The following is a 105,731-nucleotide window of genomic DNA, read 5'->3' as shown; positions in this document are numbered from 1 at the left end:
AATCTCTGTAGTAAGTATGGCCCAAAACCCAATAATTAACATTAAAAATCAATCTATAGGAGACAGAATAATTGGAGCATACTACAAAGATATTGATAATCTACTCAATCCATTCGAAGGAGAATATATATACTCCAATGGCGGAACTTATTTAAAAATTGTGTTACAGAAAAAGATTCTAACTAACCATGGGAACTATTATGAAGATTTAATGATTGGCGAATATGAGTACAAAGAAAACAACATTACAAAAGTGAATACGCTTAACAAACTAACTGAAAACTTACTTTATAAGCAAATGCATAGCATAAAAGGAAATAGTATCTTAAAAAAAAGCAATAAACCACCATGTCCTGATTGTGGTGTTGATGAAAAAAGGCTTAGTCTAGGTATTCTTGAAAGTCCAGCATATGGTACTATAGCCATTAGAAAAATTATTCATAATGGTCAAGATGCAATTAAAATATACATTCGTCAAACCAGTAACAACGTTATGTCATCAAGCAATACGGGAGTAGTACAAATTAATGGTACGGTTTCAACCCCTAGTTATTTAAGTATTCCTAATGGGTATTATATTTTGATAAAACAATAATTTGGTTTTAACAAGGCAAAAAGCAGTTTTAGAGTAATTTAAGACTGCTTTTTACTTGTATCCCAGCACCTTGTACTCAAAATTTTTAAAAAATGAAAAACGTATTAAAATACCTAGTTATTATTATTTCGATGACCTGCGCAGCTCAAAACCCAGTGATTAATATTAAAGATCAATTTGTTAGCGACATAATAAATGGCGCCTACTATAAAGATGTAGACAATCTTCTCAGCCCATTCCAAGGTGAATATGTGTTTTCTAATGGGGGTACTTATTTAAAAATTGTTTTACAAAAAAAGGTTCTTGCAGACAACGGGAACTATTATGAAGATTTGATGATTGGAGAATATGAGTACAAAGAAAACAATATTACTAAAGCTAATACACTCAGCAAACTTAATGGAAACTTACCTTATAAGCTTATGCATATAATACATGGAAATAGTATCTTAAAAAAAAGCAATAAACCACCATGTCCCGATTGTGGCGTTGATGAAAAAAGGCTTAGTCTTGGCATTTTAGAAGGTTCAGCATATGGTACTATAGCTATTAGAAAAATTATTCATAATGGGCAAGAGGCTATTAAAATGCACATTCGTCAGACGAGTAATAACTTAATGTCGTCTCGTAATTCAGGATTAGTTCAAATTAATGGTACGGTATCAACTCCAAGTTATTTGAGTATTCCTAATGGGTATTATATTTTGATAAAACAGTAAATAGAGCTTCTAAACAAGATAAAAAGCAGTTTTAGAGTGATTTAAAACTGCTTTTTTAATTACAATAAGCCTAACTACTGGTACAAATACGTAGTTAGTTTAAGGCAAAATTTCAATTTTAACACCAATTTTCACATTCGTAAATAATTCATCTATTTCATTATTAGTTACTGCAATACACCCCGCAGTCCAGTCTGTATACCGTTGGAATTTACCCAGAAAACCAATTCCGTTTCGTAAACCGTGAATTTTGATATCGCCACCAGCAGATTTCCCTAATGTTTTGGCATACGCCATATCTTTCTCGTTTGGATAGGAAACCCCTAAATTTTTGTAATAACCACTATTCGGGTTTTTATCGTTAATATAGTAAATACCTTCGGGTGTTTTGCTATCGCCTTCAAATTCTTTATGACCTATCGGGTTTTTACCTAACGAAATTCGATATGTTTTTAGTAATTTACCATTATTGTATGCTAAAAGTTGCCTTTTAGATTTATACACTTTGATGTGATCAATAACTGAATTTGATGGTAATTTTTTTTCGGGATAAAAATAAAAAATCAATATTCCGACTATGAAAAGTAGTAAAACGAGGAGTAAGATGGTTTTTTTAGTCATTTTTTATTTTGAATGGAAGTAAAAATACAATTTTAGACTACAATATATTAGCGTAACTTTGTAAAAAAACAATGAAAATAAATCCTAAAAACGGAATCGACCAACTTCTTTTCGGAATGAAACAAAACGATGTTGTATCAATTTATGGAAACCCTGACAAGCAATATAAAGATGACGATGATAATGTGATTTTTTTATATAATGATAAGAAACTAAGACTTACGTTCTACCAAGATGAAGCGTTTAAATTGGGTTATATGATTTCGTCGCATCCAGATTTAGAATTGTTTTCAGAAAAAATAATTGGTAAAAATATTCCAGATGTTGAAAAAATAATTACTTCAAAAGGTATAAAATCACTCGAAATTGAAAATTTTGATTCCGTTGATAATTATTTTAATGAAAGTAATTGGATGACTTTTCAGGTCGAATATAAGGAAGTTATTCGTTTTGAATTGGGTGCAATTATTAACGATAACGATGAGTTTGACTGGAAGTTTAAGTAGGCTAATTGAATTTATTTTATCAATAAATTTTAAGTCCAATAATCAATTGTAAAATTTTGGAATTGTCATAAAAAGAGACAAATTCAGGCGATGTATTTATGGTGTATTTGTTGTAAATAAAAGTTGTTCCTGCAAATAGACATAAAGTCTCATTCAGTTTATAATCAACATTAAATCCGATTCTAAAATTATTACCATTTTGATTCCCAAATCTATATTCACTATAAGTTATAACCGAATAACCAACACCAATATTAGGCATAAAGTCTATCTTGTCAGTTAAGGGTTGTTTATAGGATAAATTTATATAGAAGTTTTTCAATTTAGTTGTTTTTACATCACCAGCACGTGTAACATCTGTAACGTTATAATGTGAATAATCGATACCACCACCAAATATAAAATTTCGATATTCTAATACGTCTAGATTAAGCCCAAAGCTAAAATTACTTTTATTTGATTCTGCCAAGAAATTACTACCAAAATGAATAGGATGAAAAATTTTCATTCGAAATTCTGCATCAAACTTAGGTTGTGTTTCAATTTTTACCGAATCTATTTGTCCAAAACAAAAACTATTACTCAAAACTAAAAAAAATAAATATCTCATAATTAATAGGTTATTGTAAATTCTTCATTGTTATCTAAAATGGATATATTTTCTGAAAATTCTTGAATAACTCCATTATTAGCGAAGTCTATTAGTTTATATTTCAAAATTACAGTTTGATTTTTTAAAACATTATAAAACAAAACTTGATTGTAATATGATTCAATATTTTTAGGGTTTAGATTTACAATCGTTTCATTTTGAATACCTACAATCTTAATGTCTTGTATTGTTTTATTTAAGTTTGTATTATTCAAATTAATACGAAATTCTACTAAATCAGTTTCTTTAAAAACGCTTATTGCATTTAAATTGAGTTTGTAATTAATGAAATTCGAGTTTTTAAACAGAATTGTTTTTGTAGGATTATATTTTTCGCCAATTTCAATGCTTAAATTATTTTCAACTTTGGGTGAAGGAATTAGAAACTGAAACTCACCTTTATTATTTGTGACACCAAAAGATATCAATTCATTATATAATCCGCCACCTCCATAAATTATAGAATCATCACCTAATACATATATATTTATTATCTCATTTGGAACTGGATTTCCATTTTTATCAATCAATTTTCCAACAATTTCAAGTTTTGTTTCACCGTCATATTGTATTCCACAACTATAAAAAATAGCTAAGGTTATTGAAAGTAAAAATCGATATTTCATAAGTTTTATTTTATTAAAGAGTACAAGTAACCCATTTGGTTGCGCGATGTGTTTAAATTATTTAAATAAAATCGGATATGGTTTTGATTATTGTTTCCAAATCAGTTTTATAATCAAACCAAACTGTATTTTCGGTTCGTTTGAACCAAGTCATTTGTCGTTTTGAAAATCGACGCGTATTTTTTTTGATTTCTTCAATGGCGAATTCTAAGCTAATTTCGTTGTCAAAATACTGGAACAATTCACGATATCCAACAGTTTGTAGAGCATTTAAATCTTTATTTGGATATAATTTTTCAGCTTCTTGGAGCAATCCTTCTTGCATCATTATATCCACTCGTTGGTTGATGCGGTTGTACATAATTTCCCTTTCGGCTTCAAGAGCAATAATGATAGGGGTGAAGTTTCGGGTGTTTTTTTCTTTGTTTAAAAAACTGGAATACGGTTTTCCAGATCCAATACAAACCTCAACAAACCGCATCATTCGTTGCGGATTTTGCAATGTCTGTGGATTTTCGGATTGTATTAAACTGTAATATTTTGAATCTAAATCTTTGAGTTTTTGTTGTAAATAATTTATTCCGAATTCCTCATAATTAGATTGCACTTCTTCCCTAACTGATTTCTCTATTTCTGGAAATGTATCAAATCCTTTTAAAATAGCATCAACATAAAGTCCTGAACCGCCAACTAAAATAGCATAATCGTTGTTCTCAAATAATTCGTTGAGTTTTGCAATACCTTCTTTTTCGAAATCACCAACAGTATATTTTTCAAGAATAGATTTGTTTTGTATAAAATGATGTTTGGCTTGCGACAATTCTAAATTTGATGGTACTGCGGTGCCAATTTTCATTTCTTTGAAAAATTGTCTGCTATCGCAAGAAATTATTTCGCAATTAAAATGTTGCGCCAAAGCAATGCTCAATGCAGTTTTACCAATTGCTGTGGGGCCAATTATAGTGATTAGTTTTTTCAAAAATCTATTATCTGTTTGTATATACTAGTTATAGTCTTTTTAAAAATTGATTATTTTTAAAAATTTACTTTTCCTGATATGACTTTGTAAAATATTCTTAACATCTCGATTGTTTTGCATAGGAGTTATTATATTTTTCAATACCTCTGGATTGTTTATTTGATAGTTCAAATCGAAAAATGCAAATCCTTTATAAACACCATTTTCAATTAAAACAACACTTTTTTCGGATATTTTTCTCCCTTTATCAACAATTATCATATTTTGGTTTTCGAATGAATTTTTATTGATAAATTCTTGAACTCTAGCATTGTACTCTTCGACAGAAATAGCACCAATGCAAGCACCATCACATTCTTTTATTTTATATTGAAAGCATTCTTTTTTGGTGATATACAAGCCAGTCAGTTTTTGACATAGCTTGTAATGCGCTGTTATTCTATACATTGCATTTTTAGCTTCGGATAATGATGAAAATGAGGTAATCTCTTTTCTGCGACCGTCTGTTTTTTGAATTTTTAGGTTCAAATACCCTTTTTCATCGGGTTCGACTGATAATGCTAAATTGAATAAACTCTTGCGTTGCGCTCGATTATAAATAGGTTTATTGATTTTTATTTCTTCAGATTCTTTGAGCAAAGCAATCAATTCTGAACCCGTTTCTTCGTAAGTTACAGTGAATGCTTCAGCTTGAATTTTGAGAGATTTTTTGTCGGTTCCTGTAAAATGTTGGTTGATTCTTTTGCGGATATTACGACTTTTACCAATATATATTAATTTTCCGTTTGGGTTATAAATATAATAAACACCTGTTTTGGAAGGCATACTTTCCATAATATCTCGCAATTTTGGTGCGATTCCTTTTTCGACTTCGGATTTGATCAGCTCGTTCAAGATTATTTTTTCAACATCTTTGTCTAAAAGCATTTTGAATAATTTGACGGTTGCCAGTGCATCGCCAGTTGCTCGGTGTCGATCTGCCATTGGAATTCCAAGAGCACGAACTAATTTACCAAGGCTATGCGAAGGTTGTTCGGGCATCAATTTTTGTGATAATTCGACTGTACAAAGATTTCGACTATTATAATCGTAGCCCAAACGTCGAAATTCCGTGCGCAAAACCCGATAATCGAAACTAACATTATGCGCCACAAATATGCAACCGTTAGTGATTTCGATAATTCGTTTGGCAATTTCGAAGAATTTCGGTGCGCCTTTCAGCATTTCGTTATTGATACCTGTAAGTTTGACAACAAAAGGCTGAATTGGTTTTTCTGGATTGACTAAACTGATGAATTGATCCACGATTTCATGTCCATCATATTTATATATGGCGATTTCGGTAATTCCTTCTTCGTTGAATTGCCCTCCTGTGGTTTCTATGTCGAGAATTGCGTACAAATTTCAGTGTTCGGTGTTCAGTGTTCAGTTTTTTACTTCATAAATCAAAAATCGTTAATCAGCAATCTTCAATCTTCAATCAAAAAATCAATTTCTTGTTCCAAAGATACTACTTCCTATTCGAACCATAGTACTTCCACATTCAATCGCGAGTTGATAATCACCAGACATTCCCATAGAAAGAGTTGATAATTGACAATTGACAATGGATACTGATTGTGTTTTGTCAAAAATAGATTTTAAATTTTGAAATTCCTTTTTAATCTGATTTTGATTTTCAGTAAATGTTGCCATACCCATTAAACCAACAATTTTGATGTTGTGCAACGATTTTAATTCGGTTGATGACAATAATCCCTCTAATTCATTTTCATTTAATCCAAATTTTGTTTCCTCTTCGGCAATATGTATTTGTAACAAACAATCAATTATCCTGTTGTGTTTTTTGGCTTGTTTATTGATTTCTTCTAGTAATTTCAAACTGTCCACTCCATGAATCAAACTCACATATTCCCCCATAAATTTGACTTTATTGGTTTGAACGTGACCAATCATATGCCACTGAATGTCTTTTGGCATTGCTTCCCATTTCTCAGTCATTTCTTGGATTTTGTTTTCCCCAAAAATGCGTTGACCCGCATTGTAGGCTTCCATCAAATCGGCAACAGGTTTGGTTTTGGAAACTGCTACTAATGTTACATTTTGTGGAAGTTGGGATTTTATTTGGAGGAGGTTGTTTTTTATTGACATTATTACTATACTTTATTTTCGTAACTATTTTTTTAAACACAGATTTAAGAAATCAATAAAATTTAAAATCCCTCTAATTTCTTAAATCTGTGTTTCTAGATGTTTTATATTTCTTTTTATTATAAAATCACAATTCATAAACCATCAATCCACTTCGAAACTTCGGTTCAATATAAGTGCTTTTTGGAGGCATAATCAAATTATTGTCTGCAAGTGCTTTTATTTCTGAAATATCACTTGGAAATAACATAAAACCCACTTCAAACTCTCCTTCATCAACCAGTTCTTTTATGGTTGCTATGGATTGTTTTCCTGGAATATATTCTATTCGTTCGTCATTGCGTAAATCTTCAATTCCAAGAATGGGTTGCAATACTTTATCATATAAAACTTGAGCATCTAGATTCTCTAGAATTTTCTCGACTGCACTTGAACTAATAGAATTACTTAGTTTATAGAATAGTGCATAAAAATTGCCATCTAAGTACATTCCAAATTCAAATTTACTTTGCGGTTTCCACAATTCTTGATCTTTTGACTTTATGATAAAATGTTCAGATAATTTCAAAATAAAGTCTTCTTTGGAATGGCCATTCAAATCCCGAATTATTCTATTGTACTCATAAATTTTCACATTACTTTCGGCAATCAAGAAACTCATAAAATAGTTTAAATTTGGGTTTTCCAAATGTTTGTATTCATCATAAAGCAATTCTGCTGAAGCTGAACGGTGATGTCCATCGGCAATATACAATTCTGGAATTTGTTCAAATTGAGATTGTAACCAAGCAATTTCTTCAGTAGTTTCTACTTTCCAAAGTGTGTGTTTTTCTTTATTGGTTGTCGAATAATTATAAATAGGTTGTTCCTTTTTCTTTTTAAAGATCCAATTATTTAGGGCTAAATTATCGGGATAGGTTATCAAAACGGGTTCGGTATTAAAACGGGTTTGATGCAAATAATCTTTGAATAATTCGACACGATATTGCAGAGTATCTTCGTGTTTTTTAATAACATTATTTTTATAATCTTCGATGGAAGTTCCTGCAACAATTCCTATAAACGATTGATTTTTTGTTTGAATTTGATATAAAAAAAATACGGGATTTTCTTCAGACATAAAAACACCATCGTTTTTAAAATCTTGGTATTTGTGTGCTACTCCTTTGAAACGCTTGTCCAAAGTGATTTTTTGGGAATGCATATACGCGGGATTGATGACGTGTAAAAACGAATAGGGATTAAAATTCAACCACGCAGCTAATTCCGCTGGCGAATAATCATCGTAGTTTCTACAAGTTACCAACCCAATTTTATCAGGCGTGGGACGTACTGCTTTGAAGGGAATTATTTTGCTCATATTTATTTAATATTCAGTGTTCAGTGCTCAGTACTCAGTTGCTGAATACTGAACACGGAATACTGATTACTTTAAAAATTGCTTTGCAATTTTCTCTGCTTTTTTACTTTCACTATAATCATAAAAACCTTGTCCCGATTTTACTCCGAGTTTTCCAGCCATAACCATATTTACCAGCAACGGACAAGGTGCGTATTTTGGGTTTTTGAATCCGTCATACATTACATTTAAAATAGACAAGCACACATCAAGACCAATAAAATCGGCTAGCTGTAACGGTCCCATCGGGTGTCCCATTCCGAGTTTCATTACTGTATCAATTTCCAAAACACCAGCAACGCCATTATATAAAGTTTCTATAGCTTCGTTAATCATAGGCATCAAAATTCGGTTGGCTACAAATCCGGGATAATCATTAACTTCAGTTGGTGTTTTTCCGAGTTTTTCGGACAATGTCATTATAATTTTGGTCACTTCATCAGAAGTTGAATACCCACGAATGATTTCGACCAATTTCATAATGGGCACAGGATTCATAAAGTGCATTCCAATAACACGTTCTGGATGTACGACTTGCGCTGCAATTTGTGTAATGGATATTGAAGAAGTATTGGTTGCTAAAATTACATTATGGTCGCAAACTTCGCTCAATTGTTTGAAAATATTTAGTTTTAAGGTTACATTTTCTGTAGCGGCTTCTACTACTAAATCACAACCTGTTACACCGTCATTAATATCGGTATAAGTAATAATATTACCAATGGTTTTGTGTTTGTCATCTTCGGTTATTGTTCCTTTTGTAACCATTCGGTCAAGGTTAGAAGCAATAGTTGCCATTCCTTTTTCGAGTGATTTTTCGGAAACATCAATTAATTTAACGGTAAAACCGCTTTGTGCAAAAGTGTGAGCAATTCCGTTGCCCATTGTTCCTGCGCCTATTACAGCTATTATTTTCATTAGTATAAATTTGTTTATTTTTTTAAGTTTCAGGTTTTAGTTTGTTAAATTGAAACTTTAAACCTGAAATAATTTTTATTTATTCTGCATACGATCAATTATCATATAAGCCACTCGCAAGGCTTCTGTGGCTTGCTCTAAAGTAACTACTGGAGTTGTATTGTTATTTATAGCATCGGCAAAAGACTCCAATTCGTCAAGTATAGCGTTATTGGACTCTACAGTTGGGTTTTCGTAATATATTTGCTTTTTTACGCCTTCTGCATTTTGTAAAATCATATCGAAATCGCCAGGAGTTTCTGGAGCATCTTTCATTTTTACTACTTCACAAATTTTATCTAAAAAATCAACAGAAATGTAGGCGTCTTTTTGAAAAAAACGAGATTTACGCATGTTTTTCATCGAAATTCTACTGGCTGTAATATTAGCAACGCAACCATCTTCAAACTCAATACGAGCATTAGCAATATCTGGGGAATCACTAATTACGGAAACACCACTTGCAGAAATATTTTTTACTTTCGATTTTACGACACTCAAAATAGCATCAATATCGTGAATCATTAAATCTAAAACTACAGGAACATCAGTGCCACGAGGATTAAACTCGGCCAAACGATGGGTTTCAATGAACATAGGATTTTCAATCTTGTCTTTTACTGCTTTAAAAGCTGGATTAAAACGCTCTACGTGACCAACTTGACCTTTAACATTGTATTCTTTGGCTAAAGCAATAATTTCTTCAGCTTCTTCGACAGTGGTGGATATGGGTTTTTCGATAAACACATGTTTGCCTGATTTTATAGCTACTCTTGCACATTTATAGTGTGAAAGTGTTGGCGTAACAATATCAATGACATCGACTGAGTGAATTAAAGTGGCAATTGTTTGAAATTGTTTATAGCCAAATTCTTTTTCTATTTTAGCTCCGTTTTCTAAATTTTCGTCATAAAAACCAACCAATTCATAGTTGGAAGATTGATTAAGTAATCGTAAATGTATTTTTCCAAGGTGTCCAGCACCTAAAACTCCAACTTTTAACATAGAAATCTATTTTAAACAAAAATAGGAATTAATTGATAACCTATTATTGATAATTGCCAATTTGTTTTCTAATTTTACAAAAAATAATTACCATTCAAATTGAAAGATACTGCCAAACATCAAGGACTTCGCAATCAACTAGTGAAACAACTTCAAGAAAAAGGAATTAAAGACAAGAATGTATTGGATGCTATTGGTAAAATTCCGCGTCATTTGTTTTTAAATTCTAGTTTTGAAGATTATGCTTATCAAGACAAAGCATTTCCGATAGATGCTGGGCAAACGATTTCGCAACCGTATACAGTTGGATTTCAAACGGAATTATTGGAAGTGAAAAAAGGCAATAAAATTTTAGAAATAGGCACTGGTTCGGGCTATCAAACAGCCGTTTTATGTACTTTAGGAGCTGTTGTGTATACTATTGAAAGACAAAATGAATTGTTTAAAAAAACATCCTTATTATTGCCGAAATTAGGCATTCGTCCGAAGCATATTTCTTTTGGCGATGGTTATAAAGGTTTGCCAAATTACGCTCCATTTGATGGAATTATAGTCACAGCTGGAGCACCAGAAATACCAAAAGCATTGATGTCACAATTGAAAATAGGAGGAAAGCTAGTCATTCCTGTTGGCGACGAAGTGCAAGTTATGACGTTAATTATTAGAAAAGGAGAAACCGAATTTGTAAAACACGAGTTTGGAGATTTTAGATTTGTTCCTTTGTTAGAAAATAAGAATTAAAACTCCTTTTTTATTCTATCCAAATCACGTTTATTGTCTCTGTCTTTGATGGTTTCTCGTTTGTCGAAGTTTTTCTTTCCTTTACAAAGTGCTATATCCAATTTTGCCATTCCTTTTTCGTTAGTAAATAACCGAAGCGGAATAATTGTAAGTCCTTTGTTTTGAACATCTTTCAAAAGCCCTTTAAGTTCCCTTTTGTTCAAGAGTAGTTTACGCTCACTTTTGGCTTTGTGATTGAACTGATTTCCAAAATGATATTCCTCAATATTAGAATTGATTACAAATAATTCATTGTTTTGAAATTCACAAAAACTTTCGGTAATACCTGCTTTTCCAAGCCGTATTGATTTGATTTCGGTTCCTGTTAAAACCATTCCAGCCGTATATCGATCAATAATTTCGTATTCGAATTTGGCTTTTTTGTTTTGTATGTTGACTGTTTTTAGCATAGGATTACAAAGGTAGCAAAAAATGAAGTTCAAGCCAAAAGCTTATTGCAGTTTGAGTAGTTTGTGAGAAACTTGATTTTCAATTATAGTTACTATATATAAATTGCCAAATTGGGTTTCGTCAATTTGAGTGTAAACTTTTTCATTAATCAATCGGTTAACTAAATCGGGAGTACTGTTGCTGTGACCAACAATAAGAACGTTTTTACCTAACGTTACTTTTTTTAAATTTTCGATATCTAAATCTTTTGGAATGTATTTTATAATTTCTAGTTTTTTTTCTATCGCAGTAGGATTAACAGTATTTGTGGTTCTAATAAAATCTTTACTATAGATGTAATCTAATTTTATTTCTGAAAAAAGATTTTTATAATTTTCGGCTCTTATTTTTCCTAAATCAGATAATTCGGGGTTTTTGGAATTATCTACTTTTTCGGCATGACGAATAAGGTAATAGTTTGTAATTTCATTTTGACTAAAACTATTTTGTGATATTATTGAAAATAGTAGTATAGTAATGATTTTCATAATACTTGTATTTTTAACCAAATATAATCATAAATTAAATATCTATTTTTCGTAGTGTGTAATTCATCAGTTTTTAATGCTTTTTAACGAATATTAAATAATTTATATAAAATTTTATTAAATTCGTATTACAACCAATAAAAACCAACAAAATGACAAAAAAAGTATTAAAAATCTCAATTTTATCTTTATTGATTTTTTCGTCTTGTAACAATGACGAGCCTATTACAGAGTCTTCGGTTATTCAAATTTTGCAAAAAGAGCCGTTATCAAAAGAACAAATTAACTCAGAAATTAAGGAGTCATTAGATTCAAATACATCTTTTAATTGGAGTTCAGAATCAAGCCTTATGATTTGGAGTGCTATAAATCAAGGACAAAGTATTGCTACCATTGGTTTTGGAAATTCAAAAAATGATTTTGATAGAAGCAAATTAACAGACAATAAAAAAATTGAAAATGAATTATTGCAACTAATTTTAAAGTATGAAAAAAAACCATTAGACAAAGTTTTGATTTCTTCAGATCCCTTTTTAAATTTAATTGATGTTGTTATTGAAAAACAAGAAACAGTAATTGCTATTCGAAACAGCAAATTCACACGATATATTGAACCAGCAGATTACAGGTATTTTCAAGAAGAAGAGCTACAAAACGAAAGATCTGCAGTCACTTCATCCGGTTGCGGATTTGATGCTGAAACGCTTGCAACAGAGGATTATGTAAATGTTTTGCCAAATAATGCAAAAGTACCATGGGCTTTTTATCAGCACAATATTCCTACAGCTTGGAATAGTAGTACTGGTAGTGGAATAACAATAGGTATTATCGATTCAGGAACTTCGTCAGAGCAAACGCTTTTGGGAAGTAACTTTAATGATGGATATTCTGCTGGAAGAACAATTCAAAAATATGGGACTTATGTTGATTCTATTTGGCCTTGGAGTTCCACTACAGACGGTGCAAATGATAAATGTGGTCATGGAACAAGTATGGCATCGGTAGCAGCAGCACCAAGAAATGATAACGGATTGCCTGTGGGCGTGGCTTATAATGCGAATTTAGTTACATATCGTGCTGCAGCAAATGTGCTTTTAGAAGGATATCACGAACATAATGGTGTTAAAAATGCTTTTACAGCATTAGGAAACAATAGTAATGTTAAAATTATATCGATGTCTATGGGATACATTTTCTCAGTTGGTAAAATTGAAGATGGAATTAAGTATGCTTACAATAGAGGAAAACTTATTTTTTGTGCAGGCGGAACATCAACCACTTTTACAACATTTGTAGGTGTTATTTTTCCAGCTTGGATGCCTGAAACTGTTGCAGTTACTGGTGTAAAAGAAGGGACAAATTTTCAAAAATGCGATGTGTGTCATACTGGTGGTAAAATAGATTTCACAATTGTAATGCAAAGAGCCGCTTCTGGAAATACAATGCCAATAAATAGTTATTATAACAATCAATCGGATTATGTAGGAGGATCATCTGTGGCAACAGCAACTACTGCTGGAATTGCTGCTTTGGTGTGGTCAAAATATCCTACTTGGACTAGAGACCAGGTTTTGACTAAGATGAAACAGTCGTCAAGTTTTTATCCTAATAAGAGTTCAGATTTTGGATATGGTAATGTTAATGCTGCTCTAGCAGTTCAATAGTTAACTTTAGTGTTATAAAAAAGGCTTTTAACAGTTATGTAAAAAGCCTTTTCTTTATTTATATTAATAATAGTATTTAATTCTTAATCAGTTGTTTATAAGCTATTTTTTGATCTTTAGTAATCAATTTAAAAATATAAATACCCGATGGTAAATCAGATATATCGATTGTTTTACTATTTATTTTGAATTTTTTTACTAATACACCCGTGTTAGCATAAATACTTACTTCTCCAAAAGACATACTGGAATCTATAGTTACCAATCCAGATGTAGGGTTTGGATACAATTGAATGAATTCTTTTTCTTCTATTAATGATTCTCTTGAAAATACTGGAGGTGCAATAATGCCACTTGTCCAATCGTACCATATAGTACCTGTAATGTTGAGAATGTTTGCTGTTTGGTTCGTTCCTAAGCCACTATTACCATTATTAAAAATAATATTGACTGCATCAACTCCAGTAAAAGTGTACTTATACCATCCACCTGTATGAGCAGTCATATTTAAACCCGGCCAAATAGCATTGGCTAAACTTCCTGTTGGTGTTGCGTTCCAAAAATATATTTTTCGGGTAGTCCAAGAGGTAGGTGATTTGAAATATACCGTAAAAGTCTTTACTGGTGTAACAGTTGTGAAATTATAGTTTTCCGTTCTTATGATTGAACTTACCCCGGTATTGTCGCTCGTAAATGCTTTTAAGGTTTTGGTGGTTGTAATTGGAATAGTTACATTACCTACAGCTGAAGTTGAACTTGTAGTTGGTGTACTTCCGTCTAAAGTGTAATAGATAGTTGGCGCTGGACTTGCATTGTCTTTTGCGCTCAAATTAACATTAACAGTAGTGTTAGCATTAAATGTACCGCCAACTGGTGTTACGGATAAACATGGAGTATTGAAATTTGTTGGTTCAGTAATCCAACTTGAAGTAGTAAAATTATACCAACCATTAGCGCTAGCTGTAAGGTCAGCGGTTTGGTTTCCATTGCCACCACTACCATTGTTGAATATTAATTTGGTGGAAGCAACTCCCGTAAAAGTAAATCGGTACCAACCATCACATTCTGGTGTCATTGCAATACCTGGCCAAGTCGAAGCTGTTAATGAACCTGCTGGTAAAGCATCCCAATAGTGTATTCTTGGACTTGTCCAAGTGGTTGGCGCTTTAAAATGTACTGTAAAACTGGGTACAGCTCCAATAGTATAGGTTTTTGAAGTAATTCCTGATTGATTACCATCAACATCAACAGCAAAAGCTTTTATAGTTTTAGTTTGTGCCACATTAATAGTGATTGATGATATGGCCGAAGCAGAAGCTAAAGTTGGTATAGTACCATCAGTAGTATAATATATTTTCGGGCTTGGATCGTTACTATCAGTAGCATTCAAAGTCACATTAATGGGAGATGGTGAAAATTCTGCACTCGAATTAAAAGTTAAAACTGGTGAAATATTTAGATTTTTCCCTACCCAAGTGTGTTGAATGGCTGTTTTGTTAATATTTCCTTTTGAATCTGTAATTTCGATATAGTAATCTACTAATTTCTCAGAAACTCCATTAATTTTTGCATAGTATTGTGTTGCAATTTTAGTAGGAAGAATAAAGAAACTAATATTAGGGTTATTCGTTACATTGTCTTTTGGAAATATTCTAGAGTTCATTGGTAAATTAATCCAATTTCCAACTTCAGACCCACCAGCATAAGTTTCATTTTGATTGCTAGTTAACGGATTAGTTCCATTTCCATCAATACGGTATTTCAAAGTAGCTGTTTGAATGCCACTGACATCATAAGCTAATGTCCATACAGTAAAGTCAGCCGTATTTAGTTTTTGTTGGTAGGCATAAGTTGGTCCAAAACCCACTTCACCTGGATTATAAGGATAACGTTGTGGTACAAAAACACTTGGTTTAGTTGTATCCACTCCTGGATTTGCATTCAAGGTTGGTTGCGCAAAACTAATCGCATTGTTGGCAGCCACTGTCGCTTTAATTTCTAAGTCCAAGGCATCACCATAGTAAGCGTTACCGCTATCTAATCCTGGCATATAAAAATGCCAAGCTTTTTCTGCTGGTGATGCTGTAGCTGTTGGGTTCACAATATCAGCAATTTGAACATTTCCTTCAAGTTGTTCAGCCATAATGCAATGATTTTCTGCTGCAATCATAACCGCTTGATTTCTGATGTCTTCTGTCCAACCATTAGCATTAAATTCGTAAGTAGGAGTAAACATAGGCCATACCCAGTTGATAAATTGAGGTGATCCCCAATCGTTTGCAGCATTTACCCAAGAACCATCTTCTACGTGAATTAAATCAGTGGCTGGTACTGGAAAATCTGATAAATATTGCTGAATAGTAGTTGGTACATAACCTGCAGCTGCAGCTTGTCCAGTAAAACCTGGAACAGCTTCGTCATAATAACTAGAGCCACCACCCCAAGCATTATCACCATCATGCGCTAATAACATTAATGAAGGTCTACTGATAGGTGAATAAGGGGCAATATTAGTTTGTAAATTACCAATTCCTTGTTGCGAATAACCATCTCTATAGCTATCTAAATCAGCCATAGGTACAATGTCTAATTTGTATTCGGTACCAGTATTTGGATCAACATATTTAGCCTTGTGAGGCGTAAAACAGTAAGGTGCAGCAAATTGTCCGCCACGACCATCAATTTGACCATTATGCCAGTTGGTTCCATTTATTGTAGATTTATCAGCCTTGTTAGGTGGATCAATGTTGCAACCATTTGTTCCAAAAACTAAAGGATAATCCGCTAAAGTTCTTGCTAAATGGCTATTGGCTACGACTGACCATTCAATACCTTCTTCAACCAACACTTTAATGTTGCGTTCAGAAAAAGCGCATTCCGCTGGCCAATATCCCTTGGAAGTTTGACTTCCAAAAGTTTGAGCAGCATAAAATTTAAAGGCCTGAATTTCTTTTTTCAAAACTTCATCGCTTAACAGAGGTGATAACGAATGATGCATTGTGAAATTTACTAAATCCATTCTGGTTTTTCCGCCGCTAGTTAACCAGCTTTTTGCAGTTATAATATTGCTAGCCCAATTGGGTTGATAGCCCCATTGTCCTGTTGTTGCTATGCTATTGATGCTTTCTAAAAGCGAACCACCATAAGTAATTTGTGCTCCGGCTTTTGGAAACTGTCTTATGGAATTAACTGCATTTTTCCCCTTAAATTGATATGCATTAACACGATCAGCCAAGCTAAATATTTCCTCCAAGTTGTTTGTAGGATGCGCTATTCCATCGCTATAGGTGTTTTGACCTGAAAGCTTTAGATCTTGTGATTCTTTTAAAAGTTGAGATCTGTTTGGATTTGACTTACTTTTATCTCCCCAATAAGTGGGCTGATGCATGTGCCACAAGTACGTTGTTTGCACTTGCGCCTTGGATTGTATTGCAAAGCCTAGCAATGCAATAATTAGATTTTTTTTCATAGTTTATTAGTTTTAAAACAAAGATTACAAAAAAAAAGCGCATATTTTTTTAATATGATAAGCTACAACCTTTTCGTGTTAATAAATTAATAATTACATTATTCGTAATTAAAAATGAAAATATAAAACTTATAAAAAATAATGAGTAAATCAGAGCAGTTCAATAGTTAATCAAAATAGTAAAAAAAAGAACCATCAAAGTCAAATTTGATGGTTATTTTTTTATACTATGACAATGTTGTATTTTTGTTTTATGAAAAATAGCGAAAATAAAGATCCACTTCACGGAATCACTTTGCAACAAATTTTAGAGAAACTAATCGAGTTTTATGGTTTTGATACGTTAGGAGAATTGATAAAAATTAAATGTTTTAACGAAAACCCTACTATAAAATCTAGCTTGACTTTTTTAAGAAAAACAGATTGGGCTCGTAAAAAAGTAGAAGAATTATATGTAAAAAGTTTGAATAAATTCTAATTCAATCGATATGAAATCATAATTCCACCTCGATACGGAATAAATTCACTACTCTTATTGTAGCCATTTGCTATATCGTAGCGAATACCAGAATCAATATCATATCCTTTATATGACGATTGAATGTTTCCGCCTCCTAGAAAAAAATCTAAGTTAATTTTGTCAGAAATTTGTTTTTGATATCCAATTGTTGCGCCAATAAAATAACTAAATCCTTTTTGATACAAATTTAAGTCTTTGTAATTCCATTTTTTTAATTTGAAAATAGCTCCACCTATATGAGCTCCAAAATACCAACCTTTGTACTTTTCTTTTATATAATACCGTACTTCAGGAGTGAATAATGCGAATCTTAATGGAGCACCATCGACAGATTTCCAGAACGAAGCAGATACATCAAACTGAAAAGTCATTTTATCTGACAAGGAAGTTTCTACACCAATATGCGGTAATAATGCAATTGCAGTAACTCCATTAATTTTGACATAGGTTTGACTGTAAGATATTGTCGATGCTAAAAAAAACAAATAAAAAAAATATTTACTCATGATACGTTTTATATTAAGTAAATATAATTATCTATTTATCATAATGTGTATTTAGCACCAAAATAAATGTTTCTACCAGCTGAATTTATTCCTGATGAAAATGTTCTATACTGCGTATCTAAAATATTTTCAATTCCTGTAAAAAGGCTTAATTCTTTGATAGGTTTTATTGCACCTTTAAGACTATAAGTTTCCCAAGATGGCATTCCATCTACAGGAGCATACTGCAGGTTATCTTCTCCGCTTGTGGAATAGTCAACCAAGTATTTTGTGCCATTATACAACATAAATAAATCTAGATTTACCCATTTGTTTTCATAATTCATTCCTACTTTTCCATAAAACGGAGGAATGTGATCTAATGGTTTTAAACCCGTTTCGGATTCTAGCCTACCTTCTGTAAAGTTATATGTTCCGTAAATGTTGAAGTTTTTTGTAATTTTTGATTTCAATGATGTTGAAAATCCAATAATATTAGCTTTACCAAGATTTTGATTGGCCACCACATTACTTAAATTACCATTAAAAACGATTTGACTTTGCCCGTTTAACTGAAATGCATTGGTCTGAATTGCGTCAAACAGTTTGGTGTAAAAAAAGGTATTTTCAACTACAAAAGTATCATTGTTAAATAATGTTGCGCTAATATCAGCCGTTACTGTTTTTTCTGGTTTCAAATTATTATTTGGAACAATAAGTAAATTTTTGCTTGCATCCGATTCAAATATTTTTGCTAAATCATCAATATTCGGGGTTCTAAATCCTGAAGATAAGTTGAAAGCGAATTTTAAATGATCCGTAGCTTTAGTTACAATTCCAGTTGCAGCACTATAGGTAATGTTTTTTTGGTCTACAGAAGAATAAGGTAATTTTAATATTGAATTATCCACTATATCACTATGCAAATTATTGAAACCTGTTCTAGCTCCAAAATTGAATGAAGTTTTTTTGCTTATGTTTCTAAAATAGGTAGCAAACACTTCACTTCTATATGTATAATTCTTTCCGTCTGGGTATCTTGTGCTAGCAGGAGTTATTGTGCCAGTTGTTATATTTTTATTATCTGCGGTTGATTTTAAATTGTCATAAAAAGCATCTATTCCATAAAGAAAATCTGCTTTTCCGATTTTTGTTTTCAAGTCAATATTCAAACCGTAAACACTTACTTTTTCAATTCTTGAAGTTTCATTTGGTTTTCCAAGATCTCGGGTGATTCTACTTTCTTCGACATTTTGATAGTTAGCCCCAATGGTTAAATCGCTATTCAAGAAAGCTTTTTCTTTATTGAACTTATAGGCAGCTAAAATTCTTTTTTGTGGGCCATAATTCCACGTTGCTGTTTTAAGTTTATTATTTGCTATATCCGTTAGTCTATCATATCTAGGAATATCTGTCGTGGTTGAAAGCTGCAAGTTCAAACTGTGCATTATAGTATTGTTAGGACTATAGATGATTTTTTGCATTGCATTGTATTGCTTATATCCAGAAAATTTTTGAACTAATGGATCAGAGTTATTTACTATTGCATCTACACCGTTTATAGTTTCTACATATTTTGGTCGTTCTCCAAACAATGGATTTCTTCCATTCTTACGACTTCCCATTTTTAAATCGTCAAAATCATTGTAAGAAAATGCAGTTAATGTTGCCCATTCATTACCAGAGAAACCGAAATCTAAATATGCAGATTTCTCTTTGTTTACTGTAGAATAACGGGTGTTAAAATTAGAACTAAATTTTTTAGTGTTTTTATTGGATAGCAGTTTAGCATTTTTGGTTTGCAAGTTTATTACACCACCCAATGCATCACTTCCGTATGCCGTGGAAGAAGATCCAAATAAAACATCTGCATTTTCTAACATATTTTCGTCTACGGTTATTACATTTTGTAGATGTCCTCCACGAAAAATAAGATTATTCATTCTAACGCCGTCTACAAGAAGTAATACACGACTAGATTCAAAACCTCTAATCACTGGGCTTCCGCCACCTTGCTGAGATTTTTGAACAGATAATGTTCCTGAATTGGATAATAAATCTGCTGTGTTTTGAAAATTTTGAAATTCAATTTGTTTTTTAGTAATGGTCTCAAATTGTTGTGAGTTACTATTTTTTGATTTGGTGTAGCGTAAGGTGTTTAACTTTATTTCTTCCAATGATTTTATGCTTGTAGTATCAGTTTGACTGTAACCATAAAATAGACATATTAACAGTAAGTACTGTAAAATTCTTTTTGTAATCATAATTGCTTGGTTCATTTTGCTTATGAACAAATTATCACAAAAATTATGCCGTTATATTATTTTTTTAATTTTTATTTAACAAAGAATAGATTGCAGAATCCAAAAATTTTCCATTAAAAAATTCATTTTCTATAAAATGGGCTTCTTTTATAAATCCATTTTTTTCTAATACCCTCGCCGAAGCCAAATTTTTAGGATCAATTATACCTTCTAAACTGTGCATTTTCATTTGGTTAAAACCATAATCTATAAGCAAATTTATAACCTCGGTTACGATACCTTTTCCTTGGTACTCAGGTAAAATCATGTATCCAATTTCTGATCTAAAATGTTCCCATTTTATCCTGTAATGTCCCACAATCCCGATTAGTTTATTATAGCCTTTTAGGGTTACTGCCCAATTGATTCCTTCGTTTGTTTCTATTTTTTCCTGAATCATTTGGATATGACCTAAAGCTTCATCAATAGTCGTTACTAATGGTCTAGGAATGTATTTCATAGTTTCGGGATTACTTCTCAAAGCAAAAACTTCATTGATATCATCATTTGTAATTTGCCTTAAAAGCAAACGTTCTGACTCTAAATTTTGAAAAGGTAAAAAGGAGAAATCGTTCATAGTTATGGTATTTGTACGGTAAATGAAGCATTAAATTGCTCCTTAATATCTAAAATTTGTATTCCTTCTTTTTCAAACAAATTCCCAGTTGAATTTAGGGAATCAGCATAACCAAACCAGGGTTCAATACATAGAAATGGAGCATTTTGATTGGTCCAAATTCCAAGATTTGGAAAATCATTAAAATTTACTTTAACACAAGGTAGGTTGTTTTCTAAAATTGTTATGGATTTTGAATTTAATTTTTTAAAAATCAAAGCATCTTTTCGGAATAAATCGTAATTTAAACCTAATTGTCTATCGAAAGTTTTAATTTCACGAGACTTTCCAGACAATAATCCTTTTTCCAATTCGAATGTCACTAAGTTTTCTTCTTTATCAAATAGTAAAGAGTGGTTTTCAAAATCAGAATTTATCGCAAAAGCTGGATGAGCTCCAATAGAAAACGGCATTTTTGTTTTTGAATTATTTTTAACCAAATAAGAGACTACTAATGTATTATTTTCTAACGAATACTTCACTTGCAATTCAAAATTAAATGGATAGTTTTGTAATGTTTCCTTATTTTCTGACAAAGAAAACACCACTAAATTTTCATTTTTCTCTATAATAACAAACTCAAAATCTCTTGCAAAACCGTGTCTTGACATTGAATATTCAATTCCATTGAATAAATAAGTGTCATTTTTAATTTGACCAACAATAGGAAAAAGAACAGGAGAGGTTTTATTCCAAAAAGCAGTATCCACAGTCCAAATATAGTTTTTAGACTCTTTAAACAATCCATTTAACTCTGCTCCAAACGAGTTTATAGTTGCTGACAATTGATTATTTTGAATTGTAACTAACATTTAATTTTCTGTAAAAGTTAAAATAATTATGCAATATAACCATTACATTAATTTTTTTTTTATTTTTTTGTAACATAAATACATAATCCGAGTCAAACACACAAATCAATTAATACAAACACAATGAAAAGTACTATTCTTAAAATTGCAAGTATTTTTATACTGCTTTTTGGAGTTTCTATCAAGGCACAAGAAACAAAGCCAAGCGAATCGAAATATAACTACCGCGATGCTTTTGCTCCTGCATTTTATACCAATAATGGAACAGGAACTCGTTCTGCAAGCGGTCAACCTGGACATTTGTATTGGCAAAACAGAGCCGATTATAAGTTAACTGCAAGTGTAAATGAAAAAACCAACGAAATTATAGGAACTGAAGTGTTGACTTACACCAACAATAGTCCTGATAAAATTGGATTTGTTTGGATGAATGTGGATCAAAATTTATTTGCTAAAAATTCACGTGGAAATGCGATTATACCATTAAATGGAAGTAGAAACGGTGCAGATGGCGAAAATTTTGATGGTGGACATAAAATTAAATCAGTAAAAATTGTTAGTACTGTTGGTGGGAAATCTGTTGAAAAAGAGGCGAAATTTTCAATAACGGATACAAGAATGCAAATTATTCTTCCAGAAGAATTAAAAGCCAATGGTGGTTCTGTGAAATTAAAAATTGATTTTTCCTTTGTTTCTCCAAAATATGGTTCCGACAGAATGGGAGTTTTAGAGACCAAAAATGGTAAAATATTCACTATGGCACAATGGTATCCTAGAATGTGTGTGTATGATGACCAACAAGGTTGGAACACCATACCGTATATGGGTGCAGGAGAGTTTTATTTAGAATATGGAGACTTTGATATTGATATTACAGCACCAGCAAATCATATTGTAGTGTGTAGTGGAGATTTAGTAAATCCAACAGAAGTATATACTGCTGAACAACAAAAACGTTGGGCTGAAGCAAAAAATAGCGATAAAACAGTAATAATTCGTTCTGCAGAAGAGGTTACAAGTTCCAATTCTAGACCAACTGGAAAAGCAACTTTGACTTGGAAATTTAAGATGAAAAATTCACGTGATGTGGCATTTGCTTCCTCAGCTGCATTTATTGTAGATGCTGCAAAAATCAATTTACCATCTGGCAAAAAATCATTGGCTGTTTCAGCCTATCCAGTAGAAAGTAATGGCGGAAATGCTTGGGAGCGTTCAACGGAATACACTAAAGCGTCTATTGAAAACTATTCTAAAAGATGGTTCGAATATCCTTATCCACAAGCTATTAATGTAGCAGGTAACGAGGGTGGAATGGAATATCCAGGTATTGTATTTTGCAGTTGGGAATCAAAAGGAAAAGATTTATGGGGTGTTACAGATCATGAGTTTGGACACATTTGGTTTCCTATGATTGTGGGTTCTAATGAGCGATTGTTTGCTTGGATGGACGAAGGTTTTAATACATTTATTAATTCCTTAAGTGCTGAAGATTTTAACAAAGGAGAATATAAAGATCCAGCAATGAATATGCACCAAATGTCTGAAGTAATGACAAATGCTCAAATCGAGCCAATTTTTACAGCTCCTGATGGATTGAAAGAATCAAATCTAGGTATTTTGGCTTATTTGAAACCTGGTTCTGGACTGACTATGTTGCGGGAACAAGTACTTGGGAAAGAACGTTTTGATTTAGCTTTTAGAACTTACATCGAGCGTTGGGCATACAAACACCCAACTCCAGACGATTTTTTTAGAACTATAGAAAACGTATCGGGTGAAAGTTTAAACTGGTTTTGGAGAAGTTGGTTTATCAACAATTGGCGTTTAGATCAAGCAATTACTAAAGTGAAATATGTAAAAAATGATGCTTCAAAAGGCGCAGTTATTACTATTGAAAATTTGGAAAAAATGCCAATGCCAGTAGTTTTAGATATTAAATCTAAATCTGGCAAAGTAACTACTATTAATTTGCCTGTTGAAATATGGGAACGTAATACTTCTTGGACTTTTAATGCAAATACTACAGAAGAAATTGAATCTATTACTATTGATCCAAATACAGTATTACCAGATGTAAATTCAGCAAACAACGTTTGGACAGCAGGAAAAAGTGAACTGGAAAAAGCGGTTATTTTGGATGGTTATTTAGGTACATATTCAAGCAAACAGATTCCTATTAAAATTACTTTTTCGGAAGAAAACGGAACGCTAATGGGACAAGTAACTGGACAGCCTGCTTTCCCTCTAGAAGTTTCAGGAAAAGACAAATTTAAAATTCCTGGAGCACCAGTTGAAATTATTTTCAATGAGGCTAAAACAGAAATGACATTAAATCAAGGTGGGCAAAGTGCTCTATTTACAAGAGAATAATAAGAAATTTTGATTTTAATATTTCAAAAACTTCAATCGAAAGGTTGAAGTTTTTTTGTTAACTATAAATGTAAAATTGCTAATTGTTATTATTTCTATTTAACTAAATTTGTAATAATAAAATATAAATAATTATGAGTTTTTTAAAAAATATATTTGGAAGTTCAAATGAAGAAGTTTCAACTCCAAAAATGGATTGGATTTTGCTAAAAGATATTGGGCAACTTAATGAAATTGTTGTTGCTTCAGAATCAAAGCCTGTTTTAATATTCAAGCACAGCACACGCTGTAGTATTAGTAGAATGGCGTTAAAACAATTTGAAAACGAATTTAATTTTTCGGAATTAATAACACCCTATTATTTAGATTTATTGAATTATAGAGATATTTCTAACCAAATTGCAACTAAATTTAATGTGATGCATCAATCTCCACAAATTGTTTTGATAAAAAATGGTGTTTGTATCTATAGTGAAACGCATGAGAATATAGATGCTAAGTTACTCGCTTCAAAAATATAAACTAAAAGGCTTTCATTTTATTTTGAAAGCCTTTTTTTAATTAAATTGATTCAGGTCATTTTACCTCCTAAATCTATTTCTAGTGATTATACTTTTTAATTTCACTTTTAAGTCCTCACCTGAGTCGTAAACCATTTGTTCATTACTTGGAAATGATACGGCTCGATTATTAAAATAATTCATATAACTATCGTCACAAGCACTTCTGTCTCCATTATAGGTTGCATATATATGCTCAAAAACAAACTCACTCGATATAGGAAATGCATCGATTAACTGATTGTTTCGAAAATCAATATAATCAACTTTTGCAGTAACTTGACAGGATTTGAATTGTTTAAATTCATAAATATTGACACGAATATTCTTGAAATTATCCACTTTTATTGGTTTTCCCAAACTGTCTTTCACCACATTCCCTTTGGAGTCCAGCAAGGTTTTAGTCCCGTCTTTTATTTGTTTTTCTTTAATAAATTCTTTTTCCTTTATTTGTTCTGGTGAAATATTTATTTGTCTAAAATTTACAATCATTCCATAATCATAAGAAACATTCTTAACTTTATTACTATGATAAACCGTCCATTTATCATTTAATCCAAACGTACTAAAATCGAGTAAATCATCCTGTAATCGTTTTGGGATTACCATATTTGTTTCATTCTTTGTATATACATTTACAAAATCAGTCCCTTTAAATTGAGCGTCTGACATCAACTTTTTTACATCTTTATAACCTGGATTTATGCTTTCTAGATAGCTAAAATCATCATAAGATTTTCTAAAATCCATTTTATTATTTGATTTTAATAACAAACTGGCATTGTCATATAGGTATTTGGACAACGAATTTTTGCTACTTATAATCTGATCTGCGTAATTATCCATTGGAAATTTTGCTTCACGTCCTTGTTTTAATAATTGCAAAGGGAGTAATGGACGAATTTTTTCTTGACGCGCATTCAAATCCAAGTACGTAGTATAAATTCGTTCAAAATTTGCGGGATTAGTATCTTTTGCAAGACCATCAATTGTACTTAAATCTCGATCTTTAGCTTTAGCAAAACTTTCTTCGAGCAAATACACATACTGTTGTTTTCCTTTTGAATCTTTTTTGTTTCGTAGTGCTTCAATAGCTTTATTAATGGCGCCATCATAATCACCGCCAGTCAACATAGACTGAGTTTGTTTTACACCACACGCATTTAGGATAAATAAAAAAGAAAGTAATGAAGTAATTTTTTTCATAAATTGTTTTCTAGTATACAAATATAATTTTTTTATTCTGTTATGCAATTATAGTCAATTCTCTTATTTATTTTCGGCTAATTCTATTTGTGCACAATAAAAAATGCCAACTTTTTTTAAGTTGGCATTTTTCTATCTATTTTTTAAAAAATAGACGGTAACAAAAATAAAGTGTGAATAACATACTTTAAAATCAAAAATTTAATAATTTTATTAGATTAAAATTAAGCAACTACTTTCTACTATTTTTAATCTAATTTTCGGAATATTGTCAATAAAATAAATCCTTAAAAATTTTATCTTGAATTAATGAACAAATTGCTTTATTGCCAGTGGTTTAATATTAATTTAAAGATGGAAGCAGTTAATTCTTGCTAATCGAATCTTTTGGTTCAACCATCGGGGCTATTGTATCATTCTCTAGACTATCAATTATTTCGGATGCTATTTGCTCATCTGTTGTTTTGACTTCTAATGAAGTTTCCACTTTTTTATTACAACTTGTACAAAACAAACCAAATGTAAGAGCGACAATTAGAAAAAAATTCTTCAAACATTCTTTTTTTAGGTTAATAAATCAGTGAGTGAATTAATAATTTTGAATCAATGTAAAAAATTGATTTTCAATACATTAAAATTAATTTATTTTAGAATACAAAAATGTTAAAATTTCATTTATTTTTAATATTTAACATTTACCTTTAATGGTTTGTAATACATTTCTACAATTGTAATTGGATATTACTATAGTATTTACTGCTATTTAAAGCCAAATATTATTTTAAAAAATAGATGAATTCTAGAATAATATGTTTATTATTGTAGTGTATTAAAAATTAGAAATTTTATATGGAAACAGAAAAAAATAGTTTGAACTTGAAACCAATAGTCGCATTATTGGTAATTTTATTATCAGCTTCTTTATTTTATATTTATAAATTATCGGGAAAAAATGATGGTTTAATAACAGAAGTAAAAGTTATTAAAATTGACAAACAAGTTGCTTTAGATTCACTCTCACTTCTTAAAGCCACTTATGATAAAGCACTGGAAGACAAAGCTTTTATTTCGGAAGAGTTAATCGTAGAGCGCAATAAAGTTATTGAACTTATGGAGGATCTTAAAAAATCTAAAAATGATTTGCAATCGATGTCAAATTTTAAAATTAAGTATGAAAAATTGCAACAAAATTTTAAATTTTTGGTTAATAAAGATGATGGATTAAAAAAAATTAATGAAATGCTTTTAAAACAAAGGGATAGTACTTCAGGAGTTTTAGACAATCAAAAAAAGTCCCTTGATACGCTTTCACAACAAAATAATTCTTTAAAACGAACTTTAGAGAAAGCTTCAAAACTCGTACTCACAAATATTAAGATCACAGCTATAAAAGAAAGTAGCTCTGGAAAACAAGTCGAAACACAAAAAGCTAGTAAAACCAATAAAATAAAGATTTGTTATACTATAGCTGAAAATGACGTTGCAAAATCAGGAGAAAAACTATACCATATACAAGTCATTGACCCAACTAATAATGTTGTAGGTGGTGTTCCAGAATCTAAAATTTTTGACACCGAAATTTTAAACTATAGCTTCACTTCAAAAGTTGTTTTTAAAAATAAAACTGTAGACATTTGCGAATTTTTAGGTTCTAAAGAAATTGAGTTTAAAAAAGGGCAATATTTTGTAAATTTGTTTGATAAAAATGAATTGGTTGCAAAATCGTCTTTCACACTTAAATAATTTAATTATTTAATTTAAAAAAAAGAGGCGTTTTGCCTCTTTTTTTTAAAATTAAATTAGAAAAAATATTTTGTTAGTACTAAAATTTTAATAATGAATACAATAAACTGGCAAGTAGCCAAAGAATTTGAAGATATAACCTACAAGAAATGTAATGGTGTCGCAAGAATAGCTTTCAATCGTCCAGATGTACGCAATGCTTTTCGCCCAAAAACTACTTCGGAACTTTATCAAGCTTTTTATGATGCGCAGGAAGATACTTCAATTGGTGTTGTATTGCTTTCGGCGGAAGGTCCATCAAGTAAAGATGGTATATATTCGTTTTGTAGCGGAGGAGACCAAAGAGTGCGTGGACATCAAGGATATGTAGGCGATGATGGACAACATAGATTGAATATACTTGAAGTCCAACGATTAATACGGTTTATGCCCAAAGCCGTTATTGCTGTGGTTCCAGGATGGGCTGTAGGTGGTGGACATAGTTTGCATGTGGTTTGTGATTTGACTTTAGCTAGTAGAGAACACGCCATTTTTAAACAAACGGATGCTGATGTAACTAGTTTTGATGGCGGATATGGTTCCGCTTATTTGGCAAAAATGGTTGGGCAGAAAAAAGCTCGTGAAATTTTCTTTCTTGGAAGAAATTATTCAGCTCAAGAAGCTTTCGAAATGGGAATGGTAAACGCGGTGATTCCTCACGACGAACTTGAAAATACTGCCTACGAATGGGCTCAGGAAATACTAGAAAAATCGCCAACGTCAATCAAAATGCTGAAATTCGCAATGAACCTTACTGATGATGGAATGGTTGGGCAACAAGTTTTTGCAGGCGAAGCTACCCGATTAGCTTATATGACTGATGAAGCCAAGGAAGGTCGTGATGCTTTCTTAGAAAAAAGAAAACCAAACTTTGAAAAAAAATGGTTGCCTTAAAATTAGTTATTAAAGCTTAATATTTACTGGTTGAATTTTTCATTCGATTAAACCGATAAACAATTAATCATATAAAATATAAAATGAAACACTGGATTCAAGCCGCAAGATTAAGAACTTTACCACTTTCCGTTTCTGGAATTTTGGTAGGAAGTCTGTACGCACTCGCAAACCCGACTAATACTGTTTTGACGCCAACACAAGTGTTTAGTTGGACTGTTTTTGGATTGGCTATAGTTACAACGCTTGGATTTCAAGTACTTTCGAATTTTGCTAATGATTATGGTGACGGAATAAAAGGAACCGACAATGAAGATAGAATCGGACCAATGCGAGCCATACAAAGTGGCGTAATTTCACCAGCAGCAATGAAACGTGCTATGATAATTACGTCTGTTTTAACTCTTTTTTCAGCGATAGCGTTAATTTATTTTGCATTTAAAGATGATAATCTACTATATTCCCTCTTTTTTTTAGCATTAGGACTAGTTGCTATTGGTTCTGCTGTTCGTTATACTGTTGGTAATTCAGCTTATGGATACAAAGGATTTGGAGATGTATTTGTATTTGTATTTTTTGGATTAGTAAGTACTTTAGGTGTTAATTTTTTGCATTCAAAACAATTGGATTTGCAATTACTTTTACCAGCTTCAGCCATTGGGCTTTTGAGTGTAGGAGTTTTGAACTTGAATAATATGCGTGATGAAGCATCTGACAGAAAATCAGGAAAAAATACACTAGTTGTAAAAATGGGAGGTGCAAAAGCAAAGAAGTATCATTTTTTTTTGATTAGTACAGCAATGATTTTGGTGCTGCTTTTTGCATTTAATTATAATGGTGTTGGATTCAGAATCGATCAATATGCCTTTTTAGTAGCCTATTTTCCATTGATGAGTCATTTGCGAACTGTTTATTATTGCCCTGAACCAAGAGCATTGGATCCGCAGCTTAAAAAATTAGCCATTAGCACTTTTTTATTGTCTATTATCTTGGCAGCAGTTTTAATTTTTTAAAGCAATTTCTGGGTTTTATTTCCTCGATGCAATTAATAAATCAAACATAAAAAAAATTGTTTTCTTAATTGAATAAAAATCCCAAACGATTTTAAAAATATAATATAAAATGAAAATTTTCAAAATAACATTTCTTTTCCTAACAACGATGTCCTTTGCACAAGACGGATATTGGGATAAAGAGCGAATCACGTCAAAAGAAATCCAACTTTCAGCTGGTGAGCGAACAATCGTCAAATCAGAAGACTTTCCTGATGGTACAACGGAGTTTGTATATAGAATTACTTTGCTAGACGAAAATCAAAAATTAGTTTCTGATTTGGCATCGGTTTTAAAAGCCATTCCAGATCCTTATTTTATAGGAAAAGGAACAGGTGGAGCTATAAATTTAGCATCGGCCATTTCAGGCAGTGATAAGTGTACTTACGCCATTTTTTCAAATAATACAAAAGCAAAGGACTATGCAAAAACGGCTAATATAAAAACGGCTTGTTTGTATCAAAACAACCCCGTTAGTAAAGACGCAAAAGTAGTATCTGTCGAAAAATCGACCTGTTTGAACGAGTTAAATCAAAACATTTGGTTTGGTTTTGAAAGTAAAAATTGGATTTTAGGTCAAAAAATTATTCTTGAAATCATTCCGTGGATTGATAATAAAGCCAGTATGACTTGGAGCGATGGAAAAAAACAAATGGCATTGCGATTTATTAAAAGAAACGCTATTGCTCAAAAACTCCCTAATTCCGATGCTTTTAAATATAATATTGTTGAAAAACTGCAGAATGAATATAAATTTTCAATTTTTCAAAAATTAGCCTCTATTGAAAAAGATCAAGCCATAAACAAATATGAAATTATTGCTTTAACCGAAACCAACTCCATCGAAATATATAACAAAGTGATTCGAAAAGAGATGTCAGTACTGGTTGAAGCAGGAAAATTGGATGATGCTATAACATTAATTAATCAAAAAGTAATTGATAAGGGTATTGGTAAGGCATTAGATTATAATGCGCTTGCTGAATTGTACCTGTATACAAAACAATACGAAAAAGCATTTCAAAGCCTAAAAACAGCTGAAAAAGCAGATGCAGCTGAACTTGCAATTCAATTGAATTTGGCTCACGTATATTTGTTTTTAGAGAAAGTAAAGGAATCTAAAGAAATTCATAAACGTTTTATGAATCAAAACATTTCCGCGACCCAAAGTTGGAAAGATAAAACGAATCTTGATTTTGAAAATTTTACTAAAAGGAACTTGCCAAATACTAATTTTAAGAAAATCTCAAAAATTTTAAAATAATTTTAAAAAGTAATAATTAAGTTAAATTGAAAGCAACGTATCAAAAATACATACTCGATTTCAAAAAACCTTCAGGAACATCTCGCGGTGTTTTGACCCAAAAAGAGACTTGGTTTTTAGTGTTGGAAAAGGAAGGAAAAAAGGGAGTAGGGGAGTGTGGAATTTTGCGTGGATTGAGTTGTGATGATCGACCAGATTATGAAGCAAAATTGCAGTGGGTTTGTGCTAACATCCATCTTGGCGAAAAGACACTTTGGGAAGCATTAATTGAATTTCCTTCAATTCAATTTGGGGTCGAAATGGCGTTCCTATCTTTAGCTTCAAGTAATCCTTTTTTGTTGTTTCCATCCGAGTTTACTTTAGGTCAAAAAAGCATATCGATTAATGGACTAATTTGGATGGATGATGCCCCAAATATGAAACTTCAAATAGAACAAAAACTGGAAGAAGGTTTTGGTTGTTTGAAACTCAAAATTGGAGCAATAGATTTCGATAAAGAATTGGAATTAATCCACTATATTCGTCAAAACTTCACTCCCGAACAGATAGAAATTCGTGTTGATGCTAATGGCGCTTTTAGCAACACTAATGCGTTAGATAAATTAAATAAATTATCTGATTATCAATTACATAGTATAGAGCAACCTATCGCAAAAAACAATACTGACACGATGGCAGTTTTGTGTAAATCAAGCAAAATTGATATTGCTCTTGATGAAGAATTAATAGGGGTGTTTTTATATCAAGAAAAAGAAGAATTATTGCTCAAAATCAAACCGAAATACATCATCTTGAAGCCTAGTTTTGTAGGTGGTTTTCGAGGTACAAACGAGTGGATTTCTATAGCTGAAAAACAGCATATTAAGTGGTGGATTACCTCAGCTTTAGAGTCAAATATTGGACTTAATGCTATTGCTCAATTTGCTTTTTTGAAACAGAATTTGATGCCGCAAGGTTTGGGAACTGGAAGTCTTTATACTAATAATTTTGATTGTCCTCTTGAAGTAAAAATGGGTAAATTATTTTATAATTCTGAGTTGAATTGGGATGTTAAATTAGATCAATTTTTGATGTAATTATTCGAGTATTACTTATGAATTTATTATTATTTTGGTTTATGTTTTTTTGATTTTTTTTTGGAATAAATAGTGATAATTGACTCACTATTTTTGATTTTTTTCTATATTAAATTGGTTTGAAATACACCTAATACAAAATACAATTATTTTTCTAAGGTATTATTTTCCTTTTTGTGTAGTTCTTTTTTTTGCTTCATCGGTATGCGCATGGCTTTCTTTTCGGGTAATTGTTTTAATGTATTTCACTTTTCTAAAACGCAAAGCGCTCCAATCTGAATCAATAGCTACTTGGCGAACTGGCTCTAGGTTATATTGTGCAAGATTTTTCCAACCATTGTCTCTATTAAAATCACATTTATATTTTTTTGAAGTTCCTTTTGGATAGCAAAACCATAGGATAACATCCCCATTTATTTTTTGTTCAATATCTTTTGCAAATGCATCAATTTCTGTTTGTTTGGTAGCAAAAACCATTGCAAATGTGATATCGTTAATTTCATTTAGATTTTTAACGATTTTAGTTTCCTTTTGCATTTCTTCTAATTCTGAGGTAAATGATTCTGGAGCGTTAATAGCTACGATAGATTTTTGACCCTTGTAATTCATTTTTTTAAAAAGTGGTGTCATTTTTGAATTTTAACTTTGCTTTTCAATATAGTTTTTCAATGATTTTTTAGCACCTTCCTGAATTTTATTTTTCATAAAATTCGTCCATCCCAACAAAAAACCTTTAAGACCTAACGCTTGTTTTGACCATTTGTAAATATCAAAATTATCCGTATGTTTTATAATTAATCCATCTTCAAATTCAAATTTGGCGTCAATTTTATTAACTACTTTTCTTCCTGTTTGACTAAAAATATAGTTAGCAACCCAAATCGCAGAACCTGTTTTCTCGTTTGCTTTAACATCGAAAAAATCAATTTGTATGTTTCCTTTGCCTTTTTCTAATAACATTTTCCACATAGCAACAGGTTCGTTTTTGTTCAAAACCCCAAAAGCGGGATCTTGAAATTCTATGTTTTTATGATAACATTCAGACATCTTTTGAATGTCATTTTTACCGAAGGCAGTATAGAAATTGTGAATTAATTGTTCGTTTGGATTCATATTTTAAGTAATAAATTTGGATTAGGACAGTTTTCTAAATAATATTCTAAATCAGATTGACTGCATACTCCTGGATAATCGCCAAACCAATCTTCAATATTTTTAATAATCTGAAAATGTAAATGTGGAGCATAATCACCATTGACATTAGCCTCACCTAGAGTGGCGATTTGCTGGCCTTTTTTGACAGTATCCCCAATTTCTATATCTTCAATACTTTCAATAGACAAATGACCATATAGGCTATAAAACCTAACGTTTTCTATACTATGCTCCAGAATAATTGTTGGGCCATAATCACCCAAACCAGTATTATAATCAAAACTATGTATTTTGCCATCAAGAGCAGCTAAAACTGGTGTTCCAGCTTTTATCCATAAATCTAAACCAATATGAATATTACGTTCTTCAGATTTTTCATCATTAAAAATAGTACTTCGTTGGTATAAATTTCTTGTTTCATTATAGCCTCCAAAGGCTACTTTAGCATTATTTTTTGATAAATAAGCGTCTATATGATTTTCAAATTTTTTTGAAGTATCTATTTTAAATGTAGTAAAAGCACTATTCGAAATCGATAAATCGATACCGATATAATCATTGTATTGAATTGTGTCATCTAATACTTTTACGTTTGGAATATTTTGCAAAAAAGTTTCAAAAGATTTCATTTTTTTTTATTTCAAAAGTAAAACAAAAATCAGAAAATTTTAGAAATTTCTTTGGTAGTTATGGAAGTAACTTTGTTTTCAGAATTGACAATAACTTTGAGTTCACGTTTGAATAATTTTTTTTCGTAAAGGATGTCAAACCTAAAAATAATCTCATCATTAATATTGTCTTTAAGAGTTTCAAGCAACTTTATATCTATGAATTTCCCATTGCGTTGGTTTATTTTTTGACAGGTTTTTGTTATGTTCTCTCTAGTTGCATTTGCTATTACAGTTTCTGTTGCTTCGTTTGTAGTGAAGGGTGTAAATTTTGAATTGTTACAGCTTTCTAAAAGTCTTTTACCCAATGAAATGGCTCTATTTTGTTTTAGCAGTAATTCTTCTTCGTTTTCGATTTTCAAAACTGTAAATCTATCCTCAATTTCTTTTTTTTCTTCTTCTTTACTCAATACAGTTGATTTTTTACTCTTGCAAGAGGAAAGGCAAATTAGGAGTAGTAATGTTAGTATCCATTTCATAACTATAAAAACTTATTTTTCTTGATTTTAGTATAATGACTTTGTTTTTAATTTATTTGATATAAAAAATCCCAGCTATTTTTAAAGTAGATAGGATTCAATTATAGGATACAAAATTTATTCTTTTCCTCCATCAAGAGTATTCTGCCAGTCTTTTAATTCCTGCCATTTCCCTTGATAGGCTAGTAAAGATTGTTTTGCCCAAGTTCCAGGGTTATGAATTGTGTATCTATCACCAGCTGCGTCAAGTATGGCTTGAGATTTTTCTATAGGGGTTTCTGAGAGCGCTTTCCATGTTTTGATTCCAGCATTGTGATATAATGCTTCAATTTTTGGACCTATACCTTCAACAATTTTTAAATCATCTTGATTTACTTTTTTGCCATAAACTGATTTTGCAAGATTTGCATCAAAAAGGGATGAAGTATCAGCTTTTGGGGCAGATGCAAATGATTGTACATTAGTATTTCCTTTAGCTTTTAACCCATCAATTTCTGCTTGCAATGACGAGATAGTTGCACTTAATTTTGAACTATTAGCTCTACAAGCCTCCAGATCTGCTTGGAGATTTAAGTTGCCTTCATTATTATTTTCTCTAGATAATTTTCCTAATAAATATCCCAAAAGTGCACTTATAAGCCCTACTAATATTGGTATTAATAAACATATATTCATAATATTTTGATTTAGTTTGTTATTTTAAGTTTACGACAGTTCGTCTGTTTTTAGCTTTTCCTTCAGCAGTATTATTAGCTGCAATTGGTTCGTCGGGACCTTTAGAGGAGCTTTCAATTCTATCTGATATAATTCCGTTTTTTGAAAGATACTCTTTTGCAAAATCTGCACGCCCTTGCCCTAATTGTATATTAGTGTCTCTATTCCCTGTTCCATCAGTATGACCAACGCAGCTAATTTTTGCTTCGGGAACATTATCAAGGTAAGTGCTTAAATCTGCAATTTTTTGACGTTCTTTGGGTGTTAAATTTATTTCAGATTGGTTGGTATTGAAATATAAAATCAATGGATTGGCATTTATTTTTGCTTTCAAAGCATTCCAATCTTCCGGTTTTTCTGTAGCAACTTCTTCACCTTGTTTGATTCTAAAATCTACCGCTCCTAGCACAGTATCATTTTCAACCTTCCAAACATCACGAAGTTCTCCTAATGTTTCAAATCTATTGGCAGTAAAGCCTTTAGATACAAAATAATTTTTGACATCATTGGCTCTTGCAATTCCAAGATTTGGATAGGCTGAAGTATTTTTTTCAGTATTTAAAGCATAACCAGTAATTACCAGTTTTTCTGTTGCATTTTTATCAAAATAAGATTTCAATTGTTCAATACCAACGTTTATAGAATCGTTAATAGGTTGAATGTTTTTGAAATTGTTTGACAAAAACCTGAAGTTATCGTGACAGGTGTAGTTAAAATCATTTCCACTTAAATTAAAAATGTTGTAGTCTCCCATTCCTGTATTATCTGTTAGGATTTGAACCGTTTTTTCGGTTTGTTCTTTACAGCAATCTTTGCAACAGTATTTATAGTACAAATAAGTACCAATAACAATTGTTGCTAGAATGCCTAAGAAGTAAAGTGTTCTTTTTGACATAATTAGTAAGTTTTTTAGTATTATCAAATTTAGTGAAAAATAATTAACAAATTATAAAATGCTGAAATTTAATTTGTTAACTCATTTTGTTTTTGGTAAGAGAAGTATCAGTCCATATAAAAAAAACGTAAGCTTTAATTAAATTAAGGCTTACGCTATTTTTTGTGGAGTCGCCGAGAATCGAACTCGGGTCCAAACAAGCAACTAAAGAGCTTTCTACATGTTTATTTCTTGATTAGATTTTCGACCGTGTGCTATGCCAAGAACAGCAACACAAAGCTTAGTTTTATCAATGTCAAAACGGATTTAAAACATTACCGTTTCTAGGTTTACTTTTACGGTTCTCCTGAACAAAACGCCATAAACCAAGGCTTTCTAGGAGAATCCAGCTTCTCTACCTGGTAGAGACTTGGCAAATCGTACTATAATTCGGATTAAGCAGCTAAAGCGTAGTTATTTTCGCCGTGTAAAATTTTGAGACATTATATTAATGAGCAACACCTCAATGCTCAACATGCTTACAATTCAATTCGACTTGCTGTCAAAACCAGTCGACCCCATATTTGGAATGCAAAAGTAATCATTTTATATCAAATTTTATTCCAAACTATCATTTTTACTTTTTAATTCATAAGGATATTTTCCAAATAAGCTGGAAAGTAGTTTTATTTTATAAGTGCTACGAGTGTATTTGTTTGATATACATATTAATGTTGTTTTTTCATCTTTCAATTTGAAATAGGATGCAGTATTTCCATGCCACCATCCGTTGTGGTAAAACATTTTTTTGCCATCTTCCCATTCCATCATTCGAATACCTAGACCATAATTACGTGTTCCTTTACTTTCATAACTATACCCTTTATAGATTTCGGCAATTAACTTTTTGTTTAAAAAGTTTGGATTGTAGGTTGCTAAATCGAATTTCAGTAAATCTCTAGGTGTGGAATAAATGTTTTTGTCTCCATAAATGGCATCAAGGTAATTGAATCCATATTTTACTTTATTTCCTTTGTAAGATTGACTAACGGTATCTTTATGCTTTAAATCAAAAACAAAGGTGTTTTTCATCTTTAAAGGTTTAAAAATAAGTTCTGACATAGCATCAGTATAGTTCATTTTAGTTATTTTTTCAATAATCGATGCCAGAAAGGCATAGTTGGTGTTGCAATAACTAAAATGGGTGTCTGACTTATATTCTAAATCAATTTTATTTTTATTTATCACAGTAATTAAATCACTATTTTGTAACGTATTTTTCTGATTCCAAATGGTTTTTTTATCTGTAAAATAACTGTAATTGCGTAAGCCACTTCTGTGGTTTAAAAGGGTACGTATAGTGATTTCTGGGTATGGAAAATCATCAAGAATTGTATTGACTTTTTGGTCAAGAGTTATTTTTTTTGAGTCAATTAGCAAAAATAGTGCTGTCGCCGTTAGGATTTTGCTCAAGGAAGCAATGTGAAGTGGCGTTTCTTTTGTAATTGCCTTTTGCTGTTCAAAATTTGACATTCCACGATAACATTCATAAACAACATGTCCATTTTTAGCCACTAGAAAGCTACCAGAAAAATCATTAGGAATGTAATTGTCGTTATAGAAAGTTTGAATCGTATTTTGTAATTTTTTCTTTTCGGAGGTTTTTATTTCAGGAAAATTAAGCTCGTAAGGCTGCATTGTGAACAAGGAACCTACTTTACTTTCTTCTTTTGTTTTAATTTTAACAACATCATTTTTGCATGAAAAAAATACGAAAACAGTTAGTAAAAATAGAAATATAGAGGTGTTATTTTTTGAAGTCATTTTGTATTAGTTATAGGCAAATATAAATAAAGAAAGTACCAATCAAAATAGGTTTCAACTTTTTTTTTATCTTGTTTACCGTCACTATTACGTTATATTTGCAATAAATTAAGAAATAAGCATTACAATGAAGTTTGCACTCATAAAAGAAAGAAAAAATCCACCAGACAGACGTGTCGTTTTCTCACCAACGGAATTAGTTCAACTCAAAGTTAATTTTCCTGAGGCGGAAATTAAAATAGAATCGTCAGATATACGAGTTTTCAAAGACAATGAGTATAGTGATTTGGGATTTGAAGTAACGGATGATGTTTCGGATTGTGATGTGTTAATTGGGGTCAAAGAAGTTCCAGTTGAAGCATTAATTCCAAACAAAAAATATTTTTTCTTTTCGCATACTATAAAAAAGCAATCCTTTAACCGAAAATTGTTAATTGCTTGTTTGGAAAAAAATATCGAATTGTTCGATCATGAAACAATCGTTGATGCAAATAATAATAGACTAATTGGTTTTGGTCGTTATGCAGGAATTGTAGGCGTTTATAATGGAATTCGTGCTTTTGGTATCAAATATGAATTGTTCAATTTGGCCAAAGCCGAAACATTAAAAGACAAAGATGCCTTAGTCGAAAGGTTAAAACGAAATGTACTTCCAAATATTAAGATAGTGTTGTCAGGTCACGGAAAAGTAGGTCTTGGAGCCAAAGAAATGCTTGATGCTATGAAACTGAAAGAGGTTTCTATAGAAGATTATCTAACTAAAAACTACGACAGACCCGTTTATACTCATATTGATATAGATGATTATAATAAGCGTATTGACGGAAAACCTTTTGATAAAAAAGATTTTTATACCAATCCAGTAAATTACACTTCCAATTTTGAACGATTTACCAAAGTTTCGGATATTTTTATGGCTGGGCATTTCTACGGAAATGGAGCTCCAGTAATTTTAACGCAAGAAATGCTAAAATCGGCTAGCAACAAAATCAAAGTCGTGGCTGATATTTCCTGTGATGTTCAAGGACCAATTGCTTGTACACTTCGTGCTTCGACAATTGCAGAACCTTTGTTTGGTTATTTGCCAAGTGCGCATAAAGAAGTCGATTATAATCATCCAGGTGCTATAGTTGTTATGTCTGTTGATAATTTGCCTTGTGAATTGCCTAAAGATTCCAGCGAAGGTTTTGGAGAAATGTTTTTAAAACACGTGATTCCAGCATTTTATAACAAGGATAAAGAGGGTATTTTGGAACGAGCAAAAATTACCGAAAATGGAAAACTAACGGAAAGGTTTTCTTATTTGAAAGATTATGTAGAAGGTAAATAGTTTTAGAAAGTTCTAGTTTTTGATTAGAACTTTTTTATTATATTAAAAATGTGATTATATTTGATAATAAATCTTACATTTTGAAATCTAAAGTTTTAAAATTTTTATTTTTCTTTTTTCTTTCCTTCACTGGATATTCACAAGATTTGTTACCATTTGTTGATAATTATAACAAATACAATTACCAAGGCGACAATCAAATATGGGATGTAGTTCAAGGCAAAGATAAAGCTATGTATTTTGCAAATAACCACTATTTTTTAAGATACGATGGTGTAAAATGGGAGAAATACACTTTACCCAATAAAACTATAATTCGTTCTGTTTATGTTGATGGTAACAAGATTTATTCAGGCTCTTATAAAGAATTTGGTTATTGGTTTAGAGAAAAAGGTAAAATGATTTATGTTTCTATTTCAAAAGACAAAAAATTATTTACTGACAATGGAAATGAAGAAATCTGGAAAATATTTACTGTCAACTCTAAAGTTTATTTTCAATCATTCAATCAGATTTATATTCTACATAAAGAAGAAATTACTAAAATAATATTACCTTTTCAAATATCATATTGTTTTCAGGTCAATGGTGAATTGATTCTTGCTTCCACAACTGATGGAGTATACAAAATGAAAGGAATTTTTTTTGAAAAAATTAAAAACTGGAATATTCTGGATAATACCATTGTACATTCTATAGAAACCAAAAATAATAAAACATATATTTTTACTCAAAAAAAAGGTGTTTTTATAGCAGATAATGAAGGAATAAAAGAATGGAATCATCCTTTAAATAGTACTCTAAAAACGGCTATTATTAATGTAGCAAAATTTGCAAACCCAAATCAACTCATTATTGGAACCGCTAGTAAAGGAGTTTATACTGTTAATATAAATGATAATTCATTTTTAAACATTAGCAGAGAAAATATATTAATAAACAATTCTATTTTAAGTATAGGTTTTGACTCGGAAAAAAATTTATGGTTGGGATTAGATAATGGAATTGCTCATATCGAAATCAATTCGCCAGTATCCATTTTTTATGATAATTCTGGAGTTTTAGGCTCGGTTTATTCGGTAGCATCAACTAAAAAAGGTTATTTGATGGCGTCAAATCATGGTATTTTTAAATATGAAAATAAAAAACTGTCATTGCTTCCTAATTCTCAGGGTCAAGCATGGAATATTAGTAAAATTCAAAATCAATACTTAATTGGACACAGTGAAGGCACTTTTTTGTATGAAAATAACATATTGAAAAAAATTAATTCTATTAGTGGAGGATGGAATTTCACAAAAAGTAATTTGAATTCTAATTTTTTACAAGCAACATACAGTGGTGTAGTAGTCTATCACACTGAAAAAGATTTTTCTCAACATACTCAACTAAAAGATTTTTACAAACCTATTCGATATGTTGCTCAAAATAAAATAAATGAAGTATGGGCTGCCGATAATTATAGAGGTTTGTATAAAGTTTTATACGATGAAAATTACATAAAAATTAAATTGGAAAATATTGCTCAAAAAAACAATATAACCAATGATTTTGGTGTAAAAATTTTTGAGTTTAGGAATGAGATTATTTTTCTACTCGATAATATATGGTATACATACAATTCAATCACAAACTTACTAGAGAAAAACGAACTGTTCAACGACCATTTTAAAAATATTTCAGATATCATAGCTATTGATGACAGTAATTTTTTAGTGCTTAAATCAAATCTTCTTTATATGATTAGAACTTCTGGAAATAAATTTATTTGGAATTTTATTCAAGAAAAATATTATAGAGGAAAAATAATAAATGATAATTTGAGATTGTTTCGAAACGAAAATAAATACCTCTTAAATCTTGATGATGGTTTTATTTCTTTGCAATTGAGAAAAAACAATAATAATTCTATTCCAGTTATCAAAGTAGAGGCTCACAATGAAAATAGATTTATTACAAATCGATCTAAAATCAAACATAATACAGAATTAAAGCTATACATTATTTCGGGTTTGTATGGTGATGCAAAACCAAACTTATTTTATACAATTGATGGAGATAAAAATTTTATCTCCACGTTTGAAGGTACTTTAACTTTTAATAATTTATCTAGTGGATTGCATAAAGTCTCAGTATATTTTAATGATGGATCTAAACTATATATGGTTTCAACTTTTGAATTTACAGTAGCAAAACCTTGGTATTTTTCTTTTTGGATGATTATAGTTTATTTTTTAACAATAAATACTATTCTTTATTTATATTATAAATGGAATAAAATAAGATACAATCAAAAACTTGCATTACAAGAAGAAGAATTACGGCATCAGAAAAATATATTGGAAATGCAATTAAAAGCAGAAAATAAACTCAATATACAAGAATATCAAAAACATATTTTAGAATTAGAAATTCAAACTAAAGCATCCGAAGTAGTAGGAAAATCACTCTCTATTGCAAAGCAAAATGAAATGATTGAAAATATCCAACAAATTTTGGAAACAGAAAAAGATATTGATAAACTCAAAAGTGAAATCAAAAAAGGCATTAAAATAAATGCAGTAAACAAAAATGAATGGAAAATCTTTGAAAATAATCTAAATCAAATCCACAATAAATTTATCATTGATTTGTCTAAAAAACATCCCAATCTTACCTCAAAAGACATCAATCTTTGTATTTACTTAAAAATGAATTTGTCTTCTAAAGAAATTGCCCCTTTAATGAATATTTCGTTTCGCGGTGTAGAATTACATCGATATAGATTGCGTAAAAAATTAGGGCTTCGTCAAGAAGACTCGTTGTCAAATTTTATGATTTCAATATAAATTTAGTATTTTTTTTAAAGATACTTTAATTTTAAATCTAATTTATTGTATTATTCTAATACATCATTATTACATCAAGTCCTATTTTAATATTATTAATAAACACTCACAATTTCTTTTAAACATTCATATATATTAATCTTATTTTAATTTGATGTACTCGTGTAGTGTTAGTTTTTAACATACTACAACGTTGTAATTATATACTTTAGTGCCAACTAATTCAACAAATCAAATTTTATGAGAAATCATTTTCTAAGTTTATTAGCATTATTACTAATGCCAGCTTTAATGTGTGGACAAATTATAAAAGGAAAAGTGTTAGATCAAGATGGTAAAGCCATACCTGACGTTATCATTTTAGCGCCAACATCTAACACACAAACCATTGCTGATTTTGATGGAAATTTTTCAATTAATGCCAAAGAAGGAGAAGAACTAAAATTTTCGATGATTGGTTTTAACGATTTTTCTGCAACAGCAGCGGCAAAACCAATGACAGTCACTCTAACCCAAAGCAAAGAATCTTCTTTAAACGAAGTAGTTGTAGTCGGTTATGGAACGCAACGGAAAGCCGATATTACGGGAGCAATTGCAGTAATTGGCAAAAAAGATTTAGAAAACAGACCCAACACAAGCGCAATAAGCTCTTTGCAAGGAAAAGTTTCGGGTGTAATCATTACAAACTCCGGAAATCCTGATGGGCAACCTAATATTGCTATTAGAGGTATTGGCAGTATTTCTGGAAGTCAAGTACTTTATGTTGTCGATGGTGTTATTACAAACACTATCGATTATCTCAATCCAAACGATATTGAAAAGATGAGTATCCTAAAGGATGCTTCAAGTTTAGCAATTTATGGAATTAGAGCGGCAGGTGGTGCGGTGATTATTTCAACCAAAACAGGATCAAAATCAGGTAATGAAACCATTAACTTCAATTACGATTCTAGCCTTGGAGTGCAAACACCAACCAATGTCCCTAAATTTGCTAATGCTGCTGATTATGTAAGATTATATAACGAAAAACTTCAATTTGAACAAAACACAAATGCACCAATAGGTACAATTTCATTAGCACAATTTAATGGTGCCGATACCAACTGGTTTGACGAAGTTTTAAGAAAAAATTCAGTTATAAATTCCCATAATATTGGAATGGTTGGATCGTCAGAAAAAGCCAATTACGGAATGGGAATTGGTTATTTTACTCAAGACGGATTAATTAATGCAGGAAAAGGAGTGAGTTCTGGCGAAGATTTTAAAAGAATTACCGCTCGTTTAAACGGAAATTTTGATGTATCAAGCAAGTTTCGATTAGGTGGAAATATGGTATACACTAAAACAGATAGTAACGATGCTAGTTTTCCATTTCAATTAGCACGCATCACACCACCAGTAATTCCCGTTTATAATTCAGATGGAAGTTACGGAACAACACCAGTTGGAGCAGGTTTAGGTACTGCAGGAAACAACAATCCCCGTTTGGCTTTAGATTTATTTAGAGGAAAAACGGACGAAACTAGAACTATAATTGGTGGTTTTGCAGAATACGATTTTGCTAAAGGATTGACTTATAGAGTAAACATGTCAAGAGATTTCAGGACTCGTTCATCATATTCTTATACGCCTGAAAACACTCCAATTGGCTCAACAACACTTTTAAACAGTAGACTCACCAAATCAGACTCTACAGTTGACGATTTATTATTTGAAAATACTTTAACATACAGTAGAACTTTTGGAAAAAGCAGAGTTGTAGCTTTAGCTGGAGCAAGTAGACAAATAACAAAGTCTAGAAATTCTTCTTTTTCAGCTATAGATGTTCCGTTCAACGGAAGTGATGCTACGTTGTATTTGAATTTAGGAACTGGATTAGTTAATTTACTACAAAGACCTGGCGAATCAGGTCTTGAAGGCAGTGAAATAAGACTGCAATCGTATTTTGGAAGAATACAATATGCTTTTAACGATAAATATTTATTAAATGCTACAGTTCGCCGTGATGGTGCTTCGGTATTTAATTTTGATGGCGACCAAAAATCGGCCACTTTTCCATCAGTTGGATTGGGTTGGGTAGTGAGCAAAGAAAATTTTATGCAAAATACTGGCTTAGATTTCTTTAAAATTAAAGCAAGCTGGGGAGAATTAGGTAATGCAACTATAATAAGACAATTTGATCCAATTGCATCTATTCAAGCACCTGCCTTTTTCGGAAATCCGTCTCAGTTAAACACCTCTATTTCTATAACACAATTAATAGACCCTACAATAGAATGGGAAGTGACTACCGGTACAGATATCGGATTTGAATTGAAAACTTTACAAAATCGTTTGTCTGTTGAAGCAGGTTACTACAAAAAAGTTACCGAAGATGGTACTTTAAGTATTACTAATTTACCAACGTCTGGTTTAGGTGGCAATTTATTTACCAATGCAGGTTCATTCGAAAATAAAGGAATAGAATTTTCTGCTACCTGGAATGATAAAATCGGCGACAAATTCACGTATGGTTTCTACGGAAATTTCACAACAATCGAAAATCAAATTACTGAGGTTTTAGGAGGTTCTTTTTTAAACACAGGTCCAGGATTGTTTGGAAACAACATCAAACGCTACCAAGTCGGTGAAGAAATTGGTGCCTACTACGGTTTTCAAACGGATGGTGTTATTCAAACTCAAGCAGAAGCAACTGCTTTAAATTCTAAAGTGGGAGCTTTTAAATTTAAAGATTTAGACGGCAATGGAAGCATTGACGATAATGACAAAACCTTTTTAGGAAGCCCAATTCCGAATTTAACCTATGGTTTTGGATTGAATTTAGGCTATGCTAACTTTGATTTTGCAGCAGAATTTCAAGGGGTTGCAGGTAACGAAATTTATAACTTCAACCGCAATTTACGTTTTGGAAATGAAAATTGGGATCAAGACTTTGTAGACAATCATTGGTCTCCAACCAATCCGAGCAACACTTATCCGGCAGCAAACTCTGATCAATCGTCGTCAAGACCAAGTTCTTTTTATGTAGAAAAAGGCGATTATTTTAGAATCAGAACGTTGCAATTGGGTTATTCTATTCCATCAGCTTTTTTAACTCGCGTAAAAATTCAAAAATTAAGAGTGTATGCAAGCGCACAAAATCCTTTCACTTCATTTAAATACAATGGTTTCTCTCCAGAATTAGGAAATCAAAGTGTTGAAAATTTAGGAATTGATAATGGTGCGTATCCACTTTCAGCGATATATAGTTTTGGTATTAATTTTAATTTTTAATAATATGAAAAAAATAGTATTTGTACTTTTTAGTATAGTAATTTTAAGTTCTTGTAACGAAGATTTTCTTCAAACTACAGTTGAGGATAAAATCGAAAGTGAAAACTTTTTTAAGACTCAAGAAGATGCAGTAGCTTCGGTTAATGCCACTTATGGAAATTTAAGAGCTTGGCGATTAGCAGCTTTTGGACCACTAATTTTGTCTATTGCAGGCGATGATGCCGAAAAAGGAAGTTCCGCAGGTGATGCGGCATTCTTTAATGACATCAACAATTTTGCTTACACGCCTTCGGCATTTATCATCAACGATTATTGGTCAGGTCAGTTTTTCGGAATCAATTTGTGCAACCAATCCATCACCAATATTCCAAATATTGTTATGGACGAAACACTCAAAACCAGATTAATTGCAGAATCTCGGTTTTTAAGAGCGCATCATTATTTTAACTTGGTACGTACTTTTGGTGGTGTTCCTATTTTTAATGGATTGCCGGCCGACAAAAATTACAACATCCCAAGAAATTCTAAAGAAGAGGTATATGCTTTTATTTTAGCAGATTTAGATTTTGCAGCCCAAAATTTACCAATGAATTATGGTGGTTCTGATATTGGAAGAGCTACTAAAGGAGCAGCCAAAGGCTATATCGCAAAAGTGAATATGTATCTCGGCAATTGGGCACAAGTTCTAAGCGCAACCAACGAAGTAATCGGAATGGGTTATAATTTATTACCAAATTACAACAGTGTTTTTAGAATTGCTAATGAAAATAGCGTAGAATCCATTTTTGAAACGCAAGCCACTTTTATCTCAGGAAATTGTGATGCTTCAAGTTCTCAATATTCTCAGGTGCAAGGCGTAAGAGGACAATACGGTTGGGGATTTAATGTGCCAACACAAAGTTTATCCGATTCGTATGAAAGCGGCGATTTACGTAGAGATGCAACTATTATTTACCGTGGTGAAACTACTCCCGAAGGCGATTTTATTGCTGTTATAGGAGACAATCCAATGTACAATCAAAAATCATATGTGCCATCTGGACAAATCGGAAATTGTGCAGAAGGTTCAGAACAAAACGTAAGAATTATGAGATTTTCAGACATTTTGTTAATGAATGCCGAAGCTGCAAATGAGCTAAATGATATTCCTCAAGCGTTACTTTCTGTTAATAAAGTAAGAGTTCGTGCAGGTTTAACACCATTAGGAAGCTTGTTACAAACCCAACTTCGTGATGCTATTTGGAACGAAAGAAGAGCAGAATTCGCAATGGAAAGTGAACGATTTTTAGACGTTGTTCGCCAAGGAAGAGGTGCCACAGTTTTTGGACCATTAGGATTTACAGCAGGTAAAAATGAAGTTTTTCCTATTCCTTCTGAATCTATTTCTTTAAGTAACGGTGTTTTAGCTCAAAATCCAAATTATTAATTTATTAAAAAACCTTACTTTATAAATTAAAGTAAGGTTTGTAATCTTTATATTTAAAAGTATGAAAAAGTTAATTATAATTATTTTTTTATCATTTATAAGTTGTGGCTCTAGCGATGAAAAAGCTACAGTAACACCAATTCCTTCACCACCGCTTACAGCTGTTGTACTTTCTGATGAAGAACTTTTAAATCTTGCTCAAAAAGATGCACTAAAATATTTTTGGGAATTTGCAGAGCCTAATTCAAAATTAGCTCGAGAAAGATACCATACTGACAATACAAGTTTAGATGCAAATATTGTTACAACTGGAGGATCTGGTTTTGGATTAATGACAATAATAACTGGAATCGAAAGAAACTTTATCCCGAGGTTAGAAGCTGTATCAAGATTAACAATAGCATTAAATTTCTTAGAAAATGCAGATAGATTTCATGGTGCTTGGCCACATTGGATGGATGGAAATAATGGTAATGTAATTCCTTTTAGCCCTATGGATAATGGCGGCGACTTAGTTGAAACAGCATTTTTGTGTCAAGGATTAATTACTTTAAGAGAATATTTTAAAAATGGTACTGTTCAAGAAAAAGCATTGGCACAAAAAGCAGATACTTTATGGAAAGGTGTTGAATGGGATTGGTATACTAAAGGCGAAAATGCTCTATATTGGCATTGGTCTCCAAACTTTGGTTGGCAAATGAATTTTAAACTTGAAGGTTATAATGAATGTTTGTTGGCTTATACGTTAGGTGCAGCATCACCAACTCATCCCATCACTTCTCAAGCATACAATCAAGGTTGGGCTCGAAACGGAGCTATTGTAAATGGTAATTCCCAATACGGAATTCCCGTAGTTCTAAACTATAACGGAGCAACAGGAAATGTTGGACCTATGTTTTGGTCGCATTATTCATTTTTAGGTTTAGATCCTAGAGGTTTGTCTGATCAATATGCTAATTATTGGACATTAACTCAAAATCATACTAAAATAATGAATAAATATTGCATTGCAAATCCACAAAATTTTACTGGATATTCAGAAAAATGTTGGGGTTTAACTGCAAGTTATACACGAAATCCCGACGGTACTTCTGGTTATACTGCGCATCAACCTAATAATGATACTGGTGTTATTTCACCAACTGCTGCGTTATCTTCTTTTCCATATACACCAGTCGAATCGATGAAATTTCTTAGATTTTTGTATGATGAAAAGAAAGCGCAATATGTAGGAATTGCTGGGCCTTATGATGCGTTTTCTCCAAAATTCAATTGGGTTACTCCAAGATATCTTGCAATCGATCAGGGAACAATTGTACCAATGATCGAAAATTATAGAACTGGATTACTTTGGAATTTGTTTATGCAGGCACCAGAAGTTAAAACAGGACTTATCAATTTAGGATTTACTTCTACACAACACGGTTTTTAATAAATTTTAAAAAAAACAACACTCTATTTATAAATTGAGTTTATCATCCTTTTCGAGTTGATGATATATAAATAAGTGATGCAATTATAATCAAAATAATTTCTGTTGTACAACTAGATATAGCTATGTATATTCCAGAAAACAATAAAATAATTATGAAAAACTGCCTAACAATCCTATTTTTATTTTTTTCTTTATTTTCTTTCAGTCAAAAAAAGAAAGAAGTCAAAATCGTCATAAAGTCTAAAAAAGAGTTTGTTGCCGAGTTGATGTCAAAAATGACAGTTGATGAAAAAATTTATCAATTGGTTCAATTTACTTCAGATGGAACTACAACCGGTCCAAAAACAGGCAATAATTATATTTCAAGAATCAAACAAGGAAAAGTTGGCTCGGTTTTAAACGCAACCGGAGCAGCCAACAATCGCGAAATTCAAAAAATAAATCTAGAAAATTCAAGACTCAAAATCCCATTGCTTTTTGGTCACGACGTTATTCACGGTTTTAAAACTATTTTTCCAATAAATCTTGGAATGGCAGCTTCATTTGATCCAAAAGCAGTAGAATTAGCAGCACGAATTGCAGCCGAAGAAGCTTCTTCAAGTGGCATTCATTGGACATTTGCACCGATGGTTGATATTGCTCGTGATCCACGTTGGAGTAGAGTTTCAGAAGGTTCGGGTGAAGATGTTTTTCTCGGAACCCAAATGGCAATTGCTAACGTAAAAGGTTTTCAAGGGACTGATTTATCTAAAAAAAATACCATTTTAGCTTGCGCCAAACATTTTGCCGCTTATGGTGCTGCCGAAGCCGGACGCGATTACAACACTGTTGATATGTCAGAAAGAGTTTTGAGAGATACTTATTTGCCACCTTTTAAAGCATTAGCTGATGCTGGCGTAAAAACTTTTATGACTTCGTTCAACGAAATTTCTGGAGTACCATCAACTGCAAGTAAATTTTTATTACGAGATATTTTAAAAGGCGAATGGAAATTCAACGGAATGGTAGTTTCTGACTACACCGGAATCAACGAAATGATAGCACACGGTTTTGCAAAAGATGAACAAGATGCTGGACAATTAGCCTTAAATGCTGGTTTAGATATGGATATGGTTGGAGCTATTTATATGAACACTTTAAAAAAATCGTATGATGAAGGAAAAGTTTCGTTATCTGTAATTGAAGATGCATGCAAAAGAGTTTTAGACGTTAAATATGATTTAGGATTGTTCGAAGATCCTTATCGCTATTCGGATGAGAAGCGTGAAAAAGAAACCATTTACAAATCAGAATATTTGGACGCTGCTTTAGATGTAGCCAATAAATCAATCGTTTTATTGAAAAACTACAACAACATTTTACCACTCAAAAAAGATCAAAAAATTGCTTTTGTTGGTCCTTTGGTGAGTGATCAATTTCATATTATAGGATCTTGGGCAGCTTTAGGTGACAGAGATGGTTTTGCTACAAGTGTCAAAGAAGGTGTAACTAAATTGTTAGGAGATACGAATAAAATCACTTTCGATGAAGGCGTTGAAATACAAAGCACAAAAAGAGAATTGATGCAAAAAGCAATCGATAATGCCAAAAACGCTGATGTTATTGTTGCGGTTATGGGCGAAAGAGAAAACATGTCAGGCGAAGCAGGATCACAAACCAACATCGATTTACCTGGTTTGCAAAAAGAATTTTTAGCCGAATTAAAAAAATTAGGAAAACCAATTGTACTCGTTTTAATGAATGGAAGACCTTTGACCCTTTCGTGGGAAAATGAAAATATGGATGCCATTTTAGAAACCTGGTGGTCAGGAACTCGTGGCGGCGATGCTATTGCGCAAACATTATTTGGAGTCAATAATCCGAGTGGAAAATTGCCAATTACTTTTCCCAGAAATGTGGGACAAATTCCACTTTATTACAATCATAAAAATACCGGAAGACCGTATTTAGGGGCAGCCGATTCGGAACAAAAATACAAATCACGCTACACCGATTCTGAAAATTCTCCTTTATATTCTTTTGGATTTGGATTGAGTTATACAACATTTTCGTATTCGAATTTAAAAATTTCTTCTTCAAAAATTAAATTCAACGAAAAATTAAAAATCAGTGTCGACGTGACCAATTCTGGTAATTACGAAGGAGCAGAAGTAGTGCAATTGTATATTAAAGATATTGTAGGTTCGGTAACAAGACCTGTTCGAGAACTAAAAGGTTTCGAAAAAATAAATCTTAAAAAAGGGGAAAAGCGCACTGTAACTTTCGAAATAACATCTGAGGATTTAAAATTCTACAACATAGCAATGAAAAATACAGCTGAAATAGGTCAGTTTGAGATTTTTGTTGGAAGCAATTCTGATGCAAAAGATAAAGTTGAATTCGAATTAATAAACTAAAATATAGAATTAATCATAAGATAAAAATGCAATCGTTGGTTTTTATATTTTGGGAATAACCAGTTGATATATTTTTAATACCCAAATAACACATAACTTAAATTAATTCAATATGAAAAAAATTACCCTTAAAATTGTTTTGTTTTCCGTTTTTGTTTTTACTAAAACGACTGGTTATTGTCAAAATGTAGTTTTAATGACCTGCGAAGATGGTACTTTTAATAAGCTTTCATCAATGGGTGTGTTTGGTAACGGAAATGGCGAGTCAGCTGCTGATGTTACCATAGTAAATAATCCGAATGCTACTGGTGTAAATACAAGTGCAAAAGTGGCAAGATATGTAAGAAGAACTGATGCAAGCGCAACACCTTTTGCAGCTGCATTTTCTGGAATTACAGATCCCGATCCAAGTTTTACAGTAAATAAATACGTACACGTCAAAGTTTTAAAAACAAAATTGTCACCTGTTAAATTCAAAATTGAAGGCGGTCCAGGTGGAGATTTTGAAGTAGCCAGCACACTACCTTATGCTACAGCTGGCGTTTGGCAAGATATGGTTTTTCACTTTCCAACAGCTACAGGCGTGTATCCAACTGTAATATTTTTTCCAGATTTTGAAGATCCTTTAACGCTCAATACGGGTAATATAATTATTCATTTTGATGAAATTTATGTTAGTAATAGTCCAACACCAGATAATTCTTCGTTAGCTGTAAATTCAAATTTTCTAAAAAGTAAAGTTAGTATTTACCCAACTCAAGTAACAACTGTTTTAAACATAGTTACCGAAGAAAACCTGGCATCTATCAGCATTTTTAATATACAAGGTGCAAAAATTTATGAATCTAAAAATTTGAAATTGGGATCCAACCAAATAAATACCTTGGCTTTAAGTAATGGTTTATATATTATAAATATTTTATCACAAAACGGCGAAAATTTTAATCAAAAATTATTAAAGATTTAAGTATTAGAAGCATTTAAAAATGCACGGTTTGCTATAATTTTTAAATTGATTGACTTAGATTTTAACCAACTATTTTGGTTAAAAATTACAATACACATTATTACACAAGTTTTAAAATGTTAAAATTAGTATCATAAATCTTAATTTTTAAAAAATGAAAAAAACCAAAAACCTATTTAAAACTATTTTGCTTTTATTGGCATTGCAGTTGTGTTGTGGTAATTCTTTGATGGCACAAGCATTGCCCACTACTGTTTTATTTCAGAATAGTAGTCAGTTATACAAAAACATTCGAAAACCTAACGGCGTTTACCTCGATGCTTTAGCTTTAAATGGTGCACCAGATAAACCAGCAGGTATTGCAGCTGCAGGTGTCGGACTAATTTATTTATGTATGTCAGATGCAATGTTAATTAAAACTGGCGACAGTGGCAATTGGCAAGATACTGATGCTCGAGTAATTCAGACTTTAGATGCGTTTATTGGTTTTAGAACTGCCGGCAAAACAAATGGTGCAGGAATGTTTCCTCGTTATTTTAATTTTCAAACCGGAAATCAACAAGGCGATTGGTCTTATGAATATAGCACTATGGATAATGCCATATTTGCTATGGGACTAATTATGTGTAAAAATTATTTTGCCAACACAACAATAGACAATAAAGTTACAAGTTTATTGAGTACTATGGATTATACAAAGGCAATTCAACCAACGCAAATTGCACTTGTTTTTGATCAATCCGGAAATAATGGACTTTCGTTTACCAATCCTTTTAACGAATATATGTTAGTGGCTTGGTTAGCAAAAAATGCTAAAACGACTAATGCAGGGTATACAAAGTCACAAACTTTTTGGAATAAATATTTTGCAAATCCATTAACAGCGCCTGCACCTGTAACGCGTCCTAATTATTTTGGTGTTGCAACTTTATCAGATGGAGCAGGATGGCAATCATCATTCGTGCCACAATTCTGTTATTATTTTGTAAGAAATTTTAAAAACAATGCTAACTATATGAGTTATTTTTCTGATTGGTTAACAATAGATAAAAATTATTGTGCGAATGCTGGTGCTACAAATACGAACGAGTGGGGACTTGGTGCCGGAGAAATTCCTGGTGGTGGCTATTCTGCGGATAAAGTAGAAAGCAATCCAGACAAAATTGTATCGCCACACATTATCGCTGGATTTATACCGATAAATGCCTCAAATTCTAAAGCTACTTTAACATATTTATATAACAATAACAAAGGTATTTACACACTTCCAGGAACTACCAGAAAAGTGTTGTGGCGTTACAAGCGTGAAAATCCCGCACAAAAGGCAAATTATATTCAAGCGATTGATTATAGTACGATGCTTTTCGGATTAGCAGCTTTGCCCGAACATTTAGGAATTAATTGGTTTTCTAACTATAACAATCCTGTAAATTCTGGTCTTAAAAGAGAAAGTACGATTGAATTGACAGAGAATATTAGTCAAGAAATTAGTGTATATCCAAATCCATTTGTAGATGCAATCAATATTTTGGGAGCCAAAAATGTGGGAGCTACTATTAAAATTTTTGACACTACTGGCAAACTAATGTTTCTTTCTAAAATGAGTGATATAGCTCAAACTATTGATTTATCAAAAGAGTTTGCACCTGGCATTTATATTTTAGAACTGAATACCAATGAAGAATATTCAAGAGTTAAAATTGTAAGAAAATAATAAAACCATTAAAATATATTCGAAACAAGAAATTTTAATATGTTGTTAAATTTAATTTTGACTCCAATATTATACAAAAGTTTGAGTTAGTTAATTGATTATTTTGAGAAAACTTTCTGGCTGAGAACAGAAGGGTTTTTTAATCATTAATTTATTTTCACTATTTTTATCGGCTATAAAAATCAAATTATGAAAACTATTTCTTCTATTTTTCTGCTACTAATTTCCACTATGCTTTACGCTCAAATCACAGAATCTCCTTCAAAGGAAATTAGTTTACAATTTCAACTTTCATCCGAAGGAAAACCAACCTATTCTGTACTTTATAAAAATAAAATTGTTGTCAAAGATAGCGGTTTGGGTATTGTACTCAAAGATGTACCTTCATTAGAAAGCGGATTTAAATTAATAGCCACAAACACTAAAATGGTCAACGAACCTTGGAAACCTGTTTTAGGCGAAGTTTCCGAAATTCAAAATAAATACAATTTAGTAGTCTATCATTTACTACAAGAAACCACCAAACGCAAAATTGATATTTCTTTTAAAATTTATGACGAAGGTGTTGCGTTTCGATATGAATTTCCCAAACAAGAAAACCTCAATTATTTCATCATTTCTGACGAAAAAACACAATTTAATTTAACCGACAACCACAAAACATTTTGGATTCCGGGTGATTTTGACAGTCAAGAATATGTGTACAGCGAAACAAAAATCTCAGAAATTGACAACAACAAATTAGATTTAAACAACGCCATTGCCCTTAAATCAATTGCAGGACGCTACATTGTTCAATCGCCGTTAATGATGAAATCGCCATCCAATATTTATCTCAATATTTTTGAAGCCACAGTAGTCAATTATCCCGTAATGCATTTAGATGTCGATATTAAAAATTTCAGTTTCACTTCTCATTTAGTTCCCAATGCCATTGGTGACAAAGCCTATTTGCAAACGCCAGCAGTTTCACCTTGGCGAACAATTATGGTTGCTGACGATGCTCGAAAAATTGTAGCTTCCAAAATGATTTTAAATCTAAACGAACCGTCAAAAATCGAAGATACTTCGTGGATAAAACCAATGAAATATGTCGGTATTTGGTGGGAAATGCATGTCGGAATTGCCACTTGGGATTATGCAGGTTCACAAAATGCACAAAACTCACTATCGCAAGAATTACTTCCATCCGGAAAACACGGCGCTACCACCAAAAACACCAAACGATATATCGATTTTGCTGCTAAACACGGCTTTGATGGCGTTCTTGTCGAAGGTTGGAATGTAGGTTGGGAAGATTGGTTCGGCAATTGGAAAGAAAATGTTTTCGATTTCACAACGCCATATCCCGATTACGAACTCAAAGAAATCAATGAGTATGCCAAGTCCAAAGGTGTAAAAATGATTATGCATCACGAAACATCAGGTTCTGTTGCCAATTACGAAAGACATCTTGACCGCGCTATAAACCTTATGAAAGACTACGGCTATCCAGCAGCAAAATCGGGTTATGTAGGGCGAATTATTCCTCGTGGTGAGTTTCACGACGGACAAACTATGGTCAATCATTTCAATTTTGTAGCCCAACGTTTTGCCGACAACAAATTAATGATCAATTCTCACGAAAGTTCACGTCCAACCGGATATTCCAGAACCTATCCTAATTATATCGCAGCCGAAGCCGCTCGTGGCAACGAATTCAACGCTTGGAGCACCGGAAATCCGCCAGCACACGAAACCATTTTACCCTTTACCCGACTTCTTGGCGGACCAATGGATTATACACCAGGCATTTTTGAACTCAAAATGAATGTCTACGATAAAGCAAAAACAACACAAGTTCACACCACTTTAGCCAAGCAATTGGCGCTTTACGTCACCATGTATTCACCGTTGCAAATGGCGGCAGACTTGCCAGAAAATTACGAAAAGTACCCAGATGCTTTTCAGTTTATAAAACACGTTGCAGTCGATTGGCAAGATTCAAAATACCTCGAAGCCGAACCAGGCGATTATTTAACCATAGTTCGAAAAGATAAAAATTCAGAAAAGTGGTTTCTCGGAGCTATTACCGACGAAAACGCGCGCAAATCAAAAATCAATTTAGACTTTTTATCGCCTAACAAAAAATACAAAGCCATCATTTACCAAGACGGAAAAACGGCCGATTACAAAACCAATCCCATCAACTATCAAATCCTTACAAAAACCGTTACCAACAAAGATTTTATACAACTCAATCTCGCCAAAGGTGGCGGAACTGCTATTAGTTTCGAACCTATAAATTAATTTTTTTATGAGCCAAATCCTGCTATCCATTGCAAGCAATCGTCAAAAAAGCTTTTTTTTTAACGCCCAAAAAAGAGCTTCTATGGTCGCTTTTTTTGGTCGAAAAAAAATAGCTTTTTCTTCCTCTTGGCTTTCCATTGCTATCAGGGCTAGTTGCGTAGTGCTAATTATATTTAGTAGCACAACTTTATATTCACAGCAAAAAACCTATTGCAATCCCATCAATATTGATTATGGTTATTGTCCTATACCTAATTTTGTAACCCAAGGAAAGCACCGAGCCACAGCCGATCCCGTTATCACTAATTTAAAAGGCGAATATTATCTTTTTTCTACCAATCAATGGGGTTATTGGCACAGCAAAAATATGCTAGATTGGAAATTTATTTCCCGCAAATTTCTTCGTCCCGAACACAAAGTTTACGACGAATTGTGTGCGCCATCTTTATCTTTCGTAAACGATACGTTACTTGTTGTAGGTTCCACTTACAGCAAAGATTTTCCCATTTGGATGAGCAACAATCCCACCAAAAACGAATGGAAAGAACTTGTTCACAAATCCGAAGCTGCAGCGTGGGATCCACAAATTTTTTGGAATAAAGATAAAGACGAAGTTTACGAATATTATGGATCGAGCAACACCTATCCACTTTATGGCGTACAACTCAACCGAAAAACTTTTCAACCACAAGGACAACCCGTTCCACTAATTGCACTCAACGACGACGAACACGGTTGGGAACGTTTTGGCGAAAACAACGACAATACTTTTTTACAACCGTTTATGGAAGGCGCGTTTGTCACCAAATACAACAACACTTATTATTTGCAATATGGCGGACCAGGTACTGAATTTAGCGGTTATGGCAACGGAGTTTATGTCAGCAAAAATCCGCTTGGTCCTTTTGAATATCAATCGCACAATCCATTTTCTTATAAACCTGGCGGATTTGCACGTGGCGCTGGTCACGGTGCAACCTATCAAGACGAAAACCAAAAATATTGGCACGTTTCGACCATCGGCATTTGTACCAAAAACAATTTCGAAAGACGCATTGGCATTTGGCCAGCAGGTTTCGATTCAGATGGCATTTTATATTCCAATACCGCTTACGGCGATTATCCTACTTTTCTACCTTCCGAAAACAAAAATCATTTGAACGAAAATTTCTCAGGTTGGATGCTTTTAAATTACAACAAACCTGTTCAAGTTTCATCTACATTCGGAGGTTTTCAGGCTAATTTTGCTGTCAATGAAGATATAAAAACGTATTGGTCGGCACAATCCGATAAAAAAGGCGAGTTTTTAATTTCAGATTTAGGCGAAAAAAGTACGGTAAATGCCATACAAATTAATTACGCCGATCAAGATGTTACGTTGATGGGAAAACCAGAAACCACTTTGGGTCACAAATACATCTTATCCTATTCTAACAACAACAAAAATTGGAAAGTTTTTGTCGATAAAAGCAAAAACACCAAAGATGTTCCACACGATTACATCGAACTCGAAAAACCAATTGAAGCTCGTTACATAAAAATCGAAAACATTCAAATGCCCACAGGAAAGTTTGCCTTGTCGGGTTTTAGAATTTTCGGAAAAGGAAAAGGAGCCAAACCCAACGCAGTACAAAATTTTATTCCTTTGCGCGCAGAACCGAAGAAAAAAGGGGAACGTCGAAGCGTTTGGTTCAAATGGCAACAAGAAAATGTGGCAGATGGTTACGTGATTTATTTCGGAAAATCACCAGACAAATTGTATGGATCTATAATGGTGTATGGCAAAAACGAATACTATTTTAATGGTTTAGACAAATCAGAACCCTATTATTTTCAAATTGAAGCTTTTAATAACAACGGAATCGGACCAAAATCAGAAATTAAAAAATCAGAATAAAAAACCTTGTTTAAATCGCTTCAAATAAAGTTGTTTTTTTGCTACACTTTATAAATCAAAAATCGCTACTTCTCAATTACTTTCCTCTAATCAATTTGTCTTGAAAAAAATATTACCAAATCGAGGATGGAAAATGAATTAATTCTTCAAAAATTAATTTTTTATATTGATATAATCAGCCATTAATTCATCACACAGGTTACATTTTTTGTTTCCTAATAGTTTTCTTGCAGTTTCAAAATTCTGAATCACTTCATTCGGCTTGTTGTCAAGAATGTTGTAAACTGCAAATTGCATAATGATATTGTAGTTGTCATCATCATTGAAAGCATTTTTCATTGCGTCATTTATATAATGTTGTCCTAAAAAGAGGTTTCCATTTATATAATTCAAATGCGCTAGCAATTGTAATGTCTTGTGGTTGTTTGGTTCTATAGCTCTTGCTTTGTTACACCATTCTTCGGCGTTATCATAATGTTTTTCATATAAATGGCATTTTGCTAATTTCAAATAATCATTTGAATATTTTACATCTAGTTCTTGTATTTTAATTTTTTCTTCTAAAATTTTTTTGAAGTTCAAATCGTCTTTTTCTAAACCGTATAAAGTGATTAGCATATTATAAGCTTCTGTTAAATTGAAATCACTAGTTTTTTTGCTTGATGGAAAGATTTGAATTGCTTTTTTGTAATATTCTATTGCTTGTTTGTTGTTCTTCAATAGAAAATTAGTAAACCCCAAACTCTTATAGGCACTGTATTTATTTAATGTTTTTTTAGTTAATCCATTGAGAAAATAGTTTTCTAAATTTTTAATTTTTGAAATTTCATAATTATTGTATTCTAAGATAACCTCATCATTTTTAGCGGATTCAAAAGTTGAAAATTTCAACATTAAACCAAGTATGTCAGACATCTTTCGTATGTTTTTTATTTCAGGTTTCGATCCATATTGAGCATAATATTTATCAATAATTTTATAATCGATTAATTGATCGTAATGGGTGTTTTTATTTTTTAGTCGTTTAGTAATGTCCAAATTTTCGGTCATTAGAAATTGAAATTTTTCAAAAAACACAGTCATATTTAACATTAGAAATGCAAATGATGTCATTTTGCCTTCATTTTCTAAACTATTAATACATAATTTTTTAGATTTTTCAAATTCGCCTTTTTGTATTAATAGCATTGGATAAAATACCATTGCAATGGAGTCGTTAGGATTTATTTTTAGAGATTTTTCAATGTCAGAGATGGCATCTTCCTTCTCTAAATTCATTTTTAAAACACCACGAAAAGAATAATAAAAGGCACTGTCTTTGGCAAAATGCTTTATGGATAAATTGTTATATGATTTTGTAAAATATTCTTTTGCTAAAGCAGTATTTCCTTTACTTCTGTAGTAATTTCCAAAGTCATTTATGACCAAAGCATTTAAACTGTCTTTTTTTAAATTCGAATTTATTTTTTTTAAATAATTTTCATCATAATTAGTATTACTTGACATTTCTGTAAATGATTTTGTTATATCATTCGAAGAAATGTTATAGGATAATTCATTATTCATCCCAAAGATTCGTTTGGTCATTCCCAAAAAATCTTTTTTATCACTTTGGTTAAAAGTCTTTTTTATGGAATAAGTTTGACTATAAATAACGTGTGTGATAAATAATAAGATAAATAACTTTGAATATTTCATTGTTCTTTTTTTCAATTTAATGTAAAGTAAATATATGTAATTTGAAGCTGCTTTAAAAACTAAATTTTAAAAAAAAACGACTCAAAATAATTGTTTTGAGTCGTTTTAATATATAATTATTCAATTATTTTTCCCAATCAATTTGTCTTGAGAAATACATAACCAATCCTAAAATAGCAAATAATCCAATACTGCCTACCAAAAGAGCGTAGTTTTCCAGTTGAATAATTACAAATATAAAAGTGTACAATGCTGTGAGTGAAAGCCCTATAAATACTGGAAATTTCTTTATTTTTAATATCGAAACAGCATACAGGGTAATCATTATAATTACAGCTATTGCAGCAACAAGATAGGCAACTATAAAACTAGAATGCTCTGTTATTGAAATCAATAGTGTGTAAAACATCACTAATGCTAATCCTATCATAGAGTATTGAAATATGTGAATGTTGATTTTGCTCACAGATTGAATCAAAAAGAAAACCAAAAAGGTAAGCCCAATAACTAAAAATCCATATTTTGAAGCACGCTCATTTTGTTGGTATTGATCCACTGTTTCAATAAGTTTTACACCAAATGTATATTCGTTCAAATTGGGTAATTTACTAGTATATTGTTGCGAAAAGGAACGATTGATGTCTAGGATTTTCCAATCCGCGTGAAACCCTTTTTTATCAATAGTTTTGGTGGTATCGTTAGCAGCAAAAGTACCTTCAAAACTTGGTGATTCCCAATCGGAATCTATAGAAATAGTAGTGGTTTTGCCAACAGGTATAAACTTAACGCTATTGCTTCCGTTGTATTTCATTTTAAAATTAAAGTTAATTTTATCTGAGTTTACTAACGCTTTATAATCAAAAATAGAAGTTTCCAACGTTCCATAATTGCTATCGTCATCAGATTTTGATTCAAATTCCAATGATTGCTTGTTTAGTTTGATGTTCAAATCGCTTTTAATACTTTTTAGATTGGTCGTTTTAACCATAATTGTGGCTTTGTCCCAAAGTAAATCGGTTTCAGGAATACCTAATTTTTCAATATTTGGTTTTGAAAAATGACCTTCAAAATCCATACTGGCAGTAAAAACAACATTGTTATAAATACCTCGTTTTAGTGCGCTGTTTTTCTTAATGTTTGATTTATTATTTAACTTTTCAGGAAAAAAGTATGCATAATCTATACTTGCCTTTTTCTGAATGGTTGTTACTTTTGTTTTCTCATTTCTAACATTGTATTCTTCATACGTTTTGTATGGAATTTTGAGTATTGGTCCATAAAAGTAGACATCTTTTCCCCAAAGTTGTGACACTTCTGAAACAACTTCTTTTTTGCGTTCAGAACGTTCAAAAATTAATTCTTGAACATACGTTAGCGGAATTAGTAAGAACAATGTGAGCAAACCTACCATAATCATTTTGGCAGTTGTGGATTGAAAGAAAGAATTTTTGTTTTGACTGTTTTGTGTTTGATTTTCCATTTTTAATTAGATTTAGTGTTAAAGATTATTTTTTTTGATGTATAGAATAAATAGATAAAAATTCCGAAATGAACTGAAAAAAGTATCGTCTTAGCGGTTATTAGCTGCAAGCCAATATCAATAACTAACTGTTTTGGATTACTAATAATATCCCAACTGTTGTATCGTAGAATCCGACCGAGATAAACTCCAAATCCACATAAGAAGCATAGTATTGGAATTATAATAAGAAGCATTTTTTCATTATAAAAAGTCATCGCAATCTTTTCAAACTCAAATATGGATTGTATTCCTATAAAAAAACCCACAAAGGCAAAAGAACTTATAAGCGTTAAATCGAACCAAAAAGTGGATGGATGTGATTGAAAAATATGTACTAAATCAGTTATTATGTAAAATGAGTTTGGTAGAAATGCCAACCAAATGGCTATTATTAAATAAGTTTTTATTTTATTTTTTCTAAAATCATCCTGTATTCTCAAATAGATGATTAACAAATATGGAATTAGAGCTAGAAATAAATTCCAAATCAGAAAAAACAAAAATATGTTTTGAGTAATTTTTGCCCTAACAATTAATAGTGATAAACAATAAATAACCATCATCAGTATTGCCATATTATTTTTTTTATTGCTATTGAAAAGCTGAAGAATAAGTTTCATATTATTTAATTTTAAAAGTTTCTTGAATTCTTACTATTGGTATTTGAAGCATCTTTGAATAATCGATATAGTGAAATTTGTGAGCACTTTTACCTCGTTGGTATTTATCAATAAAATATTTAATTTCAGTAGGGTAAAAGCATGTTCCAGAAATCATTACCAGATACAAGTACAAACTTCGTTTGCCATTTCCGAAAAGATAATATTGCATACCAATTTCTTCTTTTACTGAAATTCCAGTATTAGTAAGCACGTGAATTACATCGTGATCTTCTAGTTTTGGTTGGATTTCAAAATTGTATTTGATTAAGAAACAGCCCAAATGAAAGCCCAAACTCTCTTTTGGTAGTGTCAGTAATTCACTTTTTGAAATTGTCCAAGGTTTGTTTTTCTTGAAGAATTTCTGGTATGGTTTTTTGCTTATTTCGTAAAGTTTTTCGATAAATAGTTCTTTCATATTTTATTTTAAATAGTTAAAAGTACTTTGAAATTCAAAGTATAATGATAAAAAAATAGATTAATATTTCTTGATTAATTTTTCTAAAGCTTCAATATGTTCACTAAAAGCTTTTCGTCCCGTTTGGGTCGCTATATAACTTGTATTAGTTTTTTTACCAATAAATTGTTTCTCAATCACAATATATTTTTCACTTTCAAGGGATTTAGCATGCGAAGCCAAATTGCCATCAGTAACGCCCAAAAGTTCTTTCAAAGTATTAAAATCAGCAGATTCGTTGACCATCAAAATCGACATAATTCCAAGTCGAATTCTATGGTCAAAAGCTTTGTTAATATTTTGTATTATATTTTTCAAGGTTTAATAAGTATCAATAACAGTTTCTAAAATCTCTGAATCAACTATTTGAGAAGGTGCCACAACGGCTTCTTCCAACGGAATGTTGTTTCCGTATCTTTCTTTCAAAATAGTTTGGACTGTTTTGTTTTTTAAATTAAAATGCTTCAATTTTTCTAATTTACACAATTCAATTCCTGCACCATTTTTGTATATTTTCCAAATCAATTCGGAACAGTAAATTTTATCGTCAGACCATTCAAAATACAAATCGTAGTTTTTGTTATTGAATTGTTGTCCATAATTTTTCATATTTTTCACTATGGAAGGAGTCAAAATAGTGGAAGCATTCTTTATTCTTTTTATCACATATTTATTATCTTTTCCGTGTGTAATCCAATCATCAATTTTGGTTAATTTCACAGGTTGTACTGCTTCATAAACAAATTGTTTGCCATCAATAATATAGATGATGCCACAATGCGAAAATTTTGAATTTGTTGCAATTCGCACTGCTTCGCACTGACTCGATTCCGAGGTTTGAAAAATTATATCGCCATCTTGAATATTATTTGAGTCAGATTGTGCAATTTTATTTGAAGATTGATTTTTCTTCTCAAAAACAGAATTGACAATTTTCAATGCAAAATAAAAACTAATTCCAAGAGTTACAATTGCGAAAATTATTTTAGTTGCTTTCATTTCTTTATATCTAAAATTTATTTACTTCCTATCGTATTTAAAATACATCATACTTCCATACAAAATGTGGCAAACACCAAATCCTAATGCCCAAAATTCTAAGGCATAACCAGAAAATTCAGTGGCTATTAATCCAAGAATTGTAATAGTGATTCCTAAATACCTTACATCACGAAAAGTATATTTGCTAGCATTGACACACGATAAACCATAAAATATTAAAGTTACAGGTGCAATCAATCCATAAATTTCATTTTTAATAAGGAGCAATGCAAATACACCACCAGTAACTAATGGAATCATAAAATTGGTCAGCATTCGTTTAGAAGTAGCATTCCAAATGGTTTCATTCTCTCGTTTCGCTTTGCTAATAGTTAAAATTGCAGCTGTTAATAAAGATAAAATTAAAACTGAAACTGCTGTTACTACAATATATTTAAAAGTGGTACTTTCTAAAGTGATATAATAACTGGTGTGTTTGTTAAGAAGCATATTGGCAATAAAAGCTCCAATAAGAGCATATATTCCAGCTAAAACTCCAGCTAAACCACTAAGTGAAATAAATTGGGTTGATTTACTCATCAAGTTTTTGATGTCTTTTAAATCGTCTAAATAATTTTTATTTTCCATTTTATAAAGTACTTTGAATTGCAAAGTTAAAAATAATTTCCACCCAACCAAATATTTTTTTATTTATTTTTACAAAATGAAACCAGCTCAAGAATACATATTCAATCAGCCGAAACACTATCAAGAAATTATATATTATGTATGTTCTGTTATGGAGCAAGAATTCCCAGAAGCCGAAATGCTTTTCAAATGGAATATTCCTTTTTATTATTTAGGAAAAAAACCATTTTGCTACATCAATGCAAGTCACAAGAAAAAGTTTGTAGATATTGCTTTTTTTTATGGAAATCAAATAAAAAACCATCAAGAATTTTTAACATCAGAGAACAGAACGCAAATTAAATCACTTCGCTATTTTGAATTAGATACCATTCCCGACAAAGTTTTGCGAGAAGTCATTCACGAAGCTAAAGAAGTTTACAAATAATTAGATTCTAAAAACTCCTCCTATTGTAATTATACGTTGCAAAAACCAAAAATGATGCCTTGCCTTGTCCGCATCATCAAACGTAGTTTTCACATCATTCATCTCAATAAATCCACCTTTAAGTTCCGTTTGAATGAAAAAATGTTTGAAAAAAGTAAAATTCAATCCCATTTTTGCTGATACTCCATATCCTGAAATATGAAAATCGTCGTGACGGGTTTTGCTCAATACCTTAGCATTTGTTTTTGGGTATAAAATACCAGCACCAAGACCTTCAACAAGATTTATCTGAAACTTATCCGTATTTGGCAAACCAATATATTTGGACAAATCATCATATCGAGCCACTTCTGCATTCACATAATTCAAACCATCCGTGTGTTCAAAAGTCAAAAAATCCTCCGTTAAAACTTTCGGATTGCCATTGTAAATTCCATTGTGAATCGCCGCAGGATCCTCATTAGGCAAATTTATAAACCCATTTATTTTCGCCGTTTGATTCTGATTCATCACATATTTCATATGATCCACCCCAATCGACACCGCATATTTATCCGAAATAAAATACCCCAATCTAAAATTAGTTTGAGGAATTGTCATTCTTGCGGGATTAAAATAATCAATATGCCAACCTTTAGGCTTGTCGTTTGCACTAGCATTTTCTACTGTAAAATTGTAACCATTCCCAGAAAAATTAATATCTGATTTTGAAAATGATTCCCTATTTCCGCCCCAATACACAAAGAATTTTCCTTTGTTGTGAGCCGTATATTTTGTTTGTAATGAATCTTGTGAAAAACAAAAATTAGAAATAAAAAGTAAAGTAACTAGAAGTATTTTTTTCATAATAATTTGGAGCCATTCCTGCTATTCGTTCCAACTCCTCGTCAAAAAACTTTTTTTCTAATGTCAAAAAAGGAGCTTCCTTTGGTCGCTCTTTTCTGCCAAGAAAAAATAGTTTTTTTCCTGTGGGGTTTTCACTACTATCAGGGCTAGCTAGGGTAGTAGTAGGTTAAATTAAATTATTTGGGAAATTAAAACTGATTAATTGTTTGGCGAATAGCCACTAATTTGGTCATTAAACCTTCAAAATAATCTAAATGTAGCATATTGGCACCATCACTTTTAGCATTAGCAGGATCAAAATGGGTTTCTATAAAAATGCCATCTACGCCCACAGCAATACCCGCTTTGGCAATGGTTTCTATCATATCAGGTCTTCCGCCAGTCACGCCAGCCACTTGATTGGGTTGTTGCAACGAATGTGTCACATCTAGTACCGTAGTTGCCATAGTTTGCATCGTAGGAATTCCTCTAAAATCGACAATCATATCCTGATAACCAAACATAGAACCTCTATCGGTAACCATTACATTTTGGTTATTGCAATCCAAAACTTTCTGCACAGCGTGTTTCATGCTTTCCGGACTCATAAATTGTCCTTTTTTTAAATTGACAGTTTTTCCAGTATTTGCCGCAGCGACAACTAAATCAGTTTGACGCACTAAAAACGCAGGAATTTGCAATACATCAACATATTCGGCAGCCATAACAGCATCTTCATTGGAATGAATATCAGTTACCGTTGGAACTCCAAATTCTTTAGCTACTTTCTGTAAAATTTTCAATGCTTTTTCATCACCTATTCCCGAAAAACTATCAATTCTAGAACGATTGGCTTTCTTGAACGAACCCTTAAAAACATAAGGAATTTGTAATTTATCAGTAATACCTACTAGTTTTTCTGCAATTCGCATTGCCATTTCTTCGCCTTCAATTGCACAAGGACCAGCTAGTATAAAGAAGTTTCCACTCTCTAAATGTTTGATATTCGGTATGTTTTGTAAATTCATAGTTGTGAAATTTTTTGCAAATATAGTATTAAATATTGTGATTCAAATACTCAACACTAGTAATGAAATGTTAAATTGGGATATATAAAAAAAGCTGCCCAATTGAGCAGCTTTTTAAAAATTTTATTTTTGAATTATTGTAAGTTGAAATATTCTTCATCAGACATTTCACCTGATTGTATTCTTCTTAACTCATCTTCGTGTAATTTAATAATTTGATCCATTTTTTCGCTATATCCAGCAGGTTTAGCTTTACGATATGTACCATTTTTTACACCTGTATAATAGTAGAAAAAGTTATAATCAAAAGAAGTAGCACTTAATTTTGAATTTGCAGGATCTGCTAATAAGAAACCTAATCGAACTGCAGATCTTCTTTGTGCTGGTGTGCCATGATGTCCTGGGCTTGTCACATTATTATCACCAATAGCAAAAGCTGCATCATATGCAGTTGCTATTGAAGCAAACGTTGACTTTCCGTAACCTCTTCTTAAATAGTATCCTGCAAAGCCATCAGCTTCAAGTTCATTTGGTCTTACAGTACTTTCTGAAACAGATGGTAGTCCAAAAATATATTGTAATTGATGACCATATTCATGAGCTAAAATCATTACATTGATTAAGTTAGAACTATCTCTGTTGTAAGCCCATTTGAAAATAGCCTCACCAAAATAAATTTTACCATTACCGTAAGAAATTGCATTAAAAGTAGAACTTGGTGTTGTTAAATCTCTAACAAAACGGAATGTTGGTGCACTTCTTCCCCAAAAAGAGGCTATTGAAGAATTTTGAGTGGTCATTAGACTTGCTCCTGTTGTACTCCCTGAATTTGGTAATGTTGTGTATAAAGTTGCAGCCGAAGCCCAGTTGCCATCTACATAACTACATTCTTTATTTATAGCAGATGGTTGTTCTATACTACTTGCTACAGGTGTAAAAATTTCAGTATCTTCATTTTTGCTACATGAAGAAAAAATCCCTACTGTTAATAATGCTAATGCTAATTTGGTTGATTTCATAAATAATAGTTTTAATTGGTTGGTTGGTTGGTTGGTTAATATTTTTTAAAATTTACGTTGTAAAACTATTAATTATTTATGTATAATTTTAATTTATTGATTTATTCGCAATTTAATTTTGATTATTTTTTTATAAGATAAAACATTAAAATCGGTTTAAAGACATATTTTAACGATTAAAAGCGCATTCACAATAATTTAACAATGGTTAATTATAGTATAATTTAACATTAATTTAACTTTTAAACAAATACTAATGTTTAATTTATTTTGTAAATTCTTCAACAAAATGATAGATTTGATTATTTTTTGATAAAAATTTAATAAAAGAACTGCCAATTATTGCGCCTTTTGCATATTTTGTGGCTTGATCAAATGTTGATTTATTGTTAATTCCAAAACCTACAATTTGTGGATTTTGTAATTTCATATCGGCAATTCGTTTGAAATAGTTTTGTTGTGCATCACCAAATTCAGTTGAACTTCCACCAGTAACTGATGCTGAGGAAACCATATAAATAAACCCGTTAGAAACTGAATCGATGTATCGAATTCTACTTTCTGAGGTTTGTGGTGTGATGAGAAGTATATTGATTAATCCGTAGTTGTAGAATATTTCTTTGTAATTCTCCGCGTAGATATCTACTGGTAAATCTGGAATTATTAATCCGTCGATACCTATTTCTTGACATTTTTTGCAAAATTCCTCGACACCATATTGTAACATTGGGTTGAAATATCCCATAATAATTAACGGAATTTTTACGCTTTCGCGGATGTTGGAAAGTTGTTCAAAAAGCAATTTTGTAGTCATTCCGTTTTGTAAGGCGATGGTCGAACTTTCTTGAATAGTTGGCCCATCGGCTAGTGGATCACTAAATGGTAAACCAATTTCAATCATATCGACTCCAGATTTTTCTAGATCTTGAATGATTTGTACGGTATCGTTTAGGTTTGGATATCCTGCTGAAAAGTAGATGGATAATAATTTTTTGTCTTCTTGGAGTTTTTGATTTATTCGATTCATTTTATGTGTGTTATCCTAACAGGTTTTAAAAACCTGTTAGGTTTATTTTTTAATATTAATTTTTGTAAATTTTAATACCTAACAGGTTTTCAAAACCTGTTAGGATAATAGTTATTCTTTTGCGTTAGGGATTAAAGCGGTATCCTTTTTTGTGGCTTTTTCAGCCACAAAAAAGATATAGCGGAAAGCCCGACCCCGATTTTTCATCGGGGTAACGCCCAATTATAACTTAAAATAATCTATGTAAGTATTCAAATCTTTGTCGCCACGCCCAGAACAGTTAATAACCACAATATCAGTCGGTTTAAACTTCTTGACATCGAGAATGGCAAATGCGTGAGCAGTTTCTATGGCAGGAATTATGCCTTCGGTTTTGGATAGTTTGATACCCCAATTCATCGCATCTTCATCGGTAATGGCAATGAATTCTGCACGTTTGGTTTCGAATAAATGGGCGTGCATTGGACCAACTCCTGGATAATCTAAACCTGCAGAAATCGAATAAGGTTCGGTAATTTGACCATCAGGCGATTGCATCAAAAGGGTTTTTGAACCGTGAATAATACCGATTTTACCAAGTGCAGAAGTTGCTGCACTTTCGCCAGTATCGATACCTTTTCCTGCGGCTTCAACCGAAATAATATTCACTTCTGGATTGTCTAAAAAATGATAGAAAGTTCCAGCAGCGTTGCTTCCACCACCAACACAAGCAATGACATAATCAGGGTTTTCACGTCCTTCTTTTTCGAGTAATTGTGTTTTGATTTCTTCGGAAATCACGGCTTGAAAACGCGCCACCATATCAGGATAAGGATGTGGCCCAACAACGGAACCTATAATATAATAGGTGTTTTCAGGATTGTTTATCCAATCTCGAATCGCTTCGTTGGTAGCATCTTTCAAGGTTTTTGAGCCTGATGTTGCTGGTCGAACTTCTGCGCCTAGCATTTTCATTCGTGCTACATTTGGTGCTTGTCGCTTGATATCGACTTCGCCCATATACACAATGCATTCCAAACCCATTAAGGCACAAACTGTTGCGGTTGCTACGCCATGTTGTCCTGCTCCAGTTTCAGCAATAATTCTTGTTTTGCCAAGTCGTTTTGCCACTAGAATTTGACCAATGGTATTATTGACTTTGTGCGCGCCTGTGTGACACAAATCTTCTCGTTTGAGATAGACTTTTGTGTTGTATTCTTTGGACAATCGCTCCGCAAAATAAAGTGGAGTAGGGCGACCTACATAATCTTTTAGCAAATATTCGAATTCTTCTTGAAAAGATGGTTCCGCTGTTATTTTGAGATAATTTTGGCGTAATTCTTCTACATTTGGATAAAGCATTTCTGGAATGTATGCACCGCCAAAATTGCCGTAGAATCCTTTTTCGTTAACGTGGTATGTTGTAGTCATTTTTATAATTGTGTTATAAATTGTTGTAATAATTGTGTGTTTTTTAATCCTGGTTCAATTTCAAATTTGCTATTTATATCAATAGCATAAATTGGTAAATTCAATTTTTTAATCTTTTCAATTTCTTCGATTCCGATACCACCAGAAAGGATTAATGGTTTTTTCGATTTGTATTTCTCCAATATTTGCCAATTGAAAGTAACGCCATTTCCGCCGTGTAATTTTCCTTTGGTGTCGAATAGGAAATAATCGCAGACATTTTCGTATTTGGATAATTCTTCAAAATTAAAATCATCATCGACAGAAAAAACTTTTATTATTTCTAGATTATCATTCTTTAGATTTTCGCAATATTCTGGGGTTTCATTTCCGTGAAGTTGAATAATGTCTAAATTGTATTTTTTTATTTTTGAAATTATTTCTTTTAATGTTGCATTTACAAAAACGCCTACTTTCTTGATTGAATTTGGTATTTCAGGAATTTCGCCATCAAAATATCTTGATGATTTTTCGTAGAAAATAAAGCCAAGATAATCAGGGAGTAATTGGCTTACTTCGAGAATATTTTCGGGATATTTCATTCCGCAGATTTTTATTTTCATATTATTATTTTTAGCCACGGATTTCACAGATTAACACAGATTTTTTATGAACTCAGTTGCAGCCAATCCTGCATTATCGGTTTTCATAAAGTTTTCGCCAATCAGAAATCCTTTGTAACCATAAGGTTTGAGTTCCTGAATTGCTTCTATTGATGAGATGCCACTTTCGGAAACTTTCACAAAATCGTTCGGAATTTCATTTGCTAATTGTTTACTGAAATCCAAACTGACTTCGAAAGTTTTTAGATTTCTATTATTGACACCAATCATATCAAGGCTTGGCATTATCGATTTTTGTAATTCTTCGAGATTATGAACTTCCAACAAAACTTCAAGATGCAATGCTTTTGCAAATTCGGATAAATGCTTGATTTCTTCGCGGGTTAAAACGGCTGCGATGAGTAAAATTAAATCGGCTCCGTGCGCTTTTGCTTCTACAATTTGATATTCATCAACAATAAATTCTTTTCTTAATAACGGAATATTTACTGATGCTCTTGCAAGTAATAAATCATCTAATGAACCACCAAAATATTTCCCATCAGTAAGAACAGAAATACCACAAACTCCAGCATTTTCATATCCTTTTACGACTTCTTCCACTGTAAATGAGTTGTTGATGTTCGGTTTTGATGGCGAACGGCGTTTGTGTTCGGCAATAATTCCTGAATTGCTGTTTCGTAAATTATTAGATAATGAGATTGTTTTTCTTTCAAACAAAACCGAATTTTCTAATTGCGAAATTGGAATTATTGATTTTTTGAGAATGACTTCTCGTTTTTTATCGGTTATTATACTATCTAAAATATTCATTTTTTTATTTTTAAAAAAGAAACAAAAGTCTCAAAGATTTTGCTATTCTTAGGTATTACAATTGTTATTAATTACTTAATTCTTTGAGTTTGTTTAATGCAATTAATCCTTTACCAGATAATAAACTTTCTTTTGCCAATTCAAATCCCTGTTTAATAGTCAAATTATTTACGGTTGCAATCGCCATTCCAGCATTGGCACAAACTACATTATTTTGGGCATCGGTTCCTTTTCCAGATAAAATATCGATGAACATTTGGGCAGATTCTTCAATAGTTTTTCCTCCTTGAATGTCAATTTGATTCAGTTTTTGCAATCCGAAATCTTCTGCTGAAAACATCGTTTCTTTGGTTTTGGAAATGGATTTTGTATTTCCTGTCAAAGAAATTTCATCGTAACCATCTAAACTATGCAAAATATTGAAATTGGTATCGGTATTTTGATACAAATAGGCATACATTCTAGCTAATTCGAGATTGAAAACGCCAACCAACTGGTTTTTTGGAAAACTCGGATTCACCATTGGTCCCAACATATTAAAGAAGGTTTTTACACCTAAATCTTTTCTGATTGGGGCAACGTTTTTCATTGCTGGATGAAATAAAGGTGCGTGCAAAATACAAATTCCTGCTTGGTCAATACATTTTTCAAGAAAACTAGCATCATTACTAAATTTTACGCCTAAATTTTCCATAACATTGCTCGATCCTGATATTGATGAAACGCCGTAATTTCCGTGTTTGGCAACTTTTATTCCTGCTCCAGCCGTTACAAATGATGCCAATGTTGAAATGTTGAAGGTATCTTTTCCGTCTCCACCAGTGCCGCATAAATCGATAGTATTATAAGCTGATAAATCAATTTTTATACACAGATCTAACAAGGCTTCTCTAAAACCCGAAAGTTCTTCGACGCTAATGCTTCGCATCATATAAACGGTTAAAAAACTCGCTATTTGACTTTGATTATAACTTCCGTTTGAGATATTGACTAGCACGTTTTTGGCTTCGGCAGAAGATAAAGTTTCGTGGTTGAAAAGTCGGTTTAATATGTTTTTCATTTTATTGGAACGCGGATGACGCGGATTTTGCTGATTTACAAGGATTTTTTAACTGAAGACTAATTGTTAACCCAATTTTCTAAAATTTTCTTGCCGTTTGGCGTTAAAACACTTTCTGGGTGAAATTGCACACCTCGAACATCGAATTTGTTATGTTTTAATGACATAATTTGTCCGTTTTCGTCGATTGATGTAATGATTAAATCGTTAGGAAAATTATCATTAGAAACTACCCACGAATGATAACGACCTACTTCAAATTCATTTGGTAAATCTTTAAAAAGAATAGCATCTGGATTGGTGATTTTTATATTTGTGGCAACTCCGTGATAGACTTTTTTTAGGTTTGTAAGGCTTCCGCCAAAGACTTCTCCAATGGCTTGTTGTCCTAAACAAACGCCCAAAATACTTTTGGTTGGCGCATACGTTTTGATCACTTCTTTCAATAATCCTGCTTCGTCTGGAATTCCTGGACCTGGCGAAAGTAGAATTTTATCGAATTGTTTCAACTCGTCAATATCGAACTCGTCGTTGCGAAAAACGGTGACTTTGCAATTCAAATCATCGAGATAGTGCACTAGATTATAAGTAAAACTATCGTAATTGTCTATGAGTACTATTTTTTTCATATTCTTTTTTTTAACGTAGAGATTGGAGGTATAGAGTTTTCAATTTTATTACTGAAATTAAAAAAAACTTTTTTTCTTTTCTCTATTTTCTAGATTTTCTCTGCTATTTCCAATGCTTTATTCAACGCTCCTAATTTATTATATACTTCTTGTAATTCGTCTTCTTCGGTGGAAGAATTTACGATTCCGGCTCCGGCTTGATAATGTAATTGATGGTTTTTACTCAAAAAGGTTCGAATCATAATAGCGTGATTGAAATTGCCTTCAAAATCCATAAAACCTATGGCACCACCATAAAAATCTCGATTTGTTTTTTCGTATTTTTCGATGAGTTGCATCGCTTTGTGTTTGGGTGCGCCAGATAGTGTTCCTGCAGGAAAAGTATCGGCAACAACTTGCATTGTAGTGGCACTTTCGTGTAATGTTCCAGTTACTTTTGAAACCAAATGAATAACGTGAGAAAAAAACTGAACTTCACAATAATTTTCGACTTTCACATTATTTCCGTGGCGACTTAAATCGTTTCTGGCTAAATCGACCAACATAACGTGTTCGGAATTTTCTTTTGGATTGTCTTGTAATTTCTTTGCTAAAATTGCATCTTGCTCATCGTTTCCTGTTCGTTTGAAAGTTCCAGCAATTGGGTGAATTTCGGCTTTTCTGTTTTTGACAACAATTTGTGCTTCGGGTGATGAACCCATAATTTTGAAATTTCCGTAGTCGTAAAAGAACAAATACGGTGATGGATTGATGCTTCGCAAAGCACGATACACATTGAATTCGTCGCCTTTGAAATTTTGAGTAAATCGACGTGACAAAACCAATTGAAACACATCGCCACGCTGACAATGTTTTTTGGCTAAGGCTACATTGGCTTTAAACTCATCATCAGAAAGGTTTGAAGTTGATTTTCCCTCGTTTGAATAAGTATAAGATGCAAAATTTCTAGATTGTAACAATTGCTCTATTTCTTGGATATTATTTTCACCGTTTGTTGAGTGACAAAAAATATAGGCTTCGTTTTTGAAATGGTTTATGGCGATTATGTTTTGATAAATGGCATAATAAACTTCTGGAATTTCCAGATTGTTTTCTTTTTTTGAAATTTCTATTTTCTCGAAATAGCGAACCGCATCATAAGAAATGTAACCAAACAAACCGTTATTGATAAACTTGAAATCGTTTTTTTGAGATTCGAATTGTGACGCAAAATTCTGTATCACTTCTGGAATGTTTATCGTTTTTGTTATATCAAATTTTGTTGAAGTTCCGTCAGGGAAATATTGGGTTACAATTTCGTTTTCGATTTTGATACTTGCAATCGGGTTGCAACATATATAGGAGAAACTGTTATCGTTGCCTCGATAATCGGAACTTTCCAGTAAAAGACTATTCGGGAATTTATCTCGAATTTTCAAATAAACGCTTACTGGCGTTATAGTATCGGCCAAAATTTGTTTGTGAAAAGTATTTAGTTTGTATTGCATCATTTTGATTTTTTTTAACAAAAAAAAGGCTTGTCGTGATTGACAAGCCTTTTTTGATATTTTTAATTTAAATATACTCATAAGTAGACTACTTCACGACGTTTGACGTAAATTGTTCCACCACCAAGTATTATTTAAAATTGTTTTCATAATAGAAGTACAATATTAGTAAATTTTATTTAAAAAAAGGCATTTATTTATTTTTTATTTATTGTATGCAAAACTTGAAGCATTTTTTATTCTAAAATCAATAGGTTTTTTGAAGTTTGATTCATAGAATATATCAATTTGATTGGCTGTTGTTATTTGAAAATCGGTATTATAGGCTAATTTAGTTGTAACAGTTTCGAATTTAGCAATTTTATTTACAGAATAGAATTGAACATTATCCAATATTATATTTTTTAGACCATCGTTAGTTGAAATTTTATCATCTAAAATCATACCTTGGCTATAACCATATACTAAACTATTCGTAAGCTTTAAGGCACAACCTTCAGTAATATAAATTGCCTCTTTAACTAATCCACTTGCATTCTCTTCAGTATTTACAAGGGTTACGTTGTTAGCAATTACAGAAGTAGCTTTTTTTGAAAAATCTGTATTTTCTTTTTTACTATAATTTCCAATTTCAAAACTTCTAGAAATAGCTGTATCTGAATTGTATGGATTTCTCAGTGCCAAACTGTTTGAAATAGTTGCTTGCGTTCCTTCTGTAAAATCAAAATCATCATCAGTTGATCTGTAAGAAACCAGATTGTTTAAAATTACATTTCCACCATACATTTCGAATGAATCATCATCAGAAAAACTAACTTGTATGTTGCTTAAAATGGTTTTCTTACCAACACCAGCTATGGTCAATCCATTAAATTCTTTAGATTTACTTACTTTTTTACCTGCAAATTCAATTCTAATAAAATTGATTACACCAGAGTCACTATCCGCATTGTTTCCTCCATAAATGCCACATTGATTTGAATCTACAACATCTAAGTTTGAAAACCCTCCGTGTGTGTTTATTGGTGCATCACCATATAGTATAATACCACCCCAATCACCAGGACGTCTTTGACCTGAGGGTTTATTTGAGGTAAAAATAATAGGATCGGTTAAATTTCCGTTTGCAATAAGTTTTGAGTTTTTTGCAATAAGTAATGTACCAATTGTTTCAACATCTCCGCGAATTACAGTACCAGGTTCAATAGTTAGTATAGCATTGTTTTTTACTACAACAGTTCCATTTAATAAGTATACATTTTTTTTATATAATGTTTTGTTTTCTGTAATGTTACCCGAAAGTATTTCATTCGCTTCATTATATTCAATGCTTTTCGGATTAAAATTGGTCCACAAGTTAGTCCAATTACTGTTTCCAGAAATCCCTACATTTTGTTGAGCTACAATGCTTTTGCTAGAAAATGTGATTAAAATCACTACTATTAACTTTTTCATATCAAAGTAATTACGATTACAGAATATGAAAGTACAATTAATTAGACTAAACGCATTGTTTTTTCGATTAAATGCTTAAAATTTAATTATTTATACTATTTAAGCTACAAATATATTATTAATTAACAAAAAACCTCGAACTAGTTCGAGGTTTTTGTTGATATAATATAAATTAGAATTTCAAATTAACAGCCAAATCAAAGTTGTCTGAAATAGTTTTGTCACCTAGATTTGAAAAGAAGCTTCCTGAACCGTATTTGATGTCGTATTTGGTTCTGTCAACTGCTAATTTAGCAGTAGCTACTGATTTGTTTAAAACTATATCGAAGGTGATTGGATTTGTTATTCCTTTGATGGTCAAATCTGCAGTTACAGTATATGAGTTTTTTGTTTTTGCTCCAATAGTTTTAAAAACCAAATTGGCTGTCGGATGATTAGCAACACCAAAGAAATCATCAGCTTTCAAGTGACCATCAAGATCTTCTTTACCTTTTCCAGCTTGCAAATCTGTTGTGTTAATACTTGTCATATCAACAGTAAAATCGCCACCTACTAGTTTTTTTCCATTGAAAACTAGGTTTCCGTCTTTTAAGTTAATTGTACCAGAATGTTGACCAGTTACTTTTTTTCCAACCCAGTTCACGTTACTTTTGGCAACATCTACTTTTTTTGTTGTTTGAGCTGAAACAGTAGTTCCGAATGCTACTAATAATGCAATTGCAATAGTTTTTAAATTTTTCATTGTTTTACTTGTTTGTTGTTAATAATTATAAATTGATAAATAATTCATTTGTTGATTTTCTAACTTTTTTATAATGCTGTGTGTCATCATCATTGTGGCGATAACCTATTGTTGCCACAACAGAAGCGTTTAACCCTTTTTCTGTTAGATTTAATATTTGATTGTATTTTTCAGATTCAAATCCTTCAATAGGAGTAACATCTATTTTGAGTTCTGCTGCAGCGTTTAGTAAATTTGCTAAAGCAAGATAAGTTTGTTTAGCAGTCCAAATAGTTGTTTGCTCTTCAGATAATGATAGTAATTTAGATTTCATAAAATCTGAATATCCTTGAAGATTTTCTGCAGGAATAGATCTTGTTTCACTCATATTTTTAACATAAGAGTCTATAGATTCTTCTGTAATTTTAGTTTCATTGACAAAAACTATCAATTGTGAAGCATCAGTAATTTGCGATTGATTCCAAGAAAATGGCTTTAATTGTTCTCTTACATCAGGATTCTCGATAATCAAAACTTTATATGGTTGTAATCCGTATGAAGAAGAGCTCAAACGAATAGCTTCTTTTATCGTTTCTAAATCTTCGGTTGATACTTTTTTTGTAGCATCAAATTTTTTGGTGGCATATCGCCAATTCTGGTTTTCTAAAAATGTGTTCATAATTAACTTCGGTATTTTTCTAATAATTTGTTTAATTGTTCTAATTCGGTTTTTGTAAGTTTTTCGGCAAAATGTTTTTCGTGAAGAATAACTAACGGATCTAGTTCAGATAGAATATCCAATCCTTTTTGTGTAATTAGAATTTCTATTTTTCGTCTATTGGCAGGACATTCTTTGCGAGTAACCATTTCTTTCAGCAATAATTTGTCAATAAGCCTTGTTGTATTACTGTTTTTTGCTATCATTCGATCTTGAATTACGCTCATATTGGCTGGTTTGCCTTTCTGACCTCTCAAAATACGCAACACATTATATTGCTCTCCTGATAAATCATAAGGTTTTATGATTTCCTGAAATTTATCACTTAAAACATTTCTTGTAAAAGAAATATTAAGCAATACTTTTTTTGCTAAGTCAATCGTTACAGTGCTTTTTATTTCTTCTTCGATTTTCATTATTACGTTTACAAAATTTGTATGTACAAATGTATAATTATTTTTTATTTGTATATACAAATGTGTATTAAATTTTTGTTAAATAATTGTACTGCTTATGAATTGAAATTCTTATTTTTGAAAAAATATTTTTTTATGAATTTATCACAACAAGATTGGACATCTAAATTAAATGATGACAATAACGCAATTATACTAGATGTAAGAACCGAAGACGAATGTGCTGATGGAATTATATCATCGGCTATAAATATTGATATCTATAAAGGACAAGGTTTTATTGAAGAAGTTAAAGTGCTTGACAAGACAAAAAACTATTATGTATACTGCAAAGCTGGTGGAAGAAGTGCGCAAGCTTGTGCCGTAATGAATCAACTAGGATTTGAAACAACTTATAATCTCGAAGGAGGATTTTCAAATTGGCAAGGTGAGGTTGCTTATCCTGAATAAAAAAGAGAAACTTATTGGGTTTCTCTTTTTATTATTTTTAAACTGCTCTTTGTACGACCTCAAAAATGGCTCCGTCTTCACACTTTAATGTTTTTGATGGATATTTCATCAACAACGCATAATCGTGAGTAGCCATAATAATGGTTTTTCCCTGAGAATTGATCTTCTTTAAAACCTCAAGAATTTCACCACTTGTTTGTGGGTCAAGATTTCCTGTAGGTTCATCTGCTAGAATTAATTCAGGATCATTAAGTAAAGCACGTGCTATAGCCACACATTGTTGCTCACCGCCTGATAGTTGATGCGGCATTTTATTTTTCATAGCATCCATACCTACTTTTTGAAGTACTTCGTCTACTTTATTATCCATTTCTTGAATGTCTTTCCAGCCAGTAGCTTTCAATACAAACAATAAGTTATCCGCAACAGTTCTATCTGGCAGTAATTTAAAATCTTGAAAAACCATTCCGATTTTTCTTCTCAAAAACGGAATGTCTTTGTCTATCAAACCATTCAAATCATAGTCTACAATTGTACCTTGACCATCAGTAAGTGGTAAATCACCATACAATGTTTTCATAAAACTACTTTTACCCGAACCAGTCTTACCTATTATATAGATAAATTCACCAGGATTGACACTTAGAGTTATATCTGAAATGATTTGATTACCTGATTGATAAATGTTTACGTCTTGAAGAGATAATATGGTATTTGACATTTTGATGTGTTTTATTTGGTAAAAGTAATAAGTTATGTTTCTTATTCAAAATAAAATTTCAGTTGTTGGTAAATTATGAATACTAAAGCCTTGTTTTCGTCGTTTTAAGATTAAGAAAATGTTATATTTGAAATTCTAAAACCTGATATCAATGCAAAAATTTTCATTGTCATTACTTCTTTTTTCGTTATTTGGTATAAGCCAAGTTTTTGCACAACAATCTGCAATTTACACAAATGATTTGGCAAATTATAATAAAGCATTGACTCTTTATAACAACAAGCAGTACCAATCGGCTCAAATTATTTTTGATAAAGTCAAACAACAAAATTCTAATCTTGAGATTCAATCCGATTGTGCCTATTATTCTGCCAATTGTGCCATCAGATTAAATCAAAATAATGCTGATGAAGCAATGGAAAATTTTGTAAAAAATTATCCAACAAGCACCAAACAAAATTTGGCATATTCTGAAGTGGCAACTTATTATTTTGAGCAAGGAAAGTATGCACAAGCAGTAGAATGGTTTGATAAAGTAGACGAAAGCACTTTGACATCGAGCGAGATGGAACGTTTTAGCTTCTATAAAGCATATAGTTTTTTTAACGCTGGTAAGAAAAAAGAAGCCAGAGAATATTTTAATAAAGTAGTAAACTCTCAAGAATATGGTTCGCAAGCCAAGTATTATTTAGGCTTTTTGGCTTATGAAGGCGACGATTATAAAGAAGCTTCTAAATATTTTGACCAAGTTTCTGGCGAAGAAAAATATAAAGAAAAACTATCATATTTTCAAGCAGATATGAATTTTAAGCTGGGCAAGTTTGACCAAGCAATTAAGTTAGGTCAAGCTGCAATGTTTGGTTCAAATGCAATCGAAAAATCGGAGCTCAACAAAATTATTGGTGAAAGCTATTTTAATTTGAAAAAGTATAATGAGGCAATTCCGTTTCTAAAAGAATATAAAGGTAAAAAAGGCAAGTGGAATAACACCGATTTTTATCAATTGGGATATGCTTATTACAAACAAAATGATTTTGAAAATGCCATAGCACAATTTAATAAGATTATTGGTGGTAAAGATGCTGTAGCCCAAAATGCCTATTATCACTTGGGTGAAAGTTATCTGAAAACCGATAAAAAACCTCAAGCATTAAATGCTTTCAAGAATGCTTCAGAAATGACTTTTGATTTAAAAATTCAAGAAGATGCTTATTTGAATTATGCTCGTTTGAGTTATGATATTGGAAATTCCTACCAAAGCGTGCCTGATGTTTTGTCTGGATTTATGACCAAATATACTGCTTCGCCAAATAAAACAGAAATCGAAAATTTGCTAATTAATTCATTTATTACATCCAAAAATTATGCTGGCGCTTTGATTTTATTAGAAAAAAATAAAGCTCCTGCCAACAAATTAACGTATCAGAAAGTTACTTTTTATCGTGGTTTAGAACTTTTTACCGACGGAAATTATAAAGAAGCCTTATCATTATTTAAGAAGTCTATTGCAGAACAAAAAGATGCAAAATTTACTGCTCGCGCTACTTTTTGGAAAGGCGAAACAGAGTTTGTACAAGAAGATTATACCAACGCTGTTTTGAGTTACAAACAGTTTATAGGTTTTGCAGAATCTAAAAATACGCCCGAGTTTGTAAATATCAATTATAATATTGCATACAGTCATTTTAAAATGAAAGAATATGAGCAAGCCGGCAATTTTTTTCAGAAATATATCGATGTTTCTAAAGATGATAAAATCCGTTTGACTGATGCCTACTTACGTCTGGGCGATTCTCGTTTTGTAACTACAAAATACTTTCCAGCAATGGAAGCTTATAATAAAGCCATCGATTTAAAAAGTATCGATGCTGATTATGCGGCTTATCAAAAAGCGATGAGCTATGGTTTTGTATCCAAAAATGACAAGAAAATTTCTGATTTTAATCTTTTTTTAAAGAATTTTCCAAAATCGGGTTATCGTGACGATGCTTTGTTTGAATTGGCAAATACGTATACTGCCGAAAACGAAACAGCATCAGCAATCAAAACCTACGATCAATTAATTACCGAATTTAAAGGCGGAAGCTATACTTCCAAAGCGATTTTGCGACAAGGATTAATTTATTATAATGGAGATAAAGACGATTTGGCTTTAGCAAAATTCAAAAAAGTAGTAGCAGAATTTCCAAAATCGGACGAAGCAATTGAAGCTGTAAAAACCGCAAGATTGATTTATGTAGATAAAGGTCAAGTTGATGAATATGCTACTTGGGTAAAATCGCTCGATTTTGTTGAAGTGACTGATGCTGATTTGGACAACGATACCTACGAAGCAGCCGAAAAGCAGTATTTGCAAGGAAATACTAAAGAAGCTATTAAGAATTTATCAAGCTATGTGAAGGGTTTTCCTAAAGGAATTCATTCGCTTAAAGCCAATTTCTTTTTGGCCGAATCTTATTATAAGGAAGAATCTGCCAACTCAATTCCGAGTTATGAGTTTATTATTAGCAAAGCTAGAAGTCAATATACAGAACAAGCATTGTCGAGATTGAGTCAGATATATCTAAAAAATACAAATTATGCAAAGGCAATTCCAGTTTTAGTTCGATTAGAAACCGAATCAGAGTTTCCTCAAAATAAAACTTATGCACAAGCCAATTTGATGAAAAGCTATTATAACGAAAAAGATTATGCTAATGCCGTGATTTATGCTGACAAAGTGTTGCAAAATCCAAAAACAGAAGATAAGGTAAAAAGCGATGCCCAAATTATTATTGCTCGATCAGCAATAAAAGTAAACGACGAAATAAAAGCCAAAGAAGCTTATGCAAAATTGCAAAAAATCGCTAAAGGAGAATTGGCTGCCGAAGCTTTGTATTATGATGCGTATTTTAAAAATAAAGATTCCAAATTTGAAGATTCAAACAAGGTTATTCAGAAATTGTCTAAAGATTATTCGGGCTACAAATATTTTGGAGCCAAAGGATTGGTTGTGATGGCAAAAAATTTCTACGGTTTAAAGGATAGTTTTCAGGCGACTTATATTTTAGAAAGTGTGATTTCAAATTTCAAAGATTTTCAAGATGTAGTTGATGAAGCTCAAGTTCAATTGAATTTAATTAAAACAGAAGAAGCCAAAACTAATTCCTCGATTACTAAATAAGATTAATAGACGGATAGATAATAGACGGATAGATAATAGACAGATAGATAAAAGACTAAAAAGAGAAGAAATAATATGACTGATTTCAAGAGACACAACTTTAAGAAACTCAAAATCTGGCAAATGGGAATGGAGCTAGCAAAAATAATTTTCGATTTAACAGATGATTTTCCAACTTCTGAAAAGTTTGGTTTAATTTCTCAAATGAATAGATGTGCTGTGTCAATTCCATCTAATATTTCTGAAGGCTCTAGTAGAACAAATAAATCATTTAGTCATTTTTTGGATATTTCTTTAGGATCATCATTTGAGCTACAAACACAATTATTATTGTCGAATATGAAAAATTTTATTTCAAATGAAAAAACTAATGAAATAGAAGTTAAAATCGAAGATTTTCAAAGAGCCACAATGTCATTTCAAAATACTTTAAATCAAAATTAATGATTCAAAATAAATCACATATATCATCGTCAGCAAGTCTATTATCTATCCGTCTATTATCTATTAGTCTCTTTTTAATTATTCAATTTTCTTTCGCCCAAAAGAAAGAAGAGAATATAGGTACCGAAGTCGTAAACGTTGTAAAACCGTATACGCCAACTGTTTCTGATGCTAATAAAATTAACGAAATACCTTCGCTTGAAGATACCGAAACCAATAAAAAAGAAACTATAAAATACCAGATATTTTCTTTTCCTGTGGCGTCAACTTTTACACCGTCAAAAGGAAAAGCAGCAGCAGTTGATAAGGCTATACTGGAACGTTTGTTTTCAAACTATTTGACTTTAGGATTTGGAAATTATGCCACTTTAAATGCGGATTTATTCGTAACTCACGAGTTGGATAAGTACCAATATCTTGGAGCAATGTTGCGCCATCAATCATCACAAGGCGGCATAAAAGGAGTAGTTCTTGATGACAAGTTTGCTGAAACAGCAGCAGATGTTTTGTATGGTTACCAAAGAAATGACACCAAGTTTTGTGCTAATTTAGGCTATAAAAGGGAAGGGTATAACTGGTATGGTGTCCCATTAGATAACACAAATTTCAATGCAAATTTGATTGGAAACTTAGATCCAAATCATCAATTTAACACCATAAATCTAGGTTCTGAATTGACTATTAGCAATAGTTTTTTTAACAAACTAAATGTAAACTTTGTTTCGTTTTCGGATAATTATAATTCCAAAGAAAACAGGTTTGTAATCAAGCCAGATTTTACTTTCGACTTTGGAGATGCTTCAGTAAAAACTAAATTTGGAGTTGATTATTTAAATACCGAATTTGATACTACTTATTTAACCGGAATAGCTCAGGTTGGAACAAATTCAAATATTAAAACATCCAATTTAATTTTTAACATCAATCCAAGTTTTCAAATTTTAAAAGACGATTTATCTGTAGAATTGGGAGCTGATGTGGTTTTTTATTCTAAAGGGAAAGATGTTTTTGGAGGAGTTAATAACAATTCAAGCAGTAAATTTTTTATCTACCCAAAAATTAACGCATCCTATAAATTAGTAAGTGATTTGATGATTGCTTTTGGTGGGGCTGAAGGAAAGTTAATACAGAATTCGTATGCGGATTTTACGAATAGTAATAAGTTTTTATCGCCAACATTGTCCATTCAACCAACCAATCAACAGTACGATGTTTTTGCCGGATTGCGAGGAAAGCTATCTAGTTCATTAGCATATAATATCAAAGCATCATATAATGCTACAAAAGACAAAGCCTTGTTTAAATCAAATCCGTATTTACTTCTGCCAATTGCCAATTACAGCTTCGGGAATTCGTTTACTGTGGTTTATGATAACGTAAGTACAGCAACAATTTTTGGAGAAATAAAGTCTGATATAAATAAAAATGTGTCTTTAGGATTAAGTGCAGAATACAATAATTACAACACCACTTTTGAATCAAGAGCTTGGAATTTGCCTGCTGTAAAAGCAACATTTACCACCGATTTCAATATTGGAGCAAAATGGTATGCTGGTTCTCAATTATTTTATGTAGGCGAACGCAAAGACGAATTTACGAATTTACCTTTTGCTCTAAATGCAGATGTTATAAAAACTTTAGATAGTTATTTTGATATCAATGCACATATTGGATACAAGTATAATGAACGATTAACAGCTTTCTTAAAAGGAAATAATCTTGCGAACCAAAACTACAACCGTTGGTTGAATTATCCCGTTCAAGGAGCACAAGTTATTTTGGGAGCGAGTTATAAGTTTGATTTTTAGTATTTGACCGTAAAGAATGCAAAGTCATTCGCAGCGTTTTAAGAGTTTTTAGAAACAATATTCTTTTATAAATGTTTTTCTTTGTGCGCTTTGCGAAAAACTCAGCTAACTTTGCGGTTAAACCAGAAAGAATGACTCTCAAACAAAAAATTCACCAACAATACCTTCAATTGGTTCAAGATAAAATCGATGTTTTTCAAGATATGATTTCCGCATTGACCGAAGATTCAAAAAACGATGCCAAAGGTTCTGCTGGCGATAAGCACGAAACAGCCTTGTCGATGATGCATATTGAACAGGAAAAATTGACGCATAAACTCAAAGAGTCAATAGATCAAAAAACAATATTAGATAAAATAGATGCTTCACAAGTTCACAACAAAGTAGCCATTGGTAGTTTGATAAAAACCAATAATTTGACCGTTTATATTTCTGTAGCTTTACCAAAAATTACAATTGACTCTCAAAATATATTTGCGATTTCTCCACAATCACCCTTAGGAAGTCAATTAATGGGAAAGCAAGTTGGATTTTCTTTCGAAATTAACGGTGTAAAATATATTATAGAAGAAGTTATTTAGTTATAAATATGTGAAAATTTCTCAATTTTATGTTTTTGTAAATATTTTATATTTACATTTGTTAATAAATTGAGATTTTTTCTCAAAAAAATATAAAATTATGTTACTAGAATTTACAGTTGGGAATTTTTTATCATTTAAAGATAAAAAAACTTTTAGTTTAGAAGCTGGAGGTATTTCTGAACTTAAGAATAATGTTGTAAAAGAAGGCAAATACAATGTACTTCGTTCGGCAGTTATTTATGGAGCCAATTCAAGTGGGAAAAGCAATTTTATTAGTGCTTTGGATTTTATGGTTAATACAATTAAAAATTCCTCTAAACTTAATTCCACTGATAAGTTAAATGCAAAGCCTTTTTTGTTAAGTACAGAAACAGAAAACAAACCTTCTTTTTTTGAAATACTTTTAACAGATTTGAATAAACGTTATCGTTATGGTTTCGAAGTAGATAATAATAAAGTAATTTCGGAATGGTTATATGTTTTAAATGATAATTCAAAAAAAGAAATTATTTATTTTACACGAAGTATAGATGGAATTGGTGTTGCAGATATTTTTGATGAAGCAAAAGGACTAGAGAATAAGACAAGAGATAATGGGTTATTTCTTCCATTGGTGGATCAGTTCAATAGTGATGTAGCAAAAACAATAATGCAGAATATCTCCAATCTATACGTTAGGTCGGGTTTAGAGCATAGGGACAGTGTGTTTGCAACTAATATGATGTGTGACAACGATAAGGATAGGGAAATATTAAATACTTTTATTAGAAAATTAGATTTAGGTTTTGAAAATTTTAGTCTTGAAAACATTGAAGGTTTAGCTTTTGGAAATAGAATTAAAACATTGCATAATGTTTATGATAGTAAAGGGAGTGTGATTTCAAATTATGAATTTAAGTTAAGTGATCAAGAATCATCTGGGACAAATAAAATTTTCGACTTATCAGGTTTTGTCCTTTTATCTATTCAGCTCGGACTAGTTTTAATTATTGACGAACTTGATTCAAAACTACATCCTATTTTAACTCAAGAAATCATCAAATTATTCAACAATCCAGAAACTAACCCGAAAAATGCACAACTAATTTTCACAACCCACGATACTAATTTACTTGGTGCAAATCTTTTTAGAAGAGATCAAATTTGGTTTACCGAAAAAGATGAATTTGAAGCTACTGATATGTATTCCTTACTGGAGTTTAAAGATGAAGATGGTAAAACCATTAGAAAAGATAGAAGCTTTGAAGCAGATTATATTAGAGGACGTTATGGAGCTATTCCATATATTTCTAATTTTGAAGGAGTATAATTATGGCAAATATTATTAAAATTGACAATGCCATTTTAAAACGTCATAATCGAGTTGAAAGAAAACGAAGAGAAAACACTAAAGAAGTTAGGGTTTATTTTTTAATTGTTTGCGAAGGAGAAAAAACTGAGCCAAATTATTTTAAATCTTTTAAAACCAATGTAAAATCATTTGTCTATACTATTAAAACCATTGGAGAAGGTTCTAATACAAAAGATTTGGTAAAAAGGACAATAAAAGCTAGAGATAAATCAAGTCAAAAATATGATAGTGTTTGGGCAGTATTTGATAGAGATAGCTTTAGCCCAAATAATTTTAATGGAGCAATTTATTTGGCTGAAAGTAATGGTATAAAAGTAGGTTGGTCTAATGAAGCGTTTGAACTATGGTATTTATTGCATTTTCAATATAGAAATACATCTATGTCTAGAGATGATTATAAAAAAGCAATTGAAAATGAAATAAATGCTAAAATTGTTGCAAATTCTAAAAGTAAAAATCTTAAAAAATTTGTTTATAAAAAGAATAGTCCAGAAATGTATTTAATTTTGGAAAAATATGGAGATCAAAAACAAGCAGTTTTGTGGAGTGAAAAATTAGAATCTAATCATTTATGTAATAATTTCTCAATTCATAATCCTTGTACAAGGATTCATTTATTAGTGGAGGAATTAAATGGAAATTCAGAAGAACTAAATGAACAAATTAAAAAAAGAAACGAATAATTCTTTTAGAATTACAAAATAACATCCTTTAAATTACAATTCCCAACTTCAAAATCATTTTTAAACACATTTAGTTTTAAATTTACACTAAAAACAGATATTAAGTTAGTATTCATAACTAAATTTACTTTATTGGTTTTAAAAAACAACTATAATCCGCAATTTTGTTTCAGTTATATATCGAATTATAAGTAACAGAATCAACAAATAAATATTATGTGCGGAATACTAGCCATCATCGGAAAAGGAAAAGATCAAGAATTAGTAAAACAATTATCTAAAAGAATGTCACATCGCGGACCAGACGAAAGCGATTTGCACGTTACTGAAAATGGACATATATTAAGTCACGAGCGTTTGTCAATCATCGACCTACATTCGGGACGTCAACCAATTCAAGGTTCTTCTTCAGCTTGGATGATTCACAACGGTGAAATATACAACCACCAAGAATTAAGAGATGGAATTTTAAAACACCATACTTTTAGAACCAAATCTGATTCGGAAGTAATCGTACATCTATATGAAGAATTTGGCTATGATTTTCTAGACAAGTTAGATGGAGATTTTGCCTTCGTTGTCATTGATGGCGACGACTATATTGCTGGGCGTGACCCAATGGGTGTAAAACCTTTATATTATGGTATGGATGAAAGAGGTCGTATGTATTTTTCATCAGAAATGAAACCTATTGCAGACCAATGTAAAACATTTTCAACCTTTCCTCCAGGACATTTTTATACATCAAAAACAGGTTTTGTAAAATACTACAAACCAGAATATGAGGATTATAAAAAAGCAACAAACGAATTAGATCTAGCATTAATAAGAGAAACTTTAACCGAAGCCACTCGCAAACGATTAATGAGCGATGTGCCAATTGGAGTTTTGCTTTCTGGTGGATTAGATTCGTCATTAACATCATCAATTGCGTCCCGTTTATTGAAAGAAAAAGGCAAAAAACTGCATTCCTTTTCTATTGGATTAGATGCCGATGCCCCAGATGCCAAAGCCGCTCGGAAAGTTGCCGAATTTTTAGGAACAGAACACCACGAAGTGCATTTTACCATCGAAAAAGGCATTGAAATTTTAGACAAGTTAGTTTGGCATCTTGAAACGTACGATGTTACTTCAATAAGAGCGAGTACACCTATGTATTTCTTGTCGAAAGCGATTACCGATATGGGAATTAAAGTAGTTCTTTCAGGAGAAGGAGCTGACGAAATTTTTGGCGGGTATTTGTATTTTAGAAATGCACCATCAACTGAAGATTTTCAAAAAGAAACCATCGAAAGAGTGCAGAAATTATTCACTGCCGATTTGCTTCGTGCCGACAAGTCGACAATGGCACACGGACTGGAAGCTAGAGTTCCATTCTTAGACAAAGCCTTTTTGGATGCGGCTATGTTAATTAAACCGGAAGAAAAGCAACCCAAAACTTATGAAGGTAAAGAGAAATATATTTTAAGAAAAGCATTTGATACGCCAGACAATCCATATCTTCCAGACGAAGTTTTATGGCGTCAGAAAGAACAATTTTCTGATGGTGTTGGTTACAATTGGATTGACCAGTTAATCGAGTATTGTGGCTCAAAAGTGACTGAGGAACAATTGGATTCGGCCAAAGAATTGTTTCCATACAACACGCCTACAACCAAAGAAGCGTATTTTTACAGAACTATTTTTCATAAATACTATCCACAACAAAGTGCAGCCGAAACCGTTCGTAAATGGATTCCAAAATGGCAAGAAAACCAAGATCCAAGCGGTCGAGCCAATGCGGCGCACGTAAAAGCAGATGTAGAAATCGCGAAAGCCGATGTGACTGTTTAAATTTCAGTGTCAATTTCAAAAGGCAATGACAAATTAAGAAACATTTTGATAAAAGAAATTCAAGTTTTCAAAAGGACTTTTAAAAAGTGTCTTTTGAAAACTTGTTATTTATTTTAGATTTGATTTTTGAAATTGTCATTGCCATTGATTTTTGCTATTGATTTTTTTAATAAACTGTTGATAACTTCATTACTAAATCATTGCTTTCAGTTTCAAAATCATTCTCAATAGTCTATATTTGCCTGTTAGACAAAAATTACATTTTTTAGAATAAATTTATATGAGCGACGAAATTAAGAAGGATAATTATTCAGCAGATAGTATTCAGGCATTAGAAGGAATGGAGCACGTTCGTATGCGTCCATCGATGTATATTGGAGATGTAGGTGTTCGTGGTTTACACCATTTGGTTTACGAAGTTGTCGATAACTCTATCGATGAAGCAATGGGCGGTCATTGTGATACCATTATTGTTGATATCAATGAAGATGGTTCGGTTTCTGTAGAAGATAATGGTCGTGGTATTCCAGTTGGAATTCATAAAAAAGAAGGAGTTTCAGCACTTGAAGTTGTTATGACCAAAATTGGCGCTGGAGGAAAATTTGATAAAGATTCGTACAAAGTTTCGGGTGGATTGCACGGTGTTGGGGTTTCAGTTGTAAATGCATTGTCAAACCATTTGCGTGCCACAGTTCACAGTAGCGATGGTAAGGTGTACGAACAAGAATACGAAAAAGGAAAAGCACTGTATCCAGTAAAGCAAATCGGCGAAACCACCAAACTTGGAACCATAGTTACTTTCTATCCTGATGAATCTATTTTTACGCAAACAACCGAGTTTTCTTATGATACTTTGTCAGCTCGTATGCGTGAATTGTCCTTTTTGAACAAAGGAATCACCATCACTTTTACAGACAAAAGAGAGAAAGACAAAGACGGAAATTTTGTTTCAGAAATTTTTCATTCTACTGAAGGTTTAAAAGAATATATCCGTTATTTAGATTCCAATCGTGATCCAATTATTGCGCATGTAATTTCGATGGATAACGACAAAGGCGAAATTCCTGTTGAAGTTGCCTTAATTTACAATACAAGTTACACGGAGAATATTTTTTCGTATGTAAACAATATCAATACCCACGAAGGAGGAACCCACTTGCAAGGTTTCAGAACTGGTTTAACTCGTTCGTTAAAAAAATATGCTGACTCCTCTGGAATGTTAGACAAACTGAAATTTGAAATTTCAGGTGATGATTTCCGTGAAGGATTGACTGCTATTATTTCGGTAAAAGTAGCCGAACCTCAATTTGAAGGGCAAACCAAAACCAAACTAGGAAATAGAGAAGTAGTTTCTCCAGTTTCTCAAGCGGTGGGCGATATGATTGAAAGTTATTTGGAAGAAAATCCAAACGATGCTAGAATCATTGTCCAAAAAGTTATTTTGGCGGCTCAAGCACGTCACGCTGCAAAAAAAGCACGTGAAATGGTACAACGCAAAACTGTTATGGGTGGTGGCGGATTGCCAGGAAAATTATCAGATTGTTCAGAACAAGATCCTGCAAAATGCGAAGTATTTCTTGTCGAGGGAGATTCGGCAGGAGGAACTGCAAAACAAGGACGTGACAGGGCTTTTCAAGCTATTTTGCCATTAAGAGGTAAGATTTTGAATGTAGAGAAAGCCATGCATCACAAAGTTTTTGAAAACGAAGAGATTCGTAATATATTTACAGCATTAGGCGTAACCATTGGTACTGCCGAAGATAGTAAAGCATTAAATCTTGAAAAATTACGGTATCATAAAGTAGTAATTATGTGTGATGCAGATATTGATGGTAGTCACATTTCTACCTTAATATTAACGTTCTTCTTCCGTTTTATGAAAGAATTAATCGAAGAAGGCCACGTGTACATCGCAACACCACCATTATACCTTGTTAAAAAAGGAAATAAAAAAGAATACGCTTGGAATGAAGTGCAACGTGATCAAGCCAATGAAAGAATGGGTGGAAGTGCTGCAATTCAGCGTTATAAAGGTCTTGGGGAGATGAATGCAGAGCAATTATGGGATACTACTTTGAATCCTGAATTCAGAACTTTACGCCAAATAAATATTGATAGTCTAGCAGAAGCAGATCGTGTTTTCTCTATGTTAATGGGCGATGAGGTTCCACCTCGTAGAGAATTTATAGAGAAAAATGCAGTATATGCAAATATTGATGCGTAAAATACCCTATTTATAAGTTTTAGAAAATGCGTTCAAAATTTTGAGGGCACTGAAAGCACCCCTTATTTTGATTACAGTTTTTTTGTAGTAATGTGCTGAAAAATAGGTACTTTATTTTAAAAAAATAAGTTGTAATATTCCATTGTTAATCAAAATAGTAAAAATGCTCTTATGGAGACCAACATTCTTTCAATATGATAATAGACTGCCTTTTTTATTTTACCTGTTTGCTTTATGGCTAAAGAAAATTCACTTCTAATTGGTTAAAATATATATCATTTGATAAATTCATTTTATTTGCTAATCCACGATTAATATCTAGATGATTCTTCAGATGACTTTTGGAATCTGTCAATGCTATTTGTAGTTCTAGTAATGTTTCTATTTTATAGATTATGAAGCATAAACTCAAAGTGCTTTTTATTTTTTAATAAGGAAGCCGAAGAAGTTTAGTGTTTATCAATATCTATCTGTTTGTTTATTAATTCTTCCTCCATTTATTTTATAATAATATTTTAAAAAAAAGTCGTTTTTCAGGAATTTATGTCGTTAATCAACAATTGAATTTATTATTATTACCATATATTTGAAGATTACTGTTTCATAAATTCAAGATATGTTATTTTAAAAAATATTATAATTCCCAAAAATTAAAAAACCTTAAATATGAGAAATCTACAATTACTATTACTACTATTTTTTAGTAATGTTTTTTTTGCACATACCATCAATCCAGACAATTTGAATTTGAGACTCTGGAAACTCGAAAAAGAAAATAAGATTATCGAAGGCTCATTTTCTATGATGAAAAACGGAAATGTTTATATTGAAGATGCCCATAACAATATGTTGCATTTTCCGCTAGCAGCATTTACAAAAATTGACCAAGAATTTGCCAAACAGAAAGCAAGTAATATTATTGCTTTAAACAATAAATTCATTAATCAAAACAGGGTTAAAACACCCAATGGCTTTTATGTTAAATACGGGTTTTTAGTTTTATTTTTAATTATTTTAACTTCTATTTTGTTCAAATATTCAAAAAAGAAAAAACTACTTTATTTGATACCTATTGTTGCACTAGGTACTTTATTTTCTTTATTTGGATTCGCAAAAAAAGCATTTTCTACTACAGATCCAGCATTTATGACAGCAGCTTTTGCTCCATTTGCATCAACAGTAAGTACAAATTACGACGCAAACTTTTTTTATGTTAATTCAACTGGAATTCCAAATCACACTATGATGGTCGGGATAGCGAGCAATGGTTGGCAACAACAAGTTCCAATCTCTAAATGTTATATCAACAGTAGTCACTGGACTATACCCTTAAACCCTGTTCTTGCAGCAACTCCAGTTGCGGTTTCGGCATCACATTTTACAAGAGGAGCCATTGCAATGGCAACCAATGGTGTTCCAATTTTTAATCCATATACAAATACTGGCGTAGATGCATTTTTGACTGGTCAACTTGACAACTATGGTGGACATTGTGGTCGTGGCGACGATTATCATTATCACACCGCTCCATTACACTTAATTACTTTAGGACAAACAACTTCAAATTTACCGATTGCATTTGGACTTGATGGTTATGCTGTATATGGAAGCTTAGAGCCAGATGGGTCAGCAATGGCAACACTTGACGCCAACCACGGTCACATTGGTTCTAACGGAGTATATCATTATCACGGAACACCAGCATCTCCTTATATGATTGGAAAAATGGTTGGAGTAGTTACAGAAGATGCCTCAATGCAAATTATTCCTCAACCACAAGGAAATCCTGTTAGAACAGAAAATTGGGGTCCTTTGGGAAATGCATTAATTACTTCGTGTGTTGCTAACGCCAATAATGGTTACAATACTGCCTATATATTAAACGGAACTCCAGGATATGCAACTAATTATACGGCTACAGCAACTGGCGTATACACTTTTCAATATGTAACACCAACAGGAACCACATCTACAAATTATAATGGCTCAGCACTATGTACAGTTCCAAATTTAGGAGCAGATCAATTTGTAGCAATGGAGCAAAATATAAAATTGTATCCAAATCCTGCAACTGATATTCTTAAAATTAATCTAGGAAATAATCTTTTAGAGTCGGAAGTTAAAGCTATTTCAATTTATAATTTAAGAGGAAGTCTAGTTTCTAAAACACCAAGATTTGAATCTTACTTAAATATTGAAAATCTTTCAAAAGGAACTTATTTTGTAAAAATTCAGTTTTCGAATTCGATTGTAACTAAAAAATTAATCGTTAAATAATATAAAAAATTAATTTATGACTTTTAAGTTGTATTTTTCATTTGCTCAAAGTATAAAAACAACCCGTTGGGTGCAATTATTGATAAACGTCAGTTCGAGTGTTTTTTGTGTAGTGTAACGGAACAAAAAATGTATCGAGAACCGTTTTTAATGAAATTTTTCTGGTTCTCGATACGATTTTTTTCAAAAATCACTCGAACTAACGAAAAATTGTCATTAAAAACTAATTACACCCAACGGGTTAAAAACAATGAGTTTGTAACTAGATAAGCTATGTGTTTTCAAATGTATTGTCATACAATTAGCAAATAGAATAAGTTAAACCTGATTCCTTTTTCGATAGTTTTCAGGAGTATCATCGGTCAATTTTTTAAAAATATGATAAAAATTACTATGGCTTTCAAAACCTAATTCATAGGCGATTTCGTTAATAGGGATTACAGTTTCTGATAATAGTGTTTTTGCTTTTTCTACTTTTCTAGAAAGTATATATTGATAAGGTGTTGAACCTAAGTATTTTTTAAAAAGCCTCGTAAAATGATCTTTCTTCCACTTGGTTAGCTTTGTTAACTCGTCAATATCTAATTTTTTCTCTAAATTAGTGTTTATATAACTAACAATTTCTCTCACTTTAAAAGGGATAGAATTTTTGTTTGGAGCATTTATAGTATTGGAGTCAATTTTTTTATGACTATAATTGTTTAATACAACAGAAATAGTTGCCAACAAATCTTCTTCTTTAAAAGGTTTCACAATATAACCTTTGGGTCTGGTTATATTTACCTTTTCCAACGTACTTTTATCTGAGTAGGAAGTAATGTAGATATATGGAATTGTATCTTTTTGTAATAAATAATTTCCAAGTTCGGTGCCTTCTTTATCTTTATTTAAATTAATATCTATAAGAACAAGATCTGGTGGCGATTGCTCTATATACTCTATAGCCTCTTCAACAGAAGTTATATCTATAGCTACATCATAATCGTGTTTTTCTAACACTTTTTTTATGTGCAATGCTATCAACAACTCATCTTCAACAACTATTATTTTTGTTTTCATAATTTAAAGTGTTACATTTTGAAATCGCATTGTAAAACATGTACCATTGGAATTATCTATTTGTGAAACGCCTTTTATTTGCGAGACTAAAAGTTTAACTATTTCAAGTCCAAGACCTTTATCATTTATTTGATGATCTGTGATTCCCAATCCATCATCACAAACAGTGAGTATAAATTTTTCATCATTTTGAATCAATTGAACCGAAATTAATCCTTTATCTTTATCATTAAAAGCATGTTTGTAGGCGTTATTGACCAATTCATTTATTATCAAACCAATAGGAATAGCCGTTTGTACATCAAAATAAACTTGATTTATATCAATTTGCAATTCTATTTTTTTTAAACCTTGGTATGAACTTAAAATTGATGCTGATAATTTGTTCAAGTATTCTTTGAAGTCGACTTTGCTTAAATTATTACTTTGATATAAATTTTCGTGTACCAAAACCATCGAATTTATTCTAGTTTCACTTACATTTATAAAATCTTCAAGAGAGAGTTCTTTAGCATCTAGCGATTGAATTTTGAGTAAACTTACCACCATTTGCATGTTGTTTTTTACCCTGTGGTGAATTTCTTTGAGCAGTGTTTCTTTTTCTAACAGTGATTTTTGAGTACGTGATCTTTCATTTTCAATTACTTTATTTTTATTTTTAATAGTTTTATTGGTTTTTATATAAAATAGGATACCTGACAAAGCGATTAATAATAAAACACCAATAAAAGTTATAAGATCTTTTTGATTTTTGTTCTCAATGGTTTTGATTATTTTTTGCTCTTGCAACGTTTTTATATTATAATCTTTTAGGGAAACATCAAAATCAGTTTGAAGCAATAAATTGTTTTCATTGTTTATTTGAGCGTTTATTTTGTTAAAATGATGGTTCATTTTTTGATAAAAATAAAGCGCCCGTTTATAATTTCTAGCATCTTCTTCAATTTTTGAAACGTTATGGTACAATTCAGTATTTCCAAATTGTTTATAAAACGAATCATGAAAAACTAATGCCTTCTGACTATAAAAGCGTGCTTTCTTTTTTTCTTTTTTTTGAAAATAAATATTACTTAATATGATAAAACATTCAATTTTATATTCCTGAATGGTATTTTTTTTATCAATTACTTTATTGATGTACGGTATGGCTAAATCATTTTTTTTTAAGTTATAATACGCATTGGCTATGTTGTATAAAATTAAATTATATTGCCACTCAGAAGTCATTTTAAACTTTAAGATCGATTGATAATTTTTTAAACTCAAATTTAATGCTTCATTATACCTTGACAATTTATTAAGAATTAATGCTTTTTTGGCTTCAACTAAAAACTGATAATTTGTTTCTTTATTGACAATAGAAAGGTCAATATAAACTAGACCTTTATCGTTTTGGTTTAAACAAGTATATTGGTCTGATATTCTTTGAAAAAAAATACTTTTTGAATCAGATTTTTTTTGAGACAAAAAAGGTATAGCTTTTTTATAGTAAAATATGGATTTGGCAATTGAATCTTGATAGGCGAAGTTATCCCCCATTAGTCTGTAGAAATCAATTATAATGTCATTATCCTTGTGGCTCAATGCAAGATTCAAATTATTTTTTAGTATTGAGTCGATTTTCTTAGGGTCTTGAAGTTGAACATAGTCCTTGGACATTTCTGTAATTGAATTAAGGTAATTGCTAATATCTTTATTTTTACTAAAAAAAGCAGCTGCTTTCTTAGAAAATTTTAACGATTCTGTGCCGTTACTTTTTGATAAATATATCCGAGAACGATTCAAATAATAAAAGCCGAAACCTCTACTATATTTGTGTTTTTTGGCTAACGCCAAAATTTTTTGATTGTATATATTTAATTTAGTTGTATTACTTTTATTATACTCTAAACAAATATTGTTTAAAGTATTAATCTGTGTTACAAAATCTTGATAGCTATTTAACTCCACCAACAGACTATCGATTTGTCTTTCGTTTTGTGAAAAAACAGTAGTATTGTTTAAAAATACTAATATGCAAAGTATTATTTTTTTCATAATCTATCTGATACAAAAATAGCAAGTTTAAATATAATCTTTTTTATCCTGAAACATAAAAAAAGCATAACCAAAAAAACCACCCCAGATAATTGGGGCGGTTTCCAAACTTAAAAAATAATTATTTAAAAATTATTACATTAAAACTAACAATACATAATTTTGGCATAGTAATTTTTTTAAAAAATGCGATAAGTAAAAATAATATCTTTATTGGTAGCGTGATTGTTAAAAAAACGACTTAAATTACTGAAACACGATATTATTTTTATAAATGATTATTAAATGATATTTTTTAGTGATTTATAATTGTTAAATTGATTAATATTTAGCAAATAATATTAAAATAACTTTTATTGATTTGGCATTTAATTGCTTACATCAAAAACGCTTTTCGATTCACATTCGTCACTTCGAGTGATTTTGGTACAGCAATCAAGATTAGTAGATATAAGTTCTTACCAAAATTGTATCGAGAAGTTTAAAGTGAGAATCATTCCATTACTTCATAATTACAATAACTTTAAAATTTACCCGAGTGACGTTTCTCATTATAAACACAAAACAGTCCCTGAAAGTAGGAGCGGTTTTACGAACATAAAACTATGAACCAAAAATTAAATTTGAGTGAGTAATACTATGTTAATTGTCAAGATATTTAGGTTATATTTTAGGACACTTCTTGATTAATTTAGTCTACTATAATTCTTCTAGCGGTTTTATTTTCTCCATTCTTAATGGTAACAATATAGGAACCAGATGAGATGTTATTTAACTGTAATTCTTGATTGAACATACCAGAATTTAAAAATGATTTATTGTAAATATTTCTTCCACTGATGTCATAAACTATAATTTCAATTTCGTCGTCGGTTTCTGGTGTAAACGATATTTTGAAACTTCCAGTATTTGGATTTGGGAATAAAGCAAAATTTTTGAACTCGAAATCATTGTTACTCAACACGTTTGTCTTAAACTGATTGGCAACAGCGTTGTAATAAGCTCTCATTCTAACGACTTGACCAGATGTAAACATAAATTTATTACTATCATATGTATAGTCCATATAATTCATTGTTAACGATTTTTCGCCCGGTACGCAACCCGCAACACTTCCTGGAGCAGGCCATCCGCCTGAACCAGTGCATTGTGGGGTGTCGTCAACCTCATCAGTGTTAGATGGTGCGCACACATTGCCACCTTGAACTCTTCCGAAAGTATGATGTACATTAAAGTAATGTCCTAGTTCGTGATCTGCATTTCGACCTTTGTTTAAGACCCAATATGGCACATATCCTCCTTCACATCCTGCACCACTCCCGATTGCATCTTTTTTTAGTACTATCAAATTACCTTCATCTGGAGTGCCTCCTGCATAGTAACCTATTGTTCCATCACAACATATCTCTCTGACAACAATATTCAAATAGCCTTTCCAGCGAATGTCTCTATTGTCACCATAGTGAGTATAAAGAAAAGCTGTTCCAAATGTTATTGCTTGTTGACCATCTGAAAGGCCTGCGTCTGATGGATGATTTTTGGTCGCAAGCACAAATTGAACATTAAAGTTACCCACATTAGTTCCTGGATAGAAGGCTTGTACTTGCGTTGTCCACAAAGCAACATCTGCATTGGTTGCATTAAAATCAGCATTTAAAATATCAATTTGATTTTGTGCCAGTTGCCTCAAGCATGGTTTGTCTGGCGAGTTTGCAACAACTTCAGGAAAATGAACCGCTACTGGGATAATAATTGTTGCATTGATACTTCTAGCCAATTCATTTTGTGGATCTTGAAGTTTTGCTAATTCAATTTCAAATCTATTTTGCAAATCTAGATATTTTTGTTTTGCAACTGGATCAGACATCATTTTTTGCATTTGCGCATCGGTTCCACAAGATTTGTGTTGAGAAAATCCTAATTGAAATAGAAGTAAGGCTAAGATTAATTTAATTTTCATAATTTAGTTTTTAATATGTTAATAATTTTTTGCGATTTTGGACTTTCAAAAAATAATATTTTTTTATTCTACAACAATCCTTTTCACAGTTTTATTTTCTCCATTTAATATAGAAACTATATATATTCCTGATTGGACTTTATCTAAAGCAATTTCTTGATTAAATATTCCTTTGTTTTGAAAGTTTTCAGCAAATATTTTTCTGCCTCGAATATCATTTATTGTTATTTTAACTTCTTCTGTATTATTTGTAACAAATGATATTTTGAAACTTCCCGTATTTGGATTCGGATACAAAACAAAATTTTCAAATTCGAAATCATTTATTGCTAAATTCGGTGCAATTGTAAATTTTGTTGTATTGACAGCGTAAAATAAATTACCAACAGATTGAACCATTAATCTGCAGTTTATAGAATTAATGTTGTTGGGAATGGTAATTATTTGCGAGCCATCGTTGGGAGTATTTGCCAAAAGTGTTGTTGGAAAAGTTAAGCCTTTATCTGTTGATAATAGTATATTAACCAACGAAGTGTTGATATTATTGGCTGTCGTTCCTGCCACATTCCAAGTAATAGTTTGCGATGAGTTTCCCGCCCACGTTATGCCAGTGGTGTTTTGCGATGTTACTGCAAATGGTCCTGCATTAGCATTTACTGTTAGTATCATATCATCGCGTCTCACATTTGAACCTCGAATAACAGCATTGTCTCGCACAGTAACAGCAAAATTTTGTACCCGAGATACGCTCGAAAGGCGTTCCATCCTTGTGTTTAAGTCTCCTGCAATAACTTTTTCAAGTGAAGGCATATAGCGATTTGGGGATTCTGTTGGTTGGTTAAATTTAAAATTTGGTCCAGATGTAGCCGATGCGCTAGTTTCTGGCTGTACACCTGTATCTAAACCTTCCCAGGAATAAGTATAACCATCTGAATTTGAATTAGTAACTGAGGCTTTTAGAACATAGGGAGTATCTCTTGGAATAGTGTAATCTGCACCAGCGCTTACAACTGGTGGCGCATTGTTTATAGTTATTAATGTACCACTAGTTGTTCGAGCCAAAACATTTTGTATCTCAGTTATAGTTGCCGTATGATAAAATGGATCAGAAAGAGGTTGCCATCCATCAGAATCTAACGCTAATCCTGCACATAATCTATTATATGATAAATAAGTATTACCTGCGTAAGGTTCTATTTGAATGGTACTATTTAAATTCGGACAGTCACTATTAGAATAGGTGTGATTCGCTCCTAAAAAATGCCCCATTTCGTGAGCGAAATTATTACTAAATTTGTCGTTATTGATGCCTTGTTGACCGTCATATTCTGTTACTCCCATAGTTTTCCAGTCATCAACTGCAATTGCGCCGAGCCATGCAACCCCTGCACCACCTGTACCCATCACGTGTCCTATATCAAAATTAGCATTGCCAATAATTGGAGTAATTTGGATCGATTCCTGTCGTAAAGTAGACATATTACCATTAGTAAAATTATCAGAGTCTACAAAAATAACGGCTTCTTGATTTGCTACTAGTATCATTCGTAACGATAAGTCTCTTTCCCAATCACCATTTAGTCGTGTAATCAAATGTGCCAATGATGCAACTACAACTCCTTTTTTCTGAGCTACTGTACCTGTACCCATTCCTGCTTGAGCAGCAATTACATTAGAAAATTCGACGGTTGTAGCCACCGCTAGTCTAAAAACTCGCAATTTTCCATCGGCGTTTATTTGGCTCGACTTTGGTGTTTTTTTTAATTTATCGAAATCTAATTTATCCTTTTCGTCGGTAACGCCACATACGAAGTCTGAGTTTGTTGCTGATGAATTTGAATTTCGATAATAAATTGAGTTTGGAGCTGCTCTTAAATATCTGTAAACAACATAGTTAATAATCGAATCGCTACGGTGCTTTTTTATTAAAAACGAACCCACTTTGCCAGAATTAGTAACAGCATCAAACCCAAGTGGAGTAATACTAAATCGAATGGATTGTGTTTTATCGTTAATCCCTTTTCCTACATAGGATTTAATATTCGGATAATTATTTGCCAAAGCTTGTTCCATAATAGCTACTTCAAAGATTTTGTAATTATCTAGTCCGCCGTCTGGATTTGGAAAGCTTACAATCACATTAGAATCCGTGGCAGAATCCATTGGTGCCATTGATAGTTGAGTGCTTAAAACAGAAAGATTTAAAGTAAAAACCTTGTAGCCAATTCGTGGCCTGTCTGATGCACTAAAAGCGGGCAGCTGATCAACTTGAGTTTGTGTCATAACCGTCCAAGCTGAGGTTTGACCTAAAGAGCTAAAAACAGAAAAAAGAAACATTGTAAATAATAATAGTTTTTTCATAATTTGATTTTTAATTTATTGATAATTTTTTTGGTGTTATTTTTATGAATAATAAAACTTGTAACTAATTTGATATTTGACAATTGCATCAACTTTATTTTTGTACCGCAAAATATTTAAGTTGGTTGCATAAAAATCAACATTCAAATATTGATTAAAAACTATAATTATTATCTAAAAATAACTTCTATGAATAATTCTCTTAAAAGTTATAAATAAAAAAATTAATTTAATTTTCATAATTTCTAATTTTTAATTATTTTAATGTATTTGTATTTATTGTCAGTTTTATCATTCAATATAACAAAATATAAACCTTGTGCATTCCCACCAAGATTTACTTCCATCAAATTATCTTCATTTTTTTGAAAGGCAGATGTTATAAATTTACCATCAATATTATAAATACTTATACTGTATTCTGAACCTTCTGTTTTAGTGTCTATTGTAAACAAACCTTCCGTTGGGTTTGGATAAGCAATAACATCTGATACTGATTTGGATACAAAATCATCAATTGCTAAAATTTGTTGTGAAGTCAAAGAATAACAAGAGTTTACAATTTGATAATTGCTTCCTGCACAAGGTGTCGATAATCTTTGTATGTATAATTTTTTATCAATTAGCATAAATTTCAATTTTCCGTTTGTAGCAGATTCTGAATATACATTTGGAGAATCATTATTTAAAACTGTCGATGATGTTGTGGAACCAAAATGTTTGTAATTGATTACATGTATTAAATTTTTTCCAAAATCGACATTCAAATATACCGATGCACTGGTGTTATTGCAACTGGAGTTTATATTGAGATTTACAAATACTCCCGCTTGAATTGCTACTAATGAAGTGAAATCTTTAACAAGATATGAGTTAGCATCAGTAAATGGTGTTGTAGAAAGTTGATTGTTACAATTACCTGGTTCTAGTGTATTGTCTATTCCGTTTTGATTGTCATCCATTGTAGAAAAACATGATGAGTTGACTCTGAAATTTGTGCCACCGCAAGGATCTAAAATTCTTTTTACATACAATTTTTTATTATTAATAAAATAATTAACTTGAGCATTTGAGTTTAATGTACTAGTTACCGAACTGGTTTCGTTTCCAGTTGTGGTCGAAGTAACTGTTGCTCCAAAATGTTTATAATCTAAAACATGAATCACATCTGAATTCAAATTAACGATGGCTTTTAAATTATTACTTGAATTGTTGCAAGATGTGAAAGTATTTAAATTTACATAAAAAAGTCCACTTGTTGCGTTTGCAAAGTTAGTGACCAATATATCACTATTGTTTGTAACCGATGCTGATTGAGGAATTGCATTATTGCATTTTTGTAATTCTACTAAGTCTGTATTGTCTTGACCAATATTGGTATAAGGTCTCCAACAAGAATTATCTAAAATAATTGTCATGTTAGATAAACCGTCATCAGTACAACGGTTACTGATATGATTTAGGTATAAAGTGTTGTTGATTAGTGAAAAACCAATTTGAGCCCAATTGGTTTTTACACTTGTTACAGTGCTAGTGTTGTCACCCCACAATTCTAAATAGTCTCCAGCAATGTTGCTAAAACGAATAACTTTAATTTTATCTGTATCTAAATCGATTAATGCAATTAAACTACCACTTCTAAAACCATAACAGAGCGTATGAAAATTTAATTTTACCAAAAATTTGCCACTTGTAGCATTATTAAAATTTGTTATTACTCCTTGAGAGGTTACTGGAATATTTGGGACGTTTGTAATATTATTTACGCAATCAAATTCGTAAAAATAATCGGAATTAGTTAATAAACAAATTGCGGCATCATAATTTACATTTACAAAATTAGTAACAGTCTTGGTATCTGATACTCCTGAACTATTAGTTACTTTTAGTGTAGCATTAACCGTTCCAGGTGATAAAAATTTCACAATTGGATCTCTTGAACCCGCAGTCGTTCCGTTTAAGTATATCGGTGTTTTAGAAAAAGACCATTCCCATGTCGCACCTGTGTAATCAAGAATGCTATAATCGTTAAATGTTACTTCTTGATTAACACATATGTCCTTAATATTGGTAGTAGGTTGTGCCACGGGAGCGCTTTTTTCATAAAATGCAACTTCTTGAACTCCCATATTACCTGCAACCCGCAATTTTTCTTTATAGTAAGATGCTTTAAAAAACATATTAAGTCTAGAAGTAAGAATCATTAAGTTGGATGAATAGTCAATCCAATCGGTCATAGTGTTGTTTCTGTAAAAACATTTACCTATTCTACCAGTTTGACCCATTAGATAAACCCCACCATTTGATCCATATTGGTGTATTATTTGTTTTGATTCAAAACCATTAAGAGTCGTTGTATTTAAGTTAGTCCAAACTTGTCCTCCATCAATACTTTTAGAAATTCTTGCATTTGAGTTTCCATTATTGTTTGTTATCCAAATTTCGTTTGCATTGGTTTGCGAAATATCTATGTAACAATCAAATCCGTTGGGTTTTAAATTAACATTATTTATCGTCATGTTACAAATAGTCCAATTGATGCCGCCATCAATTGTTTTCCATAACCCATCAGTTTGGGTTAGTACATATATTACTTTGTTATCTTTACGTGTGGTTTTGACATCCCAAACTAAAGAGTTAAAACTTTTCAAAACTTGACTATTCACACCATTATCATAAGAAACCATAACATTGTTTCCTAAACCAGCATAAATTATATTGCTATAAGTAGTATTGGACGTTGTATCGCTATTTCGAAATCCTCGATATGCAAGATTATTATCCATTGTAAAAGTGTGTGAACCAGTAACGTTAGTATTGTACTCAACATCAATTATTCGGAATTTTTTATCTAAACCATTTGTTGCATTTGGTCCAAAATAAGCCAAAGAATTGGGTCTACTAAAAATAGCTTTACCAGTTGCTTCCTCTGCTCCACCAAGTAGCAATGATTTACCATTGTTCCAATTTGGATTAAAAATATCATTCCCGTTGTGGTACTTGCCACCACCCATTTGATCGGTGTTAAAACCAAGGTCAAAGCCCCAGTAATCAAGTGCATCTAAACCCCTACAGGTACTTTTCCAATTGCCAGAGCTACTAAAATTGTCTGTAGATTGACTAACTCCACCATCTGTGGCTACAACAACAGTATTACCAAACATTACAAGATCTTGAATATCAGGATGTATTTCGTAAGGTCCTGTATAACCACCAACAGCATTTAAAGTTAATCCGCCATCGACTGACTTAAATAATGATGTTACACCTATAAAAATAATATTGGTATCCACAGGTGAAATGTTAAAAACAAAATCATAAAATCCTTGTGAGAAACCAATATTATTGACGGAAAGTGATGCGAAATTTTCACCACTATTGGTACTTTTTATTAATTCTATTTTGTCTCCTGTTAAAAATGCAATAGTTACAAGGTTTGGATTTGCGCTAGAAACACCAATTAGAAATCCATCTTTGTTGGTGTTTTGTGTGTAATTTGTAGATTTTATTGTCCAGGTTAGTCCTCCATCGGTACTTTTATAAAAAACTCCTTGATCATTAATTGCATAAACTGTTGTTGTACTTCCGGGTTTATATTCGACATCCATAAAACTACCCGTTTGCTTTTGGCTAAATGTTAATCCGCCGTCTACGGAAACAAAAACACCATTAGTAGTAGCAGCAATAATAGTTGTTCCATTAGTAGACCATAAAATTTCATTACAATTTTCATTTATTGATAAAACAGTCCAAGTTGTGCCTCCATCAACGCTTAATCTAAAAGGTTTGCTGCCGTAAATTATTTTATTAGTATCATTAGGATGAAAAGCGGTAGGACCGCCCCATTCTCCTACACCACCATATCCGTTTAAATAGCTCCAGTTTTCGCCAGCATCAGTTGTTTTATATAATGCTCCGTTTTCTGTGGTTGCTAATCTAGTATTGGTCGAAGAAGGTGCAATACTTAAAAAATAAATATTGGTGTTCCCGACAATTTGTATTCCGTTTTCTATTATTTCTTTTGCTCCAATTTGTGACCAGTTGTTGGCCTGTGTGCTTTTTTGGTTTATTGTTCTTCCTTTTTTTACTTCATTTTCAGCTGATTTGAAAAAATCGATTTTTGATGGCAAACTAAGATTGCCTGAATCATCAATCCATTCGTTTGGAATAATTCTAATAAAACGCAAAGTAAATCTAACAATTGGTATTTCAGAAATACTTTCTTTGAGTTCATTTTCAAACTCTTTATCAGATACTTTGTTGGTTGCTTCGTCCTTTTTTTTATTTACATTAGCTTTTTTATTTTTGAGTTCAAGAAGTATCCAGTTGTTAAGTTCTTCCTTTAAATTTTTGACATTAATGATGTCAGGATTGGTATAAAACTGATTTGCCCAACTAGGAGTCTCAGCTGTTTTACTAGGTAAATCAGAAAAATTTATAAAGTTTTTGATGCTCATTTTGGTTTCTTGAGAAAAACCCAATTGAAAAAAGATCAAAGCGATTAGTAATTTGAATTTCATAATGATTAATTTAGGATTATACTACTAAAATATATAGCTAACAAATTTAATGACTTATAAAAAAAGCTATTGCTGAAAAACGACTTAAATTCCTAAAAAACGACTTTTTCTTTTTTAGGATTTTTTTAATTTTTTCACTTTAAATCGTACAAAATTTAAATCATAAGAAGTTGTAAAAATTTGTAATGTTAAAAATATTGATGTTACATCAAATAGAAAAAGCTTTCAACGTTTTTTATTATGAACATTATTAATGTTTTTTATTCATAATTAATGAAATTTTAATAAGATGATTAACAATAAAGAAACCATTTTCCTTAAACATAAAGTGGTATTAGAACAGATGGGAGAAAACATAAAGTTAGCTAGAAAAAGTAGAAAGCTAATTGCAATTCAAGTTTCAGAAAGAGTTGATATTGCTAGAATACATTTATACCAAATTGAAAACGGAATCCTATTGTGGTTATTGGTGCTTGATTTAATCTACTTTGGTTATTTAGAACTTCAAGATGATTCCTTAAAACTTGGAACAGATGATACTTTTGGAAGAGAACTACATAATTTAGATTTATCATAACAACATAAAAAAAATAGTTATTAAAATTATCGGTTTAATTTATTTTCTAAATCATTAAAAAAACAATAAGTTTGTAAAATCAACATAAAAAAATAAAAATGAAAGTTACCATAGTAGGAGCAGGAAACGTAGGTGCATCGTGTGCTGATGTAATTTCATACAGAGGAATTGCAAGTGAAGTAGTATTATTAGACATAAAAGAAGGTTTTGCAGAAGGGAAAGCTATGGATTTGATGCAGTGTGCAACAAATACAGGTTTCAATACACAACTTTCAGGAGTTACTAACGATTATTCTAAAACAGCAAATTCGGATGTTGTGGTAATTACTTCTGGAATTCCAAGAAAACCTGGGATGACTCGTGAAGAATTAATAGGTATCAATGCTGGAATTGTAAAAAATGTGGTAGAAAATGTATTAGTACATTCTCCAAATACAATTGTAGTAGTGGTTTCTAATCCAATGGATACAATGACGTACTTAGCTTTGAAGGCTACAGGTTTGCCAAAAAACAGAATTATAGGAATGGGTGGCGCTTTGGATAGTTCTCGTTTTAGATATTATTTATCAAAAGCATTAGACAAACCTTCAAACGATATTTCTGCAATGGTTATTGGTGGTCACGGCGATACAACTATGATTCCATTAACTCGTTTGGCATCTTATAACGGAATTCCAGTTTCGGAATTTTTATCTCAAGAACAATTAGACAAAGTGGCTGCTGATACTATGGTGGGTGGAGCAACATTGACTGGATTGTTAGGAACTTCAGCTTGGTATGCTCCAGGAGCATCGGTTGCGTATTTAG

88 protein-coding genes and 1 other RNA gene (1 of these 89 only partly in view) are annotated in these 105,731 nt (G+C 31.7%); 36 read left to right on the top strand and 53 right to left on the bottom strand.

What is annotated here, in order from left to right; translation table 11 throughout:
• Together RMO70_RS11635 and RMO70_RS11630 are read left to right on the top strand one after the other, a co-directional pair.
• A partial coding sequence (locus RMO70_RS11635; RefSeq protein ID WP_310556604.1) for a DUF6705 family protein occupies positions 1-595 on the top strand: 595 nt, incomplete at its 5' end.
• A gap of 92 nt (positions 596-687) precedes the next feature.
• Positions 688-1,314: a DUF6705 family protein gene (locus RMO70_RS11630; RefSeq protein WP_310556603.1), complete on the top strand. Its 627-nt coding sequence runs from the start codon at positions 688-690 to the stop codon at positions 1,312-1,314.
• A 99-nt stretch (positions 1,315-1,413) separates the two neighbouring features.
• Here the strand turns inward: RMO70_RS11630 and RMO70_RS11625 are convergent, their stop codons facing one another.
• A complete protein-coding gene (locus RMO70_RS11625) occupies positions 1,414-1,935 on the bottom strand; it encodes a L,D-transpeptidase family protein (RefSeq protein WP_310556602.1) in 522 nt (173 codons plus the stop codon).
• Between the two features lie 71 nt (positions 1,936-2,006).
• Between RMO70_RS11625 and RMO70_RS11620 the strand changes: the two genes are divergently transcribed.
• The gene (locus RMO70_RS11620) at positions 2,007-2,441 is read left to right on the top strand and encodes a hypothetical protein (RefSeq protein ID WP_310556601.1); all 435 of its coding nucleotides are present in this window, start codon (positions 2,007-2,009) and stop codon (positions 2,439-2,441) included.
• Positions 2,442-2,460: 19 nt separating this feature from the next.
• Here RMO70_RS11620 and RMO70_RS11615 read toward each other — a convergent pair whose 3' ends face one another.
• The 8 genes from RMO70_RS11615 to RMO70_RS11580 form a co-directional block, all read right to left on the bottom strand.
• On the bottom strand, positions 2,461-3,051 hold the full coding sequence (locus tag RMO70_RS11615) for a hypothetical protein (protein WP_310556600.1): 591 nt from the start codon (positions 3,049-3,051) through the stop codon (positions 2,461-2,463).
• 2 nt (positions 3,052-3,053) lie between these two features.
• Complete coding sequence (locus RMO70_RS11610) at positions 3,054-3,719, bottom strand: hypothetical protein (RefSeq protein WP_310556599.1); 666 nt, start codon at positions 3,717-3,719, stop codon at positions 3,054-3,056.
• Between the two features lie 61 nt (positions 3,720-3,780).
• Positions 3,781-4,698, bottom strand: a complete 918-nt coding sequence (gene miaA / locus RMO70_RS11605) for a tRNA (adenosine(37)-N6)-dimethylallyltransferase MiaA (protein ID WP_310556598.1) — start codon at positions 4,696-4,698, stop codon at positions 3,781-3,783.
• Between the two features lie 39 nt (positions 4,699-4,737).
• Positions 4,738-6,099, bottom strand: a complete 1,362-nt coding sequence (locus RMO70_RS11600) for an exonuclease domain-containing protein (protein WP_310556597.1) — start codon at positions 6,097-6,099, stop codon at positions 4,738-4,740.
• A gap of 87 nt (positions 6,100-6,186) precedes the next feature.
• The gene (locus RMO70_RS11595; protein ID WP_310556596.1) at positions 6,187-6,849 is read right to left on the bottom strand and encodes a YggS family pyridoxal phosphate-dependent enzyme; all 663 of its coding nucleotides are present in this window, start codon (positions 6,847-6,849) and stop codon (positions 6,187-6,189) included.
• 127 nt (positions 6,850-6,976) lie between these two features.
• Positions 6,977-8,209, bottom strand: a complete 1,233-nt coding sequence (locus RMO70_RS11590) for a DUF1015 domain-containing protein (RefSeq protein ID WP_310556595.1) — start codon at positions 8,207-8,209, stop codon at positions 6,977-6,979.
• Between the two features lie 66 nt (positions 8,210-8,275).
• On the bottom strand, positions 8,276-9,166 hold the full coding sequence (locus tag RMO70_RS11585; protein ID WP_310556594.1) for a 3-hydroxybutyryl-CoA dehydrogenase: 891 nt from the start codon (positions 9,164-9,166) through the stop codon (positions 8,276-8,278).
• 75 nt (positions 9,167-9,241) lie between these two features.
• Positions 9,242-10,210 (bottom strand): Gfo/Idh/MocA family oxidoreductase, encoded by a 969-nt coding sequence (locus tag RMO70_RS11580; RefSeq protein WP_310556593.1) that lies wholly within the window; start codon positions 10,208-10,210, stop codon positions 9,242-9,244.
• Between the two features lie 99 nt (positions 10,211-10,309).
• Between RMO70_RS11580 and RMO70_RS11575 the strand changes: the two genes are divergently transcribed.
• Positions 10,310-10,951, top strand: a complete 642-nt coding sequence (locus RMO70_RS11575) for a protein-L-isoaspartate(D-aspartate) O-methyltransferase (RefSeq protein WP_310556592.1) — start codon at positions 10,310-10,312, stop codon at positions 10,949-10,951.
• Here the strand turns inward: RMO70_RS11575 and smpB are convergent.
• Together smpB and RMO70_RS11565 are read right to left on the bottom strand one after the other, a co-directional pair.
• The gene (smpB, locus tag RMO70_RS11570) at positions 10,948-11,400 is read right to left on the bottom strand and encodes an SsrA-binding protein SmpB (RefSeq protein WP_310556591.1); all 453 of its coding nucleotides are present in this window, start codon (positions 11,398-11,400) and stop codon (positions 10,948-10,950) included. The two genes, RMO70_RS11575 and smpB, sit on opposite strands and share 4 nt — an antisense overlap.
• Before the next feature lie 42 nt (positions 11,401-11,442).
• On the bottom strand, positions 11,443-11,928 hold the full coding sequence (locus RMO70_RS11565) for a phosphoglycerate mutase family protein (RefSeq protein ID WP_310556590.1): 486 nt from the start codon (positions 11,926-11,928) through the stop codon (positions 11,443-11,445).
• A 152-nt stretch (positions 11,929-12,080) separates the two neighbouring features.
• Between RMO70_RS11565 and RMO70_RS11560 the strand changes: the two genes are divergently transcribed.
• On the top strand, positions 12,081-13,592 hold the full coding sequence (locus tag RMO70_RS11560) for a S8 family serine peptidase (RefSeq protein WP_310556589.1): 1,512 nt from the start codon (positions 12,081-12,083) through the stop codon (positions 13,590-13,592).
• A 76-nt stretch (positions 13,593-13,668) separates the two neighbouring features.
• Here the strand turns inward: RMO70_RS11560 and RMO70_RS11555 are convergent, their stop codons facing one another.
• Positions 13,669-17,061 carry a starch-binding protein gene (locus tag RMO70_RS11555; protein ID WP_310556588.1) on the bottom strand — a complete coding sequence of 1,131 codons (3,393 nt, stop codon included), beginning with the start codon at positions 17,059-17,061 and terminating at the stop codon, positions 13,669-13,671.
• A gap of 253 nt (positions 17,062-17,314) precedes the next feature.
• Here RMO70_RS11555 and RMO70_RS11550 point away from each other — a divergent pair, with 253 nt between their 5' ends.
• Positions 17,315-17,539, top strand: coding sequence for a VF530 family protein (locus RMO70_RS11550; RefSeq protein ID WP_310556587.1), 225 nt, complete (start codon positions 17,315-17,317; stop codon positions 17,537-17,539).
• Here the strand turns inward: RMO70_RS11550 and RMO70_RS11545 are convergent.
• The 4 genes from RMO70_RS11545 to RMO70_RS11530 are packed head-to-tail and all read right to left on the bottom strand — an operon-like array spanning position 17,536 to position 21,797.
• Positions 17,536-18,087 carry a DUF3575 domain-containing protein gene (locus RMO70_RS11545; protein WP_310556586.1) on the bottom strand — a complete coding sequence of 184 codons (552 nt, stop codon included), beginning with the start codon at positions 18,085-18,087 and terminating at the stop codon, positions 17,536-17,538. The genes RMO70_RS11550 and RMO70_RS11545 overlap by 4 nt on opposite strands.
• Positions 18,088-18,125: 38 nt before the next feature.
• The gene (locus RMO70_RS11540) at positions 18,126-20,345 is read right to left on the bottom strand and encodes a TonB-dependent receptor plug domain-containing protein (RefSeq protein ID WP_310556585.1); all 2,220 of its coding nucleotides are present in this window, start codon (positions 20,343-20,345) and stop codon (positions 18,126-18,128) included.
• A gap of 49 nt (positions 20,346-20,394) precedes the next feature.
• Positions 20,395-20,946: a GNAT family N-acetyltransferase gene (locus tag RMO70_RS11535; RefSeq protein WP_310556584.1), complete on the bottom strand. Its 552-nt coding sequence runs from the start codon at positions 20,944-20,946 to the stop codon at positions 20,395-20,397.
• Positions 20,947-20,948: 2 nt separating this feature from the next.
• A complete protein-coding gene (locus RMO70_RS11530; RefSeq protein ID WP_310556583.1) occupies positions 20,949-21,797 on the bottom strand; it encodes an aldose 1-epimerase family protein in 849 nt (282 codons plus the stop codon).
• A 123-nt stretch (positions 21,798-21,920) separates the two neighbouring features.
• Between RMO70_RS11530 and RMO70_RS11525 the strand changes: the two genes are divergently transcribed.
• Both RMO70_RS11525 and ytxJ read left to right on the top strand, forming a co-directional pair.
• Complete coding sequence (locus RMO70_RS11525; RefSeq protein WP_310556582.1) at positions 21,921-24,167, top strand: M1 family metallopeptidase; 2,247 nt, start codon at positions 21,921-21,923, stop codon at positions 24,165-24,167.
• A 134-nt stretch (positions 24,168-24,301) separates the two neighbouring features.
• Positions 24,302-24,688 carry a bacillithiol system redox-active protein YtxJ gene (gene ytxJ / locus RMO70_RS11520; RefSeq protein ID WP_310556581.1) on the top strand — a complete coding sequence of 129 codons (387 nt, stop codon included), beginning with the start codon at positions 24,302-24,304 and terminating at the stop codon, positions 24,686-24,688.
• 60 nt (positions 24,689-24,748) lie between these two features.
• On the opposite strand, the gene RMO70_RS11515 is transcribed toward ytxJ, so the two are convergent.
• Together RMO70_RS11515 and RMO70_RS11510 are read right to left on the bottom strand one after the other, a co-directional pair.
• Positions 24,749-25,933, bottom strand: coding sequence for a hypothetical protein (locus RMO70_RS11515; RefSeq protein WP_310556580.1), 1,185 nt, complete (start codon positions 25,931-25,933; stop codon positions 24,749-24,751).
• A gap of 364 nt (positions 25,934-26,297) precedes the next feature.
• Positions 26,298-26,420, bottom strand: a complete 123-nt coding sequence (locus tag RMO70_RS11510; RefSeq protein WP_310556579.1) for a hypothetical protein — start codon at positions 26,418-26,420, stop codon at positions 26,298-26,300.
• Between the two features lie 362 nt (positions 26,421-26,782).
• Between RMO70_RS11510 and RMO70_RS11505 the strand changes: the two genes are divergently transcribed.
• The 5 genes from RMO70_RS11505 (at position 26,783) to RMO70_RS11485 (ending at position 32,001) form a co-directional block, all read left to right on the top strand.
• On the top strand, positions 26,783-27,676 hold the full coding sequence (locus RMO70_RS11505; RefSeq protein WP_310556578.1) for a hypothetical protein: 894 nt from the start codon (positions 26,783-26,785) through the stop codon (positions 27,674-27,676).
• A gap of 93 nt (positions 27,677-27,769) precedes the next feature.
• Entirely contained in the window at positions 27,770-28,609 is an 840-nt protein-coding gene (locus tag RMO70_RS11500; protein ID WP_310556577.1) for a 1,4-dihydroxy-2-naphthoyl-CoA synthase, read from the top strand.
• 83 nt (positions 28,610-28,692) lie between these two features.
• On the top strand, positions 28,693-29,622 hold the full coding sequence (gene menA, locus RMO70_RS11495; RefSeq protein WP_310556576.1) for a 1,4-dihydroxy-2-naphthoate octaprenyltransferase: 930 nt from the start codon (positions 28,693-28,695) through the stop codon (positions 29,620-29,622).
• Between the two features lie 109 nt (positions 29,623-29,731).
• Positions 29,732-30,925, top strand: a complete 1,194-nt coding sequence (locus tag RMO70_RS11490) for a hypothetical protein (RefSeq protein WP_310556575.1) — start codon at positions 29,732-29,734, stop codon at positions 30,923-30,925.
• Between the two features lie 26 nt (positions 30,926-30,951).
• A complete protein-coding gene (locus RMO70_RS11485) occupies positions 30,952-32,001 on the top strand; it encodes an o-succinylbenzoate synthase (RefSeq protein ID WP_310556574.1) in 1,050 nt (349 codons plus the stop codon).
• Positions 32,002-32,163: 162 nt separating this feature from the next.
• Here RMO70_RS11485 and RMO70_RS11480 read toward each other — a convergent pair whose 3' ends face one another.
• The 8 genes from RMO70_RS11480 to RMO70_RS11445 form a co-directional block, all read right to left on the bottom strand.
• On the bottom strand, positions 32,164-32,631 hold the full coding sequence (locus RMO70_RS11480; protein ID WP_310556573.1) for a hypothetical protein: 468 nt from the start codon (positions 32,629-32,631) through the stop codon (positions 32,164-32,166).
• Between the two features lie 9 nt (positions 32,632-32,640).
• Positions 32,641-33,114, bottom strand: a complete 474-nt coding sequence (locus RMO70_RS11475; RefSeq protein WP_310556572.1) for a nuclear transport factor 2 family protein — start codon at positions 33,112-33,114, stop codon at positions 32,641-32,643.
• Complete coding sequence (locus RMO70_RS11470; RefSeq protein WP_310556571.1) at positions 33,111-33,785, bottom strand: peptidoglycan DD-metalloendopeptidase family protein; 675 nt, start codon at positions 33,783-33,785, stop codon at positions 33,111-33,113. Before RMO70_RS11470 ends, RMO70_RS11475 begins: the two co-directional genes overlap by 4 nt.
• Positions 33,786-33,814: 29 nt before the next feature.
• Positions 33,815-34,303, bottom strand: a complete 489-nt coding sequence (locus tag RMO70_RS11465) for a hypothetical protein (protein ID WP_310556570.1) — start codon at positions 34,301-34,303, stop codon at positions 33,815-33,817.
• Positions 34,304-34,420: 117 nt separating this feature from the next.
• Positions 34,421-34,978, bottom strand: coding sequence for a hypothetical protein (locus RMO70_RS11460; protein ID WP_310556569.1), 558 nt, complete (start codon positions 34,976-34,978; stop codon positions 34,421-34,423).
• 19 nt (positions 34,979-34,997) lie between these two features.
• Entirely contained in the window at positions 34,998-35,912 is a 915-nt protein-coding gene (locus RMO70_RS11455; protein ID WP_310556568.1) for an OmpA family protein, read from the bottom strand.
• A gap of 162 nt (positions 35,913-36,074) precedes the next feature.
• Positions 36,075-36,471, bottom strand: a transfer-messenger RNA (tmRNA) gene (gene ssrA, locus RMO70_RS11450).
• 38 nt (positions 36,472-36,509) lie between these two features.
• Positions 36,510-37,715: a serine hydrolase domain-containing protein gene (locus RMO70_RS11445; RefSeq protein WP_310556567.1), complete on the bottom strand. Its 1,206-nt coding sequence runs from the start codon at positions 37,713-37,715 to the stop codon at positions 36,510-36,512.
• 127 nt (positions 37,716-37,842) lie between these two features.
• Here RMO70_RS11445 and RMO70_RS11440 point away from each other — a divergent pair, with 127 nt between their 5' ends.
• The 10 genes from RMO70_RS11440 to RMO70_RS11395 all read left to right on the top strand — a co-directional run bounded on the left by RMO70_RS11440 (position 37,843) and on the right by RMO70_RS11395 (position 57,270).
• Complete coding sequence (locus tag RMO70_RS11440; RefSeq protein WP_310556566.1) at positions 37,843-39,045, top strand: NAD(P)-dependent oxidoreductase; 1,203 nt, start codon at positions 37,843-37,845, stop codon at positions 39,043-39,045.
• Between the two features lie 80 nt (positions 39,046-39,125).
• Positions 39,126-41,873 carry a histidine kinase gene (locus RMO70_RS11435; protein ID WP_310556565.1) on the top strand — a complete coding sequence of 916 codons (2,748 nt, stop codon included), beginning with the start codon at positions 39,126-39,128 and terminating at the stop codon, positions 41,871-41,873.
• Between the two features lie 240 nt (positions 41,874-42,113).
• Positions 42,114-45,146: a TonB-dependent receptor gene (locus RMO70_RS11430; RefSeq protein WP_310556564.1), complete on the top strand. Its 3,033-nt coding sequence runs from the start codon at positions 42,114-42,116 to the stop codon at positions 45,144-45,146.
• A 4-nt stretch (positions 45,147-45,150) separates the two neighbouring features.
• Entirely contained in the window at positions 45,151-46,572 is a 1,422-nt protein-coding gene (locus tag RMO70_RS11425) for a RagB/SusD family nutrient uptake outer membrane protein (RefSeq protein WP_310556563.1), read from the top strand.
• Positions 46,573-46,633: 61 nt separating this feature from the next.
• The gene (locus RMO70_RS11420; protein WP_310556562.1) at positions 46,634-48,004 is read left to right on the top strand and encodes a glucoamylase family protein; all 1,371 of its coding nucleotides are present in this window, start codon (positions 46,634-46,636) and stop codon (positions 48,002-48,004) included.
• Positions 48,005-48,159: 155 nt separating this feature from the next.
• A complete protein-coding gene (bglX, locus tag RMO70_RS11415) occupies positions 48,160-50,403 on the top strand; it encodes a beta-glucosidase BglX (RefSeq protein ID WP_310556561.1) in 2,244 nt (747 codons plus the stop codon).
• Between the two features lie 112 nt (positions 50,404-50,515).
• Positions 50,516-51,370, top strand: a complete 855-nt coding sequence (locus RMO70_RS11410) for a T9SS type A sorting domain-containing protein (protein ID WP_310556560.1) — start codon at positions 50,516-50,518, stop codon at positions 51,368-51,370.
• A gap of 154 nt (positions 51,371-51,524) precedes the next feature.
• Positions 51,525-53,084, top strand: a complete 1,560-nt coding sequence (locus RMO70_RS11405; RefSeq protein ID WP_310556559.1) for a T9SS type A sorting domain-containing protein — start codon at positions 51,525-51,527, stop codon at positions 53,082-53,084.
• A gap of 189 nt (positions 53,085-53,273) precedes the next feature.
• On the top strand, positions 53,274-55,373 hold the full coding sequence (locus tag RMO70_RS11400; RefSeq protein WP_310556558.1) for a glycoside hydrolase family 97 protein: 2,100 nt from the start codon (positions 53,274-53,276) through the stop codon (positions 55,371-55,373).
• 82 nt (positions 55,374-55,455) lie between these two features.
• Positions 55,456-57,270: a discoidin domain-containing protein gene (locus RMO70_RS11395; protein WP_409025080.1), complete on the top strand. Its 1,815-nt coding sequence runs from the start codon at positions 55,456-55,458 to the stop codon at positions 57,268-57,270.
• A 153-nt stretch (positions 57,271-57,423) separates the two neighbouring features.
• On the opposite strand, the gene RMO70_RS11390 is transcribed toward RMO70_RS11395, so the two are convergent.
• The 7 genes from RMO70_RS11390 to RMO70_RS11365 all read right to left on the bottom strand — a co-directional run bounded on the left by RMO70_RS11390 (position 57,424) and on the right by RMO70_RS11365 (position 63,235).
• Positions 57,424-58,968 (bottom strand): hypothetical protein, encoded by a 1,545-nt coding sequence (locus RMO70_RS11390; protein ID WP_310556556.1) that lies wholly within the window; start codon positions 58,966-58,968, stop codon positions 57,424-57,426.
• A 124-nt stretch (positions 58,969-59,092) separates the two neighbouring features.
• Entirely contained in the window at positions 59,093-60,448 is a 1,356-nt protein-coding gene (gene creD, locus RMO70_RS11385) for a cell envelope integrity protein CreD (RefSeq protein ID WP_310556555.1), read from the bottom strand.
• 2 nt (positions 60,449-60,450) lie between these two features.
• A complete protein-coding gene (locus RMO70_RS16925) occupies positions 60,451-61,050 on the bottom strand; it encodes a DUF1361 domain-containing protein (RefSeq protein ID WP_409025079.1) in 600 nt (199 codons plus the stop codon).
• Positions 61,051-61,111: 61 nt separating this feature from the next.
• On the bottom strand, positions 61,112-61,567 hold the full coding sequence (locus RMO70_RS11380) for a hypothetical protein (protein WP_310556554.1): 456 nt from the start codon (positions 61,565-61,567) through the stop codon (positions 61,112-61,114).
• Between the two features lie 60 nt (positions 61,568-61,627).
• Positions 61,628-61,924 (bottom strand): transcriptional regulator, encoded by a 297-nt coding sequence (locus RMO70_RS11375; protein WP_310556553.1) that lies wholly within the window; start codon positions 61,922-61,924, stop codon positions 61,628-61,630.
• Positions 61,925-61,927: 3 nt separating this feature from the next.
• Positions 61,928-62,605 carry a YiiX family permuted papain-like enzyme gene (locus tag RMO70_RS11370; RefSeq protein WP_310556552.1) on the bottom strand — a complete coding sequence of 226 codons (678 nt, stop codon included), beginning with the start codon at positions 62,603-62,605 and terminating at the stop codon, positions 61,928-61,930.
• Positions 62,606-62,626: 21 nt separating this feature from the next.
• Positions 62,627-63,235, bottom strand: a complete 609-nt coding sequence (locus RMO70_RS11365; RefSeq protein ID WP_310556551.1) for a hypothetical protein — start codon at positions 63,233-63,235, stop codon at positions 62,627-62,629.
• A 76-nt stretch (positions 63,236-63,311) separates the two neighbouring features.
• Here RMO70_RS11365 and RMO70_RS11360 point away from each other — a divergent pair, with 76 nt between their 5' ends.
• Positions 63,312-63,662, top strand: a complete 351-nt coding sequence (locus RMO70_RS11360; RefSeq protein WP_310556550.1) for a DUF1801 domain-containing protein — start codon at positions 63,312-63,314, stop codon at positions 63,660-63,662.
• Here RMO70_RS11360 and RMO70_RS11355 read toward each other — a convergent pair whose 3' ends face one another.
• From RMO70_RS11355 to RMO70_RS11290, 14 genes are all read right to left on the bottom strand, one after another.
• Positions 63,663-64,508 carry a hypothetical protein gene (locus RMO70_RS11355; protein WP_310556549.1) on the bottom strand — a complete coding sequence of 282 codons (846 nt, stop codon included), beginning with the start codon at positions 64,506-64,508 and terminating at the stop codon, positions 63,663-63,665.
• A 188-nt stretch (positions 64,509-64,696) separates the two neighbouring features.
• A complete protein-coding gene (gene kdsA / locus RMO70_RS11350) occupies positions 64,697-65,515 on the bottom strand; it encodes a 3-deoxy-8-phosphooctulonate synthase (RefSeq protein ID WP_310556548.1) in 819 nt (272 codons plus the stop codon).
• Between the two features lie 134 nt (positions 65,516-65,649).
• Positions 65,650-66,534: a metalloprotease gene (locus tag RMO70_RS11345; protein ID WP_310556547.1), complete on the bottom strand. Its 885-nt coding sequence runs from the start codon at positions 66,532-66,534 to the stop codon at positions 65,650-65,652.
• Positions 66,535-66,799: 265 nt separating this feature from the next.
• Positions 66,800-67,561, bottom strand: coding sequence for a tryptophan synthase subunit alpha (gene trpA / locus RMO70_RS11340; protein ID WP_310556546.1), 762 nt, complete (start codon positions 67,559-67,561; stop codon positions 66,800-66,802).
• A gap of 222 nt (positions 67,562-67,783) precedes the next feature.
• Complete coding sequence (trpB, locus tag RMO70_RS11335) at positions 67,784-68,971, bottom strand: tryptophan synthase subunit beta (RefSeq protein ID WP_310556545.1); 1,188 nt, start codon at positions 68,969-68,971, stop codon at positions 67,784-67,786.
• 2 nt (positions 68,972-68,973) lie between these two features.
• Positions 68,974-69,573 (bottom strand): phosphoribosylanthranilate isomerase, encoded by a 600-nt coding sequence (locus tag RMO70_RS11330; protein WP_310556544.1) that lies wholly within the window; start codon positions 69,571-69,573, stop codon positions 68,974-68,976.
• A 30-nt stretch (positions 69,574-69,603) separates the two neighbouring features.
• Positions 69,604-70,386 (bottom strand): indole-3-glycerol phosphate synthase TrpC, encoded by a 783-nt coding sequence (gene trpC, locus RMO70_RS11325; RefSeq protein ID WP_310556543.1) that lies wholly within the window; start codon positions 70,384-70,386, stop codon positions 69,604-69,606.
• A gap of 67 nt (positions 70,387-70,453) precedes the next feature.
• Positions 70,454-71,446, bottom strand: coding sequence for an anthranilate phosphoribosyltransferase (trpD, locus tag RMO70_RS11320; protein WP_310556542.1), 993 nt, complete (start codon positions 71,444-71,446; stop codon positions 70,454-70,456).
• Positions 71,447-71,505: 59 nt separating this feature from the next.
• The gene (locus RMO70_RS11315) at positions 71,506-72,075 is read right to left on the bottom strand and encodes an aminodeoxychorismate/anthranilate synthase component II (protein ID WP_310556541.1); all 570 of its coding nucleotides are present in this window, start codon (positions 72,073-72,075) and stop codon (positions 71,506-71,508) included.
• An 89-nt stretch (positions 72,076-72,164) separates the two neighbouring features.
• Positions 72,165-73,565 (bottom strand): anthranilate synthase component I family protein, encoded by a 1,401-nt coding sequence (locus tag RMO70_RS11310; RefSeq protein ID WP_310556540.1) that lies wholly within the window; start codon positions 73,563-73,565, stop codon positions 72,165-72,167.
• A 201-nt stretch (positions 73,566-73,766) separates the two neighbouring features.
• Positions 73,767-75,017: a hypothetical protein gene (locus RMO70_RS11305; RefSeq protein WP_310556539.1), complete on the bottom strand. Its 1,251-nt coding sequence runs from the start codon at positions 75,015-75,017 to the stop codon at positions 73,767-73,769.
• Positions 75,018-75,189: 172 nt separating this feature from the next.
• Positions 75,190-75,759 carry a YceI family protein gene (locus RMO70_RS11300; RefSeq protein WP_310556538.1) on the bottom strand — a complete coding sequence of 190 codons (570 nt, stop codon included), beginning with the start codon at positions 75,757-75,759 and terminating at the stop codon, positions 75,190-75,192.
• Positions 75,760-75,784: 25 nt separating this feature from the next.
• Positions 75,785-76,417 carry an NAD(P)H-dependent oxidoreductase gene (locus RMO70_RS11295; RefSeq protein ID WP_310556537.1) on the bottom strand — a complete coding sequence of 211 codons (633 nt, stop codon included), beginning with the start codon at positions 76,415-76,417 and terminating at the stop codon, positions 75,785-75,787.
• A 2-nt stretch (positions 76,418-76,419) separates the two neighbouring features.
• On the bottom strand, positions 76,420-76,872 hold the full coding sequence (locus RMO70_RS11290; protein ID WP_310556536.1) for a MarR family transcriptional regulator: 453 nt from the start codon (positions 76,870-76,872) through the stop codon (positions 76,420-76,422).
• Between the two features lie 135 nt (positions 76,873-77,007).
• Here RMO70_RS11290 and RMO70_RS11285 point away from each other — a divergent pair, with 135 nt between their 5' ends.
• Positions 77,008-77,322: a rhodanese-like domain-containing protein gene (locus tag RMO70_RS11285; RefSeq protein WP_310556535.1), complete on the top strand. Its 315-nt coding sequence runs from the start codon at positions 77,008-77,010 to the stop codon at positions 77,320-77,322.
• Between the two features lie 37 nt (positions 77,323-77,359).
• On the opposite strand, the gene RMO70_RS11280 is transcribed toward RMO70_RS11285, so the two are convergent.
• Positions 77,360-78,043, bottom strand: coding sequence for an ATP-binding cassette domain-containing protein (locus RMO70_RS11280; protein WP_310556534.1), 684 nt, complete (start codon positions 78,041-78,043; stop codon positions 77,360-77,362).
• A 151-nt stretch (positions 78,044-78,194) separates the two neighbouring features.
• On the opposite strand from RMO70_RS11280, the gene RMO70_RS11275 reads away from it, so the two are divergent.
• From RMO70_RS11275 to RMO70_RS11235, 9 genes are all read left to right on the top strand, one after another.
• A complete protein-coding gene (locus RMO70_RS11275) occupies positions 78,195-81,206 on the top strand; it encodes a tetratricopeptide repeat protein (RefSeq protein ID WP_310556533.1) in 3,012 nt (1,003 codons plus the stop codon).
• Positions 81,207-81,281: 75 nt separating this feature from the next.
• Positions 81,282-81,650 (top strand): four helix bundle protein, encoded by a 369-nt coding sequence (locus tag RMO70_RS11270; RefSeq protein ID WP_310556532.1) that lies wholly within the window; start codon positions 81,282-81,284, stop codon positions 81,648-81,650.
• The gene (locus RMO70_RS11265) at positions 81,650-83,458 is read left to right on the top strand and encodes a TonB-dependent receptor (RefSeq protein ID WP_310556531.1); all 1,809 of its coding nucleotides are present in this window, start codon (positions 81,650-81,652) and stop codon (positions 83,456-83,458) included. The genes RMO70_RS11270 and RMO70_RS11265 overlap by 1 nt, the downstream gene beginning before the upstream one ends.
• A 131-nt stretch (positions 83,459-83,589) precedes the next feature.
• Entirely contained in the window at positions 83,590-84,039 is a 450-nt protein-coding gene (locus tag RMO70_RS11260) for a hypothetical protein (protein WP_310556530.1), read from the top strand.
• Between the two features lie 100 nt (positions 84,040-84,139).
• Complete coding sequence (locus RMO70_RS11255; RefSeq protein WP_310556529.1) at positions 84,140-85,351, top strand: ATP-binding protein; 1,212 nt, start codon at positions 84,140-84,142, stop codon at positions 85,349-85,351.
• A gap of 2 nt (positions 85,352-85,353) precedes the next feature.
• A complete protein-coding gene (locus tag RMO70_RS11250; RefSeq protein ID WP_310556528.1) occupies positions 85,354-86,076 on the top strand; it encodes an RloB family protein in 723 nt (240 codons plus the stop codon).
• A 216-nt stretch (positions 86,077-86,292) separates the two neighbouring features.
• A complete protein-coding gene (gene asnB, locus RMO70_RS11245; RefSeq protein WP_310556527.1) occupies positions 86,293-87,909 on the top strand; it encodes an asparagine synthase B in 1,617 nt (538 codons plus the stop codon).
• Between the two features lie 280 nt (positions 87,910-88,189).
• Positions 88,190-90,133: a DNA topoisomerase (ATP-hydrolyzing) subunit B gene (gene gyrB, locus RMO70_RS11240; protein WP_310556526.1), complete on the top strand. Its 1,944-nt coding sequence runs from the start codon at positions 88,190-88,192 to the stop codon at positions 90,131-90,133.
• Between the two features lie 666 nt (positions 90,134-90,799).
• Entirely contained in the window at positions 90,800-92,410 is a 1,611-nt protein-coding gene (locus tag RMO70_RS11235) for a T9SS type A sorting domain-containing protein (protein ID WP_310556525.1), read from the top strand.
• A 318-nt stretch (positions 92,411-92,728) separates the two neighbouring features.
• Here the strand turns inward: RMO70_RS11235 and RMO70_RS11230 are convergent, their stop codons facing one another.
• The 5 genes from RMO70_RS11230 to RMO70_RS11210 all read right to left on the bottom strand — a co-directional run bounded on the left by RMO70_RS11230 (position 92,729) and on the right by RMO70_RS11210 (position 104,347).
• Positions 92,729-93,469 (bottom strand): response regulator transcription factor, encoded by a 741-nt coding sequence (locus RMO70_RS11230; protein ID WP_310556524.1) that lies wholly within the window; start codon positions 93,467-93,469, stop codon positions 92,729-92,731.
• Positions 93,470-93,472: 3 nt separating this feature from the next.
• Positions 93,473-95,506 carry a sensor histidine kinase gene (locus RMO70_RS11225; protein WP_310556523.1) on the bottom strand — a complete coding sequence of 678 codons (2,034 nt, stop codon included), beginning with the start codon at positions 95,504-95,506 and terminating at the stop codon, positions 93,473-93,475.
• A 691-nt stretch (positions 95,507-96,197) separates the two neighbouring features.
• Positions 96,198-97,466 carry a zinc-dependent metalloprotease gene (locus RMO70_RS11220; protein WP_310556522.1) on the bottom strand — a complete coding sequence of 423 codons (1,269 nt, stop codon included), beginning with the start codon at positions 97,464-97,466 and terminating at the stop codon, positions 96,198-96,200.
• A gap of 63 nt (positions 97,467-97,529) precedes the next feature.
• A complete protein-coding gene (locus RMO70_RS11215; RefSeq protein ID WP_310556521.1) occupies positions 97,530-99,827 on the bottom strand; it encodes a reprolysin-like metallopeptidase in 2,298 nt (765 codons plus the stop codon).
• Between the two features lie 245 nt (positions 99,828-100,072).
• Positions 100,073-104,347: a T9SS type A sorting domain-containing protein gene (locus tag RMO70_RS11210; protein ID WP_310556520.1), complete on the bottom strand. Its 4,275-nt coding sequence runs from the start codon at positions 104,345-104,347 to the stop codon at positions 100,073-100,075.
• A gap of 289 nt (positions 104,348-104,636) precedes the next feature.
• On the opposite strand from RMO70_RS11210, the gene RMO70_RS11205 reads away from it, so the two are divergent.
• Together RMO70_RS11205 and RMO70_RS11200 are read left to right on the top strand one after the other, a co-directional pair.
• Positions 104,637-104,924: a helix-turn-helix transcriptional regulator gene (locus RMO70_RS11205; RefSeq protein ID WP_310556519.1), complete on the top strand. Its 288-nt coding sequence runs from the start codon at positions 104,637-104,639 to the stop codon at positions 104,922-104,924.
• Between the two features lie 98 nt (positions 104,925-105,022).
• A protein-coding gene (locus RMO70_RS11200; RefSeq protein ID WP_310556518.1) for a malate dehydrogenase crosses the window boundary here: on the top strand, positions 105,023-105,731 show its 5' portion. 224 nt of this gene lie beyond the right edge of the window; 709 of the gene's 933 nt are visible here — the first part of the coding sequence; the start codon lies at positions 105,023-105,025; its stop codon lies beyond the right edge, outside the window.

This window comes from Flavobacterium sp. (assembly GCF_031422135.1).
Taxonomy (GTDB): Bacteria; Bacteroidota; Bacteroidia; order Flavobacteriales; family Flavobacteriaceae; genus Flavobacterium.
The sequence above is the reverse complement of the archived record's forward strand: the minus strand, read 5'-3'. Positions and strand labels throughout refer to the sequence as shown.

Excerpts from the sequence above, each read along its gene's own strand:
- RMO70_RS11630 (WP_310556603.1), top strand. The coding sequence starts at position 688 with ATGAAAAACGTATTAAAATACCTAGTTATTATTATTTCGATGACCTGC.
- RMO70_RS11625 (WP_310556602.1), bottom strand. The coding sequence starts at position 1,935 with ATGACTAAAAAAACCATCTTACTCCTCGTTTTACTACTTTTCATAGTC.
- RMO70_RS11620 (WP_310556601.1), top strand. The coding sequence starts at position 2,007 with ATGAAAATAAATCCTAAAAACGGAATCGACCAACTTCTTTTCGGAATG.
- RMO70_RS11615 (WP_310556600.1), bottom strand. The coding sequence starts at position 3,051 with ATGAGATATTTATTTTTTTTAGTTTTGAGTAATAGTTTTTGTTTTGGA.
- RMO70_RS11610 (WP_310556599.1), bottom strand. The coding sequence starts at position 3,719 with ATGAAATATCGATTTTTACTTTCAATAACCTTAGCTATTTTTTATAGT.
- RMO70_RS11595 (WP_310556596.1), bottom strand. The coding sequence starts at position 6,849 with ATGTCAATAAAAAACAACCTCCTCCAAATAAAATCCCAACTTCCACAA.
- RMO70_RS11590 (WP_310556595.1), bottom strand. The coding sequence starts at position 8,209 with ATGAGCAAAATAATTCCCTTCAAAGCAGTACGTCCCACGCCTGATAAA.
- RMO70_RS11585 (WP_310556594.1), bottom strand. The coding sequence starts at position 9,166 with ATGAAAATAATAGCTGTAATAGGCGCAGGAACAATGGGCAACGGAATT.
- RMO70_RS11580 (WP_310556593.1), bottom strand. The coding sequence starts at position 10,210 with ATGTTAAAAGTTGGAGTTTTAGGTGCTGGACACCTTGGAAAAATACAT.
- smpB (WP_310556591.1), bottom strand. The coding sequence starts at position 11,400 with ATGCTAAAAACAGTCAACATACAAAACAAAAAAGCCAAATTCGAATAC.
- RMO70_RS11565 (WP_310556590.1), bottom strand. The coding sequence starts at position 11,928 with ATGAAAATCATTACTATACTACTATTTTCAATAATATCACAAAATAGT.
- RMO70_RS11560 (WP_310556589.1), top strand. The coding sequence starts at position 12,081 with ATGACAAAAAAAGTATTAAAAATCTCAATTTTATCTTTATTGATTTTT.
- RMO70_RS11555 (WP_310556588.1), bottom strand. The coding sequence starts at position 17,061 with ATGAAAAAAAATCTAATTATTGCATTGCTAGGCTTTGCAATACAATCC.
- RMO70_RS11550 (WP_310556587.1), top strand. The coding sequence starts at position 17,315 with ATGAAAAATAGCGAAAATAAAGATCCACTTCACGGAATCACTTTGCAA.
- RMO70_RS11545 (WP_310556586.1), bottom strand. The coding sequence starts at position 18,087 with ATGAGTAAATATTTTTTTTATTTGTTTTTTTTAGCATCGACAATATCT.
- RMO70_RS11540 (WP_310556585.1), bottom strand. The coding sequence starts at position 20,345 with ATGAACCAAGCAATTATGATTACAAAAAGAATTTTACAGTACTTACTG.
- RMO70_RS11535 (WP_310556584.1), bottom strand. The coding sequence starts at position 20,946 with ATGAACGATTTCTCCTTTTTACCTTTTCAAAATTTAGAGTCAGAACGT.
- RMO70_RS11530 (WP_310556583.1), bottom strand. The coding sequence starts at position 21,797 with ATGTTAGTTACAATTCAAAATAATCAATTGTCAGCAACTATAAACTCG.
- RMO70_RS11525 (WP_310556582.1), top strand. The coding sequence starts at position 21,921 with ATGAAAAGTACTATTCTTAAAATTGCAAGTATTTTTATACTGCTTTTT.
- ytxJ (WP_310556581.1), top strand. The coding sequence starts at position 24,302 with ATGAGTTTTTTAAAAAATATATTTGGAAGTTCAAATGAAGAAGTTTCA.
- RMO70_RS11515 (WP_310556580.1), bottom strand. The coding sequence starts at position 25,933 with ATGAAAAAAATTACTTCATTACTTTCTTTTTTATTTATCCTAAATGCG.
- RMO70_RS11505 (WP_310556578.1), top strand. The coding sequence starts at position 26,783 with ATGGAAACAGAAAAAAATAGTTTGAACTTGAAACCAATAGTCGCATTA.
- RMO70_RS11500 (WP_310556577.1), top strand. The coding sequence starts at position 27,770 with ATGAATACAATAAACTGGCAAGTAGCCAAAGAATTTGAAGATATAACC.
- menA (WP_310556576.1), top strand. The coding sequence starts at position 28,693 with ATGAAACACTGGATTCAAGCCGCAAGATTAAGAACTTTACCACTTTCC.
- RMO70_RS11490 (WP_310556575.1), top strand. The coding sequence starts at position 29,732 with ATGAAAATTTTCAAAATAACATTTCTTTTCCTAACAACGATGTCCTTT.
- RMO70_RS11480 (WP_310556573.1), bottom strand. The coding sequence starts at position 32,631 with ATGACACCACTTTTTAAAAAAATGAATTACAAGGGTCAAAAATCTATC.
- RMO70_RS11475 (WP_310556572.1), bottom strand. The coding sequence starts at position 33,114 with ATGAATCCAAACGAACAATTAATTCACAATTTCTATACTGCCTTCGGT.
- RMO70_RS11470 (WP_310556571.1), bottom strand. The coding sequence starts at position 33,785 with ATGAAATCTTTTGAAACTTTTTTGCAAAATATTCCAAACGTAAAAGTA.
- RMO70_RS11465 (WP_310556570.1), bottom strand. The coding sequence starts at position 34,303 with ATGAAATGGATACTAACATTACTACTCCTAATTTGCCTTTCCTCTTGC.
- RMO70_RS11460 (WP_310556569.1), bottom strand. The coding sequence starts at position 34,978 with ATGAATATATGTTTATTAATACCAATATTAGTAGGGCTTATAAGTGCA.
- RMO70_RS11455 (WP_310556568.1), bottom strand. The coding sequence starts at position 35,912 with ATGTCAAAAAGAACACTTTACTTCTTAGGCATTCTAGCAACAATTGTT.
- RMO70_RS11445 (WP_310556567.1), bottom strand. The coding sequence starts at position 37,715 with ATGACTTCAAAAAATAACACCTCTATATTTCTATTTTTACTAACTGTT.
- RMO70_RS11440 (WP_310556566.1), top strand. The coding sequence starts at position 37,843 with ATGAAGTTTGCACTCATAAAAGAAAGAAAAAATCCACCAGACAGACGT.
- RMO70_RS11430 (WP_310556564.1), top strand. The coding sequence starts at position 42,114 with ATGAGAAATCATTTTCTAAGTTTATTAGCATTATTACTAATGCCAGCT.
- RMO70_RS11425 (WP_310556563.1), top strand. The coding sequence starts at position 45,151 with ATGAAAAAAATAGTATTTGTACTTTTTAGTATAGTAATTTTAAGTTCT.
- RMO70_RS11420 (WP_310556562.1), top strand. The coding sequence starts at position 46,634 with ATGAAAAAGTTAATTATAATTATTTTTTTATCATTTATAAGTTGTGGC.
- bglX (WP_310556561.1), top strand. The coding sequence starts at position 48,160 with ATGAAAAACTGCCTAACAATCCTATTTTTATTTTTTTCTTTATTTTCT.
- RMO70_RS11410 (WP_310556560.1), top strand. The coding sequence starts at position 50,516 with ATGAAAAAAATTACCCTTAAAATTGTTTTGTTTTCCGTTTTTGTTTTT.
- RMO70_RS11405 (WP_310556559.1), top strand. The coding sequence starts at position 51,525 with ATGAAAAAAACCAAAAACCTATTTAAAACTATTTTGCTTTTATTGGCA.
- RMO70_RS11400 (WP_310556558.1), top strand. The coding sequence starts at position 53,274 with ATGAAAACTATTTCTTCTATTTTTCTGCTACTAATTTCCACTATGCTT.
- RMO70_RS11395 (WP_409025080.1), top strand. The coding sequence starts at position 55,456 with ATGGTCGCTTTTTTTGGTCGAAAAAAAATAGCTTTTTCTTCCTCTTGG.
- RMO70_RS11390 (WP_310556556.1), bottom strand. The coding sequence starts at position 58,968 with ATGAAATATTCAAAGTTATTTATCTTATTATTTATCACACACGTTATT.
- creD (WP_310556555.1), bottom strand. The coding sequence starts at position 60,448 with ATGGAAAATCAAACACAAAACAGTCAAAACAAAAATTCTTTCTTTCAA.
- RMO70_RS16925 (WP_409025079.1), bottom strand. The coding sequence starts at position 61,050 with ATGGTTATTTATTGTTTATCACTATTAATTGTTAGGGCAAAAATTACT.
- RMO70_RS11380 (WP_310556554.1), bottom strand. The coding sequence starts at position 61,567 with ATGAAAGAACTATTTATCGAAAAACTTTACGAAATAAGCAAAAAACCA.
- RMO70_RS11370 (WP_310556552.1), bottom strand. The coding sequence starts at position 62,605 with ATGAAAGCAACTAAAATAATTTTCGCAATTGTAACTCTTGGAATTAGT.
- RMO70_RS11365 (WP_310556551.1), bottom strand. The coding sequence starts at position 63,235 with ATGGAAAATAAAAATTATTTAGACGATTTAAAAGACATCAAAAACTTG.
- RMO70_RS11360 (WP_310556550.1), top strand. The coding sequence starts at position 63,312 with ATGAAACCAGCTCAAGAATACATATTCAATCAGCCGAAACACTATCAA.
- RMO70_RS11355 (WP_310556549.1), bottom strand. The coding sequence starts at position 64,508 with ATGAAAAAAATACTTCTAGTTACTTTACTTTTTATTTCTAATTTTTGT.
- kdsA (WP_310556548.1), bottom strand. The coding sequence starts at position 65,515 with ATGAATTTACAAAACATACCGAATATCAAACATTTAGAGAGTGGAAAC.
- RMO70_RS11345 (WP_310556547.1), bottom strand. The coding sequence starts at position 66,534 with ATGAAATCAACCAAATTAGCATTAGCATTATTAACAGTAGGGATTTTT.
- trpA (WP_310556546.1), bottom strand. The coding sequence starts at position 67,561 with ATGAATCGAATAAATCAAAAACTCCAAGAAGACAAAAAATTATTATCC.
- trpB (WP_310556545.1), bottom strand. The coding sequence starts at position 68,971 with ATGACTACAACATACCACGTTAACGAAAAAGGATTCTACGGCAATTTT.
- RMO70_RS11330 (WP_310556544.1), bottom strand. The coding sequence starts at position 69,573 with ATGAAAATAAAAATCTGCGGAATGAAATATCCCGAAAATATTCTCGAA.
- trpC (WP_310556543.1), bottom strand. The coding sequence starts at position 70,386 with ATGAATATTTTAGATAGTATAATAACCGATAAAAAACGAGAAGTCATT.
- trpD (WP_310556542.1), bottom strand. The coding sequence starts at position 71,446 with ATGAAAAACATATTAAACCGACTTTTCAACCACGAAACTTTATCTTCT.
- RMO70_RS11315 (WP_310556541.1), bottom strand. The coding sequence starts at position 72,075 with ATGAAAAAAATAGTACTCATAGACAATTACGATAGTTTTACTTATAAT.
- RMO70_RS11310 (WP_310556540.1), bottom strand. The coding sequence starts at position 73,565 with ATGATGCAATACAAACTAAATACTTTTCACAAACAAATTTTGGCCGAT.
- RMO70_RS11305 (WP_310556539.1), bottom strand. The coding sequence starts at position 75,017 with ATGAAAAAGTTAATAGTAGTGATTTTAATCACATTTTCTAGCAAAAGC.
- RMO70_RS11300 (WP_310556538.1), bottom strand. The coding sequence starts at position 75,759 with ATGAAAAATTTAAAAACTATTGCAATTGCATTATTAGTAGCATTCGGA.
- RMO70_RS11295 (WP_310556537.1), bottom strand. The coding sequence starts at position 76,417 with ATGAACACATTTTTAGAAAACCAGAATTGGCGATATGCCACCAAAAAA.
- RMO70_RS11290 (WP_310556536.1), bottom strand. The coding sequence starts at position 76,872 with ATGAAAATCGAAGAAGAAATAAAAAGCACTGTAACGATTGACTTAGCA.
- RMO70_RS11285 (WP_310556535.1), top strand. The coding sequence starts at position 77,008 with ATGAATTTATCACAACAAGATTGGACATCTAAATTAAATGATGACAAT.
- RMO70_RS11280 (WP_310556534.1), bottom strand. The coding sequence starts at position 78,043 with ATGTCAAATACCATATTATCTCTTCAAGACGTAAACATTTATCAATCA.
- RMO70_RS11275 (WP_310556533.1), top strand. The coding sequence starts at position 78,195 with ATGCAAAAATTTTCATTGTCATTACTTCTTTTTTCGTTATTTGGTATA.
- RMO70_RS11270 (WP_310556532.1), top strand. The coding sequence starts at position 81,282 with ATGACTGATTTCAAGAGACACAACTTTAAGAAACTCAAAATCTGGCAA.
- RMO70_RS11265 (WP_310556531.1), top strand. The coding sequence starts at position 81,650 with ATGATTCAAAATAAATCACATATATCATCGTCAGCAAGTCTATTATCT.
- RMO70_RS11260 (WP_310556530.1), top strand. The coding sequence starts at position 83,590 with ATGACTCTCAAACAAAAAATTCACCAACAATACCTTCAATTGGTTCAA.
- RMO70_RS11255 (WP_310556529.1), top strand. The coding sequence starts at position 84,140 with ATGTTACTAGAATTTACAGTTGGGAATTTTTTATCATTTAAAGATAAA.
- RMO70_RS11250 (WP_310556528.1), top strand. The coding sequence starts at position 85,354 with ATGGCAAATATTATTAAAATTGACAATGCCATTTTAAAACGTCATAAT.
- asnB (WP_310556527.1), top strand. The coding sequence starts at position 86,293 with ATGTGCGGAATACTAGCCATCATCGGAAAAGGAAAAGATCAAGAATTA.
- gyrB (WP_310556526.1), top strand. The coding sequence starts at position 88,190 with ATGAGCGACGAAATTAAGAAGGATAATTATTCAGCAGATAGTATTCAG.
- RMO70_RS11235 (WP_310556525.1), top strand. The coding sequence starts at position 90,800 with ATGAGAAATCTACAATTACTATTACTACTATTTTTTAGTAATGTTTTT.
- RMO70_RS11230 (WP_310556524.1), bottom strand. The coding sequence starts at position 93,469 with ATGAAAACAAAAATAATAGTTGTTGAAGATGAGTTGTTGATAGCATTG.
- RMO70_RS11225 (WP_310556523.1), bottom strand. The coding sequence starts at position 95,506 with ATGAAAAAAATAATACTTTGCATATTAGTATTTTTAAACAATACTACT.
- RMO70_RS11220 (WP_310556522.1), bottom strand. The coding sequence starts at position 97,466 with ATGAAAATTAAATTAATCTTAGCCTTACTTCTATTTCAATTAGGATTT.
- RMO70_RS11215 (WP_310556521.1), bottom strand. The coding sequence starts at position 99,827 with ATGAAAAAACTATTATTATTTACAATGTTTCTTTTTTCTGTTTTTAGC.
- RMO70_RS11210 (WP_310556520.1), bottom strand. The coding sequence starts at position 104,347 with ATGAAATTCAAATTACTAATCGCTTTGATCTTTTTTCAATTGGGTTTT.
- RMO70_RS11205 (WP_310556519.1), top strand. The coding sequence starts at position 104,637 with ATGATTAACAATAAAGAAACCATTTTCCTTAAACATAAAGTGGTATTA.